99 protein-coding genes and 1 pseudogene (2 of these 100 cut by a window edge) are annotated in these 113,530 nt (G+C 72.5%); 46 read left to right on the top strand and 54 right to left on the bottom strand.

All coding sequences use genetic code 11. The features are described 5' to 3' along the window. The 3 genes in view from ACZ4TO_RS03330 to ACZ4TO_RS03320 are tightly spaced (each overlapping or abutting the next) and all read left to right on the top strand, a layout consistent with a single transcriptional unit that may run on beyond the window. A protein-coding gene (locus ACZ4TO_RS03330; RefSeq protein WP_468023273.1) for a HemK2/MTQ2 family protein methyltransferase crosses the window boundary here: on the top strand, positions 1–464 show its 3' portion. The gene continues 226 nt to the left of window position 1, outside the view; 464 of the gene's 690 nt are visible here — the last part of the coding sequence; its start codon lies off the left edge, out of view; it ends in the stop codon at positions 462–464. Next, positions 448–744 carry a CDGSH iron-sulfur domain-containing protein gene (locus ACZ4TO_RS03325; RefSeq protein ID WP_382779591.1) on the top strand — a complete coding sequence of 99 codons (297 nt, stop codon included), beginning with the start codon at positions 448–450 and terminating at the stop codon, positions 742–744. The genes ACZ4TO_RS03330 and ACZ4TO_RS03325 overlap by 17 nt, the downstream gene beginning before the upstream one ends. Further along, positions 744–1,751, top strand: coding sequence for an iron-containing redox enzyme family protein (locus ACZ4TO_RS03320; protein WP_385038616.1), 1,008 nt, complete (start codon positions 744–746; stop codon positions 1,749–1,751). Before ACZ4TO_RS03325 ends, ACZ4TO_RS03320 begins: the two co-directional genes overlap by 1 nt. A gap of 91 nt (positions 1,752–1,842) precedes the next feature. Here the strand turns inward: ACZ4TO_RS03320 and ACZ4TO_RS03315 are convergent, their stop codons facing one another. Then, positions 1,843–2,616, bottom strand: a complete 774-nt coding sequence (locus tag ACZ4TO_RS03315) for a response regulator (RefSeq protein ID WP_468023272.1) — start codon at positions 2,614–2,616, stop codon at positions 1,843–1,845. 116 nt (positions 2,617–2,732) lie between these two features. Here ACZ4TO_RS03315 and ACZ4TO_RS03310 point away from each other — a divergent pair, with 116 nt between their 5' ends. Then, positions 2,733–4,337 carry a sensor histidine kinase gene (locus ACZ4TO_RS03310; protein ID WP_468023271.1) on the top strand — a complete coding sequence of 535 codons (1,605 nt, stop codon included), beginning with the start codon at positions 2,733–2,735 and terminating at the stop codon, positions 4,335–4,337. Further along, the gene (locus tag ACZ4TO_RS03305) at positions 4,334–5,527 is read left to right on the top strand and encodes a PP2C family protein-serine/threonine phosphatase (RefSeq protein ID WP_468023270.1); all 1,194 of its coding nucleotides are present in this window, start codon (positions 4,334–4,336) and stop codon (positions 5,525–5,527) included. The genes ACZ4TO_RS03310 and ACZ4TO_RS03305 overlap by 4 nt, the downstream gene beginning before the upstream one ends. A gap of 35 nt (positions 5,528–5,562) precedes the next feature. Here ACZ4TO_RS03305 and ACZ4TO_RS03300 read toward each other — a convergent pair whose 3' ends face one another. The 3 genes from ACZ4TO_RS03300 to ACZ4TO_RS03290 form a co-directional block, all read right to left on the bottom strand. Further along, positions 5,563–6,453, bottom strand: coding sequence for an RNA polymerase sigma factor SigF (locus ACZ4TO_RS03300; RefSeq protein WP_468023269.1), 891 nt, complete (start codon positions 6,451–6,453; stop codon positions 5,563–5,565). 153 nt (positions 6,454–6,606) lie between these two features. Continuing rightward, on the bottom strand, positions 6,607–8,334 hold the full coding sequence (locus tag ACZ4TO_RS03295) for a thiamine pyrophosphate-dependent enzyme (protein ID WP_468023268.1): 1,728 nt from the start codon (positions 8,332–8,334) through the stop codon (positions 6,607–6,609). A 48-nt stretch (positions 8,335–8,382) separates the two neighbouring features. After that, the gene (locus tag ACZ4TO_RS03290) at positions 8,383–9,897 is read right to left on the bottom strand and encodes an FMN-binding glutamate synthase family protein (RefSeq protein ID WP_468023776.1); all 1,515 of its coding nucleotides are present in this window, start codon (positions 9,895–9,897) and stop codon (positions 8,383–8,385) included. Positions 9,898–10,202: 305 nt separating this feature from the next. Here ACZ4TO_RS03290 and ACZ4TO_RS03285 point away from each other — a divergent pair, with 305 nt between their 5' ends. Further along, positions 10,203–11,138: an alpha/beta hydrolase family protein gene (locus tag ACZ4TO_RS03285; protein WP_468023267.1), complete on the top strand. Its 936-nt coding sequence runs from the start codon at positions 10,203–10,205 to the stop codon at positions 11,136–11,138. 61 nt (positions 11,139–11,199) lie between these two features. Here ACZ4TO_RS03285 and ACZ4TO_RS03280 read toward each other — a convergent pair whose 3' ends face one another. Further along, a complete protein-coding gene (locus ACZ4TO_RS03280) occupies positions 11,200–12,240 on the bottom strand; it encodes a fatty acid desaturase family protein (RefSeq protein WP_468023266.1) in 1,041 nt (346 codons plus the stop codon). 402 nt (positions 12,241–12,642) lie between these two features. Between ACZ4TO_RS03280 and ACZ4TO_RS03275 the strand changes: the two genes are divergently transcribed. From ACZ4TO_RS03275 to ACZ4TO_RS03260, 4 genes are all read left to right on the top strand, one after another. After that, positions 12,643–12,990 carry an STAS domain-containing protein gene (locus tag ACZ4TO_RS03275; protein WP_468023265.1) on the top strand — a complete coding sequence of 116 codons (348 nt, stop codon included), beginning with the start codon at positions 12,643–12,645 and terminating at the stop codon, positions 12,988–12,990. Continuing rightward, positions 12,987–13,703, top strand: coding sequence for an ANTAR domain-containing protein (locus ACZ4TO_RS03270; protein WP_468023264.1), 717 nt, complete (start codon positions 12,987–12,989; stop codon positions 13,701–13,703). Before ACZ4TO_RS03275 ends, ACZ4TO_RS03270 begins: the two co-directional genes overlap by 4 nt. A 5-nt stretch (positions 13,704–13,708) precedes the next feature. Next, entirely contained in the window at positions 13,709–14,449 is a 741-nt protein-coding gene (locus tag ACZ4TO_RS03265) for a GAF and ANTAR domain-containing protein (protein ID WP_468023263.1), read from the top strand. Between the two features lie 371 nt (positions 14,450–14,820). Beyond that, positions 14,821–15,255, top strand: coding sequence for a DUF5994 family protein (locus ACZ4TO_RS03260; protein ID WP_382779627.1), 435 nt, complete (start codon positions 14,821–14,823; stop codon positions 15,253–15,255). A 19-nt stretch (positions 15,256–15,274) separates the two neighbouring features. Here the strand turns inward: ACZ4TO_RS03260 and ACZ4TO_RS03255 are convergent, their stop codons facing one another. Both ACZ4TO_RS03255 and ACZ4TO_RS03250 read right to left on the bottom strand, forming a co-directional pair. Beyond that, positions 15,275–15,655 (bottom strand): STAS domain-containing protein, encoded by a 381-nt coding sequence (locus ACZ4TO_RS03255; protein ID WP_382779630.1) that lies wholly within the window; start codon positions 15,653–15,655, stop codon positions 15,275–15,277. Between the two features lie 394 nt (positions 15,656–16,049). After that, positions 16,050–17,000, bottom strand: a complete 951-nt coding sequence (locus ACZ4TO_RS03250; RefSeq protein ID WP_468023262.1) for an NADP-dependent oxidoreductase — start codon at positions 16,998–17,000, stop codon at positions 16,050–16,052. A gap of 71 nt (positions 17,001–17,071) precedes the next feature. On the opposite strand from ACZ4TO_RS03250, the gene ACZ4TO_RS03245 reads away from it, so the two are divergent. Together ACZ4TO_RS03245 and ACZ4TO_RS03240 are read left to right on the top strand one after the other, a co-directional pair. After that, positions 17,072–18,094 (top strand): GlxA family transcriptional regulator, encoded by a 1,023-nt coding sequence (locus tag ACZ4TO_RS03245; RefSeq protein ID WP_468023261.1) that lies wholly within the window; start codon positions 17,072–17,074, stop codon positions 18,092–18,094. A 135-nt stretch (positions 18,095–18,229) separates the two neighbouring features. Next, entirely contained in the window at positions 18,230–19,072 is an 843-nt protein-coding gene (locus ACZ4TO_RS03240) for a hypothetical protein (protein ID WP_468023260.1), read from the top strand. Positions 19,073–19,103: 31 nt separating this feature from the next. Here the strand turns inward: ACZ4TO_RS03240 and ACZ4TO_RS03235 are convergent, their stop codons facing one another. From ACZ4TO_RS03235 to ACZ4TO_RS03220, 4 genes are all read right to left on the bottom strand, one after another. Next, the gene (locus ACZ4TO_RS03235; RefSeq protein ID WP_382779643.1) at positions 19,104–19,658 is read right to left on the bottom strand and encodes a TetR/AcrR family transcriptional regulator; all 555 of its coding nucleotides are present in this window, start codon (positions 19,656–19,658) and stop codon (positions 19,104–19,106) included. Then, complete coding sequence (locus ACZ4TO_RS03230; RefSeq protein WP_382779645.1) at positions 19,655–20,017, bottom strand: DUF1304 domain-containing protein; 363 nt, start codon at positions 20,015–20,017, stop codon at positions 19,655–19,657. The genes ACZ4TO_RS03235 and ACZ4TO_RS03230 overlap by 4 nt, the downstream gene beginning before the upstream one ends. 91 nt (positions 20,018–20,108) lie before the next feature. Next, positions 20,109–21,740, bottom strand: a complete 1,632-nt coding sequence (locus ACZ4TO_RS03225) for an amidohydrolase (protein WP_468023259.1) — start codon at positions 21,738–21,740, stop codon at positions 20,109–20,111. Between the two features lie 35 nt (positions 21,741–21,775). After that, positions 21,776–23,269, bottom strand: coding sequence for an APC family permease (locus tag ACZ4TO_RS03220; RefSeq protein WP_385038564.1), 1,494 nt, complete (start codon positions 23,267–23,269; stop codon positions 21,776–21,778). A 235-nt stretch (positions 23,270–23,504) separates the two neighbouring features. Between ACZ4TO_RS03220 and ACZ4TO_RS03215 the strand changes: the two genes are divergently transcribed. Further along, positions 23,505–24,269 (top strand): TetR/AcrR family transcriptional regulator, encoded by a 765-nt coding sequence (locus tag ACZ4TO_RS03215; protein WP_468023258.1) that lies wholly within the window; start codon positions 23,505–23,507, stop codon positions 24,267–24,269. Positions 24,270–24,359: 90 nt separating this feature from the next. Then, positions 24,360–24,820, top strand: a pseudogene (locus ACZ4TO_RS03210) (pyridoxamine 5'-phosphate oxidase family protein). Between the two features lie 31 nt (positions 24,821–24,851). Here the strand turns inward: ACZ4TO_RS03210 and ACZ4TO_RS03205 are convergent. Next, the gene (locus ACZ4TO_RS03205; protein WP_329303130.1) at positions 24,852–25,157 is read right to left on the bottom strand and encodes a DUF4235 domain-containing protein; all 306 of its coding nucleotides are present in this window, start codon (positions 25,155–25,157) and stop codon (positions 24,852–24,854) included. A gap of 296 nt (positions 25,158–25,453) precedes the next feature. On the opposite strand from ACZ4TO_RS03205, the gene ACZ4TO_RS03200 reads away from it, so the two are divergent. Further along, complete coding sequence (locus tag ACZ4TO_RS03200) at positions 25,454–26,635, top strand: cation diffusion facilitator family transporter (RefSeq protein WP_468023257.1); 1,182 nt, start codon at positions 25,454–25,456, stop codon at positions 26,633–26,635. A gap of 67 nt (positions 26,636–26,702) precedes the next feature. On the opposite strand, the gene ACZ4TO_RS03195 is transcribed toward ACZ4TO_RS03200, so the two are convergent. After that, a complete protein-coding gene (locus ACZ4TO_RS03195) occupies positions 26,703–27,146 on the bottom strand; it encodes a nitroreductase family deazaflavin-dependent oxidoreductase (RefSeq protein ID WP_382779660.1) in 444 nt (147 codons plus the stop codon). A gap of 217 nt (positions 27,147–27,363) precedes the next feature. Beyond that, positions 27,364–27,996 carry a LysE family transporter gene (locus ACZ4TO_RS03190; protein ID WP_382779663.1) on the bottom strand — a complete coding sequence of 211 codons (633 nt, stop codon included), beginning with the start codon at positions 27,994–27,996 and terminating at the stop codon, positions 27,364–27,366. A 561-nt stretch (positions 27,997–28,557) separates the two neighbouring features. Between ACZ4TO_RS03190 and ACZ4TO_RS03185 the strand changes: the two genes are divergently transcribed. Further along, positions 28,558–29,760, top strand: a complete 1,203-nt coding sequence (locus ACZ4TO_RS03185; protein ID WP_468023256.1) for a cytochrome P450 — start codon at positions 28,558–28,560, stop codon at positions 29,758–29,760. A gap of 8 nt (positions 29,761–29,768) precedes the next feature. Then, positions 29,769–29,981: a ferredoxin gene (locus ACZ4TO_RS03180; protein ID WP_382779669.1), complete on the top strand. Its 213-nt coding sequence runs from the start codon at positions 29,769–29,771 to the stop codon at positions 29,979–29,981. A 15-nt stretch (positions 29,982–29,996) separates the two neighbouring features. Here ACZ4TO_RS03180 and ACZ4TO_RS03175 read toward each other — a convergent pair whose 3' ends face one another. After that, positions 29,997–30,602, bottom strand: a complete 606-nt coding sequence (locus ACZ4TO_RS03175) for a TetR/AcrR family transcriptional regulator (protein WP_468023255.1) — start codon at positions 30,600–30,602, stop codon at positions 29,997–29,999. Between the two features lie 101 nt (positions 30,603–30,703). Between ACZ4TO_RS03175 and ACZ4TO_RS03170 the strand changes: the two genes are divergently transcribed. The 3 genes from ACZ4TO_RS03170 to ACZ4TO_RS03160 all read left to right on the top strand — a co-directional run bounded on the left by ACZ4TO_RS03170 (position 30,704) and on the right by ACZ4TO_RS03160 (position 32,616). After that, positions 30,704–31,162, top strand: coding sequence for a nuclear transport factor 2 family protein (locus ACZ4TO_RS03170; protein ID WP_382779673.1), 459 nt, complete (start codon positions 30,704–30,706; stop codon positions 31,160–31,162). A 124-nt stretch (positions 31,163–31,286) separates the two neighbouring features. After that, complete coding sequence (locus tag ACZ4TO_RS03165; protein ID WP_468023775.1) at positions 31,287–31,781, top strand: flavoprotein; 495 nt, start codon at positions 31,287–31,289, stop codon at positions 31,779–31,781. A gap of 103 nt (positions 31,782–31,884) precedes the next feature. Then, complete coding sequence (locus tag ACZ4TO_RS03160) at positions 31,885–32,616, top strand: ferritin-like domain-containing protein (protein WP_468023254.1); 732 nt, start codon at positions 31,885–31,887, stop codon at positions 32,614–32,616. A 70-nt stretch (positions 32,617–32,686) separates the two neighbouring features. Here ACZ4TO_RS03160 and ACZ4TO_RS03155 read toward each other — a convergent pair whose 3' ends face one another. The 4 genes from ACZ4TO_RS03155 to ACZ4TO_RS03140 all read right to left on the bottom strand — a co-directional run bounded on the left by ACZ4TO_RS03155 (position 32,687) and on the right by ACZ4TO_RS03140 (position 37,647). Further along, positions 32,687–34,522: an ArnT family glycosyltransferase gene (locus tag ACZ4TO_RS03155; protein WP_468023253.1), complete on the bottom strand. Its 1,836-nt coding sequence runs from the start codon at positions 34,520–34,522 to the stop codon at positions 32,687–32,689. A 206-nt stretch (positions 34,523–34,728) separates the two neighbouring features. Next, a complete protein-coding gene (locus tag ACZ4TO_RS03150; protein ID WP_385038541.1) occupies positions 34,729–35,391 on the bottom strand; it encodes an HdeD family acid-resistance protein in 663 nt (220 codons plus the stop codon). Positions 35,392–35,687: 296 nt separating this feature from the next. Further along, a complete protein-coding gene (locus tag ACZ4TO_RS03145; protein ID WP_151467062.1) occupies positions 35,688–35,885 on the bottom strand; it encodes a hypothetical protein in 198 nt (65 codons plus the stop codon). A gap of 136 nt (positions 35,886–36,021) precedes the next feature. Beyond that, on the bottom strand, positions 36,022–37,647 hold the full coding sequence (locus ACZ4TO_RS03140) for an MFS transporter (RefSeq protein ID WP_385038537.1): 1,626 nt from the start codon (positions 37,645–37,647) through the stop codon (positions 36,022–36,024). Between the two features lie 313 nt (positions 37,648–37,960). Between ACZ4TO_RS03140 and ACZ4TO_RS03135 the strand changes: the two genes are divergently transcribed. Then, entirely contained in the window at positions 37,961–40,624 is a 2,664-nt protein-coding gene (locus tag ACZ4TO_RS03135; RefSeq protein ID WP_468023252.1) for a winged helix-turn-helix domain-containing protein, read from the top strand. Between the two features lie 145 nt (positions 40,625–40,769). Here the strand turns inward: ACZ4TO_RS03135 and ACZ4TO_RS03130 are convergent, their stop codons facing one another. From ACZ4TO_RS03130 to ACZ4TO_RS03080, 11 genes are all read right to left on the bottom strand, one after another. Beyond that, positions 40,770–41,189, bottom strand: coding sequence for a DUF7144 family membrane protein (locus ACZ4TO_RS03130; protein WP_468023251.1), 420 nt, complete (start codon positions 41,187–41,189; stop codon positions 40,770–40,772). A gap of 116 nt (positions 41,190–41,305) precedes the next feature. Continuing rightward, positions 41,306–42,625, bottom strand: a complete 1,320-nt coding sequence (gene melA, locus ACZ4TO_RS03125) for an alpha-galactosidase (protein WP_468023250.1) — start codon at positions 42,623–42,625, stop codon at positions 41,306–41,308. Beyond that, positions 42,622–43,608, bottom strand: coding sequence for a carbohydrate kinase family protein (locus ACZ4TO_RS03120; protein ID WP_468023249.1), 987 nt, complete (start codon positions 43,606–43,608; stop codon positions 42,622–42,624). The genes melA and ACZ4TO_RS03120 overlap by 4 nt, the downstream gene beginning before the upstream one ends. A 6-nt stretch (positions 43,609–43,614) precedes the next feature. Further along, positions 43,615–44,445 (bottom strand): carbohydrate ABC transporter permease, encoded by an 831-nt coding sequence (locus tag ACZ4TO_RS03115; protein WP_385038527.1) that lies wholly within the window; start codon positions 44,443–44,445, stop codon positions 43,615–43,617. After that, the gene (locus ACZ4TO_RS03110; protein ID WP_451074992.1) at positions 44,442–45,404 is read right to left on the bottom strand and encodes a carbohydrate ABC transporter permease; all 963 of its coding nucleotides are present in this window, start codon (positions 45,402–45,404) and stop codon (positions 44,442–44,444) included. The genes ACZ4TO_RS03115 and ACZ4TO_RS03110 overlap by 4 nt, the downstream gene beginning before the upstream one ends. A 66-nt stretch (positions 45,405–45,470) precedes the next feature. Then, on the bottom strand, positions 45,471–46,763 hold the full coding sequence (locus tag ACZ4TO_RS03105; RefSeq protein ID WP_468023248.1) for an ABC transporter substrate-binding protein: 1,293 nt from the start codon (positions 46,761–46,763) through the stop codon (positions 45,471–45,473). Between the two features lie 11 nt (positions 46,764–46,774). After that, entirely contained in the window at positions 46,775–47,632 is an 858-nt protein-coding gene (locus ACZ4TO_RS03100; RefSeq protein ID WP_382779703.1) for an endo alpha-1,4 polygalactosaminidase, read from the bottom strand. Positions 47,633–47,843: 211 nt separating this feature from the next. Beyond that, the gene (locus ACZ4TO_RS03095; RefSeq protein ID WP_468023247.1) at positions 47,844–48,677 is read right to left on the bottom strand and encodes a phytanoyl-CoA dioxygenase family protein; all 834 of its coding nucleotides are present in this window, start codon (positions 48,675–48,677) and stop codon (positions 47,844–47,846) included. 137 nt (positions 48,678–48,814) lie between these two features. After that, positions 48,815–49,375, bottom strand: a complete 561-nt coding sequence (locus ACZ4TO_RS03090; RefSeq protein WP_468023246.1) for a universal stress protein — start codon at positions 49,373–49,375, stop codon at positions 48,815–48,817. A 5-nt stretch (positions 49,376–49,380) separates the two neighbouring features. Continuing rightward, complete coding sequence (locus ACZ4TO_RS03085) at positions 49,381–50,649, bottom strand: arsenic transporter (protein ID WP_382780816.1); 1,269 nt, start codon at positions 50,647–50,649, stop codon at positions 49,381–49,383. Positions 50,650–50,826: 177 nt separating this feature from the next. After that, entirely contained in the window at positions 50,827–53,202 is a 2,376-nt protein-coding gene (locus ACZ4TO_RS03080; RefSeq protein ID WP_382779713.1) for a SpoIIE family protein phosphatase, read from the bottom strand. A 550-nt stretch (positions 53,203–53,752) separates the two neighbouring features. Between ACZ4TO_RS03080 and ACZ4TO_RS03075 the strand changes: the two genes are divergently transcribed. After that, complete coding sequence (locus ACZ4TO_RS03075) at positions 53,753–55,798, top strand: RICIN domain-containing protein (protein WP_468023245.1); 2,046 nt, start codon at positions 53,753–53,755, stop codon at positions 55,796–55,798. Between the two features lie 27 nt (positions 55,799–55,825). Here ACZ4TO_RS03075 and ACZ4TO_RS03070 read toward each other — a convergent pair whose 3' ends face one another. Both ACZ4TO_RS03070 and ACZ4TO_RS03065 read right to left on the bottom strand, forming a co-directional pair. Then, a complete protein-coding gene (locus ACZ4TO_RS03070) occupies positions 55,826–56,800 on the bottom strand; it encodes a 2-hydroxyacid dehydrogenase (protein WP_468023244.1) in 975 nt (324 codons plus the stop codon). Continuing rightward, positions 56,797–57,966 (bottom strand): lactate 2-monooxygenase, encoded by a 1,170-nt coding sequence (locus tag ACZ4TO_RS03065; protein WP_468023243.1) that lies wholly within the window; start codon positions 57,964–57,966, stop codon positions 56,797–56,799. Before ACZ4TO_RS03065 ends, ACZ4TO_RS03070 begins: the two co-directional genes overlap by 4 nt. A gap of 113 nt (positions 57,967–58,079) precedes the next feature. Between ACZ4TO_RS03065 and ACZ4TO_RS03060 the strand changes: the two genes are divergently transcribed. Next, on the top strand, positions 58,080–59,291 hold the full coding sequence (locus ACZ4TO_RS03060; protein WP_468023242.1) for a PucR family transcriptional regulator: 1,212 nt from the start codon (positions 58,080–58,082) through the stop codon (positions 59,289–59,291). 19 nt (positions 59,292–59,310) lie between these two features. On the opposite strand, the gene ACZ4TO_RS03055 is transcribed toward ACZ4TO_RS03060, so the two are convergent. Then, positions 59,311–59,862: a hypothetical protein gene (locus tag ACZ4TO_RS03055; RefSeq protein ID WP_382779728.1), complete on the bottom strand. Its 552-nt coding sequence runs from the start codon at positions 59,860–59,862 to the stop codon at positions 59,311–59,313. Positions 59,863–60,203: 341 nt separating this feature from the next. Here ACZ4TO_RS03055 and ACZ4TO_RS03050 point away from each other — a divergent pair, with 341 nt between their 5' ends. Then, positions 60,204–60,626, top strand: coding sequence for a protease inhibitor (locus ACZ4TO_RS03050; RefSeq protein ID WP_382779730.1), 423 nt, complete (start codon positions 60,204–60,206; stop codon positions 60,624–60,626). Positions 60,627–60,958: 332 nt separating this feature from the next. Next, complete coding sequence (locus ACZ4TO_RS03045) at positions 60,959–62,524, top strand: bifunctional phosphatase PAP2/diacylglycerol kinase family protein (RefSeq protein ID WP_468023241.1); 1,566 nt, start codon at positions 60,959–60,961, stop codon at positions 62,522–62,524. 21 nt (positions 62,525–62,545) lie between these two features. Here the strand turns inward: ACZ4TO_RS03045 and ACZ4TO_RS03040 are convergent, their stop codons facing one another. Next, positions 62,546–64,048, bottom strand: a complete 1,503-nt coding sequence (locus ACZ4TO_RS03040; RefSeq protein ID WP_382779735.1) for an MFS transporter — start codon at positions 64,046–64,048, stop codon at positions 62,546–62,548. Positions 64,049–64,264: 216 nt separating this feature from the next. Here ACZ4TO_RS03040 and ACZ4TO_RS03035 point away from each other — a divergent pair, with 216 nt between their 5' ends. Continuing rightward, the gene (locus tag ACZ4TO_RS03035) at positions 64,265–64,801 is read left to right on the top strand and encodes an SRPBCC family protein (protein ID WP_382779738.1); all 537 of its coding nucleotides are present in this window, start codon (positions 64,265–64,267) and stop codon (positions 64,799–64,801) included. 4 nt (positions 64,802–64,805) lie between these two features. On the opposite strand, the gene ACZ4TO_RS03030 is transcribed toward ACZ4TO_RS03035, so the two are convergent. From ACZ4TO_RS03030 to ACZ4TO_RS03015, 4 genes are all read right to left on the bottom strand, one after another. Further along, the gene (locus ACZ4TO_RS03030) at positions 64,806–67,634 is read right to left on the bottom strand and encodes an NHLP bacteriocin export ABC transporter permease/ATPase subunit (protein ID WP_468023240.1); all 2,829 of its coding nucleotides are present in this window, start codon (positions 67,632–67,634) and stop codon (positions 64,806–64,808) included. A gap of 1 nt (position 67,635) precedes the next feature. Beyond that, positions 67,636–69,858 carry an NHLP family bacteriocin export ABC transporter peptidase/permease/ATPase subunit gene (locus ACZ4TO_RS03025; protein ID WP_468023239.1) on the bottom strand — a complete coding sequence of 741 codons (2,223 nt, stop codon included), beginning with the start codon at positions 69,856–69,858 and terminating at the stop codon, positions 67,636–67,638. Next, the gene (locus tag ACZ4TO_RS03020; RefSeq protein ID WP_468023238.1) at positions 69,855–70,664 is read right to left on the bottom strand and encodes a hypothetical protein; all 810 of its coding nucleotides are present in this window, start codon (positions 70,662–70,664) and stop codon (positions 69,855–69,857) included. The genes ACZ4TO_RS03025 and ACZ4TO_RS03020 overlap by 4 nt, the downstream gene beginning before the upstream one ends. A 92-nt stretch (positions 70,665–70,756) precedes the next feature. Then, positions 70,757–70,972, bottom strand: coding sequence for a type A2 lantipeptide (locus ACZ4TO_RS03015; RefSeq protein WP_326783939.1), 216 nt, complete (start codon positions 70,970–70,972; stop codon positions 70,757–70,759). 757 nt (positions 70,973–71,729) lie between these two features. Here ACZ4TO_RS03015 and ACZ4TO_RS03010 point away from each other — a divergent pair. After that, on the top strand, positions 71,730–73,097 hold the full coding sequence (locus ACZ4TO_RS03010; RefSeq protein WP_468023237.1) for a S1 family peptidase: 1,368 nt from the start codon (positions 71,730–71,732) through the stop codon (positions 73,095–73,097). A gap of 175 nt (positions 73,098–73,272) precedes the next feature. Here ACZ4TO_RS03010 and ACZ4TO_RS03005 read toward each other — a convergent pair whose 3' ends face one another. Beyond that, positions 73,273–75,441, bottom strand: a complete 2,169-nt coding sequence (locus ACZ4TO_RS03005) for a SpoIIE family protein phosphatase (protein WP_468023236.1) — start codon at positions 75,439–75,441, stop codon at positions 73,273–73,275. 300 nt (positions 75,442–75,741) lie between these two features. Between ACZ4TO_RS03005 and ACZ4TO_RS03000 the strand changes: the two genes are divergently transcribed. Further along, positions 75,742–78,174, top strand: a complete 2,433-nt coding sequence (locus tag ACZ4TO_RS03000; RefSeq protein ID WP_382779756.1) for a SpoIIE family protein phosphatase — start codon at positions 75,742–75,744, stop codon at positions 78,172–78,174. A gap of 12 nt (positions 78,175–78,186) precedes the next feature. Next, positions 78,187–78,693 (top strand): metallophosphoesterase family protein, encoded by a 507-nt coding sequence (locus ACZ4TO_RS02995; protein WP_468023235.1) that lies wholly within the window; start codon positions 78,187–78,189, stop codon positions 78,691–78,693. A gap of 17 nt (positions 78,694–78,710) precedes the next feature. Here ACZ4TO_RS02995 and ACZ4TO_RS02990 read toward each other — a convergent pair whose 3' ends face one another. Beyond that, entirely contained in the window at positions 78,711–79,982 is a 1,272-nt protein-coding gene (locus ACZ4TO_RS02990) for an XdhC family protein (RefSeq protein WP_468023234.1), read from the bottom strand. Between the two features lie 216 nt (positions 79,983–80,198). Between ACZ4TO_RS02990 and ACZ4TO_RS02985 the strand changes: the two genes are divergently transcribed. Both ACZ4TO_RS02985 and ACZ4TO_RS02980 read left to right on the top strand, forming a co-directional pair. After that, positions 80,199–82,184, top strand: a complete 1,986-nt coding sequence (locus ACZ4TO_RS02985; RefSeq protein ID WP_468023233.1) for a GTP-binding protein — start codon at positions 80,199–80,201, stop codon at positions 82,182–82,184. A gap of 111 nt (positions 82,185–82,295) precedes the next feature. Further along, the gene (locus ACZ4TO_RS02980; RefSeq protein WP_468023232.1) at positions 82,296–84,164 is read left to right on the top strand and encodes a glycoside hydrolase family 5 protein; all 1,869 of its coding nucleotides are present in this window, start codon (positions 82,296–82,298) and stop codon (positions 84,162–84,164) included. A 7-nt stretch (positions 84,165–84,171) separates the two neighbouring features. Here the strand turns inward: ACZ4TO_RS02980 and ACZ4TO_RS02975 are convergent, their stop codons facing one another. Next, positions 84,172–85,431, bottom strand: a complete 1,260-nt coding sequence (locus ACZ4TO_RS02975) for a YncE family protein (protein ID WP_468023231.1) — start codon at positions 85,429–85,431, stop codon at positions 84,172–84,174. 226 nt (positions 85,432–85,657) lie between these two features. Here ACZ4TO_RS02975 and ACZ4TO_RS02970 point away from each other — a divergent pair, with 226 nt between their 5' ends. Continuing rightward, positions 85,658–86,329 carry a TetR/AcrR family transcriptional regulator gene (locus tag ACZ4TO_RS02970; RefSeq protein ID WP_382779770.1) on the top strand — a complete coding sequence of 224 codons (672 nt, stop codon included), beginning with the start codon at positions 85,658–85,660 and terminating at the stop codon, positions 86,327–86,329. Positions 86,330–86,401: 72 nt separating this feature from the next. On the opposite strand, the gene ACZ4TO_RS02965 is transcribed toward ACZ4TO_RS02970, so the two are convergent. Next, positions 86,402–87,646: a glycosyltransferase gene (locus tag ACZ4TO_RS02965; protein ID WP_468023774.1), complete on the bottom strand. Its 1,245-nt coding sequence runs from the start codon at positions 87,644–87,646 to the stop codon at positions 86,402–86,404. 164 nt (positions 87,647–87,810) lie between these two features. On the opposite strand from ACZ4TO_RS02965, the gene ACZ4TO_RS02960 reads away from it, so the two are divergent. Beyond that, positions 87,811–88,830 (top strand): polyprenyl synthetase family protein, encoded by a 1,020-nt coding sequence (locus ACZ4TO_RS02960; RefSeq protein WP_468023230.1) that lies wholly within the window; start codon positions 87,811–87,813, stop codon positions 88,828–88,830. A gap of 275 nt (positions 88,831–89,105) precedes the next feature. On the opposite strand, the gene ACZ4TO_RS02955 is transcribed toward ACZ4TO_RS02960, so the two are convergent. Then, a complete protein-coding gene (locus ACZ4TO_RS02955) occupies positions 89,106–89,471 on the bottom strand; it encodes a nuclear transport factor 2 family protein (protein ID WP_326783928.1) in 366 nt (121 codons plus the stop codon). Positions 89,472–89,643: 172 nt separating this feature from the next. Between ACZ4TO_RS02955 and ACZ4TO_RS02950 the strand changes: the two genes are divergently transcribed. Continuing rightward, positions 89,644–89,940, top strand: a complete 297-nt coding sequence (locus tag ACZ4TO_RS02950) for a hypothetical protein (RefSeq protein WP_468023229.1) — start codon at positions 89,644–89,646, stop codon at positions 89,938–89,940. A 50-nt stretch (positions 89,941–89,990) separates the two neighbouring features. Here ACZ4TO_RS02950 and ACZ4TO_RS02945 read toward each other — a convergent pair whose 3' ends face one another. The 3 genes from ACZ4TO_RS02945 to ACZ4TO_RS02935 all read right to left on the bottom strand — a co-directional run bounded on the left by ACZ4TO_RS02945 (position 89,991) and on the right by ACZ4TO_RS02935 (position 93,596). Continuing rightward, positions 89,991–90,893 carry a helix-turn-helix transcriptional regulator gene (locus ACZ4TO_RS02945; protein WP_468023228.1) on the bottom strand — a complete coding sequence of 301 codons (903 nt, stop codon included), beginning with the start codon at positions 90,891–90,893 and terminating at the stop codon, positions 89,991–89,993. Between the two features lie 284 nt (positions 90,894–91,177). After that, the gene (locus ACZ4TO_RS02940; protein WP_382779782.1) at positions 91,178–92,932 is read right to left on the bottom strand and encodes an ABC transporter ATP-binding protein; all 1,755 of its coding nucleotides are present in this window, start codon (positions 92,930–92,932) and stop codon (positions 91,178–91,180) included. 91 nt (positions 92,933–93,023) lie between these two features. Next, the gene (locus ACZ4TO_RS02935; RefSeq protein ID WP_468023227.1) at positions 93,024–93,596 is read right to left on the bottom strand and encodes a rhodanese-like domain-containing protein; all 573 of its coding nucleotides are present in this window, start codon (positions 93,594–93,596) and stop codon (positions 93,024–93,026) included. 82 nt (positions 93,597–93,678) lie between these two features. On the opposite strand from ACZ4TO_RS02935, the gene ACZ4TO_RS02930 reads away from it, so the two are divergent. Further along, on the top strand, positions 93,679–93,966 hold the full coding sequence (locus ACZ4TO_RS02930) for a metal-sensitive transcriptional regulator (protein WP_369486316.1): 288 nt from the start codon (positions 93,679–93,681) through the stop codon (positions 93,964–93,966). 3 nt (positions 93,967–93,969) lie between these two features. Here ACZ4TO_RS02930 and ACZ4TO_RS02925 read toward each other — a convergent pair whose 3' ends face one another. Together ACZ4TO_RS02925 and ACZ4TO_RS02920 are read right to left on the bottom strand one after the other, a co-directional pair. Next, positions 93,970–94,716 (bottom strand): sulfite exporter TauE/SafE family protein, encoded by a 747-nt coding sequence (locus ACZ4TO_RS02925; protein WP_382779791.1) that lies wholly within the window; start codon positions 94,714–94,716, stop codon positions 93,970–93,972. Next, on the bottom strand, positions 94,713–96,269 hold the full coding sequence (locus tag ACZ4TO_RS02920) for a rhodanese-like domain-containing protein (RefSeq protein ID WP_468023226.1): 1,557 nt from the start codon (positions 96,267–96,269) through the stop codon (positions 94,713–94,715). Before ACZ4TO_RS02920 ends, ACZ4TO_RS02925 begins: the two co-directional genes overlap by 4 nt. Before the next feature lie 352 nt (positions 96,270–96,621). Here ACZ4TO_RS02920 and ACZ4TO_RS02915 point away from each other — a divergent pair, with 352 nt between their 5' ends. From ACZ4TO_RS02915 to ACZ4TO_RS02895, 5 genes are all read left to right on the top strand, one after another. Beyond that, positions 96,622–97,707 (top strand): S-(hydroxymethyl)mycothiol dehydrogenase, encoded by a 1,086-nt coding sequence (locus ACZ4TO_RS02915; protein WP_385038448.1) that lies wholly within the window; start codon positions 96,622–96,624, stop codon positions 97,705–97,707. After that, the gene (locus tag ACZ4TO_RS02910) at positions 97,707–98,336 is read left to right on the top strand and encodes an MBL fold metallo-hydrolase (protein ID WP_382779799.1); all 630 of its coding nucleotides are present in this window, start codon (positions 97,707–97,709) and stop codon (positions 98,334–98,336) included. Before ACZ4TO_RS02915 ends, ACZ4TO_RS02910 begins: the two co-directional genes overlap by 1 nt. A gap of 175 nt (positions 98,337–98,511) precedes the next feature. Continuing rightward, positions 98,512–99,438 (top strand): SDR family oxidoreductase, encoded by a 927-nt coding sequence (locus ACZ4TO_RS02905; RefSeq protein WP_382779802.1) that lies wholly within the window; start codon positions 98,512–98,514, stop codon positions 99,436–99,438. A gap of 61 nt (positions 99,439–99,499) precedes the next feature. Beyond that, entirely contained in the window at positions 99,500–100,312 is an 813-nt protein-coding gene (locus ACZ4TO_RS02900) for an SDR family NAD(P)-dependent oxidoreductase (RefSeq protein ID WP_468023225.1), read from the top strand. Between the two features lie 57 nt (positions 100,313–100,369). Further along, a complete protein-coding gene (locus ACZ4TO_RS02895; protein WP_468023224.1) occupies positions 100,370–100,723 on the top strand; it encodes a VOC family protein in 354 nt (117 codons plus the stop codon). Between the two features lie 80 nt (positions 100,724–100,803). On the opposite strand, the gene ACZ4TO_RS02890 is transcribed toward ACZ4TO_RS02895, so the two are convergent. Then, a complete protein-coding gene (locus ACZ4TO_RS02890) occupies positions 100,804–102,204 on the bottom strand; it encodes a pyridoxal phosphate-dependent decarboxylase family protein (RefSeq protein WP_468023223.1) in 1,401 nt (466 codons plus the stop codon). A gap of 261 nt (positions 102,205–102,465) precedes the next feature. Between ACZ4TO_RS02890 and ACZ4TO_RS02885 the strand changes: the two genes are divergently transcribed. Next, on the top strand, positions 102,466–103,161 hold the full coding sequence (locus ACZ4TO_RS02885) for a L,D-transpeptidase family protein (protein ID WP_382779813.1): 696 nt from the start codon (positions 102,466–102,468) through the stop codon (positions 103,159–103,161). A 75-nt stretch (positions 103,162–103,236) separates the two neighbouring features. Then, a complete protein-coding gene (locus ACZ4TO_RS02880) occupies positions 103,237–103,428 on the top strand; it encodes a hypothetical protein (RefSeq protein ID WP_365488181.1) in 192 nt (63 codons plus the stop codon). Positions 103,429–103,580: 152 nt separating this feature from the next. Here the strand turns inward: ACZ4TO_RS02880 and ACZ4TO_RS02875 are convergent, their stop codons facing one another. Both ACZ4TO_RS02875 and ACZ4TO_RS02870 read right to left on the bottom strand, forming a co-directional pair. After that, the gene (locus ACZ4TO_RS02875) at positions 103,581–104,966 is read right to left on the bottom strand and encodes a S1 family peptidase (protein ID WP_468023222.1); all 1,386 of its coding nucleotides are present in this window, start codon (positions 104,964–104,966) and stop codon (positions 103,581–103,583) included. 312 nt (positions 104,967–105,278) lie between these two features. After that, positions 105,279–106,631, bottom strand: a complete 1,353-nt coding sequence (locus tag ACZ4TO_RS02870) for an NAD(P)/FAD-dependent oxidoreductase (protein WP_382779820.1) — start codon at positions 106,629–106,631, stop codon at positions 105,279–105,281. Between the two features lie 258 nt (positions 106,632–106,889). Here ACZ4TO_RS02870 and ACZ4TO_RS02865 point away from each other — a divergent pair, with 258 nt between their 5' ends. The 4 genes from ACZ4TO_RS02865 (at position 106,890) to ACZ4TO_RS02850 (ending at position 110,320) form a co-directional block, all read left to right on the top strand. Beyond that, positions 106,890–107,525, top strand: coding sequence for an HAD family acid phosphatase (locus ACZ4TO_RS02865; protein ID WP_468023221.1), 636 nt, complete (start codon positions 106,890–106,892; stop codon positions 107,523–107,525). A gap of 55 nt (positions 107,526–107,580) precedes the next feature. After that, positions 107,581–107,967: a PPOX class F420-dependent oxidoreductase gene (locus tag ACZ4TO_RS02860; protein WP_382779826.1), complete on the top strand. Its 387-nt coding sequence runs from the start codon at positions 107,581–107,583 to the stop codon at positions 107,965–107,967. Between the two features lie 377 nt (positions 107,968–108,344). Then, positions 108,345–109,322: a pectate lyase family protein gene (locus ACZ4TO_RS02855; protein WP_468023220.1), complete on the top strand. Its 978-nt coding sequence runs from the start codon at positions 108,345–108,347 to the stop codon at positions 109,320–109,322. A 191-nt stretch (positions 109,323–109,513) separates the two neighbouring features. Next, entirely contained in the window at positions 109,514–110,320 is an 807-nt protein-coding gene (locus tag ACZ4TO_RS02850; protein ID WP_382779831.1) for a pectate lyase, read from the top strand. An 87-nt stretch (positions 110,321–110,407) separates the two neighbouring features. Here ACZ4TO_RS02850 and ACZ4TO_RS02845 read toward each other — a convergent pair whose 3' ends face one another. The 3 genes from ACZ4TO_RS02845 to ACZ4TO_RS02835 all read right to left on the bottom strand — a co-directional run. Further along, complete coding sequence (locus ACZ4TO_RS02845) at positions 110,408–112,117, bottom strand: methyltransferase (RefSeq protein ID WP_468023219.1); 1,710 nt, start codon at positions 112,115–112,117, stop codon at positions 110,408–110,410. A 78-nt stretch (positions 112,118–112,195) separates the two neighbouring features. Next, positions 112,196–113,359 carry a 4-hydroxybenzoate 3-monooxygenase gene (locus tag ACZ4TO_RS02840; protein WP_468023773.1) on the bottom strand — a complete coding sequence of 388 codons (1,164 nt, stop codon included), beginning with the start codon at positions 113,357–113,359 and terminating at the stop codon, positions 112,196–112,198. A 138-nt stretch (positions 113,360–113,497) separates the two neighbouring features. Then, positions 113,498–113,530, bottom strand: partial view of a Zn-ribbon domain-containing OB-fold protein gene (locus tag ACZ4TO_RS02835; protein WP_382780828.1) — the 3' portion only. Its footprint extends 354 nt past the window's final position; only the last 33 of its 387 coding nucleotides appear in the window; its start codon lies off the right edge, out of view; the stop codon is at positions 113,498–113,500.

The raw sequence follows: 113,530 nt of genomic DNA, 5'->3' as shown, positions 1-113,530 counted from the left end.
TACTGACCGCGCGCTTCAACGCGATGATCGCCCGGAGGCGCGTCACCGTGCGCCACGGCGACCTCACGGGCGCGGTACGGGGACAGTCGTACGACCTCGTGATCAGCAATCCGCCCTACGTGCCCTCGCCCGATGCCCGCCTCCCGCGCAGGGGCGCGGCTCGGGCCTGGGACGCGGGACACGACGGCCGGGTCCTGGTCGACCGCATCTGTGATGCCGCGCCCACGGTGCTGCGGCCGGCCGGCGCCCTGCTCGTGGTCCACTCGGGACTCTGCGGTGTCGACGCCACCCTGGACCGGCTGGCCCGCGCCGGCATGAGCGCGGTGGTCACGGACCGGGCCAGGGTTCCGTTCGGGCCGGTACTGCGCTCCCGTCTGCCGTGGCTGCGCCGGCGGGGCCTGCTCGGTGACGAGGCCGAGGACGAGAAGGAAGAGCTGGTGGTCATCCGTGCCGAACACGCCTGAAAGGCCGCGCCGGGTCCGGGTCGACCCCGACGGGCCGCTGCTCGTGGAGGGGCCCGTCGAGGTGATCGGCGAGGACGGCAGCGTCACCGTCTCCCACCGTTTCACCGTCGCCGTCTGCACCTGCCGGCGCAGCCGCACCTATCCGTGGTGCGACACGAGCCACCGTCGCCGTGCGAGGCCGGACGGCGGGACGACCGGGCCCGCCGGGCCGTCCGGGGACGATCGCCCGGAGCCCGCCGACCCGTCCGGCCCGGCGACCGGGGCGGAGGGAGCCGCGTGATGTCCGACCGACCGGAGGCCCGGCTGGGCAGCCCGCCCCTGCCCACCCCGCGCGGAACCCTGTCCGCCGGCGTCGTCTCCGCTCTCGCCCACGGACGTCCGGTACCCGGACCGGAGCAGGCGGCCGACGCCGATCCCTACGGTGACGATCTGCACCTCGCTCTGTACGTGCTGTACGAACTGCACTACCAGGGATTCGACGGCGTGGACGACGACCGTGAATGGGACCCGGGACTCCTTGCCCTGCGCCGCGCCCTCGAACACTGCTTCCTCACCGCTCTGCGCGTCGACGTCCCCCCTCCGGTATCCGCGAAGGAGGCTCTCGACGAGCTGCAGATCGAGCCGGTCGGCCACGACGGAGCGAGCGTCTCGCACTATCTCCAACGCGACGGGGAACCGGGCCAGTTGGCGGAATACATGGCGCTGCGCTCGCTCTACCACCTCAAGGAGGCGGATCCGCACGCCTGGGTCATTCCACGGCTGCACGGCCGCGCCAAGGCGGCGATGGTGGCGGTCGAGTACGACGAGTTCGGCGCCGGGCGCCCGGAGGAGATCCACGCCGGGCTGTTCGCCGACCTCATGGAGGACCTCGGTCTGGAGACGGCGTACGGCCACTACCTCGACGCCACCCCGGCCGAGGCGCTCGCCACGGTGAACCTGATGTCCCTGTTCGGGCTGCACCGGGCGTTGCGGGGCGCGCTCGTCGGACACTTCGCCGCGGTCGAGGTGACGTCCTCCCCGGGCTCGCGCAGACTGGCGAAGGCGCTGCGGCGCACCGGGGCAGGACCCGCCGCCGTCCGTTTCTACGACGAGCACGTCGAGGCGGACGCCGTCCACGAACAGGTCGTACGACACGACGTGGTGGGCGGACTGCTGGAGAGCGAGCCCGCCCTGGAACCGGACGTCGTCTTCGGCGTCCAGGCCACCACGCTGCTGGAGGACCGGCTCGCCGCCACGCTCCTCACCGCCTGGCACGACGGACGCAGCGCCCTGCGTGCCCCCGCGTAGGACGGCGGACAGGTCCGGAACCTCGGGCCCCGCGACCCCGCCACCGCCCGGCCGGCGGTGACGAAGGGCGGTCAGGCGCGCCGAAGGGCGGTCAGGTGCGCGGCGGGCGGGTGGCGGTGTCGAGGTAGAAGGCGTCGATGCTCTGGACCGCCTGCTCAAACTCCTCCAGGTTGACCGGCTTCGTCACGTAGGCGTTCGCATGGCTGCTGTACGCGTCGGCGACGTCGTCGGGCGCGGTGGACGTGGTGAGCACGACGACCGGGATGGTCTGGAGGTTCTCGTCCTGCTTGAGGATGCGCAGCAGGTCGCGTCCGTTCATCCGGGGCATGTTCAGGTCCAGGACGATCAGGTCGGGGCGCACCGCGGCGGGCGCGCGCAGGTGCTCGAGCGCGGCGACCCCGTCGGTGACCTGGACCAGGTTGCGGGCCCCACGCTCGGAGAGGGCTTCCTCGATGAGCAGGGCGTCGGCCATGTCGTCCTCGACGAGCAGGACGTCGAAGGGCCGAGCGGGGGTGGTCATCATCGGATGCTCCATGGGTGCTTCGTGGGTGTGGTTGAAGAGCCCGGGCCAGCGGCGCCGGGCACCTTGGCGGCTCATGCCGCAGGCAGCACCGATCTGCGGGTACCCGGCACCCGTGCGGGCGGCGGCCTCGGCCGCGTCCCGCTGGAGGCGCTCGGCCGCCTGCTGGAGCTGGTCCAGTATGTGGAGCAGGGCGAGGGGCCGTGCCGAATCCCCCTCCGCCCGGACCGGGGTTTCTTCCAGCAGTTGCAGGGCGAGGTGCCTGGCGAGCCGGCCGACCGCCGCGTCCGCGACACCTGCCGTCTCCTCGGGAGTGGTTCGCAGAACGAAATTCTTGCCAGGCATGTGCTGCACCTTAGGTCTCGAACCGACCCCACGACAACCGTTGTTGTCGAACACCCTCTACAGTGGCCGCTGCCCCCTGTCTCGCAGGCGGCCGGCACAGCGGAGGGGTACACGGCATGAGCGGGACCACGAGAGCGCGTGCGGGGGAGTCCTCCACGTGGACGACCCGGCGGTGGCTGCGCGTCGGAGCGGCCGTCGCGCTGACGGTCCTCACCCTCCTCGCGGTGACGGGAGCGTGGGTCCTGCAACGGACGCAATCGATCAGCACGAACCTCGTGGACGTGAAGTCGCCCGCCCTGAGCACGTCGTTCCGCCTGGAGTCGGCCCTGCTGAACCAGGAGACCGGCATCCGGGGATACGGGGTCACCGGCACCCCCGACTTCCTCACCCCCTACCGGCAGGGGCTGACGGACCAGGCGACCTACACGGCTCGCCTGACGGAGCTGCTCCAGGGTGACTCGGCCGCCCTGAAGGACCTGAAGACCGTGCGGGACACCGCGGAGGTCTGGCAGCGGACGATCGCCCGCCCGATCGCCGCCGCACCCGCCGGAAGCCCTTCGCCCCTGACCGCGGAGCGGGCCGCCGCGGGCAAGAAGGAGTTCGACGCGCTCCGCAGCGCCCTGAGCGCCCAGCAGCAGCGGCTGCGGACGGAGCGGGCCCGGGCCGTGGACGACCTCGACACCACGATGGTCCTCCGGAACTGGCTGTTCACCGCGATCGCCGTCGTCATCGCCGCCCTCACGGTGCTGGTCTTCGAGGGACTCCGCCGTGGCGTCACCGGACCCCTGGACCAGCTCGGCGCGGACGCCCGCGCCGTCGCCGGCGGCGACTTCGACCACCCCATCACCCCCGTCGGACCGGCGGACCTGCGCCTGCTCAGCGGCGAGATCGACTTCATGCGCCGGCGCCTCGTGCGCGAGCTGGCGTTCGCCGAGGAGGCACGTCTGCGCCTCGACGCGCAGGCCGCCGACCTGCAACGCTCGAACGCCGAGCTGGAACAGTTCGCGTACGTGGCCTCCCACGACCTCCAGGAACCGCTGCGCAAGGTCTCCAGCTTCACCCAGCTCCTGCAACGCCGCTACGGCGGCCAGCTCGACGCCCGGGCCGACCAGTACATCGACTACGCGGTCGACGGGGCGAACCGCATGCAGACCCTCATCAACGACCTCCTCGACTTCTCCCGCGTCGGCCGCGTCCACCACGAGCTCCAGAGCGTCGATCTCGGCTCGGTGCTGGAGCGGACCCTGTCCTCGCTCAGCGTGAGCATCGAGGAGACGGGCGCCTCGATCACGCACGAACCGCTGCCGCACCTGGTCGCCGACTCCACCCAGATGGGCATGCTCTGGCAGAACCTGATCGGCAACGCCGTCAAGTTCCGCCGGCCCGACCAGGCACCCGAGATCCACATATCCGCCGTACGGGAAGACGCGCTGTGGCGGTTCTCCGTCACCGACAACGGCATCGGCATCGCCCCCGAATACGCCGAGAAGGTGTTCGTCATCTTCCAGCGACTCCACACCAAGGACGCCTACAAGGGCAGCGGCATCGGCCTGGCCATGTGCAAGAAGATCGTCGAGTTCCACGGCGGCACCATCTCCGTCGACCCCGATCACCGGGACGGCACCCGCATCACGTTCACCCTCGCCGAGCGACCCCCCAAGATCATGGGCCCCTCGACCCTGCCGGAGGCGACCCGCGCCGACACGGAACCGGCCCAGTGACCGCGGCCGCCACCGACACCCCCGGCAGACCCTCGCCCGAACCGGCGTACCGCATCCTGCTCATCGAGGACGACCCGGCGGACGCCCTGCTGGTCGAGGAACTCCTCCACGACACGGGCCTGCGCTTCGAGCTCGCCACGACGGCGACCCTCGCCGAAGCGCGGGGCGAACTCGCGGCCCGGGCCATCGACTGCGTCCTCCTCGACCTCCACCTGCCGGACATGTCGGGGACCGAGACCATCGCCGCCGTCCGGGAACTCGCCCCCCACACCGCCGTGATCGTCTTCACCGGCCTGTCCGAGACGCAGGCGGGAGCCGAGGCGATGGCCGCCGGCGCCCAGGACTACCTCGTCAAGGGCAAGGTCGAGGCCGACCTGCTGCACCGGACCGTCCGCTACGCCGTCTACCGCAGCCAGACCGAACGCGTGACGGCCGAGGCCCAGAAAGCCCGTCTGCACGCCGAGGAGAACGGCCGTCTGCAACGCGGCCTGCTGCCCCAGCCCATCCTCGGCACCTCCACGGTCACGGTGACGACCCGCTATCTGCCCGGCGCCGAAAGAGCACTGCTCGGAGGGGACTTCCTCGACGTCGTGGAGGGCGACGACGGACTCCTGCACGCCGTCGTCGGCGACGTCAGCGGACACGGCTCGGACGCCGCCGCGGTCGGCGTCTGCCTTCGCATCGCCTGGCGCTCCCTGGTCCTCGGCGGGCACCGCGGCCCCGGCCTGCTGCACCTCATGGAACGCATCCTGATCGCCGAACGCGGCCCCCAGCCCCTGTTCGCCACCTGCACCCTGCTGACCCTCGACCAGCACGCGAACACGGCCACCCTCCATCTGGCGGGCCACCACGAACCCCTGCTCACCACCGCTGACGGCACCCGGGAACTGGTCGCCGCACACGGAATGGCCCTGGGGATCGCCCCGCGGCTCGGCACCTGGCCGGCCACGGTGATTCCTCTGCCGGCCGCCGGCGCCCTGACCCTCTACACCGACGGCCTCACCGAGGGACACAACGGCTCGGACAACGAGCGGCTCGGCGTCGAAGGACTCCTCGCGCTGATACGCGACGAGCCGGCGACGGACCCGGCCGTCCATGTCGACCGCCTCATCGACCGGACCCAGGCGCTGAACGCCGGGCGTCACACCGACGACCTGGCCGTGCTGCGCCTGGACTGGGACAACCGGTGAGGACCACCGGTCCGCGCGCTTGGGCGGAGTCCGGTTCAGTCGGTGGTGAGCATGCCGTCGCGGAGTTTGGCGAGGGTGCGGTTGAGAAGGCGGGAGACGTGCATCTGGGAGATGTTGAGGTGTTCGCCGATCTGGGCCTGGGTGCATTCGTCGACGAAGCGCATGTGGATGATGCGTCGTTCGCGGTCGTCGAGTTTCGCGATCATGGGGGCGAGGGCGTTGAAGTCCTCGACGAGTTCGAGGGCGTTGTCGTCGGTGCCGATGAAGTCGGCGAGGGCGGCTTCGCCGTCGTCGCTGGAGCCGATGGTGGCGTCGAGGGAGGCTGAGGTGTAGCCGTTGGAGGCGACGCGGGCTTCGTTGACCTCTTCCTCGCTCAGGCACATGAGTTGCGAGAGTTCTTTGACGGTGGGGGTGCGGCCGAGGCGGCTGCGGAGTTCCTCGGTGGCCTTGGCGAGGTGGATGCGGGCTTCCTGGAGGCGTCGGGGGACGTGGACGGCCCAGGAGGTGTCGCGGAAGAAGCGCTTCATCTCGCCGACGATGTAGGGGACCGCGAAGGAGGTGAACTCGACTTCGCGGGTGAGTTCGAAGCGGTCGATGGCCTTGATGAGGCCGACCATGCCGACCTGGACGACGTCTTCCATCTCGTCGTGGCCGCGGCTGCGGAAGCGGCCGGCGGCGAAGCGGACGAGCGTCATGTTCATCTCGATGAGCGTGTTGCGGGCGTACTGGTACTCGGGCGTGCCCTCTTCCAGCACGGCGAGCTGGTCGAAGAAGAGCCGGGAGAGCTGCCGTGCGTCCTTGGGCGCGACCCGTGAGGGGTCCGCTATGTCCGGCAGGTCCGGCAGGTCCGCGGTCGGCGGTGCCGCCGCCTCGGTGTGTGCCGCTGTCGCATCGGTCCGTAGCGTTGTCGCCTCGGTCACCGTCATGTCAGACCCCTCCCACGGTTCCAGCCCCCGTAACGCCGGCTGCTGGAGGCCGACAACAGGGCGGGTACCCCCGTTCGGACAACCCATGCCGCTCGACGGGCGCCCCGGTGCGGCCGAGGCGGTCCCGCCGGGCGGAGACCGACGTCCGGTGAATCAGCTTCCCAGGCCCGAAAGAGCCTCCTTGACCTTGGCGACGGCGAAGCCCCAGCCCTGCGCCACGGTCGGCTTGCCCGGCACGGCCATCTCCTCCGGGTTGGTCAGTACGTCCAGCACGACCGGTCCCGGGGTGTCGAACGCCCGGCGCACGCTGTCGTGGAGCTCGGCCGGGTCGGTGACCCGGATCCCTGTGATGCCCAGGGCCGTGGCCAGGGCGGCGAAGTCCGGGTTGTCCAGTTCGGTGCCGAACTCGGGCAGCCCGACCTGCTCCTGTTCCAGCTTGACCATGCCGAGGCGTCGATTGTCGAAGACGACGAGCTTCACCGGCAGCCTGTACGTCCTGATGGTCATGAGATCCCCCAGCAGCATGCTGAGTCCTCCGTCGCCGCAGAACGCGACGGTCTGCCGGTCCGGCGCCCAGAGCTGTGCCCCGAGGGCCTGCGGCATGGCGTTGGCCATGGAGCCGAGGTTGTAGGAGCCGATCAGGCGCCGGGTGCCGCTCATGGTGACGAAGCGGGAGAGCCAGACGGTGGCCATGCCGGTGTCGGAGGTGAAGACGGCGTCCTGGTCCGCGTACGCGTCCACCGCGGCCGCCAGCGCCTCGGGGCGGATCGCGTGGTCCCGGTTGTCCAGGGCGGCGCGCACCTTCCCGGTCGAGCGGCGGTCGTGGTCAGGGCGCGCCAGCCGCCGCTGACCCTCCTGCCAGTGGGCGAACCGTTTCCGGGCGTCGTCCAGGTGGGCGCGGTCGGAAGCCGCCTTCAGCAGCGGAAGCAGGCCGCGCAGCGTCGCTCCGACATCGCCGGCGAGTCCCACGGTCACCGGGACCCTGCGTCCCAGGTGCTCCGCACGGTCGTCGATCTGCACGACGTTGGCGTCCTTCGGATACCACTCGCGGTACGGGAAGTCGGTGCCCAGCATGAGCAGCGCGTCGCCGCTGTCGAACGCGTGGGCGGCGGCGGGGTTGCCGATGAGACCGGTCTGGCCGACCTGGAAGGCGTTGTCCTCCTCGAAACCCTCCTTCGCCTTGAGGGTGAGCACCATGGGCGCGGCGAGCAGCTCGGCGGTCCGGAGCACCTCGGCGCGGGCGTCACGCGCCCCGCGGCCCACGAGGAGGGTGACGCGAGAGGCGCTGTTGAGCAGCTCGGCGGCCTCGGCGAGTGCCGGGTCGTCGGGGCGGGTGACGGGACGGTCGAGAGCGAAGCGCGCCGGCCGGTCCTCACTCAGTGCCTGGTCACCCAGGTCGCCCGGAACGGTCAGGACGGCCACTCCGCCCTGGGCGACGGCGGCGCGTACGGCCGATTCGAGCATGCGCGGCATCTGGTCCGGGGAGGTGACGGTGGCGCGGAAGACGGCCACGTCGCGGAAGAGCAGGTCGTTGTCGACCTCCTGGAAGTAGTCGCTGCCGATCTCGGCCAGGGGGACCTGACCGCAGATCGCGAGCACGGGGGTCCGGCTCTTGGCAGCGTCGTACAGCCCGTTGAGGAGGTGGACGGATCCCGGTCCCACCGTCCCCATGCACACGCCGACGGTTCCCGAGAGCTGGGACTGGGCCCCCGCGGCGAAGGCCGCGGCCTCCTCGTGCCGGCAGCCGATCCAGCTCAGGCCCTCCGTGGTGCGGATGGCGTCGGTCAGCGGGTTCAGCGCGTCCCCGACGACTCCGAAGACGTGACCGACGCCCAGCTCCTTGAGTGCGTCGACGATCACATGGGCGACGGTACGTGCCACGGGAATGCCTTCCGGTCCGGTGCGGCCCCCGCGGTACGAGGGCACGGTTCAGTGGGTGAAGCGGTCCGGGTGGGCCGACTGCCAGTCGGGTGCCCAGCTCTCGGGTGCTGATGCGAGCAGTTGTCCGGGAGCGAGCCATTCATGCAGCTCGTCGTAGGAGCGGACGGTGTGCGGATCCACCCGTTGGAGCAGCATGGCCGGACGCAGGCCGCCCGGATCGTCGACGCCCATCGCCGCCATGATCTGGAGGGCACTCTCGACCGTCGCCTCCTGATAGCGCCGTACGCGCCGGGACTTGTCGTCGACGTGGACGGCGCGGCCGCGACGCTCGTCCTGGGTGGCGACGCCCACGGGGCAGGTGTTGGTGTGGCAGCGCTGTGCCTGGATGCATCCGACGGCGAACATCATGGCCCGGGCCGCGTTGGTGTAGTCGGCGCCCTGGATCAGGCGCTTCACCAGATCACTGCCGGTGGCGACCTTGCCGCTGGCGCCGATCTTGATCCGGTCGCGCAGCCCGACGCCCACGAGGGCGTTGTGCACGGTCATCAGGCCTTCGCCGAGCGGCAGTCCGACGTTGTCGGCGAACTCGAGCGGCGCCGCACCCGTACCGCCCTCGGCGCCGTCGACGACGATGAAGTCCGGTGTCGTCCCCTCCGCCAGCATGGCCTTGCACACGGCGAGGAACTCACGGCGCGAGCCGACGCACAGTTTGAACCCGACGGGTTTGCCGCCGGCCAGTTCACGCATCCGGCCCAGGAAGCGGACCAGTTCGCGGGGTGTGTCGTACACCCGGTGGAAGGGCGGCGAGACGACCGTCTCTCCCTGCGGTACGCCGCGCACCTGGGCGATCTCCGCGTTCACCTTGGCTCCCGGCAGTACGCCGCCGATGCCCGGCTTGGCCCCCTGGCTGATCTTCAGTGACACGCACTTGACCTGATCGCGCGCCGCCTTGTCGGCGAACTGCCGCTCGTCGAAGCCTCCGTCCTCCGTCCGGCAGCCGAAGTAGCCGGTGCCGATCTCCCAGACGAGGTCGCCGCCCGGGCGCAGGTGGTACTCGGAAAGACCGCCTTCCCCGGTGTCGTGGGCGAAGGAGCCGAGCTGAGCCCCGGTGTTGAGAGCCAGCACGGCATTGGCCGACAGCGAGCCGAAGCTCATCGCGGAGACGTTGAGCAGGGCCATGTCGTACGGCTGGGCGCAGTCGGGTCCGCCGATCCGTACCCGGGGCGGGGTGTCGGGCACGGAACGCGGAGCCATGGACGGGGTGAGGTACTCACTGCCGGCCCGGTAGAGATCGAGCTCCGTGCCGAACGGCTCCTCGGCGGCGGTTCCCTTGGCCCTCTCGTAGACGATGCTGCGCGTGTCGCGGTCGAAGGGGCGCCCGTCGAAGTTCCGCTCGATGAAGTACTGCTGGAGTTCCGGCCGCAGCCGCTCCAGCGCGAACCGGAGATGACCGACCAGGGGGTAGTTCCGCAGAACCGAGTGCCGCCGCTGGACGAGATCGTGGACGGCCACCAGCGCGGCCACGAGCAAGGGGGCGGCGACGACCCAGTACCAGGGGGACATGAGCAGGGCGGCGACGAGACCGCCCACCGCGAGAAGGCCGAGCAGGGCGACCAGACATGTCTTCAGCACCCCGTCCTAGTGTCCACAAGCCCGTTCGCCAATCACGGGCCTCGCCCGGGGGCCGGACGGCTCGATGCCGTGGCGTGCCAACAGCCTCTCGTGTCAGACGCGTTGACACTTCCCGCGGTGCGCCCCACGATGACCGGGCGGTCACATGACCGCCCGGTCACACGTCATCGAGGACGACCTTCCCTCGATGGTTTCCGCTTCCCCGCGCACAACCGCACCCAGAACGAGGTGATCGCATGACACGTCGATTGTCACGGTTCGTGATCGTTCTCCTGCTCAGTGCCGCAACCGCCTTCGCCGTCGCGCCGACGGCGGGCGCCCTTCCCGCCGCGAGACCCGCGGCGGTCGTGGACCCTTCCACCACCGGGTCCTTCCCTGTGGCCTACTCCGATGTGACGGTCTCGGCCTCCGGCCGCTCGTACAGCGCACGCGTCTGGTACCCGGGAGCGACGGCCGGCGCCGACGCGGCCGTCGCACCGGGCGCCCATCCCGGACTCGCCTTCGGACACGGCTTCTTCCAGGGAATCACCCAGTACGAAAGCCTGCTCAGGCACTACGCGTCCTGGGGCTTCATCACCGTCACACCGAAATCGCAAGGCGGCCTCTTCCCCGACCACTCCGCCTTCGCCGACGACCTCGACGCCGGTCTCACCTGGCTGACCGGCCAGAACACCACCAGTGGGTCGCGCTTCGCGGGCGCCGTGAACACGGACCGTCTCGGGGTCTCCGGTCACTCCATGGGCGGCGGCGCCGCGCTGCTCGCCGCGGCCCGCAACCCCGCCGTCAAGAGCGTGTCCACGCTGGCGGCGGCGGAGACCAACCCGTCGGCCGTCACCGCCTCGGGAAAGCTGACCGTGCCGGCCCAGTACGTCGGAGGCAGCGCCGACACGATCGCGGGCGTCGCCGGCAACCAGCGGAAGATGTACGACGCCAAGCCCGCCCCCGCCCAACTGCGCGTCATCACCGGCGGTTTCCACTGCGGATTCGAGGACAGCTCGGGATTCGGGTGCGACAGCGGGACCATCACGCGCGCGGCGCAGCAGAAGCTGACCCGGGGCATCACCACCGCCTACCTGCTCTACACCCTCGGCGGTGACACCTCGATGTACGACCAGGTATGGGGCTCAGCGGCCCAGAGTCAGACGGGGGTCGTGTACACCGCCAAGCCCTGACCCGGGCCCGGGACGCCGAGCGGTGCGCCGCATGCCGGGCGGTGTGCGGCGCACCGCGGCGCTACGCGGCGGCCTGGGTGCGGCGCAGCGGAGCGCCGGCCCGGTGGAGACTGCGCAGGGCCTGCCGGTAGGAGGCGGCCAGACTGGTCTCCAGATAGTCGACGCCCAACTCCTCGCAGTAACGACGGACGATGACCTGTGCCCTGCGCAGGTTCGGACTCGGCATGCTCGGGAACAGGTGGTGCTCGATCTGGTAGTTCAGGCCGCCCAGGGCGATGTCGGTGAACCAGCCACCGTGCACGTTGCGCGAGGTCAGGACCTGACGGCGCAGGAAGTCCGGGCGGTCCTCGCCGGTGAGGACCGGCATGCCCTTGTGATTGGGGGCGAAGATCGAGCCCAGGTACACCCCGAAGAGGCCCTGGTGGACGGCGATGAAGGCGAACGCCATGCCGGGCGGCAGCACCAGGAACACCGCGGTGAGGTAGACGACGAAGTGTCCGAGGAGCAGGGCCCCCTCCGTCGTCCGGTTCTTGAGCGCGGGGTTCACCAGCGACCGGACACTCGCCACGTGCAGGTTGAAGCCCTCCAGGGTGAGGAGGGGGAAGAACAGGTAGGCCTGCGAGCGGCCGATCAGCCGGGACAGCCCCGTGGCGACGTCGGCCTGGCTCCGCGTCCAGACGAATATGTCCGGGACGATGTCGGGGTCGAGTTGCTGATGGTTGGGGTTGGCGTGGTGCCGGGTGTGCTTGTCCTGCCACCAGCCGAACCCCATACCGATCCCGGCGTTCCCGGCGATACGCCCCGACCTCTCGCTCGCCCGGCGCAGCCGGAACACCTGACGGTGGGCGATGTCGTGGGACACCAGCGCGACCTGGCCGAAGGCCACGGCGAGCAGCGCCGCGACCGCCAGCGTCCACCAGTCCGCGCCGACCAGGACGAACGCGGTCCAGGCGCCCGCGTACAGGGCGGCCACGACGGTGAGGCGGACGGTGTAGTAGCCGGGGCGCCGGCCCATCAGGCCGCTGTCGGCGATCCTCTTCGACAGCCGGGCGAAGTCACTTCCCGGGCCCGGCACGGCACGGACAGTGGTTGCATCGATCACGGTCGTGACCCTCTCGGTGGACGGAGCCCGGAGCGGTGCGTCGCGGGCTCACTCCACGCAGTCGGTCGGCGGGGTCACGGCCCAGCCGTCTCCGCGGGGGAGGCGGCTTCCGCAGCGTGAGGTGGTTGTCCGGACTGGGTACCCCGGAATCCGCTGTCCGCACCTGCCTTTGCGGCGGCGAGTACGATGGGAGTGCGTCCGTGACCCCGGCGCGTCCCGTCGATCGACGGCGTCGGGCCTCCGGACGGTGGACCCCTTCCCCGCGTGTGCCAGGTGTTCCCCGGCCAGTGCCGGTGACCGTTTCTCGGCGAACCCGCTGCTCATTTCCAGCCGGCCCGCCCACAAGCCTCTTCGCCTGGTTCCGGTGCGGGCCGGGGAAGCCGAGGCACCGTTGTGCATACGATGACTCTGAACCGGTGCGACGACCGGGCGACCGTCTTCGTGGAGGGTGAGATCGACTTGGCCACCGTCTCGGGCGTCCGTTCGGCCCTGGCCATGTGTCACGCCTACAGGATGACCGGCATCGACGTCGATCTCAGCGCGGTCCGATTCTGCGACGCCAGCAGCCTGAACGTGTTCCTCGCCGCCGAGCGTCGTGGAGCGTCCGGAACGCACGTGATGCTGCACCACTCGCCCCCCGTCGTCCGACGGCTCCTGAGGACCACCGGCACGGAATTCCTGCTCGCCGCGGATTCCCCCGCCGAGCCGCGCTCGGGCGGACTCCCGCCGCCGGCCAGTGGCACCGCATGATCAGTGACCGCATGGCGAAGATCCTGCGCCTGCTCCAGACCGATGCCTGGTCGGAGGCGGTGGCCGACGCTGCCGAGCCGCTCGGCGTGGACGGGATCTCCGTCAGTGCGGGCGGCGGGCCGGGCGTCGCGGAGATCCTGTGGTCCTCCGGTGCTGTCTCGGACGGCTTCGAGGACCTCCAGATCACGCACGGCCAGGGGCCGGGACCGGACAGCCTGACCTCCGGCACGGCCGTGCGCGTGCACGACCTCGCCCGCGTGCGCGAGGACCGCTGGCCCGGACTCGTGGCGGACGCCGCCGGTCTCGCCGTGCAGGCGGTGTTCTGCTTCCCCTTGCGGATCGGGGCCATCACACTGGGAGTACTGACCCTGGTCAGAAGCGTTCCCGGACCCTTGACACTCGCACAGGGTGACGACGCCAACGCCCTCGCGGCCGCGTTGACCAAACGTGTGCTGGACCTCGGGTTCCCGCTGCTGTCGTCACCGGACGACGAGGAGCACGTGTTCCACCACGCGGTCCTGCACCAGGCGACCGGCATGGTGAGCGTCCAACTGTCCGTACCGCTGGCGGAAGCCCTGCTCAGGCTGCGAGCCCACGCCTACAGCAACAACCTCAACCTGACCGACACGGCCCGGGACATCGTGGCAAGACGTCTGCGGCTTGCCCCCGAGCTGCCCCCGACGAACGTCATCGACGACGCAGACGAGGACTGATCTCCATGACCACCCGAAACCAGCAGCTCACCGAAGTCTTCGTCGAAGTGGCTGACTCGCTGATCGAAGACTTCGACGTCATCGACTTCCTGCAGAACCTGTCCAGGCGCTGCGTGGAACTGCTGGACGTCGCCGCCGTCGGCATCCTGCTCGCCGACGAGAACGACCGGCTCCATCTCCTCGCCGCCTCCGACGAGCACACCCGGCTGCTGGAACTCTTCGCGCTCCAGCACGACCAGGGCCCCTGCGTCGAGTGCTACCGCCACGGCCGGCCGCGCGTCCACATCAGCCTCACCGACCCCGAGGCGGCCGCGAGCTGGCCCCAGTTCACCCGCAGTGCCCAGGACACCGGGTTCGTCGCCACCAACGCGCTGCCGCTGCGGCTGCGCGGACGGATCATCGGCGCGCTCAGTCTCTTCCAGAGCACCCCCTCGCCCCTTGCCGCCGCAGACCTCGAACTCGCCCAGGCACTCGCCGACGTGGCCACCATCGCGATCCTCCAGCAGCGCACGCTCGCGCACAGCGAGGCCGAGCGCGACCAGCTTCAGTACGCCCTCAACAGCCGCGTCGTCATCGAACAGGTCAAGGGCATTCTCGCCGAGCGCTGGCAGATGAGCGTGGACGAGGCGTTCGGCGTCTTCCGCTCCTACGCCCGCGCCCACAGCCGCAAACTCTCCGAACTGGCCCGGGCCATCACCGACGGCACACAGGACACGGACGCCATCCGCGCGGTCGACAGGGGTTGATCCCGGGAGCGAACCGGCGGACTCGTCCTGCCGTGGCCGCCGTACCGGCAGGAGTACGCTCAGAAGCGCCGAGGGCATGTCGTACGCCGGTGATCGCACGGGCGTCGTCCTCGTCGCTGGACAGATGCGGGCCGCGAGGCCCAGGCAGGTTCCGCCCCGTGGCATCCGACGCCGCGTACCGTCATCCCGTTCCGAGGCCGCGCACGAGCGCGCGGCGCCGGGCGGAGGACCGCAATGGACGCCCCTGGACCGTGAAGCCGTCCGGCCCGTCGCGGACGCTCCGGGCCGGTGACGTGCACCGGCCGACCCCGGCCCGTGTCGCGGCACGCCGAGCGTGAATCCGATCGACCGTGTCCCGTCCAGGAGTTCTCATGACTGTCGCTCTTCCGCCGCCCCCGTTCCCCTCGCCGACCAGCGCCCGGCTGTGCCTGTCGGCCGCACCGGCACAGGGCCGCATGCCCCGTCGCATCGACGGCGCCTGGTGGCCCCGCTCCGACGATCTGACGACCGAACTGCCCCGGCTGCTGGCCGAACTGCCTCCCGACTGGGGGCACATCAGCAGCGTCCTGGTGGACGAGGCGGTATGGGCCCCGTTCCCCGGGCGGCTGCTCGTCGCCGGTCAGGTGGTGCGCCTGCGCCGGACGACCGGTCGGCACGCCCCGTCCACCGCCTGCCTGCTGGCGCCCGGCCGCGGCCGATGGGACCTGCTGGTCGTACCGCCCGAGGCCACGGAGGCGGAGGCCGGGTGGCTCGCCCACAGCGTGGGCACCGCCTGGGAGGAGAAGGAGGAGTCACCGGGCGGCTGAGGGTTCCGCCTCCGGGCCCTCAGCGCGGGTCCGGGACGGTCTCCGGGAGGCCCAGTGCCGCCTCCGGCGAGGCCGAGGGCGGCAGGATCCGCGAGAGCCCGGTCAGCCGGAACATCCGCAGGGTCAGCGGATGGGCGCAGACCAGGTGCAGTCGGCCGCCCCGTTCGAGCACGCGGGCCCGGGCGCGGTACAGCAGGCGCAGGCCCGAGCAGTCGAAGAACTCGACGCACCGCAGGTCGATCACGACCTGCGGTGCGGGGTCCGAGGTCACCGCGTCCAGCAGCGGGGTGATCTCCGTCGCGGCGAGCAGGTCGATCTCCCCGTGCAGTTCCAGGACCACATGGCCGTGGTCCTGGTGGATCCGCACATGCCGGGTGCACGGCGCGAAATCGCTCGCCACGCTGCCATCACCTCCAGGCGGCTGTCGGTCCGCTCCCGGGCGACACGGGAGCAAGTCCGGTTCCTGCTCTGCAAGTTACCCTCGTTGAGGTGAATTCCAGCATGTTCGATTGACATATGTCTTCGCTGTGCGTGGGGAGTTGGCCGGATGTGCCTGGGCAGCCGGGCGATCTGGCGGCCGGACGGTCGGGCACCAGGGCGCGGGCGCCGGTCACCCGGCCTCGGCGCCGGTCACCCGGGCCCCCGCCCCCGGCATCCGGTTGCGCGCCCCCGGCGGTCCGCGCCCCAGTTCCCACTGCCGACTCTCCGCCGTCCGGCGCCGAGGTGGCCCGGCGCCGAGGTTGCCCTGCACCGAGGCGGCCCGGCGGACCGCCCGGCGCCGAGGCCGTCACGCCTCAGTCGACCACCAGCACGAGCTTCCCGGTGGTCCGGCCCGTGTCGCCCAGCGCGTGCGCCTTGGCGGCGTCGGCCAGCGGGAAGGTCTCCGCGACCGTGGCGCGCAGTGCGCCCTTCTCGACGAGATCCGCGACCGCCCGCATCCCCGTCTGGTCGGCGTCGACGAGCATCCGGACCGCCCGGACACCGAGCCGTTCGGCCTCCTCGTAGAACGCGTCGGACCCCACCGGCAGGATGGAGACGACCACGCCACCGGGGCGCAGGACACGCAGGGAGCGCAGCCCCGTCTCGCCGCCGATGGTGTCCAGGACGACATCGACGTCGCGCACGGCCTCGGCGAAGTCGACGCTGGTGTAGTCGACGGGCTCGTCCACGCCGATGGACCGCAGGAAGTCGTGCTTGCCCGCGCTGGCGGTACCGATCACATGCGCGCCGAGGGACTTCGCGATCTGCACGGCCACGTGGCCGACCCCGCCGGCCGCCGCGTGGATCAGCACCCGCTGTCCCGGCCGCACGTCGGCCCGCTCGGTCAGCGCCTGCCAGGCGGTCAGGGAGACCAGCGGGAGGGCCGCGGCCTGGGTGTGGTCGATCGTGGAGGGCTTACGGGTGAAGGCCCGGGCCGGACCGGTCACGTACTCGGCGTGCGAGCCGTGGCCGAAGGGGTAGGGCAGCATGCCGAAGACCTCGTCGCCGGGCTGGAAGAGGGCGACGCCGATCCCGGTCGCCTCGACCACGCCGGAGACGTCCCAGCCGAGGACGAAGGGCGGCTCGCCGAGGAAACCGCCGTTCTCGCGGTGCTTCCAGTCGGTCGGGTTGACGCCCGCGGCCCGTACGCGGACCAGGATCTCGTTTGGTCGCGGCGAGGGCCGCTCCAGGGTCACTTCCTCAAGAACCTCGGGGCCGCCGAGGACGGTCTGGCTGATGGCTCGCATCGTGTTCACAGTGCTCATGGTGAACCAGCCTGCCCGGAGCCGCCCCGGCGGAAAATGGCATGATTGCCAACCTTCGATAAGATCGTGCCATGAGGAAAACGGTGCGGAACCTGGTACGGGCCGAGCGGGCGGACGCGACGGGGTGCGGGGAGCGGAGCGAGCCGGGACAGCGCGTGGAGCGGGTCGCGGTCCTGGCGCTCGACGGCGTCTACCCCTTCGAGCTGGGGATGCCCAGCCGCATCCTCGGCGCGGCGGACGGCCGCTACGAGGTGGTGACCTGCACGCTCGACGGCGGGCCGGTCCGCACCGACGCCGACTTCTCCATCACCGTCGACCACGGTCCCGAGGTCCTGCGGACGGCGGACACGGTGGTGATCGCCGCCGTCACCCCGGCCGCGCTCCCCATCGGCCGTGCCGACGAGGTCGCCGCCGCCCTGGCGTACATCCGTCCGGGCACGCGGATCGTCTCGATCTGCACGGGCGCGTTCGTGCTGGCCGCCGCCGGTCTGCTGGACGGGCGCCCGGCCACCACGCACTGGCATGTGGCCGACGAGTTCAGGCGGCTGTTCCCCCGGGTCGACCTGGACCCGGACGTCCTGTTCGTGGACGACGGCGACATCCTCACCTCGGCCGGAGCCGCGTCCGGAATCGACATCTGCCTGCACATCGTCCGCCGTGACCACGGCAGCGAACTGGCCAACAAGGTGGCCCGGCGCTGTGTGGTCCCGCCGCTGCGCGAGGGCGGCCAGGCTCAGTTCATCGAACAGCCCGTCCCGGAGCCCTCGACGGCGAGCACCGCCGCCACCCGCGACTGGGCGCTCGCGCGGCTCGGCGATCCGCTGACCCTGACCGATCTCGCCGCCCACGCCGGCATGAGTCTGCGCACCTTCGCCCGCCGCTTCAACGACGAGGTGGGCCTCAGTCCCGGCCGCTGGCTCATCCAGCAGCGGCTCTCCCGCGCCCGTCATCTGCTGGAGGCCAGCGATCTGCCGGTGGACCGCATCGCGGGAGAGGTCGGCTTCGCGACCGGCGCCTCGCTGCGCCAGCACCTCCAGGCGACGATCGGTGTCTCGCCGCAGACCTACCGCCGTACCTTCCAGACCACACGCTGACCTCAGAGGGGCCGGCCGTACGGGGTGAAGCCCCGGCCCCCGGCACCCGCCCACACGACTCCGGGCTCCGGTCCGTCGAACGAACCTCCGCACCCCGGCGTCGTAGGAGCACGGACGACGGGCGGAGGATCAGTGGTGGGGACGCGCAGCGGGATCGTGGCCGTGGTGCTGGTGGGGTTCGCGGTGGCGGGGTGCGGCGGGGACGGGCACGAAGGGGTGGTGGTGACGGGCAGCGCCCCCGCCGCCCCGTACTCCGGGCCGCTGGACCTTCCGTACGCGGCGGAAGGCGACGGGGACGCGGAGCAGAGCTCGGGGGCGGCGGGCCGCGCCCTCGAATGCGACGGCCCGATCCGGGCGGGCGACGCGGGCGACGCGTGGAGCAAGGGCGACGGCGGGTCGACGCCCGAGGAAGGGCTGAAGGCGTACTTCGAGATCTATCAGCCCGAACTGCCGGAGCGGGGCTACCGGGTGGAGCGCGTCCAAGGGGACCGCGTCCTGTTCTCGTACGACGTCGCGGGCCGGACCAAGGTCGCCGTCGTCGTCGCCAAGGACCAGCCGCGGCGCCCGGGCTGGGGCCCGGAGACCAGCGCGTCCTGCGACCCCTCCGAGTTCCCGGCGAGCTGGACGAAGGCGCGGGGGTACGAGATCTGGACGGACCGGGACGGCCGCCGCGTGCCGACCACCGAGGTGTCCAGCGCGGTGGGTGCCGAGCACTGCGACTGGCAGAGCGCGCACTTCCTGGACCTGGGCCGGTACGGCCGCCAGTACGCGCGCGATCCGCACCGGGTCCTCCCGGCCGAGGCGCTCACCGCCGCGTACGACGGGGACGTGCGCATGCCCGCCGACGCGCGGGACACCGGCTACCGCTACGGCGACTGGCGGCTCTGGCTGACGCCGGACAGGACCACGGCCTACGTGAAGACCGCGGACGGGGTGGAGGCGTGGCCCGCGACGAGTTCGCGCTTCGGTTGCAGGTGAGGCGCCCGCCGGGCCGGTCGGGCCCGGCGCGTCACCTGCTCGCGTGCAGGGCGACGAGGAGCTGCCAGACCTCGTCCGCGACGGTGTCCGGGGTGCCCTCCAGCAGGCCGTGCAGCCAGTCCGCGAGGACACCGGCGAAGGTGGCGGCCACCGCGGAGGCGACGAGGGGCGCGTCCGGCGCGCCGGCCAGGGTGCGCTCGGCCAGGCTGCGGGCCCGCAGATCACGGTGGAGCACGAGCCCCAGCGGGCCGCCGCCGCCCGGGCTCAGCAGCGCGCGGTAGAGACCGGCGTGCGGGGCGAGTCCGGTGAAGAAGGCGCGCAGCGCGGGGGGCGCGGACACCGGGTCGGGCCGGCCGCGCCAGGCGTGCAGCGCCTCCACGGCCTCCCGTACGACATCCGCGCACGCGTCGACCGCCAGCGCCTCCAGGTCGGCGTAGTGCACGTAGAAGGTGGCCCGGCCGACCCCGGCCCGCCGCACCAGCGCGGCGACGCCCGTCTCCTCCAGCGGATGTTCGGCGCACTCGTCCAGCAGCGCCTGCCGCAGCTTCGCACGGGTCCGGGCGGCGCGCGGGTCGTCGGGCGTCATCCGGCGAGCAGGACGGCGGCCAGCGCGAGCGCTCCCGGCAGCGCCTGGGCGAAGAGGATGCGGCGGTTCGCGGTGACCGCTCCGTACACCCCCGCGACGACGACACAGCACAGGAAGAAGACCTGCGCGTCGTGCCCGGTCGGGTCGGCCGCGACCAGTCCCCACACCAGCCCCGCCGCGAGGAATCCGTTGTAGAGCCCCTGGTTCGCGGCGAGCGGCGCCGTCGCCGCCGCCATCGGCGCGTCGAACCCGTGGAGCCCCCGCCCCGGCTTCCGCTCCCACAGGAACATCTCCAGCACCAGGATGTACACATGCAACGCGGCCACCAGGCCCACCAGCACGTTCGCGACCGTCTCCATCGTCGACAGGCTCCGATCAGGCTCGCCACTTCTTGGACAGGTGTCCACTATAGCTGGACGACTGTCCAAGAAGTGACGGCCATCGGGTGGCTCAGGCGTCCGGGGCCGCGTAGACGCGCTCTCCTCCGACGTAGGTGAGCGCGACGCCGGTCTCCTTGATCGCCTCCGGGGGGCCCGCGAAGGGGTCGCGGTCCAGGACGACGAGGTCCGCGAGGGCGCCCGGCCGCAGGGTGCCGGTGTCGTCGAGGTGGTTCGCGTACGCCGTTCCCGCGGTGTACGCCGTCAACGCGGCGGTCAGGTCGAGGCGTTCGGCCGGCAGGAACACCGGCCCCGGCTCGTCCGGGCTGACCCGGTTGACCGCGACATGGATGCCCTGGAGCGGGTCGGGGCTGCTGACCGGCCAGTCGCTGCCGGCCGCCAGCCTGGCGCCGGAGCGCAGCAGCGATCCGAACGGGTACTGCCAGGAGGCCCGTTCGGGCCCGAGGAAGGGAATGGTCAGCTCGTCCATCTGCGGTTCGTGAGCGGCCCACAACGGCTGGATGTTCGCCGTGGCGCCCAGCGCGGCGAAGCGGGGGACGTCGTCGGGGTGCACGACCTGGAGATGCGCCAGGTGCGGCCGGGTGTCGCTCGGCCCGTTCGCCTTCCGCGCCGCCTCCACCGCGTCCAGGGCGTGGCGCACGGCGCCGTCGCCCAGCGCGTGGAAGTGGCACTGGAAGCCGAGCGCGTCCAACTCGGTGACGTATGCGGGCAGATGCTCCGGGTCGATGAAGCTCTTGCCCCGGTTCGCCGTGGCGCAGCCGCACTTGTCGAGGTAGGGGTCGAGGAGCGCGGCGGTGCCGTTCTCCGCGACCCCGTCCAGCATCATCTTCACGCTGGTGGCCCGGAACCTGCCGTGCCGCAACGCCGCCCGCCGCTCGACGAGTTCGGGGATCTGCTCGGCACCGCGCGCCCGGTCCCACCACAGCGCGCCGACCACACGAGCGGTCAGCGAACCGTCGCGGGCCGCCGTCATGTACGCCTCCGACGGATCGTCCATGCCGACGAAGGTGCCGACGATCGCGTCCTGCCAGGCGGTGATGCCCAGCGCGTGCAGATGCCGCTGGGCGTGCAGCAGCGCCGCCAGCCGGTCGGCCGGGGTGGCCGGGGGAGCGAGCCGGCCGACCGCCTGCATGGCCCCTTCCTGGAGCATGCCCGTGGGCTCGCCCGACGCGTCCCGTTCGAAGCGCCCGTCGGCGGGGTCGGGGGTGTCCCGGGTGACGCCGGCGAGTTCGAGGGCGCGGCTGTTGACCCAGGCGCCGTGGTGGTCCCGGTTCGGCAGGTACACCGGCCGGTCCGGTACGACCGCGTCCAGGAGCTCCTTCGTGGGCGTGCCGCCCGCGAACGCCTCCATGGACCAGCCGCCGCCCGTGATCCACTCCCGCTCGGGGTGGGCCTCGGCGTACGCGCGGACGGCGGCCACGGTGGCCTCGGCGGTCCTCGCACCGGTGAGATCGCACCGGGAGAGTTCCAGGCCCGCCGGGAGCGGGTGGACGTGCGCGTCCTGGAACCCGGGCAGCAGCAGCCGCCCGGCCAGGTCCACGACCTCGGTGCCCGGTCCCGCCAGGTCGAGGACCTCGGCGTTCCCGACCGCGGTGATCCGGTCGCCGGTGACGGCCACCGCGGTCGCGGTGCGGCCCTCGGGGGTGAACACCGGGCCGCCGGTGAAGAGAAGGTCAGCGTGCATGGTTCCGTTTCCTTGGTTCGGATCGCCGGAAGCGCTCAGTTGGGGGTGGCCAGGAGCTGGGGCGCGTCGGCGTCGGTGCCCCGTCCGGTGGTGAAGTAGGCGGACTTGCGGCCCCACTTGGCCCACGCGCCGGCCACGAAGCCCGAGACGATCATGAGGGTCGGGGTGAGCAGCAGGAACCAGCCGTTGTCCGCGCTGACCTCGAAATGGTCGGCCGAGTCGTAGAAGGACCAGGCGAGATAGCCGCCGAGGCCGAGCAGCGCCACGGCGCTCAGGGCGGGCAGGACGACCGCGCGTATCCCGTCCCGCAGGTTCTCGCGCAGCAGCCCGCGGAACCGGGCGGCCGCCGCGAGGGCGATGAGCGCGTACGACAGCGCCACGACGATCCCGACGGCGTTGACCGTCGCCATGATCATGTCGGCGAGCCGGGGGATCACCAGGGAGAGCGTGGCGACGACCACGGCCATCGCGCCGATGAGGAGCGTGCCCATCGCCGGAGTGCCGTACCGGGCGCTGACCTTGGACCACACGGGCCCGAGCGTACGGTCCCGGCTCATCGCGAACATCCCGCGCGCCGTCGGGATCACCCCGGCCTGGAGCGAGGCGACCGCCGAGAACATCAGCGCCACCAGGGGCAGCGCAGCGAGCGGCTGATCGGCGAGCCGGTTCCCGAGGAAGGCCAGTCCCTCGGCGCCGTGCCCGGCCAGCTCGTTCTCGGACAGCACCCGCTGGAAGGCCACCGAGCCGAGCAGGAACAGCCCCAGCATGGTCACCAGCGTGATGGTGCCGGCCCGCGAGGCGTCCCGCGGATCACGCACCTCCTCGTTCACGGTGAACGCCGCCTCGAACCCCCAGTAACAGAACACCGACAGCAGCAGGCCCTGCGCCAGCGCCGTCGCCGAGGGGATCTGGAACGGGTCGAACCAGCTCAGGCTGAAGGGGTGCGGACCGGTCACGATGCCGTACCCGCAGAAGCCCAGCAGGACGACGTACTCGAAGACCAGCAGTCCGGCCTGGAGCCGCGCCGCGGTCCTGACACCGGTCACCGCGGTGAACGTGACGGCGACGAGGACGAGGACGCCCACGGCCGTGGTCTGGGCGGTCGAGCCCGGATCGAGCGCGAGCCCCGCCACCTGGTGGAGGCCCGCCTGGCCGGCGAGCTGGATCATCGCCGAACCGGTCACCGCCGTGGTGTACGCGAGGAACGCCACGGTGGCCACGATGCTCACCCAGCCGACCAGGAACCCCAGCCAGGGACTGAGCGAACGGCCCACCCACACATAGCCGTTGCCCGCGTTCGGCTCGACCTTGTTCAGCCGGGAGAAGGCGCCCGCGATCCCGAGGATCGGCAGGAAGGCCAGCAGCATGATCGCGGGCAGATGCAGCCCGACCACCCCCGCCGTCACCCCGAGCCCGATCCCGATGCTGGTGGTCGCCGCCGTGCTGGAGGCGGCGATGGCGACACCGTCCAGCACACCGAGGGTCTTGCGCAAGGACGGGGGATCCACACCGTACGGCTTCTGCGTCATGGCCTGCTCCGATCGCACCCGGGGCCTGATTCCGGCCCGATGAGCGGAAATGAAACTGCCCGGGGCCTTAACAGGTCAACGGCGTTGACATAAGGTGCCCGCACCGGAGGAGGACCGCACCGGAGAGAGCGCACCGCACCGGAGAGGGCACACCGCACCGGAGAGACCGTGCACCGCACCGGAAAGACCGTGCACCGCACCGGAGAGACCGTGATCCGCACCGGAGGGAGCCACCATGACGTCCACGAACGACCGCGTCGTCCCGCCCGCCGCCCGGCGGCGCAGACGCCCCACCAAGACGGGCGTCGTGCTCTCCGAGGAGCTGATCGTCGAGACCGCACTGCGGCTGCTCAAGGAGCACGGCGCCGACGCCCTCACCGTCCGGCGCCTCGGCCTCGCCCTCGGCGCCGACCCCAGCGCCCTGTACCGGTACTTCCGCGACACCGACGATCTGCTGCTCGCCATCGCCGACGAGCTCATCGGCCGTACGCTGCGCGCCTGGCGCCCCACGGGGGACTGGCGAGCCGACCTCAGGGACCTCGGCCTGCGCATGCACACGGGGTCCCTCGCCCATCCGCAGGCCGCCGTGCTGAGCTCCTACCGGGTGACCGGCCGCGTCCACGAGATCCAGGCGGTGGAACGGATCCTCGGGGTGCTCCGCGGCGCCGGATTCCCGGATCCCGAGGCCGTACGGATCTACCACGCCTTCGTCGACCAGGCCCTCGCGTTCGCGGCCCTGGACGCCGCGAGCGTCGCCCTGCCTCCCGCCGCCCGCGACGCCGAGGCCGGCGTGTGGCGGGCTACGTACGCCCGGCTGCCCGCCGACAGTCACCCGAACATCGCGGCGACGGCCCGCCACCTCGTGCTCGACATGCGGCACAGCTCGTATCCGACGGCGCTCGACCTGCTGCTGAGCGCCGCCGCGGCCCGGCTCGCGGAACTCTCCGGCGGCGATCTCGCGCCGGGACCCGCCCCGGACCGGCCCCGCTCGTCACACTGAGGCCCGTTCCACCGTCATCCCTGTAGGGGCCCTGCCCGCCCCGGCGCAGGTGCGCCGTCCGTACGCCGTCGACCAGGAGGCCGTCCGCAGATGAACCCGCCCGTCCGCACCCGCAAGCAGCGCAAGCAGGACACGCTCGACCGGCTGGAGACCGACGTCGACGTCTGGGTGTCCACCGCCGACGGCGCCGGAGGAACGCCCTATCTGGTGCCGCTGTCGTATCCTGGGACGGGACGACCGTCCTGCTGGCCACCCCGGCCGCCAGTCCCACGGGCCGCAACCTGCGGGCGACGGCCACCGTGCGCCTGGGCCTCGGGCCGACACGCGACGTGGTGATGATCGACGGCACGGTCCGCACCATGGAGGCCGGTGAACTGCCGGAGGGCGCCGGTGACGCGTTCGCCGCCAGGACCGGCTTCGACCCGCGCGGACTCGACACCCACTACCTGTACTTCAGCGTCACTCCCGTACGGGTGCAGGCCTGGCGCGAGGCCGACGAACTCTCCGGCCGCGACCTCATGCGCGACGGCGCGTGGCTGCCGGCCGACTGAGTCCGCCGGGCTCGCGGCGCGCGGCGGCCGGTCAGTCGCGGCCCGACTTGGTGGGGGAGGGCCAGACGCCCGTGGACCGTTCGATGGCCTTCGCGCCCGAGCGGTCCACCGCGCTGCGGACGACCGCGAAGATCGCGCCCTGGAGCGCGGCCGCCAGCAGGACCTCGCCCCAGCCGCGGTCCTTGTCCAGGGCGTCGGGAGCGTCCTCCTCGTGGCGTATCGCCATCCAGGCCTTCTGGAAGGCGAGTCCGGCGACAGCGCCGCCGGCCCAGCTCAGGACGAAGCCGATCGGCTTGTACGCCAGGGGCAGTTTGAGCTTCTTCGGCTTCTTGGACACCAGGCACTCCTTCTCCGTTTGCGGGCCCGCGGACCCGTGCGGGCCACTCCCACCGGGTACGAGTGCCCTCCGTGCCGCCCTCGTACCCATCGGTCCGATTGTCCCGGCCTGCCCGGTGTGAGGTGGGGACCCGAGGGAAACCGGCCGTTGTGAGTGGTGAAGAGACGACGCAACCGACGGATCGCGCCCCATCGACGCGGCAGCAGGAGCGGCCGGAGCGGCCGGAGCAGCAGGAACGGCAGGAACGGCCGGAACAGCCGAGTGGGCGGCGGCGGACGGAGGGCGGCGCGGACGGCGTGGGAGGTTCGGACACCACGGACACCACGGACACCACGGACGCCACAAATGCCTCTGATGCCTCTGACGCCTCGGCCGGTTCGGACGGCTCAGGCGACTCGGCCGGCTCAGGCGGTTCGGACGACTCGGGCGGTTCGGACGCCAGGACCAAGGTCACCGTGATCGTGGCGCTGGTCGCCAACCTGGTGATCGCCGTGGCCAAGGCGGTCGGCGGCCTGATCTCGGGATCCCCCGCGCTCCTCTCCGAGGCCGCGCACTCCGTGGCGGACAGCCTGAACGAGGTGTTCCTGCTGGCGGCGCTGCGCCGCAGCCGCCGGCCCGCCGACAGCCGGCATCCGTTCGGCTACGGCAAGGAACGGTTCTTCTGGTCACTGCTCGCGGCCGTCGGCATCTTCGTCATGGGCGGCTGCTTCTCCTTCTTCCAGGGCTTCGAGGCGCTCCGCAACGGCGCCGACGAATCCTTCGGCGGCTACATCACCGGGCTCGCGGTGCTCGGCGTGGCCCTGCTGGCGGAAGGCGCCTCGCTTCTGCGCGCCCTCTTCCAGATCCGCGGCAAGGGCGGCGACGGCATGCGCGACCCGGCCCTGCGGACGGTCGTCGCCGAGGACGGCACCGCGGTCCTGGGTGTGAGCCTCGCGATCATCGGCATGGTGCTGCACATGATCACGGGCCAGGTCGTGTGGGAGGCCTGCGCCTCCTTCGCCATCGGACTGCTGCTCGTGTGCATCGCCTTCTGGCTCGGCAGCGACGCCCGCGAGCAGCTCATCGGCCGGGCGGTCGACGCGGAGCAGAGCGGCAGGATCCGCGAACTGCTGAAGGCGCAGCCCGAGATCGACAGTGTCGAGGCGCTGCTGACCATGGAGCTCGGGCTCGACTCGACCCTGGTGGCCGCGCGGATCGACCTGGTCCCCGGGCTCGACAGCGAGAGGGTCGAGGAGGTCGCCCTCCGTATCAAGCGCTCGGTCGCCCACACCTTCCCCGCGGCCGACCAGATCTTCCTCGACGTGACCGACGCCGCGGCCGCCCGGTCGGCCAGGCGCGGCGAGGGCGGGGCGGACGACGGGGGCCGTGCGACGAGGGCGGCCGCGGGAGACCCCGCGCGCACGGAAGACGCCACCGCGTCGGGCAGCCCCAGGACAGCAGGAAGCCCCGCCGCGACGGGGGAGCGCGGCGGGGCCTGACATCCGGGTGCCCGGCGTGCCGCGGTTCATGCACACCGGCTCCGCGGCCGTCCGTGGCGGGCCGTGGTCAGCCGACCGGCTCCAGCACGAAGACGGGGATCACCCGGTCGGTCTTCTTCTGGTAGTCGGCGTACGGGGGATACGCGGCGACCGCGCGCTCCCACCACTGGTCCTTCTCCGCGCCGGTGATCTCCCGGGCCCTGAACTCCTTGCGCTCGGGCCCGTCCTGGAGCTCGACGTGGGGGTCGGAGACGACGTTGTGGTACCAGACGGGGTGCTTGGGAGCGCCGCCGAGCGAGGCGACCACGGCGTACCGGCCGTCGTGCTCGACGCGCATCAGCGGGGTCTTGCGGATCTTGCCGCTCTTCGCGCCGCGTGTGGTGAGGATGATGACGGGCAGTCCGGTGTCCATCAGGGTCGTTCCCTTGGTGCCACCGGAACTCTCGTACAACTCCACCTGGTCCCGGACCCACTGCGTGGGGCTGGGCTCGTACTCGCCCTCAAGTGGCATGACTTCCGTCCCATCGTCGCGTCGGACTGGTCGTGTCTCGGCACGATTCAACACCAGCGCGGACGCGAATCTTCCGCACCGCGGCCCGCGTCGCTCCCCGCGCCGGTCCGATCCACCCGTGGGGTGTACGGGGTGTACGAGGGCTCGCGAGGGGGCCCGCGCCGGGCCCGGCGACGGTTCGCGAGGGGGCCCGCGCCGGGCGCGGCGACCCGGGACTTCACGACGAGGCCACCAGGACGCGTACCGCAAGCAGCATGATCACGCCGCTCGACGCGATCCCTGTCACGAGACGTCCCCGGTGACTCGTCAGGGTCCGGCCCAGCAGGGCGCCGCCCCCGGCGATCAGGAGCTGCCAGCTCGCGGACGCGGCGAACGCGGCGAGCACGAACACCCCCTGCTCCAGCGGGCGTACCGCCTCGGCCGTCCGGCTGCCCAGCACCAGCGCCGCGAAGTAGACGACAGTGGTGGGGTTGAGCAGGGTGATGCCCAGCAGGGCCGCGTAGGCGCGGACGGGCCGCGGGGGATCCTGCCCGGTCCGCTCGGGGAGCAGGCGTCCGCGGTAGCGGCGGACCGCGCCGATCGCGCCGTGGACCGCCAGCACGGCGAGGACCAGCGCGGAGGCCCGGCTGAGCGGGAGCATCACCGGCTGGAGCGCCGCGGCGAGCGCCGTGCCCCCGAGGGCGGCGACCAGGGCGTACAGCCCGTCGGCCGTCGCGACGCCGAGTGCCGCCGAGGCGCCGATCCGCAGGGATGTACGAGCGGTGAGGGAGACGAGGTAGGTCGCGACCGCTCCGACGGGCATGGCGATGCCGTAGCCCGCGAGAAGCCCCGCGACGAGCGCGGCGGTCACGACCGGGGAAGCTCGGGCCTCCGGGGTCGGCCGGGCTGCTGCTGGACCCGCACCGGACGGACGGTGGCGGAGGTCGGCGGCAGGAAGGCTTCGTTCGTGGACATGGGCAGATGTTCGGTCCGCCCGACGACACCGCGCAACCCATTTTCGGAAGGGGGGTACGGCGGACTTCGAGCCAATGCCGGGCAGGCGGGCGAACCGGCGGGGCGGGAACGGCGGGGGAACCGGAACCGCGCCCACCGTGCTTCGGCCAGATGGTGCGGGCGGCTCATCTGGCCGAACTTCGCGTGGCCGCATAGGTGCCTGGGGCATCTAATGAAGATCGGCAAGAGGGAACCGTCGCTTGCGAGGTCACTCATGACAGAAACCCCCCTGACCCGATCCCCGTCCTTCCCGGCCCCGGTGTCCGAGGACCCGGCATCCCGGAGTCCGGCATCCGAGAACCCGGTGGCCCGGCCGCCGGCCGACCCCGTGCGCGCGGCGACCGAGCCGCCTCACGCGCCAATTACCGCGTCGCCCGTCTTGGCCCCCGAGCCTCCCGCGCCGGCCCCTGGCTCTCCGGTGGCGGCGACCGAGCCGTCGCCCCTGGTCCGCTTTCCGCAGGACCGTACGTGCCCCTACCATCCGCCCGCCGCCTACGCGCCCTTGCGTGAGGGGCGTCCGCTCTCGCGGATCTCCCTGTTCGACGGGCGGGCCGTCTGGGTGGTCACCGGGCACGGCGTCGCCCGTGAACTCCTCGCCGACCCGCGGCTGTCCACGGACCGCGCGCGGCCCGAATTCCCCGCGGTCACCGAGCGGTTCGCGGCGGCGCGCAACCGCCGGATCGCGCTGCTCGGTGTCGACGACCCCGAGCACCACGTCCAACGCCGCATGCTGGTACCGAGCTTCACCCTCAAGAGGACCGCCGCGCTGCGCCCGCGGATCCAGGAGACCGTCGACCGGCTCCTCGACCGCATGGAGCGACTGGGGCCGCCCGCCGAGCTGGTGAACGACTTCGCGCTGCCCGTGCCGTCGATGGTGATCTGCGCCCTCCTCGGTGTGCCCTACGGTGACCACGACTTCTTCGAGGAGCAGTCCCGCCGGCTGCTGCGCGGCCCGGCCGCCGCCGACATCGAGGCCGCCCGCGACCAACTGGACGCCTATTTCCAGTCGTTGATCGACCGCAAGGAGAAGGCCCCCGGGGACGGACTCCTCGACGAGCTCATCCGCGATCAGCTCCGCGAGGGAAAGCTGGACCGCGAGGAGCTGATCTCTCTCGCGACCATCCTGCTCGTCGCCGGGCACGAGACGACGGCGAACATGATCTCGCTGGGTACCTTCACCCTGCTGAGCCATCCGGAACGGCTCGGCGAACTGCGGGCCGAACCAACCCTGATGCCCGCCGCCGTGGAGGAGTTGCTGCGATTCCTGTCCATCGCGGACGGGCTGCTGCGGGTCGCGGCACAGGACATCGAGATCGCCGGGGCCACGATCCGCGCGGGCGAGGGCGTGGTCTTCTCCACCTCCGTCGTCAACCGCGACGAACTGGCCTTCCCCCAGCCCGACACCCTCGACTGGCACCGCTCCGCCCGGCATCACGTCGCGTTCGGATTCGGCATCCACCAGTGCCTCGGCCAGAACCTCGCGCGCGCCGAGATGGAGATCGCGCTGCGCTCCCTCTTCGACCGCTTACCCGGCCTGCGCCTCGCCGTTCCCGCCGACGCCGTCGCGTTCAAGCCCGGAGACACGATCCAGGGGATGCTGGAACTCCCCGTGACCTGGTGAGGGGCGGCATGGGCACGGGCGTCGGCATCGCGATCGACAAGGACGTCTGCATCGGCGCGGGTCAGTGCGCCCTCGCCGCCCCGGGCGTCTTCACCCAGGACGACGACGGATTCAGCGCGCTGCTCCCGGACCGGCCGGAAGGCGGCGGCGACCCGATGCTGCGGGAGGCGGTACGCGCCTGCCCGGTCGGCGCCATCACGGTGACGGAAGAGACCGCCTGACCCCGTGGGCGGCCCCTATTTCCCCGCGTCCAGCAGGAGTTGGGCGGCGGCGCGGGCCTGAGCGGCGGGTTCGGCGCTCCCGTCGACACCCGCCGTGACCATGGCGCCCTCGGCGAGGAGGAAGAGCTGGTCACCGAGCGCGGCGGGCCGCCCCGCCGCGCTCACCAGCCCGGCCAGATAGGCCCGGAACGCCGCCTTGTGCGTACGGGTCTGCGCGGCCACCCGTTCCGACGCGGCGCCGAGTTCGCCGTACGCGTTGATCCACGCGCAGCCGCGGAAGTCCGGCTCGGCGAACCACAGGCCCAGCCAGTCGAAGACGGCCAGGATGCGCCGATCGGGTTCCCGCCGGCTGTCGACGTGTTCCGCCAGCCGCGCCCGCCAGCGGACGTCGCGCCGCTCCAGGTACGCCTCCACCAGGTGTTCCTTCGCAGGGAAGAGCTGGTAGAGGCGCTTGAGCGAGACCCCCGAGGCGCCGCGGACGTCGTCCATGCCCACGGCCTGGATACCCCTGCCGTAGAACAGCCGCTCGGCGGCGTCGAGGGCTTGTTCGCGGGCGAGCGCGAGGGCCTGTTCCCGGGTGTCCGAAGGGGTGGCCCGATCCCGGGCGGTCGTGCTGTCCATGGGGCGGGCTCCTTGACCTGAGAACGAGCGTTCTCTACCTTAGCGGCCAGAGGTGGAGAACGTACGTTCTCCATCGCCTTCGCCCGCACCCAGGAGTCCTCATGGCCGACCGTCCGCCCCTGCCGCCCTTCACCCGTGAGACCGCCCTCCGGAAGGTCCAGGCCGCCGAGGACGCCTGGAACACCCGTGATCCGCACAAGGTCGCGCTCGCCTATTCCGAGGACTCGGTCTGGCGCAACCGGGACACCTTCGTCACGGGCCGCGCAGCGATCGTGGAGTTCCTCACCGCCAAGTGGTCGCGAGAGCACGAGTACGCCCTGCGCAAGGACTTGTGGGCCTTCGAGGGCGACCGCATCGCGGTCCGGTTCCAGTACGAGTCCCGGGGCGCCGACGGCCGGTGGTGGCGCTCGTACGGCAATGAACTGTGGGAGTTCGACGAGCACGGTCTGATGACGAGGCGCGAGGCCTCCATCGACGACGTGCCGATCGAGGAGGCGGAGCGGCGGATCTTCGGCCCCCGCCCCGAGTCCGAACGCGGACAGGGCTTCCCGCTTCACTAGCTAGGGTGCGCAGGTGAGCGAACCCACCGAACCCAGTGAACCCACTGAACCCGGAGAACGCACAGCCTCCGGCGAACGCACCGCCCCCGCAGGCCCCGGCGAGAAGCCGTTCCTCTACGTCGTCGTGTGCGCGGCGGGCGTCGCCGAGGGCGTCGGCACGTTGATCGACGCGGCGCGGGAGCGGGGCTGGGAGGTCGGTGTCATCGCCACGCCCCAGGGCCTCGGCTTCATCGACGCGGCCGCGGTCGAGGCGCGGACCGGCCGACCGATCCGCTCCGCCTGGCGCGCCCCGGGCGACCCGCGCCCCTTCCCCGCACCGGACGCGGTGGCCGTCGCGCCGGCCACCTTCAACACCGTCAACAAGTGGGCGGCCGGTATATCCGACACCCTCGCCCTCGGAACACTGTGCGAGGCGTACGGACTCGGCGTCCCGATCGCCGTACTGCCCTGCGTGAACGAGGCGTTGGCGGCCCACCCCGCCTACCGGGCCGCCGTCGAACGCCTCCGCGCCATGGGCGTCCGCTTCGGCGACCCGTACGCAGGCGAGGACCAACAGGGCGGCGGGCCGGGGGATTTCCACTGGGAACGGGTGCTGGACCTGCTGACACCCGAGACGTGAGCTCACCCGGAGCGGGCGGTGCCCGCGCCGGAAGGGGAACGGTTCGGTGTCCGGCCGCGTCGTCCCTCTGGACGGTGGCAGAATCCCGGAGAGGGGAGACCGCGTGCGGACGGCCGGCTTCGCCAAGTGGACCAAGCGGTTCGAGGACGAACGTGAGCTCAGGCGTGCCCAGGGCGATCCGGACTGGGAGCGAGGCGCGACACTTCCCCGGGCGGTGTGGGCCGGCATCCAGCGCTTCCAGGTCGGCGAGGACGGTGACGGCGCCAACCTCGTCGGCAAGGCGGACCAGGCCGGCGACGCCGACTACGCGCAGGCGGTTCGGCTGTTCGTCGCCGAGGAGCAGAACCACGCCCGACTGCTGGCCCGGCTGCTGGCCGCGGGGGACATGCCGACGCTGACCGGCCACTGGAGCGACGCGGCCTTCGTACGACTGCGGCGCCTCATGGGCCTGCGCATGGAACTGCTGGTGCTGATGATCGCGGAAGTGGTCGCCCTGCGCTACTACCGGGCCCTGCGCGACGGCACCGACGACGCACTCACCACGGACGTGGCGGCGCGCATCCTGTCCGACGAACAGCGCCACGTCCCGTTCCACTGCGAGCGACTGCACACCTCCCTGGCCGAGCTGCCCCGCCCGGTGCGCCGCCCGGTGATGACCCTGTGGCGCCTCCTCCTGCTGGCGGTCTCGCTCGTGGTCTGTGTCGACCACGGCCCGGCCCTGCACCGGCTCGGAATCGGACGCCTGCGTTTCGTGGCCGACGTCATGACCTCGTCCCATGAGGTACTCACCGCGGTGCTGACGCCCCGCCCCGACGCCTGGACGAGCGAAGCCTGACGGCGAGAAGGCCGGTGGCAGGGACCACCGGGAACAACCGGGACCGACCACTCACGGGCCGCCCTGCCGCTCAAGCCCGTCGGAAGACGGTCATCGAGTGGCCGACCTCCTCGATCCGTCTGCTCGTCGACAGCAGTGTCTTCAGGTGGGCGTCGGCCTTGTCGATCGCGGTGTCGGAGACGACCAGAAGGCCGTGGACGCGGGCTGCGGGGACCGTGCGGGGGTCGGTCGCGTGGATGCCGTAGGCGGACGGTACGCCGGCGCCCTTGTAGACGAGCCACACCTTCTCGTGGGGGTAGTGCCCCTTGAGGCGGTCGGCGAGGCGGCCGAGGTCCTGGCCCCAGTCGACGTTCGAGTCGTGCAGGCGCAGATAGGTCTTCTCCGGGCCGCCGAACGCCTCGTTCGAGTACGGCAGGTAGTACGGGTACGTCAGCAGGGAGCTGACGGCCACGAACAGGACCAGCGCCGCCGTCCCGGTCCCCGCCCAGCCCGGCCACCGTCGGGCCACGGTTCCCGTCGGCGTCGGCGTCGGCGTCGGCGTCGGCGTCGGTGTCGGTGTCGGTGTCGGACTCGGCCGGTCCGCCGCTCCCTCCGGGCGGGGTCCGCCCGCGACGGCGACACAGCCCGCCGCGACCGCGAGGAACACCGGCACGAACAGGGCGTAGCGCACGCCGAGATCGCGTGAGCCGGTCATCGCCGAGGCCAGCAACAGCGCCGGGGGGACCAGGAGGTACGGGGCCGCGGGGCGCAGCCGGCGTACGGCCAGAAGGGTGAGTGAACCGGCCGTCCAGAGAGCCATCATGCCGAGCGGGGTCTTCACCAGCAGCGCCGCCGGGAGGTAGTACCAGAGAGAACCCCGGTAGAGCCGGCCGAAGAGGAAGCCCTGCCAGGTCGCGTTCTCGAAGCCGAACTGGACCCGCATCCCGTCCCGGTAGGGCCGCGGCAGGGGGAGATGGCCGACGAGCAGCGCCCGCAGTCCGTGCACGGCCGGGAGGTCCGAGGGCGCCGTCCAGCGCAGCCGGGGATCGACGGCCAGATAGGTCGCCCACACCACGGCGACCACCAGCACGGCCGTCCCGGCGGCGGCCGCGGCGCCGAGTCCGAGCAGCCGGGCCCTCCGCGCCCGGGTGTCGACCTCCGGTTCCGTGCCGTGGCCGGAACGGCCCGCGTGCCACACGGAGGCGACCGCGAGAAGCAGCACCACCGGCACGGCCGGCAGCATGCTCATCTTGGTCGCCACCGCCGCTCCGAGCGCGACGGCGGAGAGCGGCAGGTACAGGAACGGCCGGCGCCTGGCCCGCCACACCAGCCACACCGACGTCAGCAGGAAGGCCGACGCCGGCACGTCGAGCGTGGCCAGCGAGCCGTGCGCGATCACGTCGGGCGAGAACGCGTAGAGCGCGAGGGCCACCAGCGCGCCCGTACGGCCCGCGAGTTCACGGGCGAACGCGAGGACGACCAGCCCGCACAGCAGCGTCAGGACGATCACCGGCAACCGCGCCCACAGCATCACCCGCCAGGGATCGTTGCCGGACTCGTACAGCACGTGCCGCCCGAGCTCGGTCTGGTCGCCCTCGAAGGCGGGGTCGAGGTGCGGGTGCGCGAACAGCAGGCCGGTCCCGATGATCAGCTTGCCCAGCGGCGGATGCTCGGGGTTGTAGCGCAGGTCGTGCTGCTGGACGTAGACCGTCGCGGTGCCCACGTACACGGGCTCGTCGATCGTCGGGGTCTGCTCCACGGCCGTACTGACCATGGCGACGGCCATCTGCGCCAGCAGCAGGACCACCGCCACCACGAACACGGCGCGCCTGTGGTGGCGCAGTCGCCCGAGGAGCGTGCGCGGCGGCACGGACGCGCCCTTCACCGGCACGCGTTCGTCGTGCCTGCTGGCCAGGAATGTCGGCATGCCCTTTGTTACGTCCGCTCCGTACGAGCCTGCTCATCGGGCGGCCCACGGATTCGGGGACGCGCCGAGGCGCCGGCCGGATCCTCCGGTCGGCGCCCGGGCAGGGGGAGTCACGAGTATGCCCGGCGTTCCGCACAACTCAAGGAGTCGCGGGCGGCGATGTGCGCGGGGCCGGGATGCTCGGCCTCCTCCGTCGGTGTCCCTCCTCAGTAGGGGGAGGCCGGGTCGCGCGGCGTGACCGACACCGCCCGGCGCAGGGCGGACCGCCAGGCGAAGGCGATCGCGAGTTCGACCAGGCCGATCAGCACCATCCACAGACCGAGCAGCCGGGTCAGGGCCCGCGCCGACTCGGTGGGCAGGGCCAGGACGACGATGCCCGCGATGATGCCGATCGCCGCCCCGCACAGGACGAAGCCGCGGTGCGGCAGGTCCCTGGAGGAGAGGGCGGTGTACGCGGTCAGCACGCCGGACACGAGCCAGACGACGCCAAGGATCAGGGAGAGCGCGGCGATGGTCTGCATCGGGTTGCGCAGACACAGGACGCCGGCCAGTACGTACAGCACCGCGATCAGCAGTGTGGCGAACCGGTTGCCCTGCTCCCGGTGGCCGAACACGGACACGAACCGGAATCCGCCGATGACCAGCAGGTAGAGGCCGAGGAGGACGGCGAGGACGTGCAGGGTCTCCTCCGGCCAGACCAGGACCAGGATGCCGGGGATCAGCGTCGCGACGGCCGAGCCGAGGAGCCAGGTCCAGGAGGCGCCGACGCGGTCCAGGATCACCACGGGGTCGCCCGGGGGCGCGGATCCCGGGCGGCCGGGCCCGGGGTCCGGCCCGGTGTGCGGTGCCGAACCATGCGGTTCCGTCATGGTTCCTCCTCACGCGGTCGAGCGGATCACGCGGTCGGGCGGATCACGCGGTCGGGCGGACCGGTCGTGGGCCGCCGACGGGACGGTGGGTGGATTCCCGCCGTCCGATTCCCGTCGTCCACGCTCCCGTGTGCGGGGCCCCGGCGGCTCACCCCCGGCGGGTGATCCTCGCGGTCGTCCCGGCGGTCGGCGCAGCGGCCGTTCGGTCCGATCGGACAGCGGCCGTCAGGTCCGATCGGACACCGGTCGTCAGGTCCGACCGGTGCAACGGTCGGCGGGCCCGATCGGCGCAACGGTCACCCGGGCAGTTGGCGCATCTCCACGACCCGCAGTCCGAGCGACCGGCAGCGGGCGAGCAGTCCGTACAGGTGCGCCTCGTCGACGACGGGGCCGAACAGGATGGTCTGACCCGAGATCAGCACGTGGTCCATCTCCGGGAACGCCTCGGAAAGCGTCTCCGACAGATGTCCCTCGACGCGGATCTCGTACTGCATGCGGGGCTCCCCCCGGCGGGTGGCCTGGGGCGGGCGGTCGGCACCCTCTCCCACGATCATCCGGCACCCCGCGCCGCCCGCCCTCACCCGCAAGAGGTGAACCTGGGCCGGGCGCCCCCCCCGGGACCCCGCGCGTTCACGCCTTTTCGAGGGGCGCGGTCGGGCTGCCCGTGCCGGGATCCTTCCCGCGGCCCGTTCGTCCGGTCGGCAGATGGGTGGTGACCAGGAAGCTCGCCAGCGTGATGCCCCCGGCCGCGAGGATCGCCGCCTTCAGGCCGCCCAGTTGCGCCGTCGCGTACGAGTCCGTGACGGCGTCGACCTCGGCCGGCGGCAGTCCGGCCTGTTCGGCCGCCGAGCGCACCTGGTCGGTGGGGACGAAGCTGATGCCCGCCTCCAACGCGATGCCGGTCTTCTCGCGGGCCTCCTGCGACAGGTCCGGATGGTCTGCCACCTGGGTGAGGAAGGCCTGCGCCAGGGCGCCGACGAGGATCGACCCGATCAGCGCCGTACCGAGCGCGGAGCCCAGGTTCTGGGCGGTGAACTGGAGCCCGCCGACCTCGCTGCGCTCCTCCTCGCCGGCGCTGGACTGCACCACGTTGCCGAGCTGGGAGGCGAGCAGCCCCATGCCGACGCCCAGCACGGCCATGGCCCCGGCGAACTGGGCGTCGTCGATGACCGGCTGGATGGTCGCCAGCAGCCAGATGATGGCTCCGAGCAGCGTCAGCAGGGCCAGCCTGACCACACGGCGCGGTCCCATCACCCGCCCCAGCCTGGACGCCAGGACGGAGGCCGCCAGCATCGTGACGGACACCGGGAGCAGCCGCAGCCCGGTCTGGAACGCGTCGAATCCCTGCACCACCTGGAGATACAGCGGGATCGCGAAGAACAGCCCCAGCAGGATGAGGTTCTGGCTCACCAGCGTCAGCAGACCGGAGCGCAGGGGCAGCCGGTGCAGCAGCGACAGATGGATCAGCGGGTCGGTGCCCCGAGCCTCCCTGCGGCGTTCCCACTTGGCGAAGACGGCGAGGACGAGCACCCCGGCGGAGACGACGAACAGCGTCGGGGCGAAACCGAGGACGGTGAAGGGCGGGTTGCGGGGCTGCACCCACCCCCAGGTGCCGCTCTGGAGGACACCCAGTACGCCGAGTCCCAGTCCGGCCGCCGACAGGAAGGCGCCCACGCCGTCCATCCGGGGGCGGGACGCGGGCCGGGGCTTCTCGGGGATCGCCCGGCGGAAGCACAGCATCGCCAGGACGACCACGACCTCGCCCGCGAAGACCAGCCGCCAGGTGAGGTACGTCGTCACCCAGCCGCCCAGCAGCGGTCCGACCGCGATGCCCGCGCCGGCGAGCCCGCCGATGACCCCGTAGGCGACGGCACGGTCCCGCCCGCTGTAGGACTCCGCGACCAGGGCCGCCATGGCGGGCAGCACCAGGGCGGCCCCGAGCCCCTCGATCACCGACCAGCCGAGCGCCAGCATCCACAGGGTGGGAGCCACCGCGGTCAGGGCCGACCCGACGCCGTAGACGACGAGTCCGACGAGGAACAGCCGGCGGCGTCCCAGGATGTCGCCGAGCCGCCCGCCGGTGGCCATGAAGGCGGCCATGACCAGCGCGTAGAGCGTGATGACGGCCTGGATGGCGGTGACCTCGGTGTCGAAGTCCTCCACGAGCTGGCTGATGGACACGTTCATGACGGACGTGTCCAGGACCATCAGGAACTGGGCCGTCCCGAGGACGGCCAGAGCGTGCCAGTGCTTCACCGGTGACCACCTCGTCGATTCGGCCCGGGAGACCGCCGCGCCGGTCGGCGGCGTCCGGTCCGGCTCCGCGTCCGCGGCTCCTCCATGGCACCCGGAGTCACGCCTCCCCGCCATCCGGGGACCGTTCCCATGGCACCCGAAGCGGGGTGCCGCGCGCCTCACCCGCCGCGGGGGACCGAAGCCTGTCTTGCGACATTCGGGACAGCGGGTGACGATCAGTGTGCGGGGGTTACACCGGGGAGGGAGCTGTGGACCCGGACCACATCGGATCGGACGCTTCGCCGCTGCCGAGACTTCGCGGAGGCTGGACCCCATGGCCGGGCTGCTGACACCGGGTGGTGACCCGCTGCTCGCCGTCCGGTTCACCGTCCCGGACCTGACCGAGACCTTCGTCCGCAGGCCGCGGCTCACCGCACGCCTCACCGAGGGAGTGCGGGGCCCCCTCACCCTGGTCAACGGGCCCGCGGGCGCCGGGAAGACGCTCCTGGTCGCCCACTGGATCTCCACGACGGACCGCCCGGACGACGTGGCCTGGCTGACCGTGGAGCACGAGGACACCGGCCCCGGCATCTTCTGGACGTACGTCCTGGAGTCCCTGCGGCGCCACGGAGCGGCCGTCCCCGACGACATCGGCCGCCCGTCGAGCCCGGGCGACGTGGACCACTCGCTGCTCACCCGGCTGGCCGCCTGGCTGAGCGAACGCGCGGAGCCCGTCATCCTCGTGCTCGACGAGTTCGACCGGGTGGGAGCCTCGGCGGAGGTCGCCGACGAGCTCCAGTTCGTACTGCGCCACGCGGGCGGCGGGCTGCGCCTGGTCGTCGTCAGCCGTACGGAGCCGCAGTTGCCGCTCCACCGCTACCGGGCCGCCGGAGCGGTCGCCGAGGTCCGGGGCGCCGACCTGGCGTTCGTCCCGGGCGAGACGGCCGCCCTGCTGAACCGTCACGACATCCGGCTGTCGGACGAAAGCGCGCGGTCGCTGACGGAGTGGACCGGAGGCTGGGCGGCCGGACTGCGTCTGTGCATCCTCGCGGCCCAGCACGTCGACGACCCGGACACCTTCATCAAGAACTTCGAGGCCGGCCAGAGCACTCTCGCCGACTTCCTGCTGGCCGAGGTCCTGGAGGCGCAGGAGGAGGAGACGCAGGATCTGCTCCTGCGGTCGAGCATCCTCGACCAGATCCACCCGGACCTGGCCAACGCCCTGACGGGCCGGGACGACGCCGACGCCATCCTGGCCGGGCTCCAGCACGCCAACGCCTTCGTCGAGGCCATCGGCCACTCGTGGTACCGGCTGCACCCCCTGTTCGCGGAGATCCTGCGGGTCCACCTGCGGGTCAGGCTCCCGGGACTGGAGCCGGAGCTGCACCGGCGGGCAGCCCGCTGGCTGAGCGACTCGGGCCTGCTGGCGGAGGCCCTGCCGCACGCGGCGGGGGCGGGCGAATGGGAGCTCGCGGCCGGCCGGTTCGTCGACGAACTGGCCGTGGGCGAACTGCTGACGGGACTCGACGCCGAACGCCTCGACGGACTGTTCGCGGCCATGCCGTCGGACGCGGCCGGGCCGGCCGCGTGTCTGGTGCGCGCCGCCCGCGAACTCGTACGCCACGACGTCGACCGGGGTCTGGACTATCTGCGCCGGGCGGAGGAACACCTGGAGGGCGGGGACGCCGGCACGGCCGCCCTGCGGCTGAGCCACGCGCTGCTGCGGGTGTTCGCGGCCCGGCTGACCGGCTCGGCCGACCGGGCGCAGGCGGCGGCCGAGGACATGACGGCGGCCGAGCTGTCCCTTCCGGCCGAGCTGCTGGAACGGCATCCGGAGCTGCCCGCCCTGATGCTGACCGGACTGGGTTCGGCACAGCTCTGGGCGGGGCGGCTCGACGCGGCCCGGATCTCGCTGTCCGCCGCCACCCAGGTCGACGACGGACCGTCCACCGCGTCACCGCGGCACGAATCCCTGGGCCGGCTCGCCCTGATCGACCTGCTGTGCGGGCGGCCGGGCCGCGCGGAGTCGCACGCGCGGGCGGCGGTCGCCGGGGCGGAGCGCTCGGGCCTGCCGCCCCCCGCCCGCACCGGCGTCGCCCAGCTCGTCCTGGCGGCGGTCGCCGTCGACCGCGACGATCTCGCCGCGGCGCAGACCCATCTGGACCAGGCGACCGCCTCCAGCGCGGCCGCGCACGATCCCGTCGCGACGGCGGGCCTGGCCCTGGTGCGCTCCCGGGTGCTCCTGGCCAAGGGCCATCCGAAGGAGGCGCTGCGCGTCCTGGACGAACTGAAGCGTCCGTCGCGCGGGATCGAACCCTCGCCGTGGGTGACGGACCGGGCCGCCCTCGGCATGTCGACCGCCCATCTGGCCCTGGGCGAACCGCTGGCCGCCATGGACGTGCTGGTGGAGGCGGGGGCGACCGGCCCCGAGGCCACGGCCGCCGCCGCCCGTGCCCGGCTCGCCACCGGTGACCGGGAGGCGGCGCGCGCCCTGCTCGACGCGCTCTCCTCCGAGGTCGACGAGGGGCCGGCCATCGCCGTCCGGGTGCTGCTCGCGCGGGCGCAGACGGCGGACGCGCTGGGCGACGACTCCACCGCCCAGCGGCTGACGGCGCGGGCCCTGCGGACGGCCAGGCCGGAGCGTCTGAGACGGCCGTTCTCGGAGGCCGGCCCCTGGCTGCGGACCTTCCTGCGGCACCGGCCCGTGCTGGTCCAGGGCCATGAATGGCTCCCGGAGGCGGCCGCGGCCCGGGGCCCCGGAACCGCCGCGAGCGCAGGTCAGGAACCGGTGATCGAGCCGGTGATCGAACCGCTCAGCGAGCGCGAACAGGAGGTGCTGGTGCGGCTGGCGGAGATGATGTCGCGGGACGAGATCGCCGCCGACCTGCACCTGTCGGTCAACACGGTCAAGACACACCTCAAGAGCGTCTACCGCAAGCTCGCCGCGACCCGCCGGGGCGAGGCCGTACGACGGGCCCGCGACCTGCACCTCCTGTGAGCCCGCGGAGCCTCGCGTGTGAGCCACGGACCCCTCGCGTCCTGTGAGCCAGGAACCCGGGCGTCCTGTGAGCCGCGGACCCTCGCGCCGGATGCCGGCCGGCCCGGTCGGTCCCGGTCCGGTCCGGCTCCTGCGCCGTCCCCTGTTAAGGCGCGTCCGAGTCCGGCCGTGCCACGCAGAGCGCCCAGATGACGAATCCGTACAGAGCGATCAGCGTCAGCGACCAGACGGGGTAGTACGGGATGTCGAGGAAGTTGGCGATGATCAGCAGCGCGGCGATGCCGACGCCGATCACCCGGGCCCAGGTGGCCGCCGTGAACAGGCCGAGGCTCACGACCACGGCGACCGCTCCGAGCGCCAGGTGGATCCAGCCCCAGCTCGTCAGGTCGAACTTGAAGACGTAGTTCTGGCCGGTGACGAAGACGTCGTCCTCGGCGATGGCCATGACGCCCCGCAGGATGTCCAGGACGCCGGAGACGAACAGCATCACCGAGGCGAAGATCATCAGGCCGCTCGCGGCCGTCAGTGTGGCCTTGGAGCGGGTGTGGTGCTGGGTGGTTGCCATGGCGAGACCTCCGTTGCACGGGCTGCGACCGCAGCCACTCACCACCGAGCCTGCGACACCCGCGCCCCACCGGCCTCACCCCCTAAGGGTGACGGTGAACGGACATCCCTCTCCGCTCAGTGGCCCAGCAGCGCCCTCAGCTCGGGCTGGAGGAGATCACCGTGAGCCCGTACGAGGTCGTCGCACAGGTCCCAGATGCGCTCGACGGGCAGGGCCGCGGCCGTCGCGGGGTCGGCCATCGCGGCGTGCCGGATGTGGCGCGGCTCGTGATCGGTGGCGGCACGCACCACCAGATCGGTGACGGAGACGTACGCGCTGTTCAGCGCCGCGCACTGCGGGGGCAGCGAGCCGACGCGGGTCGGCCGCACCCCCGAGCCGTCCGACAGGCAGGGCACTTCGACGACACAGTCCGCCGGCAGGTTGTCGATCAGCCCGCGGTTGGGCACGTTGCCGTAGACCGTGCGGGGGGTGCCCGTGAGCGTGCTGTGGATGATCTGCGGCGCGTACTCCAGCGTGCCCTCGACGGGCAGGGGTACCCCGGAGGCCAGCGCGTCGCGGGTGCGCCGGTAGCTCGCCGCGTTCTCCTCGATGATGTCCAGATAGGCGCCCACCGGCAGCCGCAGCCGCTCGATCTCGCTGTCGTGGTGGAGGTACCACGGCACGTACTCCGAGGAGTGCTCGCTCGTCTCGGTGGGGTAATGGCCCAGGCGCCGGTACATGTCCACGCGGACCCGGCGCAGCAGCTCCGGATCCTTGGCGACGGTCTCGTCCAGGAGCGGGTAGAGGTCCTGGCCCGCGCGCTCGAAACGCAGCACCCACGCCTGGTGGTTGACCCCGGCGGCCAGATACGTGACCTCCTCGAACGGGACGCCGACGAGCTGGGCGAGGTCGTGCATCGTCCAGTACACCGAGTGGCACAGGCCGGTGACGCGCAGCTCCGGGGCGATGCGGCTCAGATAGAGCACGTTCATCGCCATGGGGTTGGTGTAGTTCAACAGCAGCGCGTCCGGGCACAGTTCGGCCATGTCGGAGGCGAGCGCGCGCAGCACCGGGAAGGTGCGCAGGGCCCGGAAGATGCCACCGACGCCGAGGGTGTCGCCGATGGTCTGGCGCAGCCCGTAGCGGGCGGGCACGGCGAAGTCGGTGCGGGTCGCGCCGTCCATGCCGACCTGGATGATGTTGATGACGAAGTCCGCGTCCGCCAGGGCCGCCCGGCGGTCGCGATGCGCGGTGATCGTGGGCCGCGCGCCGCGTACGCCGGCGATGTACCGGGCGGCGCCCTCGGCGGTGTCGAGCCGCTCCTGGTCGATGTCGTGCAACGCGATCCGCGCGTGCGCGAGTTCGGGGAACGTGAACAGGTCGGCCAGCAGCCCCTGGGTGAACACCACGCTCCCGGCTCCGACGAAGGCGATCTTCGGGGCGGTGACGTCGTTCATGAAGTGCTCCTGGTCTCGCGGGTGCGGAGGGCTGGTGGAAGGGCGGGGAGGTGCGGGCGGGCCGCGGCGAGGGCCTCGTCCCAGGTGGGCTGCGCCGCCGTGCCGCCGAGCGCCCGTGTCGAGAGCGAGCCGCAGGCCGCGGCCACCGTGAGCGCGGAGCGCAGGTCGAGGCCGCGCAGGGTCGCGGCGACGAAACCGGCGTCGAAGCTGTCGCCCGCGCCGACGGTGTCCACGGGGTCGACGGCCACGGCCGGCGCGTGCGTGAGCCGGGTCCCGGTGTGGGCGAGGGCGCCGTTCGCGCCGTCCTTGACCACGACCGTCGGCCCCGGGCCGGCCAGGACGGCCGCGGCCGCGCCGGGTTCGGCCACCCCGGACATCGCCGACGCCTCGGCCGCGTTGGGCAGCAGGAAGTCGGTGAACTCCATGACGGGACGCAGGAGTTCGGGGTCCCAGCGTCCGGCCGGATCGTCATTGGTGTCGAGCGAGGTCGTCGCGCCGCTCGTCCGCGCCAGGGCGAACAGGGGTGCCAGGGAACGCGCCAGACGGGGCATCAGGAAGAACGAGGCAGCGTGCACGTGCCGACAGGCCCCGATCAGCTCGGGTGGCACGTCCTCGGCGCCGGTCGCGGTGAGACAGCCCGGCGCCGTGAGGATGGCCCGGTCCCCGTCCGCGGCCGTGACGACCGTCGTGAGGGGTGTGGGCCGGACCGGGTCGGTGACCAGGAAGGCCACGTCGACGCCGCGCCCGGCGAGGGCCTCGCGCACGAAGGCGCCCGCGGGGTCGTCGCCCACCCGGCCGGCGAACGCGACCCGCAGCCCGAGCCGCGCCGCCCCGCACGCCATGATCGCCGCGGAGCCGCCGAGCACCAACCCCGCCTGCTCGACGAGCTGTTCGCGCTGACCGAACTCCAGGGGGCCGCGCAACGGGCCGACGACGACATCCGGATTGGCGTCGCCGACGACGAGGAGATCGAAGGATTTCATGGTGGCCTAGCCCTTCAGACCGCTCGAAGTGAGCGACTGGACAAAGGTCTTCTGCGCCAGCAGGAACGCGACCAGGACGGGCAGCACGGTGATCACGTTGCCCGCCATCACCGCCGACCACCGCGTGTGGTGCTGCCCCTGGAAGGTCGTCAGACCGAGTTGCAGGGTGTACCGCGTGTCGTGGTTGATCGCGATGAGCGGCCAGGACAGGTCGTTCCAGGTGCTCAGGAACGTCAGCACCGCGACCGTGGCCAGCGCGGGCCGGGCCAGCGGCAGCACGATCGAGAACAGCACCCGCAGCCGCGAACACCCGTCGATCCAGGCCGCCTCCTCCATCTCGCGGGGCAGCCCCAGGAAGAACTGCCGGAACAGGAAGACCGCGAACGGGGTGACGAGCGAGGGCACGATCAGCGCGCCGAGCGTGTCGATGAGTCCCAACTCCTTCATCACCAGGAAGGTCGGGATCATCGTGAGCTGGAAGGGGATCACCATCGTCGCGAGCATCAGGGTGAGCAGGGTCCGCGATCCGGCGAACCGCATCCGCGCGAAGGCGTAGCCGCCGAGCGCCCCGAGCAGCAGGTTCGACAGGACGGCCGCGACCGCGACGATCAGTGAATTGGCGAACCAGCGCGGGAACATGGCGTTGCCGAGCACGTACCGGTAGCCGCCCAGGTCGATGCCCTTCGGCCACAGCGCGGGCGGGAACCGGTTGATCTCCGCGTCGGACATGACCGAGCTGAGCACCAGCCACACCAGCGGCAGCGCGAAGCACAGGGTCAGCGGCGCCAGCAGCAGATGCCAGCCGCTCGGCCGGCGGGACGTGAGGGGTGACGTCATCGGACCGCTCCTTCGGTACGTTCCTGCCGGCGCCGTACGAGACGCAGTACCCCGCCCGCCAGCAGCAGGGCGACCGCGAGGACGTACGCCGCCGCGGCCCCGTAGCCCGCCGTGAACGTCTGGAACGCCTGCTGCCAGACGAAGTAGACGACCACGCCGGTCGAGCCCAGGGGGCCGCCCTTCGTCGTCACGTAGATCAGGTCGAAGACCTGGAGGGCCGTGATGAGCTGCCACAGCAGCAGGAACACGGTGACCGGGGTGAGGGTCGGCAGGACGATGTGGCGCAGCACCCGTCCGCGGCCCGCCCCGTCGATCCGCGCCGCCTCCACGAGTTCGGGCGGCACGTCCTGGAGCGCGGCCAGATAGACGACGACACAGAAGCCGACCCCGCTCCACAGCGAGATCAGCACCAGCAGATAGATCGCCTGGTCCGGGTCGGTGAGAAAGCCCTGCGGAGACAGACCGAGCTTGTGCAGCAGGGAGTTCGCGGCACCGAACTCGGGGTCGAGGATGAACGAGAAGAGCACGCCCTGCGCGGTCGCCGAGACCACGAACGGGACGAAGACGAGCGTGCGGTAGAGGCCGATGAACCGGATACGCCGGTTCAGTGCCAGGGCCAGCACCAGCCCGCCGAGCAGGCTGAGCGGCACGTACAGGGCGGCGTACAGCAGCGTGTTGCCCACGGCCGTACGGAAGGCGGGGTCCTGGGCCAGGGCGCGGTAGTTGTCGAGGCCGACCCAGCGGCCCGGGGTGACCAGGTCGTCGGCGCGGAAGGAGAGCAGCAGCGACCACACGACGGGCACGATGCTCAGACCGAGGATCACGACGACCGCCGGGCTGATGAAGGCCCAGGCGGTGGCCGTCTCGCGGCGGCCGCGGCGGCGGGCGGCCCGGCGTGCGGCGGCCGGGGTCACCGCGGGGCCGGGTACGACGGTGAGGGCGCGGGGAAGGGTGGACATGACGGCCTCCTTCAGCCGGAGTCGGCTGGGAACGTCTGGAGTCGGGTCACCGGGGACGAACCGAGGTCACCTGGGGATGAGAAGGGCCGCGTCGGCCGTGTCGGCGCACCGGCGGAGAGCGTGGGCGGGGGAGTCCTTGCCGAGGAGGACCGAGACGATCGCCGCGCCGAGCGCCTGGGAGATCTGCGGGTAGGCCGCGTGCACGGGCCGGACCCGGGCGGAGGTCAGCGTGTCGGTGAACACGCCGAGTCCGGTGGTCGTCCCGGCGTGCTCGCGCCACTCCGGACGCCCGGCGGTGGCCGAGCCGAGCGGGAGGCTGCCCGCCGCGATGTCCCAGCGCGCGTCCTGGGCGGGCCGGTTCATCCAGCGGACGAACTCGACGGCCGCGCGGGAACGGGCGGAACCGTTGTCGAACACGGTCCAGGTGTCGGGGCCGGAGATGGTGACCGGCCGGCCGCTGTAGGTCGGGAGCGGCACGACGTCGTAGTCGACCTTCGCGGTGATGATGTCCGGAAGCTGCCAGGGCCCGGTCGCCACCATCGCCATCCGGCCGCTCAGGAACACCTGGTACATCTGCTCGCTGCCGGGCTTGGGATCGACGTACACGCTCTTGTCGTGGGCCAGCCGGGCGACCGTCGTGAGGGCCTGGGTGCCCTGCTCGGCGAAGCCGATCCGCTTGCCGTCGTCGGCGACCACCTCGCCGCCCAGGTCCCAGATCATCGGCCACAGCCGCCAGACGGTGTCCTCGTCGCCGGTGCCGGGCCAGCCCGTGCCGAACACCCCGTGCCCGGGATCGGTGAGCCGGCGCGCGGTCTCGGTGAAGTCGTCCCAGCTCCAGCCCGCCTTCGGGAAGGGGACGCCGGCCTGCCGGAACAGCTTCTTGTTGTAGACGACGGCCAGCGAGTCGAGCACGGCCGGGGCCGCGCGCACCTTGCCGTTGACGGTCACCGCGTCCCGTACCGGCGCCCAGAAGGAGTTCCAGGGCGGGTCGCCCTCGTGCAGCGCGGACGTCAGGTCGACGACACGGGGGCTGCGGGCGACGCTCGCCAGGTCCGAGCCGAAGATGTACGCGATGTCGGGGTACGAGCCGGCGGCGAGCGCGGCCGTCACCTTCTGGAGCATGGCGTCGGCCACCACCCCGCCGCCCGAACTGTCCACGCGGATGCGGGGATGGGTGCGGTTGAACTCGTCCACCAGCGCTTCCAGGGCCTTCCTGGCCGTGTCGCTCTGGCCGTGCCACAGCTCGACGGTCACCCTGCCGTCGGCGCCGACGCCGTCCGAGGGGTTTCCGCAGCCCGCCAGCGCTCCGGCGGCGGCCGCTCCCAGTATCAGCCGGCGCCGCGCGATCCCGTGTGTCATCCCGGCCTCCGTCAGCGCGTCCGGCGGACGTAGTCCGCGCTGCCGGGTGTCGAGACCTTCACGTCGCGGCGCACGATGCTCAGCCGGCCGCCGTAGGCCGCACGGGCCTTGCGCAGACCGCCGTCGGTGTACTCGATCACCACCACCCGGTCGTGGAAGGCCTTCGCGTACGTGCCGCACTCGTCGTACTCGCCGCACTCCTCCGCCACCGCGAAGTCGAGCCCGGTGCGCGAGCGGACTCCCGCCAGTTCCGCGGTGTTCTTCTGCCCGATCGCCAGATGCCGGGCGTGCGCGCGCCGGGAGAGCAGGGTGATGAAGGCGGTGGCGTCGTCCGACGTCAGCAGCTTTCGCGAGCGGGTGTAGCTGTCGTAGTTGTCGGGCTCGACCGCGTCGAACCCCTTGTCGGCGCAGTCGTCGATCCACCGGCCGACCCGCTCGGCCACCCTCCGCCGTTTGTCCGGCGTCCGGATGTCCAGCAGTGCCTCGTTCCAGTCCTTGTCGACGACGACCTCGCCGTCCGCGTCGCGCAGCAGCAGGTCGGCGGGCCACTGTCCGCGTTCCTCGGGCTGGGCCTGGAAGGCGTTGACGTAGCAGATGTTGTAGAGGCCGCGCGCCGGGGAGGACGAGCGGTCGCGGCTGACGATGCGCACGTCGGCGGCCGGGGGGTAGGCGCCGCCGATCTGGTAGTCGAACCCCGCGTGGAGCGGCGGGAGTTGTACGGAGGTCGCGGTCCGCCCGGGGCGGGGAGTCGCTTTCGGTGACGCGCTGGTGTCCTTGCCCGCGCCGCAGCCCGCGAGCACGAGGAGGCCGGCCAGGGTCGTGGCCGTGCCCAGAACTCCGGTGCGGAGAACACGTTTGACGGGGGGCATGTCCGCTCCATCAATCGCGAGTACGTCCCCGCCTCGGACGCTTCGAGCGATCCTGGCGACTTTGGCCGGACTTGAACCTGGTCCGTTACCGGCTGGGCGCACCTCTGCGTGCCGGGTCGCACCACGGCACGCTGAGGATCAAATCGCGCATGCCCGACTTCGTCAAGTGACCGCCTCGGCGGAGGGCGCCGCCGGTAGGGTGCTCCCGCGTTCAGTGCGGACCGGCCGCCGTCCAGTCCGTCCCGCACGGGCCCGCGCCCTCGCTCTCGGGCAGCGCCACGGCCTCACCGTCCATCGTCAGGGTGCGGTAGAAGCCGCCGACGCGCCGGGTGGAGCGGCCGACGTAGTGGCCGATGAAGGACCGGCGGAAGCGGTCACGGCTGAGGTTGGGGCCGGAGCCGTGGACCAGGCTGCCGTTGAAGAACAGGACGTCCCCCGGATCCATGTCGACGGGCACGGCGGTCAGACCGGCCGGCGGCGGTACGTACTCGCGGGCGAAGGACAGCGCCGGGTCCGCCTCGTCCGGGCAGAACAGGTCCATCCGATGGGTGCCCGGCACGACCTCCAGGCCGCCGTTCCCACGGTCGATGACATCACAGGCGGTCCACGCGGCCACACACGTGCCGGGCTCGACGCGCAGATAGAAGTTGTCCTGGTGCAACGCCTGACCGCGGGCTCCGGGCGGCTTGAAGTAGAACATGCTCTGGGCGGCCAGCACCTCTTCGCCCAGCAGGACCTCGAGGACGTCCCGCACCCGCGGGTCGAGCAGCAGACGCAGCGAGAGGGCGTTGACGCGGTGCGGGTGCATGAAGCGGGGGAAGGCGTGCAGCGGGTCGGCCGGCGCGCCGGTCCCGACACCGCCGAACTCCGTGCCGCCGGTCCTCGGGGCCCGGGGCTCGAAGTACCCGGGGACCGGGCCGGCCTCGTGCAGGGCCGCGAACTCCGCGCACAGCGTGTCGATCTCGTCCGGGGCGAACAGCCCGCGCAGCACCACGAAGCCGTCCTCCTCGAACGGGCCGAGCGCGCTCCTGTCCGTGACCGCCATACGACCGTCCCCTCTCGGCGTGCCCCTCGTGCCCCTCACCGGGCGGTTACCCCGTCCGGGGGTCTCACCCACCCCGCGGGAGCGGATCGGCCCGCGGCGGCACGCCACACGACCGGGCGTCCGCCGGACGGGCGTCCTCAGGGACGCGGGTCGCCCGGGTGCTCGGGGTGGGGCGGGTGCTCGGGGTGGTGCGGATGGTCCGGGTGGTGCGGCGGATGCGGGGGCGGGGGAGGCAGCGTCGTGACGTCCGGTGCCGGTTCGGGCCACACCAGCAGCACCGGACAGGGGGCGTGGTCGACGACGAAGCGTCCGGCCGGTCCCAGGCTGTGCGGGCCCAGCCGGCTGCGGTCGCCGTCGCGGGCCAGGACGAGCAGCCCGGCGCCCTCCGCCGCCGCGACGACCTCCCGCTCCACCCGGCCGGTGCGCTCCTCGCGGGTCGCCGGGCCCCCGAGCCGCCCCGCCGCCGCGTCGAGGAGCTCCGCAGCGGAGGCCGTGCCCAGGGTCTCCAGGAGGTCGCCGGGATCGGGCTCTGACCGTCCGCGCCCGAGGAGCCCGGCGAAGGCGCCGTGCGCGAGACCGGGCACCGCCTGGTCCGTGACGTGCAGCAGCACCACGTCCGTCGCCCCGGGAGCGTGCGTCCGTACGGCGTCCACGCACGCGGGCCAGGTTCCCTCGACCAGCCAGACGACCACCCGCATGCCCATCAGCCTCCGATGACGTGGAGCGAGACCCACAGCGCCAGGACGGCGGGGACCAGCGCCGCGGGTACGGCGATCAGGCCCAGCCGGGTGAACTCCTTGAGGTCGACGCCGTGTTCGTGCTGATGCACGATACGTCGCCACAGCAGCGTCGCGAGGGAACCCGCGTACGTCAGATTGGGTCCGATGTTGACGCCGAGCAGGACGGCCAGCACCGCGCCCGCGCCCGAGTCGGCGGCCAGCGGCAGCAGGACGAGGACCGCGGGCAGGTTGTTGATCAGGTTGGCCAGGACGGCGGCGATCGCGGCGATGCCGAGCAGCGCCGCCAGCGAACCGCCGCTCGGGAGGAGGTCGTCGAGGGCGTCGGCGAGCCCGTTGTCCACGACCGCGCGGACGACGATGCCGAGCGCGAGGACGAAGGCGAGGAAGGACGGCGCGGCCGCGCGCACCACGGTCAGCGGGGTGGTGCGGCGGCGGACGAGAGCCCGGCCGGCCAGGACGAACGCGCCCGCGGCGGCGGACCAGGCCGGGTCGATGCCGACGGCCGAGGCGAGGACGAAGCCGGCCAGCGTGCAGCCCACGGTGATCAGGGCGAACAGCGGCACCTGCGGCGGCTCCTCCTCACGCCGCGGGGCCGCACCCGCCGCGAGGTCACGGGCGAAGAAGCGCCGGAAGACCACGTACTCGGCGCCGATCGCGACCAGCCAGGGCAGCACCATCAGCGCGGCGAACCGGGTGAAGCTCAGACCGCTCGCGGTGAACGCCAGCAGGTTGGTGAGGTTGGAGACCGGCAGGAGCAGCGAGGCGGTGTTCGACAGATGGGTGCACGCGTACACGTGCGGCTTCGGGCGCGCGCCCATCCGTGCCGCCGTCGCGAAGACGACGGGGGTGAGCAGCACGATGGTGGCGTCCAGGCTGAGGACCGCGGTGATCGCCGAGGCGAGCGCGAACACCGCGGTGAGCAGCCGGCCCGGCTGTCCTGCGGCCCAGCGGGCCATCCAGGCGCCGCACGCCTGGAAGAGCCCTTCGTCGTCGCAGTACTTGGCCAGGACGAGGACCGCCGCCAGGAACCCGATCACCGGACCCAGATGGGCGGCCTCCGCGCGGGCGTGGTCCCAGGAGATCGCCCCGGTGGCCAGGACCAGGCCGGCGGCCGGCACGGCCACGACCGCCTCCGGCCAGTTGAACGGCCGGACGACCGCGCACACGAGGACCGCCGCGAGCAGGACGACGGACAGGGCCTCGGCGGCCGGGCTCGCGAGGGCGGTGGCCAGGGCGGTGCCGGTCGCGCCGGGGACGCCTTGGACGAGCGGGCTGTACAGGATGGTGTTCCTCCGGGCGGTGATGGCGGCGCCTCCATCACATCAGACGGGGCGGCGCGGGCCCGTGAACACCCTCCCCCCTCGCGTCGCCGCCCGCCTCTTCGCCCTGGCTCAGAGGCCCCCGCGCGCTCACTCCTCGCCGAGGAGGGACAGCTCCGCCCAGATGGTCTTGCCCTCCGGCGTGTGCCGGCTGCCCCAGCGCTGGGTGAGCTGGGCGACGAGGAGCAGACCGCGCCCGCCCTCGTCGAACGTCTTCGCGCGGCGCAGATGCGGAGCGGTGTGACTGCTGTCCGAGACCTCGCAGATGAGGATCTCGGTGTCGTGGATGAGCCGCAGCCTGATGGGCGGTTCGCCGTAGCGGATGGCGTTGGTGACCAGCTCGCTCACCACCAGCTCGGCCGTGAAGGTGGCCACGGTCAGGCCCCAGAGCTCCAGTTGATCGGCGACCTGCTTGCGGATCGGCGCGACGAGGGCGGGGTCGGCGGGGATGTCCCAGGTCGCCACGTTGGACGGGGCGAGCCCCTGCGTACGGGCGAGCAGCAGCGCCACGTCGTCCGGCGCGCCGCCGGCGGGAAGCAGCGCCTGGAGGATCGCGTGGGCCGCCCCCTCCAGATCCCGTGACGACTCCTGCAGGGCGCGGCAGAACAGCCGGAGCCCGGCCTCGACGTCACGGTCGCGGCTCTCCAGCAGTCCGTCGGTGTACAGCGCGAGCACCGTGCCCTCGGCCAGGTCGAGTTCGACCGACTCGAAGGGCAGTCCGCCCAGGCCGAGCGCCGGACCGGGCGCCACGTCGATCTGCCGGGGCGGCCCGTCCGGCGGCAGGACGACGGGCGGCGGATGGCCCGCGCTGGCGAGCGTGCAGCGCCGGGAGACCGGGTCGTACACCGCGTACACGCAGGTGGCGCCCACCTCTCCCGTCGTCCCCTCGGACCCGGCCTCGACGGACAGCCGTACGACGAGGTCGTCGAGGTGGGTGAGCAGTTCGTCCGGGGCCAGATCGATGTCGGCGAGGGTACGGACGGCGGTGCGCAGCCGGCCCATCGTCGCCGAGGCCTGGATGCCGTTGCCGATGACGTCGCCGACGACCATGGCGACCCGCATCCCGGACAGCGGGATCACGTCGAACCAGTCGCCGCCGACCCCGGCGCGCGCCGCGGGCAGATAGCGCGAAGCCGCTTCCAGGGCCGCCGTGCGGGGGAGTGACTGGGGGAGGAGACTGCGCTGGAGGGCCAGCGCGGTCTGCCGCTCACGCGAGAAGCGGCGGGCGTTGTCGATGCAGACGGCGGCCCGGGCCGTGACCTCCTCGGCGAGCAGCACGTCGTCGGCGGTGAAGGGGTCGGGCCGCCGGAACCGGCTGAGGACGACGACCCCGAGGGTCCGGCCGCGGGCCCGGACGGGCACCGACATCGTGGCGTGGACGCCGTACTCCCGCACATGTCTGCCGCGCGGTCCGTCCCAGCTCAGCCACTCCTCCAGGGTGCCGGTCGCGTTCGGCGCGACGAGGGGCCGGCCGGCGATCAGCGAGTCGGCCTGCGGCGAGGTCGCGGGATAGGCGTCGACGTCGCCGGGTTCGAGGACCGCCTCCGGGCTGCCCGGGTTCACCGACCGGTGGGCCGCTCGGCGGAGCGTGACCGGGGCGGCCGGGGGCCCGATGTCGTACTCGCCGCCGTCCTCCGGCGGGTCGAGCAGGTCGACGCTGACGAAGTCGGCGAGGGCGGGGACGCAGACGTCGGCCAGCTCCTGGGCCGTCCGGGTGACGTCGAGGGTGGTGCCGATGCGCACGCTCGCCTCGTTCACCAACTGGAGCCGCTCGCGCGCGCGGTACTGCTCGGTGAAGTCGTGCGCGGAGACACACACGCCGATGACGCGTCCGTGGGTGTCGGTGAGCGGGGCGATCCGCGCGAGCCAGTGGTGCGCCCGCTCCTCGCCGCCGCCGCGCGCGTACGTCTCCACGGCACGGGCCCGGCCGGACGCGAGGACCTCGGTCATCTCCCGTTCGAGCAGTTCGCCGTTCCGCCGGGAGCCGATCTCGGAGACCCTGAGGCCCCGGATGCGGTCCTCGGGGAGGCCGGTCACCTCCGACATCGCGTCGTTGAGGCCGTACAGCCGCAGCCGCTCGTCGTAGACGGCCATGGCGCAGGGCGCCTGCGCGAGGACCGCGCGCACGAGCGGGTCCTCCAGGGCGCGGGGCTCCCGGCCCTCCAGCGGCGTGACCACGAGCCAGGCCCCGTCCCGCTCCAGGCGGTGGGCGAGCAGCCACACGGACAGGGTCCGGCCGTCGCGGTGGCGCAGGGAGAGCACTCCGTACCGGCGGTCGCCGGCCGACCCCGGGAGGGAACCCGGGGTTCCTGGGGCCAGGAGATCCGCCGCCGGGCGGCCCTCGACCTCCTCGGGGCTGTGGCCGAGGAGCCGGCGGGCGCCCTCGCTCCAGTGGATCAGGGTGCCGTTCCCGTCGATGACCGCCCGTGCGGTGGCGGCCTCGTCGAGAGGGTGGACCGGGCTCATCGTCGCCACTTTCCCTTGTACGCACACTCACAGTGAACCTGCGCGTCGTCCGGGTTCCAGACTAGTGGCTGGGCGTCGTCCGCACCCTCGAACGCGGAGAGCCCGGACAACCGTGCGTGGGGAACGGCCCTGCGCACGGATGCGCGTTCAGCGGTGTTCCAGGCGCAGGGAGCGTGCGTGGACGGGGGTGCGCGCGCACGGTTCGCACGGCGCTCGTCGGGCGGCGAGGGCCGTCACGGCACGGCCGGGCCGACGTTCGCTTTTGACGTGATTTCAATAAGGCTGATCTCGCTCGTGCGCCTTGTTGGTGACGAGTGTGTTGTGCGAGGGTGAGCCTCCCGCGCTTGGTCAAGGGCCGGGTCTGAATCGCTGTTCGCCATTCCCGGCTGTCGACGAGCCCAAGAGGCTCCCTGGGCGACGGTCGCCGCACGGCCTTCGTCCCCGGCCGTTCTCCCGGCGCTCCGTCAAAAGGTCCACACCAATCGGGATTCCTTTTCGACGGGCCAGCACGTCCTGTGTGCCAATCGCACCTCGGAAGGAACCCGCTCCCGTGCGCACCCCCCACCCGCCGCTGCCCGACCGTCCGCCGGGCGGATATTTCGGCGAGCCCGACGAGGAACTCGCCGCCGTGCTCAGAGGCGGGGCGGAGGCCGACACCACGCGCCCTGTGGCCCTGCTGACGGCCCGGCACTGGCGGCCGGCGTACGACTACGCGGTGATCTGCCTTGCCACGTCGTCGCGGGTCGCCTCTCTGGTGACCGAGGCTTCCTTCCGCCACGTCCTCGACGGTGTCGCGGAGGGCGAGCAGGCGCTCGCGCTGCGGCCCGAACTCCTCGTGACGGTACGGGACACCGTACGGACCTGGGCCGCGGACGACCGGATGTGCGAGGCCCTGCCGGCCTTGCGGAAACCGGCGGGGGGCCGCGGGATGCGCGCGGCGAAGTCCATGACGGGCGAGAACCGCAAGCTCGCCGAACACGCCTTCCTGGGCCTTCCGGGCGCCGCCCGCTGCCTGCTGTGGCACACCGAGGTGGAGGCCGAATCGCTGTCCGTGCCGGCCGGACTTCTCGGCATGGAGGAGCCCATCGCGGTGGCCGCCTGGGAACAGGCCCGCGAGCAGTTCCGCCAGGCCTGTCTTCGGGCCCATCTGGATTTCGCCCCGACGAGGGAATGCCGTTTCCACAACCGGCTCCTCGACGCGCCGATCCGGCGTGGCGAGGCCCTGCTGCCGGATGTGCGCCGGCATCTGTCGGAGTGCTCCTACTGCCGCCACGCGGCGGCACAACTCGGCCATTTCGAGGGCGGGTTGGGAGTGCTGATCGCCGAGTCGGTACTGGGCTGGGGCGCCCGCCGCTACTTCGACTCGCGCCGGTCGCGCGGACGGCAGGGACTGCTGCCGCGCAGCGTCTCCCCGTTCCGGGGCAGGCGGTCGCGCGACGGCGAGGCGCCCGCGAAGAGCGGCCGCCTCCCGGGCCAGGGACGCCGCGCGAACCGCGAGCGGTCCGCGGAGGCCGGCGCGGCTTCCGGGGACGACCTACGCGCGGAGAACGCCGAGTCCCCGGCGGTCCGCGGACGCCCCGGCGCCGAGGAGCGCTTCGGCATGGCCGCGGGACCCGGTGCCGAGGGGGCCTTCGGCGGCGGAGGCTTCGGTGGCGAGAAGGCCTTCGGCCACGGAGGCATCGGTGCCGAGGGGGCCTTCGGCGACGGAGGCTTCGGCGGCGAGGACTTCTCCAGTGTGGGCGGAGGCGTCGAAGCCGAGGGACGTTCGGGCGCGGGCTCAGGTGCGGGCCTGGGGTCGGGCTCGGGCTCGGGTTCGACCTCCGGCCCGGGTACGGGCTCGGGCCTGGGCCCGGTTTCGGGCGCGGACCTCGGCGCCGAAGGACGCCTCGCAGCCGGCGCGAGCCCGGGAGGCGGCAGGCGATCCGGCGGACGCCGGCGCGCGCAGCCCCCGTTCGCGTCGACGGGACGCCGGGCCGCCAAGTCGGCGGAGGGTTCCCAGCAGGTCCTGGTCACCGGCGCCGGACTCTCGGCCGCACTCGTGGCGACGGTCCTCGCGGTGAGCCTGTGGCCGAACGAGGAGGGCGGCACCGACTCCGCCGCCGCCATCGGGGCCAGCAGCAGCCGGACCCTGTCGCCGACCCAGGGAACCCAGGTCCCGCCCGTGATGTCCACGCCGTCCACCGCGGCCGCGAAGGGGGACCGGACCCGGCTGCGCAACGTGGACGCCGACCTGTGCCTCGACATACGCGACGCCAAGGCCGTGGAGGGCGCCGAGGCCACGCTGGACGTGTGCTCCTCCGCCTGGACCCAGCAGTGGGTGTACGAGAGGGAGGGATTCCTGCGCAGCGTTGCCAGTCCCGGGCTGTGCCTGGACGCGCAGGCCGACGACGGAGTGCTCGTGCTCGGCGGCTGTGCCGTCGAGGACGCGGAGCGGCGCGAGGACCTGCGCTACGACCTCACCGACGAGGGCGAGTTGCTGTCCCGCGGGCGCGACGGCCTGGCCGTCGCACCCACGTCCACGGACCCCGGCGCCGACATCGTGGTCAAGGTCCGCGACTACTCCGACATCCAGCACTGGCGGACCGAACGCCCGTAGCCCGGGCGCCGGGTCCGTCACCGCCGGTTACGAGACGACGTCCAGGGGCGGCTTGCCCGCTATGAAGTCCGCGGCGTTCTGGACCGCGGCCAGGGCTATGCGTACGAGCGTCTCGCGGGTGACGCCGGCGACGTGCGGGGAGAGGACGACGTTCGGGGCCTTGAGCAACCGCAGGGCCGGGGTGGGCGGTTCGGGGTCGAAGACGTCGAGTCCCGCGCCGGCGAGGGCGCCCGCGTGCAGCGCGTCGGCGAGGGCGTCCTGGTCGATCAGGGCGCCCCGCGAGGTGTTCACGACGAACGCGGTCGGCTTGAGCAGCGCGAGCCGTTCGGCGTTCAGGAGATGACGCGTCGCCTCGGTCAGCGGCGCGTGCAGGCTCACGTAGTCCGAGACGCGCAGCAGCTCCTCCAGTTCGACGTGGCGGGCGCCGAGCCGGTCCTCCGTCTCGGCGGACGCGCGCGTGGGACCGGCGTACACGATGCCCATGTCGAACGCGACCGCGCGTCGCGCGACCTCCTCGCCGATGTGGCCGAGTCCCACGATGCCGAGCGTCTTGCCGGACAGCTCCGTGATCGACTGCTGCAGCCGGGGCAGCGCCCAGTCGGCCTCGGTCAACGCCGTGTGGGCGGGCACCAGTTGCTTGGCCAGGGCGAGCATGAGGGCGAAGGTCTGCTCGGCCACGTTCTGCTTCTCGGCCCCGCTGGATCCGATGTTGCACACGGGCACGCCCCGGTCGCGGGCCGCGTCCAGGTCGACGTAGTCGAAGCCGTGGCTCGCGCACTGGATCAGCTCCAGGTCCGGTGCGGCGGCGATGTGTTCGGCCGTCACCGGTCCCAGGCCGGTGACGACGACATGCGCCTCGCGCAGCGCGGCGGGGTCCTCGTCCGTGGCCTCCACGACGGTGACGCGGGCCTGTCCCGGAAAGAGGGTGGCGAGCGCCGCCCCGGCGGTACGGCCGCCCACGTGCGGAGAGACGACGGCGAGCACGTTCTTCGTGACGGTCATGCGGTCTCCTCGATGAGGTCGTCGGGGCCGAGCGAGGCCGGACTCGCGTGTCCGGACAGGGCGAGGGTCAGATCGAACTCGGCCAGCAGACAGCGCACGACGTGTTCGACGCCCGCCTGACCGTCGAGGCCGAGACCGTACGCGTACGGACGTCCGAGGAGCACCGCCCGCGCTCCGAGGGCGAGGGCCTTGAAGACGTCGTCGCCGGTGCGGACGCCGCTGTCGAACAGCACGGTGAGCCGGTCGCCCACCGCGGCCGCCACGCGGGGCAGCGCGTCGGCGGCCGCGACGGATCCCGCCACCTGCCGGCCGCCGTGGTTGGAGACCACCACGCCGTCCATCCCGGCCTCGGCGGCCTTGCGGGCGTCGTCCGGGTGCAGGATGCCCTTGAGGACGATCGGCCCGTCCCAGTTCTCCCGCAGGAAGGCGAGGTCCGGCCAGGTCTTGCCGGGGTCCGCGAACATGCTCACGAAGTGCATCACGGCCGCGTTCGGGTCCTCGTGCACCGGCTTCGCCAGACCCGCCTGGAACGCCGGGTCGGAGAAGTAGTTGGCGGTGCCCACGCCGTGCAGGAACGGCAGGTACGCCTGGTCGAGGTCGCGCGGGCGCCAGGCCAGCAGCGGGGTGTCGAGCGTGACGAACAGCGCCGTGAACCCGGCCGCCTTGGCCCGGTCCAGGAAGCTGCGGGTGACCTCGCGGTCCTTCGCCCAGTAGAGCTGGAACCAGCGCTCGCCGTCACGCATGGCCTCGGCGACCTGCTCCAGCGGGGTGCTGGAGGCGGAGGACAGGATGTACGGGACACCCTGCGCGGCGGCGGCCCGTGCCGCGGCGCACTCCGCGTCCGGATGCATGATGGACAGCACGCCGATCGGCGCGAGCGCGAGCGGCGCGGGCAGCGACCGCCCCAACACCTCGACGGACAGGTCGCGTTCGTGGACGTCCCGCAGCATACGCGGCACGATCCGGCGCCGGGCGAGGGCCGCGCGATTGGCGCGCGCCGTGCTGCCGTCCCCCGCGCTTCCCGCCACGTAGCCGACCGGACCGGGGCCGAGCCGCTGCTCGGTCAGCTCCTCCAGCCGTGTCAGATCGGTGGGCAGCCGCGGTACGGCGCCCGTCATCCCGTTCAGGTAGATCTCGTACTGGAAGTCGGCCCAGTGCTTCGCCATCCGTACGTCCCGCCTCTCGTCCCCAAGACCGCGCTGTACGGGGTCGATCCTTGCGAGGGTGACAAGTCCCGTCCACCGTGGTGCGCACAACGTGCGGCTGGAATCATCACACTGTGACAAACAAGCCCTCCGAGGTCCGTGAACGCGTCCGGCAGGAGATGATCGCCGACCCGCGGGTCGTGGAGGCGATCGTCGCGGCGGTGCACGAACAGGTCCCGGTGTACGCGGCGCTCGACGACAGCCGGCTTCCCGAGGTACGGGCCATCGCGGCCTGGGGACTGGAGCGGCTGCTCCATTTGTGGGCCACCGACGGCACCCTGGGACCGGCCGATCTGCGGCGCTTCCGGGGCATCGCCTCGGCCCGCGCCGCGGACGGGCGGCCGGTGCAGGCGGTGCTGCGCGCCTACCGGGTCGCGGGCACCGTCCTGACGGACGAGGTCGCCGCCCGCGCTCCCGCCCTCGGCGCCGCCGACGCGTTCGCGCTGGCCCGCATGCTTCTCGTCAGCCTCGACACCCTCTCCGAGGAGATGGCCACCGCGTACGCGGCCACCAGCGAGGACCTGGCCGCCGACCGGACCCGGGCGCTCCGGCTGCTGCTCGACGACCTGATCGCCGGGCGGCACGCCTCGGCGGGCGCGCTGGCCGACCGCTCCGCCCGGCTGGCGGTCCACCTGCCGGACCCCTGCTGTCTGCTGGTGGCCGAGCCGGCCGCCGCGGACCGGCCGGATCCCGCGCACGGTACGGCCGCGGAGCTCCTCGACCCCGCGCACGGAACGGCGGCGGACCTGCTGGACGCGCTGGCCCCTTCCGGCGGCGAGGTGACCTCCCTGGCGACGGTACGGGGCTCCCGTGCCGTCCTGCTGCTGCCGCTCGCGGCGTCGGCCCGCGCGGGAGCCGTCCTCGGCGAACGGTCCTGGCGCGGCTGCGTCATCACCGGCGAGGGTCTGGACCGGATCGCGCTCGCGCACCGGCTCGCCGCCGACGCGCTCGACACCGCCCCGGCCCACGCCCACCGGTCGGGGCAGGTGCTCACCGACGCCGACGCGCAGGTCCTCGCCCTGCTCGCCGGCCGCCCCGCGTCCGCGCCGGACCACATCGCGCGGCTGGTGCTCGGGCCGCTCACCGAGCCGGGGCAGCGGCACCTGCTGGACGCCCTCACGGCGTACGTCGACTCGGGCTCGGCGAACGCCGCCGCGCGGGTCCTGCACCTGCATCCGCAGTCCCTGCGCTACCGCCTGCGCCGCGTGCACGAGCTGACCGGGCGCGACCCCCGCGACCCCTGGCACCGGCTCACCCTGGACATCGCCCGCACGATCCGCGACTGAGACCCCGTCATCGACCCCGTCATTCCTCGTGGCCGGGATCGTCCTCCGCCCCGGTGTCCGGGCCCTGGGCGCGGACCCGCTGCACATGCTCCAGCGAGTCGCGCAGTTCGCCCAGCCAGTCGTCGGTGTGCCGCTGCACGAGGCGGACGCACCAGGCGAGGGCGTCGCTGCGGCTGCGGGCGACCCCGGCCGCGACGAGCGTGTCCAGAACCTGACGCTCCGGCTGGCGCAGCCGGGTCATGACCGGCGCGGCGACATGGGTGAACAGGGCGCGCTCGGTGCCGCACTCCACGCCCCAGGAGACCTTCTTGCGGAAGCGGTGCTCGGCCTCGCCGGCCACCTCCATGCGCTCCTCGCGGGTGCGCTCGCGGAACTCCTGGACACGGGCCCGGAGTGCCGCCTCCTTCTCGGCGTCCGAGGCGCCCACGGCGAGCTTCGGCTCGGGGATGCGGCCGATGACGGTGATCTCCTCACGGTCGGCGGTCACCTCCGTGAGGCTCTCGAAGAGATCGTCGGGCAGGCGGCCGGCGAACCAGCCGCGCAGCTTCTCGCGTTGCTCCGATGTAATCATGTAATCACCATTACTCGTTGGTGAGCGGGACGCAAGGGGTGCCGGAGGAGTCCGCTGACAGCGGAAGTCGAGGCGGCATGCCGGTTCAAGCGGAATGTTTCAGGCCTATTGCTGAGCCGTGTCTTTCCGGCCAGCCGACCGTCTGTGGTCACCGGCGGGCGCTCAGTTACGGGCTTCACGCGTTCGAATTCTGTGACTTCACGCCACTGATTCAATACTCAAAGTTACCGAAACGTGTGGGGTCGATGTGTGTTTCCTGTGCGTTCTCGGCAGACTCGCGCTCGCCGAACCGGCACCACCGAGCCGGTCTCGCATTTCGATCGAGCGGAAGGATGCACACAATGCCGAACACCGCGCGTTGGGCAGCGACTCTCACCCTGACGGCCACCGCCGTATGCGGCCCCCTCCTCGGGTCCGCCCAAGCAGCCCCCTCGGGGCTCTACGCCCCCTCCGCCCTGGTGCTCACCACGGGCCACGGCCAGACCGCCGCCGCCGCGACTCCGGAACGCGCGGTCACTCTGAACTGCGCCCCCACGGCCTCCGGGACCCATCCCGCCGCGCCGGACGCCTGTGCCGAACTACGGGCGGTCAAGGGCGATCTCGACGCGCTGGCCCCACGGAACGACGTCTTCTGTACCAGGCAGTACGACCCCGTGGTCGTCACGGTCGCAGGCGTCTGGCAGGGCAAGCGCGTCTCGTACGAGCGCACCTTCGCCAACGAGTGCGTGAAGACCTCCTACGGGACGACGGTCTTCGCGTTCTGAGAGACCGGGATCGCGTGGCCGTCGTGGACATGGACCGGGATCCGTAGCTGGGGAGTGCGGGACCCGTCACGAAGCGCCATGTGATTTCGCACCGAGGGCCGGTCAGACGGAGTGGGGCCGTCGACCGGCCTTCGGCATGTCCGCGTGACGCCGCGGCGTCCACGACGCGGGCGGGCGCCCCCTGGAGGGTGCCGCGGCGGACGCCGGCCGCCTGCCGTCCCCGGCTCGTGCCGTACCACGCCGGTGCCGTCCGTGCGCCGCACGGACCGTGTCCGTCACCGGTCCGGGTCACCCGGGATGCCGGAGCGGCCGACATGGAGTAGCGGTGGAGCATGGGTGCACTCCTCGACTGGGACCAGCGGCTGTTCACACGGGTGGCCACCGCACGGGTGCCCGGAGCCGATCCGGCGCTGCGGCGGCTCAGCCACGCGGCCAACCACGGCCGTCTGTGGCTCGGCACGGCCGCCGGTCTCGGCCTCGTGGGCGGGCCGTCCGGACGCCGGGCGGCGCTGCGGGGACTGGGCTCGCTGGCGCTGGCCTCGTTCACCGTCAACACGCTGGTGAAGTGGAGTGCCCGCCGCCCCCGCCCGGTGCTGGAAGGAGTCCCCGCGATCCGGCGCCTGGCCCGTCAGCCGCACACCACGTCCTTCCCGTCGGGCCACTCCGCCTCCGCCGCGGCCTTCGCCACCGCCGTCGCCCTGGAGTCCACGCGCTACGGCCTCCTGGTCGCGCCCGTGGCCGCCGCCGTCGCCTTCTCGCGTGTCTACGTGGGTGTCCACTACCCGGGAGACGTCCTCGCCGGTGTGGCCATCGGTGCGGGCGCGGCCGCCCTCACCTGCCGCTGGTGGCCGCCGCGCCCCGTCCTGCCGGAGCGGGAGCGGCCCGCCGCGCGGGCGCCCGCGCTGCCGCTCGGCAAGGGGCTGGTCGTCGTCGTGGACGAACCGGCCGGTACCGCGGCGCCCGGGGCGCCGGGGTCGGCCGCCCGGCGGTTGCGCGCCCTGCTGCCCGACGCCGAGGTGATCGAGCCGGGCCCCGAGGACGACTTCGCGGACCTGCTCACCGCGGCGGCGGACCGCGCGGCGCAGACCGGTGGCGCGCTCGGTGTCTGCGGGAGCGACGCCAGAGCGGGGACGGCCGCCCGCGCGGCGGCCGAACGGGGGCTGGCGCTCGCCGTGTTCCCCGCCGGCGCCGCCGACCGTTTCGCGCTGGACGTGGGCGTGCCCGACGCCGAGGACACCGCGCTGGCGGTCGTCCGGGGCGAGGCGGTCTCGGTGGACGTCGGCGTGGCCCGTTCGGGGGCGGGGGAGGACACCTGGTTCCTGAACGAGTTCAGCATCGGCCCGTATCCCGAACTCGTGCGGCTGCGGGCGGAGTCGGAGCGGCACCGGCCCGCCGCGCCCGCGACGGCCTTCGCCCTGCTCCGGTTGCTCGGCGCCGCCCGCCCCGTCGAGGTGAACGTCAACGGCCGCCCCCGCAGGCTGTGGCTGCTCCTCGCGGGCAACGGCCGCTACGTACCGGAGGGGCTGGCCCCCGCGTTCCGGCCGCGCCTGGACGACGATCTGCTCGACGTGCGCCTGGTCGACGCGGACCACCGCCTCGCCCGCACGCGTGCCGTCGCCGCCGCGGTCCTCGGGACCCTGGAGCATTCGCGGGTCTACGAGGCCGAGCGGGTCCCGTGGGTGGAGCTGGACGGCATCGCGGGCGCGGAGACCCTCGCGTTCGACGGTGAACCGCGCTCCGGAGCACCGGGACTGAGGCTGGAGAAGGAGTACCGGGCGCTGGTCGTGTACCGGCCCGTCCGGGGGAGGACCGAGCCGGTCCCGGAGGCGCGTGCGGCCGCCGGCCGGGGACGGGGGAGGGGCCGCCGTCTCCCTGCGGACGGCGGCCCCTCGGCCTGACGGTGATCGGGCGTCGCCCGGTCACATGTGGACGACCGGTGCGGCGTCCGGGTCCTGGGCCGGGGTGCCCCGGCGGTAGAGCACGAGCGCGAGGAGCGCTCCGGCGGCGAAGAAGCCGGCCGACCACCAGAAGGCGGTGGTGTAGCTCTCGATCGTCGACTGGGCCTGGACCAGTTTGTCCGTCGCGTCCTTGCCCGCGAGGTAGCTGGTCGCGGCGCTCGCGGCGAGCGTGTTCAGCAGCGCGGTGCCGATCGAACCGCCCACCTGCTGCATGGTGTTGACGGTCGCGGAGGCGACACCCGCGTCCTCGGGGGCGATCCCGCTGGTGGCCAGCGACATGGCGGGCGGCATCACCATGCCGAGGCCCGCGCCGATCAGCAGCAGTTGGGGCAGGACGTCGGTGGAGAAGGACGAGCCGATGCCGATGCCGGTCAGCCAGGCCATGCCGAGCGCGGCGACCGCGAAGCCCGCGGGGATGACGGCCTTCGGCCCGATCCGGGGGACCAGGACCGTGGTGGAGACCTGGGCCATGACCATCAGGGCCGCCATCATCGGCAGGAACGCCACACCCGTCTTGGTGGGGCTGAAGCCGAGGTTGAGCTGGAGGTAGTAGGTCAGGAAGAGGAAGACGCCGAACATGCCCGCGCCGGTGATCAGCACCGCGAGGAACGAGGCGGCCCGGTTGCGGTCGAGCAGGACGCGCATCGGCAGCAGCGGGTGCGCGGCGCGGGTCTGCCACCAGGCGAACACGGCCAGCAGGACACCGCCCGCGGCGAGGAAGCCCCAGGTGGCGGGCGAGCTCCAGTCGTGCGTCTCGGCGTTGGAGAAGCCGTAGACCAGGGAGAAGAGACCGGTGGAGACCAGCAGGGTGCCGGGCAGGTCCAGCTTGGAGTCCGCCGCGTCCCGGTGGCCGCTCAGCAGGACCCAGCCGCCCGCGAAGGCGACGACCGCGAAGAGAAGGTTGACGAACAGCGTCCAGCGCCAGTCGAGCGCGTCGGTCAGGAGACCGCCGAGCAGCAGGCCCACCGCGCCGCCGGCGCCGGCGATGGCGCCGTACACGCTGAACGCCTTGGCGCGCTCCTTGGCGTCGGTGAACGTCGTGTTCAGCAGTGAGAGGGCGGCCGGTGCGAGGAGGGCGCCGAACACGCCCTGGAGGGCGCGCGCGGTGACCAGCATCCCGAAGCTGGTCGAGACGCCGCCCAGGACCGAGGCGGCGGCGAATCCGGCGACCCCGATCAGGAAGGCGGGCTTGCGGCCGAAGAGGTCCGCGATGCGGCCGCCGAGCAGCAGCAGGGAGGCGAAGGCCAGGGAGTACGCGGTGACGATCCACTGCCGGTTGCCGTCGGAGAATCCGAGGTCCGCCTGGGCGGAGGGCAGGGCGATGTTCACGATGGTGGCGTCGAGGACCACCATGAGCTGGGCGATGCCGATGATCGAGAGGATCCACCAGCGCCGCTTCGACGAGGGCGCGGACGGTGCGTCCGCGGCACCCGCGCCGGTGCCTTTGGTCAGGGTCTGGGACATGGCAGAAGCACTCCAGGGAAGACGCTCTTGTGTGCACGTAAACGAAACGGTTTCGTACACATCGACTCTCCGACCATAAACCCCGATCGAGCGAAACGGCAACGTTTCGATAGCTGGCCGGGTGTGACGTGCGTCCCACCCGCGTCCTAGATTGGGGAACGAGAGCCTGGACGCCCTCCGCACGAGGGACACCCTCACCGAAGGACCGAGGACACCATGTCCGCCGAAGTCACCGCAGGTACCGGGACGTATCTCACCCTGGACGACGGCCGCCCCGCCGTCCGCTTCAGCCGCGTCCACGACCACCCCGCCGACCGTCTCTGGCGGTTCCTGACCGACCCGGACGAACTGGTCGCGTGGTTCCCCTCCCGCGCCGAGATGGAGCTGCGCCCCGGCGGCACGATCACCTTCAGCGGTGATCCGCACATGCCCGGGTCGACCGGGCGGGTCCTCGCCGTCGACCCGCCCCGCCGCCTCTCCTTCGAGTGGGGCGGCGACGAACTGCGCTTCGACCTCGAAGTCCTCGACGGCGGGCGCACCCGCTTCACCCTCACCGACGTGCTCGCCGAGCGGAACACGGCCGCCCGCAACGGCGCCGGCTGGGAGGTGTGCCTCGCCGCCCTCGACCGGGCGGTGCGCGGTGAACCGACGGAGGGCCCGCGCGCCGGCGGGATCCCGGCCTGGAAGGAGATCTACGAGGACTACGTCGCGGCGGGTGTCCCCTCGGGCGCGCCGGTGCCGGGCGTGGACTGACAGATCAGGCGAGCTGCCGCCGCACCAGCTCGTGCAGCCGGCCGCCCGTGTCCGCCAGCAACTGGGCGGGCGGGCCCTGCTGGGCGATCCGGCCGTTCTCCATCACGATGACCCGGTCCGCGTCCAGCACCGTCGAGAGCCGGTGCGCGATCACCACCCGGGTGGCGTTCAGGGCCTTGGTGCTCTCGATCACCGTGCGCTGCGTCGCGTTGTCCAGGGCGCTGGTCGCCTCGTCGAAGAAGAGGATGCGGGGCCGTCGTATCAACGCCTGGGCGATCATGAGGCGTTGGCGCTGGCCGCCCGAGATCGCGCCGCTGCCCGCCACCAGCGTGTGCAGCCCCATCGGCATCCGCCTGATGTCCTCGGCCAGACCCGCCATCTCGGCCGCCTCCATCGCCTCCTCCGGCGTGTACGCCTCGGTGCCGCAGATGCAGTCGAGGATCGACCCCGTGAAGGGCTGCGCGTGCTGGAGCACCACGCCGCACTGACGTCGTACGGCGGACTGGTCGAGGGCTCCGAGATCCTGGCCGTCGTACAGCACACTGCCCGACACCGGCCGGTCGAAGCCGATCAGCAGCCGCAGCAGGGTCGACTTGCCGCAGCCGCTCGGGCCCACGACCGCCACGAACTCGCCGGGACGGACGGCGAACGACACGTCGTCCAGGACGAGCGGGCCGTCGTCGGCGTACCGGAACGACAGTCGCCGTGCCTCGATCGCGCCGGACAGGACACCGGGACGCGTACTCGCCCCGCGCACCTCGGGGGCCGCGTCGAGCACCGGCCGGATCTCCTCGAACATCGGCAGCGCGGCCACCGCGGAGACGAGCGCGCCGGTGATCTGGGTGACCGAGGTCAGCAGCATCGTCAGCGAGGTGCTGAACGTGAGGAAGTCCGCGGCCGACAGCGAGCCGTGCGCGGGGCCCGCCAGCAGCATGAACATCAGCAGGGTGCACAACGGCAGATAGACCGCGCCCATCACCGTCGTCAGGTTCTTGACCCGGCCGACGCGCTGCTGGAGTTCACGGCTGCGCGCGAACTCGCCCGCCCAGGCCGCGTACGCGTAGTTCTCGGCCGCGGCGACGCGCAGCTTGGGCAGCCCGCGCAGGGTCTGGAACGCCTGGTTGTTGAGCTTGTTGCCCAGCACCACCAGACGGCGCTGCCCGCGGACCTGCCACAGACCGAGACCCAGGAACCCGGCTGCGACGACCACGAGCATCCCGATCGCGGCCAGCGCCATCGGCACGCTGTACCAGAGCAGCAGGCCCAGGTTCATCGCGCCGACCGTGCCCGCCTGCGCCAGCGTCGGGCCGACACCCGCGAGCAGACGCCGGATCGCGCTCACGCCCATCGCGGCACTCGCGAGCTCACCGGTCGAACGGGCGGCGAAGAACGAGGTGGGCAGCCTCAGCAGCCGGTCCCACACGGCCGGTTGGAGACTCGCCTCGACCCGGCCCTCCATCCGCAGCAGCGTGAGGTTCTGCAGCAGCGTGAACGCCGCCGACACGACGCTCGTGACCATCAGCGCGAGACAGACCTGCACGATCAGGCCGTGCTCGGCCTTCGGAACGTACTCGCCGAGCACCCGGCCGGTCGCGACCGGCACCAGCGCGCCGATCGCCACGGTCACCAGCGCGCTGACCGCGAGGTTGCGCACATCCCCGCCGGTGCCCGCCAGACAGAACCGCAGCAGCCGCAGCGGTCCGAGCCGGCCCTCGGGCAGCGGGCGGTAGAACATCACCGCCCGTGGCTCGAACTCCGGCGCGTTGGCCTTCTCGACCGGCGTCTCCCGCCCCGAGGACGGCTGTACGGCGACATAGCCGCCGCGCCGCCACAGCAGCGCCACCGGAGCACCGGACACCGCCCGGCTGCCGACCAGCGGGCCGATGTCGTCCCGCCACCAGCGGCCGTCGAGGCGCACGGTGCGGGTGCGCAGCCGTGAGGCGAGCGCGATCCGTTCGACGGGGTCGAGCCGTTCGCTCTCCGTGCCGCCGCCCGCCCGCTCGGCCAGGGTGATCCCGGCGGCGCGGGCGACCAGCTCGCAGGCCGCGTACGTGGCGTCGGTCTCGGCCGCGGTCGGGCGCTTCGCCGACCGGCGGCCGATCGAGGCGAGCAGCGTCCGGTCGGCCCGGTCGCGCACGGCCTCACCGGCCTTGATGCCCGCCGCGGCACGGTCCTCGTGACCGGCCTCCAGCTCCTCGATCCAGCGGTCGAGCGTGGACAGCAGCCGGTACTGCTGGTCGACCATGCTCTGCCAGACGCCGGAGTCCATCAGCAGATCGGCCGCCGCCTCGGCCCCGTACAGCGAGCCGTACTGCACGCTCCCCGGCGGGACCCGCATCCAGAACACGTCGTCGTCGGTGGGCGCGGGGGCGTTCCCGGTGGCCGTCGGCGCCTGGAAGAGGACGGAGAGACCGCGTCCGACGCCGAGCGCGAGCGCGTGCTCCAGCGGGCTCGACTCGGGCGGCACGAACTGCGGGTTGCCGTACGCGTCGTACGACCAGGTCGCGGTGCCGGCCTGCTCGTACAGCTCGCGCAGCCCGATGCGGCGCAGCTCGCAGCCACGCACCGGCCGTCCTACCAGCGTGTGCTGGGGACCCGTCACCGGGCCGAGCAGCAGCGAGCCCGCTTCGAGCCGGCCGAGGTGGTGCCAGTGGCCCTGCTGGGCCGCGTCGACCGCGAACAGGTCCATGGCACCCGCGGCCACCAGCCACAGGACCTGGGGACCCTCCAGATCGAGCCGGCTCAGACCCGCGCCGCCGACCGGGGCTCCCATGCCGCCCAGCGCCCCGAGCACCACGTCCTGTTCGTGGACGCCTTCGTGAACCGTGGTCATCTCAACGCTCCCTGACCAGAACGGAGTAGGGGCCGCCGGCCGCCACCAGTGCCTCGTGCCGCCCGCGTTCCACGACCGAGCCGTGTTCGAGCACGACGATCTCGTCGCTGTCCCTGACCGTGCTCAGCCGGTGGGCGATCACCACGCAGGCGCAGCCGCGCCGGCGCAGGTTGTCCATGACGGTCTGCTCCGTCTCCGCGTCCAGGGCGCTGGTCACCTCGTCGAGCACCAGGACGCTGGGCCTGCGCACCAACGCCCGCGCGATCTCCAGGCGTTGCCGCTGACCGCCGGAGAAGTTCCGTCCGTCCTGCTCGACCCGGCTGTGGATCCCGCCCGGACGGCGCGCGACGACGTCGTACAGCGCCGCGTCCTGGAGCGCGGCGGTCACCGCGTCGTCGGAGATCGAGGGATCCCACAGCGCCACGTTGTCGCGGACCGTCCCCTCGAACAGGAACACGTCCTGGTCGACGAACGACACGGAGGACGCGAGCGCTCCGCGCGGGATGTCCTCCAGACGGCGGCCGTCGATACGGATCGCGCCCTCCCACGGCGTGTACAGGCCCGAGATCAGCCGGGACACCGTCGACTTGCCGCTGCCCGAACCGCCCACGAGAGCGACCTGCTGCCCCGGCCCGACCGTCAGCGAGAACCCGGTGAGCAGCGGCTCGTCGAGCGGGCTGTAGCCGAACGTGATGTTCTCCAGCTCCACGAGACCCCGCAGCCGCCGGGTGGACCCGCCGGTGCCGGGGCGGTCGTAGAGCGGGTCGGCACGGAAGTTCTCCACGTCCTTGAGCCGGGCCACGTCGGCCGCGAAGTCCTGGATGCGGCCGGCGACACCGTTGAGCCGGGTGATCGGCGCGGTGAACCGGGTGACCAGTGCCTGGAAGGCGACCAGCAGGCCCACCGAGACCTGTCCCTCCACCGCCCGCAGGCCGCCGATCCACAGGATCAGCGCGCTGTTGAGCATGGCCAGCGTCGGGGCGACCACCCCCAGCCAGGCGCTCGGCACCCCGAGGCGCTGCTGTTCCTCCAGCGTGGTGGCGTGCTGTCCGGCCCACTTGCGGAAGTAGCCGTCCTCACCGCCCGTGGCCTTCATCGTCTCGATCAACTGCAGCCCGGTGTAAGCGGTGTTGGTCAGCCGGGCGGTGTCGGCGCGCAGCTTCGCGGTACGGGTCGCGCGCAGCCGGATCACCACGCGCATCGCCACCACGTTGAGCAGCGCGACACCGATACCGACGGCCGTGAGCTGCGGGTCGTACGTGTAGAGCAGCACGGCGTACAGGACGACGACGACCGCGTCCACGCCCGCGGCGGCGAGATCGCGCGCCAGGGTCTCGGCCACCGCGTCGTTCGACTGGAGCCGCTGCACCAGGTCGGCCGGGCTGCGCTGGGAGAAGAAGGTGACCGGCAGCCGCAGCAGATGGCGCAGGAACCGGGCGCTGGAGAGCGTCGAGGAGATGAGCCGGCCGCGCAGCAGATTCGCCTGCTGGAGCCAGGTCAGCACCACCGTCAGCAGCACCGAGGCGCCCATCGACGCGAACAGCACGCCCAGCAGCGAGCTCTGACCGCCGATCAGATACTGGTCGATGAACGTCCGGCTGAGCGCCGGCACGACCGCGCCGACCGCCACCAGCAGCAGGCTCGCCAGCACCGCGACGGGCATCGTGCCCGAAGTGCCGCGCAGCCGGGCCGGCATGGCGCCCAGCACTCCGGCCCTGCGGCCGCCCCTGCGGAACCCGGGGCCCGGCTCCATGACCAGCACGACCCCGGTGAAACTGGTGTCGAAGTCCTCCATCGGCACGAAACGGCGGCCCTTGCCGGGGTCGTTGACGAACACGCCCCGGCGTCCGAGACGGCGGCCCATGCCGTCGTACACGACATAGTGGTTGAACTCCCAGAACAGGATCGCGGGCCCCCGCACCTCGGCGAGCGCGGCCGTGTCCATCTGCATGCCCTTGGCCGTCAGACCGTATCCACGCGCCGCCTTGAGCAGGTTGCTCGCGCGCGAACCGTCCCGCGAGACACCGCACGCGATGCGCAGCTCCTCGAGCGGGACGTGCCGGCCGTGGTGGCCGAGCACCATCGCGAGGGACGCCGCGCCGCACTCCACGGCCTCCATCTGGAGCACGGTGGGGGTGCGGACGCTCTTGACCCGGGTCCTGGGCACGCTGCGCCGGGGCGGCGCGGCACGTCGTCTGCCGCGGGTGTCCGGTGCGGCGCTCACGGCAGGAGCCAGTCGACGGGGCGCTGACCGGCCAGCCGCACCGAGGCCGTGGCCAGGGTCATGGAGGTGAGCGCGTAGGGCGGGCCGTCCGCGGAGGACCACTTCAGGCCGCTGCGGGTGCCGGACGCGCGGTCGAGCCGGACCAGCACCGCGACCGGTCTGCCCTTCTCGCTGAACTGCTCGCCGAGTTGGGCGTCACCGAGGTAGGCGGTGATCTGCTGCCGGGTCTGCGCGCTGCGGCCCACCGCCTTCACATGGCCGCGCAGCACTCCGTAGCGCTGGGCGGGCACGGACTGGACGGTCAGGTCGACGGCGGCGCCCGCGGGGATGGAGGCGGCGCTCGCGGCGGAGACGTACACCGTGGCGTACAGGGGATCGGTGGCGTGGGCGACCTTCTCCACGGCGGCGACGTCCGCGCCGGTCGGGATGATCGCGCCGATGGCGGCGGCCAGGGCGGTGACGCGGCCCGCGGCGACCGTGCGGACGACGGTGGTCTCCCCCCGCGCCGTACGCACCTTCACCACGGGCGCGTTCTCGGGAAGCCGTTCGCCCTCCGTCGCGAGGACCGCGGTGACCTGCCCGGCGACCGGACTCTGGAGGATGTAACTGCCCTGCGCGTGGGTGAGGACGGCGGGCGCGCCGACGGTGGAGGCGACGGTGCCGGTCACGGCCCAGACGGAGGCGGCGGCCATGGCGACGACCGTCACGGCCAGCACGAGCCGGCCCTGCGGGCGGGCGAGGCGCACCGGGAGGTCGAGCTCTTCGGGGGACCGCAGCTTGGCGAGGGCCTGTTGGCGGAACTGCACGGGACTCTTCTCACCTGTTCGAGAGGCTTACGGCACCCCGAGAGTCCCGGAACCGGTGGGGCGGTTCCGGGACTCGGCGGCGTGAAACGCGATCAGAGACCGGCGACCAGGCCGGTGACCGGGGCGGTGTTCAGGCCGGTCACACCCTCGACGGTGCCGATGGCCGTGCCCACGATGCCGGAGACCGGGGCAACGCCGTCCACCAGGCCGGTGACGGTGCCGACGGCGTTCAGCGCGAGGCCACCGGAGACGTTGTCGAGGTCGGCGTCGGAGATCTCGGCGGTCTCGACACGGGGGGTGGAGTTCATGATGGAACTTCCCTTCATATGGATATTCACAAGGGGGAGAGCGGCCCCCTCTGGGGGACAGACGACGGCCGCCACCGCGGGGGTGCGGCTCCCGTTCCCGGGAGCTGTGCGACCTCCGCGGTGCAACGGATCAAAGCACGGCCGCGGGGCGCCCTTCCAATCAACCAGGGCTCTCACCTGGGAACTTGTGCTCCATGGGCGATGAACCGTGCAGGGGCGCACACGCCTCTGCGGCCACTTCTTCACATGCTGCGCGGCATCGGTTCACCCCGCCCCTTGCCACCGGCGCTCCGAAGGGGACGGCCCCGGCCCATCGGCCGGAGGGGGGCGCGCGACTGTGCAGATCCCCGGTTCACGGTGACCCCGGTGAGCACGGGGTGTGCAGATTCCCTGAATCCGGGATTCCGCCACCACTTGTCGACGGAGCGTCGCCGACCGGTCGCGTTGCGTGCCGATCGAGGGAGTGCCGAGGGGTGGGGTGGGGGTCGTCCGGGGGTTTGAGGGTTCGGCGGGGGCCTGGGCGCCGCCGAACCCCGGCCGGGGGCCGCGTTCACCGCGCCGGCTCGCGCGCCGTGGCCCCGGCGTGAAGGAAATGACCCGGTTGTCTCCGCAATCGACGACTTTGGCGAAGTCAACTTCCGCAATTTGCAATGGCAGTTGAACACCCCGGGTGGCACACGCGTATCAACCGGCAAGCAGGCGCCCCCCTAGTCAGCTGCCGGACGCGGCATCGACCCCGTCCCCAGGAGGTCAAGAGTTGAGTCACAAACGGATACCCAAGCGCAAGGCCGCCATCGCGGTAGGCGGCGTCGCGGCGCTCGGAGCAGCGGCCCTGCTGCTGCCCAACGCCAACGCGTCGCAGTCGAACGGGGACGCCGCCACTCCCAGAACCTTCAAGTCGAACGACGTCTCGGACGTCGCCTCCATGCTGGCCTCCCAACTGGGTGACGCGTTCGCCGGCTCGTACTACGACGCGGCGAACAAGCAGCTCGTCATCAACGTCGTCGGTAACAACAGCAACGTCGTCAACCAGATCGAGCGGGCCGGTGCGGTGGCCCACCAGGTGCAGAACAGCACCGCCGAACTGACGGCCGCCGCCAAGACGCTGAAGAGCGACGCCTCGATCCCGGGCACCTCGTGGTCCGTCGACCCGAAGACCAACGAGATCCGCGTGACCGCGGACTCCACCGTCACGGGCGCCAAGTGGAACACCGTGGAGTCGACCGTCAAGAACCTCGGTTCCGGCGTGGCGACCCTCTCGAAGTCGGCCGGCACCCTCAAGACCTTCGTCGACGGCGGCGACGCCATCTTCGGCGGCAACGCCCGCTGTTCGCTCGGCTTCAACGTCACCGCGGGCGACGGCACCCCCGCCTTCCTGACCGCGGGTCACTGCGGTGTCGCCGCCGCCCAGTGGTCGGACGCGCAGGGCGGTCAGCCCATCGCGACGGTCGACCAGGCCACCTTCCCCGGCAACGGCGACTTCTCGCTCGTCAAGTACGACGACCCGGCCACGCAGACGAACAGCGCCGTCAACGTGGGCAACGGGCAGAGCGTCCAGATCAACCAGGCCGTCGAGGCCGCGGTGGGCCAGCAGGTCTTCCGGATGGGCAGCACCACGGGTCTGCACGACGGTAACGTGACCGGTCTCAACGCCACCGTGAACTACCCCGAGGGCACCGTCACGGGCCTCATCCAGACCGACGTGTGCGCCGAGGCGGGCGACAGCGGCGGCTCCCTGTTCACGCAGGACGGCGGCGCGGTCGGACTGACCTCCGGCGGCAGCGGTGACTGCACGGCCGGCGGCGAGACCTTCTTCCAGCCCGTCACCACCGCCCTGGCGGCGACCGGCGCGACGCTGGGCGCCGGTGACGCGGGTGCGGGTGCGGGTGACGCGGGTGCCGGTGACGCCGGTGCCGGCGGAGCGGTGGACCCGAGTGCGAGCGCGGCCGACCCGGGCGCCGGCGGTGACGCGGTGGACCCGAGCGCGGGTGCCGTGGACCCGAGTGCGGGGGCCGTGGACCCGGGCGCCGGCGGAGCCGTGGACCCGAGCGCCACCGCCAGTGACGCGGCGGGTACGGGCACCGGCCAGAACGCCGGGCACCACACCCGCAGGAAGCACCACTAGTCCGGTGCCGCGGCCGCGTGGCCGGCCGCGGTCACGGGTGAGGGTCCGGACCTCGTGTCCGCCCCGTGAAGCCGGGTGAACCGGCGATCAAGAACCACTGACCGGCCAACGGAACAGGGAATTCCGGTCGACAGTGGACAGGTCCGGCCCTCCGGCGGGAGGGTCGGACCGCTCCTCATCCGGCGTCGGCCCCGCCGTGCGGCCGGACCCGCAGCAGGAGCAGCGCGACGTCGTCGGGCCGCTCCCGCGTCGCCTCCCCGCCCTGCTGGAGCAGGGTGTCCGCCAGCTCGTCCAGCGGCTGGTGCCCGTTCGCCGCGAGCCGCCGCGCGAGGTCGGCGAGCGCGTCCTCGATGTCGACACCGGGGGACTCGATGAGACCGTCGGTGTACAGGGCGAGCACCGAACCGGGGACGAGCGGCACCTCGGTCGTCGGATAGACGGCGTCGGCGTCGATCCCCAGCAGCGGCCCGCCCGCCAGGTCGAGCACCTTCACCTTGCCGTCCGGCCGGAGCAGCAGCGGCGGCGGATGCCCCGCCCGGGCCATCACCGCGACCCCGCGCGCGGGGTCCAGACGCAGATACAGACAACTGGCGAACAGCTCGGTGCCCAGGTCGATGAGCAGCCGGTTGGTGCTCCGCATCACCTCCTCCGGCGCCTGCCCGACCGCCGTGTACGCGCGGACCGCGGTACGGATCTGCCCCATCAGCCCGGCCGCCGTCACGTTGTGCCCCTGCACGTCCCCGATCACCGCCGCCGCCCGGCCGTCCGAGGACACCATGTCGTAGAAGTCCCCGCCGATCTCCATGCCCTGGGTCGCCGGCAGATAGCGCGCCGCCGCCTCGATCGAGGCCAGCGGCGGCAGCGACGCCGGCAGCAGCGCGGCCTGCAGCCCCTGTGCGAGCTGGAGTTTGGCGTCGTAGAGCAGGGCGCGCTCCAGCGCCTGGGCGATCAGCCCGCTCAGACTGGTCAGCACCGCGCGCTCGTCGGCCGCGAAGTGGTGGGACTGCGTGTACCCGAGGACGCAGGTGCCCACCGGCCGCCCGGAGGCCACCAGCGGCAGATACGCCCACGCGCCCATGCCGTCGGGGGTCGCGTTCCGTGCCGGGTACAGCCGCTCCAACTGCTCACGCGAGTCGAAGAACGCGGGCACACCGGTGTTCAGCGCCTGGGTGCCCGGGGTCTGCTCGCTCAGCGGCAGCCCGTTGAAGCGCTCCACGACGTGCGCGTCCGGATAACCCCGGTGCCCGAGGACGTGCATGCGCCCGGCCCGGCTGGCGAGGACGACCAGGGACTGACTGCCGACGGCCGGCGAGATCTCGTCCGCCACGAGCTGCACCACGTCCTGCACGCCCGCCGCCTCCGTCAGCGCGCTCGCCAGGCTCAGCACGTGGGAGATCGTCACCAGGCGGGGGCTGCCGTCGCGCTGCTGCGGTCCCGCCCGGGTCATCTCCGACACCGGCCGGGCCCGCGCGATCCGCACGCTCAGTCCGCTCGTACTCGGATACAGCCGGAACGACAGCCAGTCGCCCGGCGGACGCAGCGCGACGAAGGAGGTCACGTGCTGGCTGATCAGCGCCGCCCGGTAGCGGTCCTCGTAGACCGGGTCGTTCAGCCAGGGCACGGCCGCCCACAACTGGGTGCCCAGGAGACCGCTGACGGGCACCCCGAGCAGCTCGGCCGTCGCCGCGTTCGCGAAGCCGACCCGCCCGTGCAGATCCAGCGAGCACAGCCCGTACGGCAGCCGCCCCACCATCCGCGCCGCCTCCACCGAGCCGAGCGCGCCGCCCGGCGCCGCCGGGTACGGCGTGAGCAGGTCCGGCTCGGGGTGCAGCGGCCGGTTCTCCGCGGCGGCCCGCTCCAGCCGCAGCGCGAGCCGGTCGCAGGCCGCCGTGAGGCGATCGCGCTCCCGGTCGGAGAGGTCGGACGGATGCGAGCCCGGCCAGGTCACGTAGACGGCACCGTACACCGTGCCCGGCGTCGCCACCGGCAGCGCGACCAGGGCGAAGGGATACGGGAGCACCACCGCGATCCGGGGATACCTGCGCGCCATCTCGTGCTCGCCCCCCACCCAGACCAGCCGCCGCCCCCGCACCGCCTCCGCGACCGGGATCGGCGCGTTGAGCCCCACCCGCTCCCACGGCGCGGCGAACGCCCGGGGCAGCCCCGCGGAGACCGTCATCTCCAGCACCGGCTCCTGGGCGGACAGCAGATAGACGGCTCCGGAATGGGCGTCCACGTCGTCCATCATCGCGGCCAGCGCCAGCGACAGCAGCGGACGTCCCACCGGGGCCGGCCGACCGGCCGGCGCCTGCGCGGTCTCCAGTCCCTCGGACACGGCGACCACCTCCTCGCGGGGCCGTCCACGACCTCCGCCCTCCAGGGGACAAGGCTCCCCCCTGTCGGCCGATCGCGCACGGCGAGCCGACCCGTCCCCCGGGCGGGCGCCGCGCCCGGCCGGCCGTGTCCCGGCCGGGCGCGACACGAACCGTCCCTTTCGTCATGAGAACGCTGTGTGAATCACAAGAACCCCGGCGGATTCGATTTCGTTCGATCGGCCGTCCCGCACGGCCTCCACCGCAGGCCCGACGCGTTCGGAACGGTCACAGGGGCTGCGCCCGAGCCCGGGAAGCGCTGTAATGACGGCGTGGTCAGTGAGGGTGCTGCGGAACGCGGAACGAGAACGTCGCGTGCCGAACTTGCCCTGAAGACGCTCACCGCGGATCTCGACCCGCGCGAACGGCTGCACCGCCTGCTGGAACAGGCACTCGTCTTCACCGGTGCGACCGTGGCCGCCGTGTACTCACCGAGTGCGAGCGGCGGTGAACTGCATCTGGCCGAGTCCGCGGGGGTGCCCAGGACGCTGTACGGGCTCCGCGACAGCTACCCCCTGTCCGGCGGCTCCCCGGCCGCCGAGGCGCTGCGCTCGGGACAGCCGTGCTGGCTCGGACCCGAGGAGCTCGCCCGCTGCGCCGACGCCCGGCGGCTGGCCTCCCAGGACTTCTCACTGGCCGTCCTGCCCCTGCGGGACAACGGCTGCATGGTCGCCGTCAGCGACGGCCCCGCCGGCTTCGGCGCCGAGGACCGGGCCTGCCTCGGGATGATCTCCGAAGCCGTCGTCGTCCCGCCCGCGCCGCCGCCGGACACGGCGGCGGACCTGCCCGCCAGCTCGTTCAGCCTCGCCATGGACACCGGACACGTCGAGGTCGACCACGACGTGCTCGAGCTGTTCGGACTGTCCCCCACCGCCTTCGACGGCAAGGTCGAGACCCTCCTGTCGATGGCCGTGCCGGAGGACCTCCCGGCCCTGATGTCCGCGGTCGAACCGGACCACATGTCGATCGGCGAACGCGAGCTGGAGTTCCGGATCCTCCAGCCGTCCGGCGGCCACAAGTGGCTCCGGCTGCGCGCCCGGCTGGTGCCGTCCGCCGAGGGCCGCCCCGCACGGCTCGTGGGCACCGTCTCCGACGCCTCCAAGCTGCGCTCCGGACTGAGCGACGTGGGCCGCGTCCAGCGGCTCGCCGCCGCGCTCGCCACCGCGGGCACCGTCCGCGACGTCGGCCAGGCCGTCGTCGCCGCCCTGCGCAAGCCCCTCCAGGCCGACCGGATCGCCGTCGCCGAGCTGGAGGGCGACCGACTCGTCGTCACACTCCTCGACCCGCCCCAGCCGGAGGTCTGGCCGGAGCTGTGGCGCAGCGAATGGCGCTCGGAGTGGCCCGACGCGCCCGTCCGGGCCATGCCCACGCTCGCCGCGGCCCTCAACGAGGGACGGCCCGCCATCTGGCCCGCCGGCGCGGACCTGGAGCCCGCGCTCGCCGAGGTCGGCCCCGGCGGACTCGCCGTCCTGCCGCTGCCCGCGGGCGGCCGCATGGCGGGCGCCTGCCTGATCGGCTGGGACGCCCCGCACGAGTTCGGCCCCGAGGAACGAGCCCTGCTCACCGCCTCCGCGGGCCTCGCCGGGCAGGCCCTCGTGCGCGCCCACGCCTTCGACGCCGAGCACGAGCTCATCGGCATGCTCCAGCGGACCCTGCTCCCGCGCCGGCTGCCCCGGCTGCCCGGCGCGGTCGCCGTCGCCCGCTATCTGCCCACCACGTCGGGCCTGGACGTCGGCGGCGACTGGTACGACGTCATCCCGCTGCCCGACAATCACGTCGCCCTCGTCATCGGTGACGTGCAGGGGCACAACGCCTCGGCCGCGACCGTCATGGGCCAGATGCGCACCGCCCTGCGTGCCTACGCCGTCGAGGGGCACCCGCCGGACGTGGTGGTCTCGCACGCCAACCGGCTCCTGCTCGATCTGGAGACCGACCTCTTCGCCACCTGCTGCTACGTCGACGTCGACATGGAGGAGGGGTCCGCCTGGTACGTACGCGCCGGACACATCCCGCCCGTACTGCGCCACCCGAACGGCCGCACCGAGGTCCCCGAGTCGGAGACCGGGCCGCCGCTCGGCGTCATCCGGCAGGCCGACTTCCCCATGAGCCCGCTCAGGCTCCAGCCCGGCACCATCGTCGCGCTGACCACCGACGGACTGGTCGAGTCCGTCGAGGTCGACGTCGAGGACGGTCTGAACCGGCTCGCCGAGGGCCTGGCCGGCTCCGACCCCGCCCACCTCGGTCTCGTCGCCGACGAGCTGCTCACCGGCGCCAACCGCAGCGACGACGTGGCCCTCCTGCTCATGCGGTACGACGGCATGGAGGTCCTGCCGCTGCGCGAGAGCTGGACCGTCTGGCGGGTCCCCGAGGCGGTCCGGCACGCCCGCCGCTACACCCGGCGCGCCCTGCGGAGCTGGGGCGTCGGCGCGTACACCGACACCGCCCTGCTGATCGTCTCCGAACTCGTCACCAACGCCCTGGTGCACACCGACGGCCAGGTCAGGCTCGACCTCACCCTCGTCAACCACCGCCTGCGCATCGCGGTCGCCGACAACTCGCCCCGCACGCCGATCAAGCCCACCAGCATCGGCTGGGAGGCCACCGGGGGCCGTGGCATCCTGCTCGTCGAGGCGACGTCGGCGACCTGGGGCACGGTGCCGGTGAGCGGCGGGAAGCAGGTCTGGAGCGAGATCGCGCTCGACTGACGAGGTGAAGCCGTGCGGCTGCTGATCATGTCCGACACCCACCTGCCCAAGCGGGCCCGGGAACTGCCCGCCGCGCTGCTCGCCGAGCTCCCGGCGGCCGACGTCGTCATCCACGCGGGGGACTGGGTCGACACCGCGACCCTCGACCTGCTGGAGGCCCGGGCCCGGCGGGTCGTCGGGGTGTACGGCAACAACGACGGCCCGGACCTGCGGGCCCGGCTCCCCGAGGTCGCCCGTGCCGAGCTGGGCGGTCTGCGCTTCGGCGTCGTCCACGAGACCGGTTCCGCGGAGGGCCGCGAACAGCGCTGCGCGCACCGCTTTCCCGGCCTCGACGTCCTGGTCTTCGGCCACAGCCACATCCCCTGGGACAGCACCGCGCCCACCGGGCTGCGCCTGCTCAACCCCGGCTCCCCGACCGACCGGCGCCGCCAGCCGTACTGCACGTACATGACGGCGACGGCGACCGAGGGCCGGCTCACCGAACTGACCCTGCACCGGCTGCCCCCGCGTACGGGCTGATTCGGGCGCCGCCCGGCTCAGCGTGGGTGGATGGCCCCGCCCCTGACCGTCAGGGGCAGCCCGCTGCCGCCCCAGCGCGACGCGATGATCTCCGCGGCTACGGACACGGCCACCTCCTCAGGTGTACGGGCTCCGAGGTCGAGCCCGACGGGGGAGTGCAGCCGGGACAGCTCCTGCTCCGGGACGCCGGCCGCGCGCAGCCGCCCCAGGCGGTCGTCGTGGGTGCGGCGGCTGCCCATCGCCCCGATGTACGCGGCCGGGCGGCGCAGCGCCTCCTCCAGCAGGGGCACGTCGAACTTGGGGTCGTGCGTCAGGACGCAGATCACCGTGCGCTCGTCGGTCGTCGTGGCGCTCAGGTAGTGGTGCGGCCAGTCCACGACCACCTCGACCGCCGCCGGGAAGCGTTCGGCGGTGGCGAACACCGGACGGGCGTCGCACACCGTGACCCGGTAGCCGAGGAAGGAGCCGATGCGGGCCACGGCGGACGCGTAGTCGATCGCGCCGAAGACGAGCATGCGCGGGGGCGGCGCGAAGGAGTGCAGGAACACGGTGACGGCGTCCTCGCGCCGCTCACCGTGCGGCCCGTAGTGCCGACACCCGGTCGCACCCTGAGCCAGCTCCCCCCAGGCATCGGCGACCACGGCGACATCCAGCCCCTCGGCCCCGAGCGACCCGAGGACTTCGACGACGGGGTCCACCGGCCCGGGCGGGGCGGAGACTGCACCGTGGGGGCCCGCGGAGCCCGGTGTGCTGTCGGGTCCCGTCGCGGCGGGTGGGTCGTCCGGGGCGGTGGAGGGGTTGGGACCGGGCGTGCCCTCCGGAGCACCGGAGGGCGTCGGGCCGACGGGCACGGGCTCCTCGGGGCGGACGGCCAGTGTCGCGCCCCGTGGTGCCGGGCCGTCCAGGACCGTCGCCAGCGTCACCGGGCGGCCCGCCGCCACCGACTCGGCCACCGCGCCGAAGGCGGGATCGTCGGCCGGCGACACCCGCCGGACCAGCAGGGTGATCTCCCCGCCGCAGGTGAGGCCGACGGCGAAGGCGTCCTCGTCGCTGTACCCGAACGTCTCCAGGCGCGCCTCGCCCGAGGCGATCACCTCCCGGGCCAGTTCGAAGACCGCGCCCTCGACACAGCCGCCGGACACACTGCCCACGACCTCGTCCCCGGGCCCCACCGCCATGGCCGCGCCCGGGTCGCGGGGCGCGCTGTCGCCGACCGCGACCACCGTGGCCAGTCCGAACGGCGAGCCCGCCGCGTACCAGGCGCGGAGCGCCGGGAGGATGTCACGCATCGCCCGCTCCTCTCGCCGTGGCCACGCCCTCTCGGGTCACCTTCCAGGATCCGCCCCGCGGCTGGATTTCGTTGAGCGTTAATACGTTGCCGTCCCGGCGGGCCGCCTGCTGCACTGGCGGGAACGTGTTCACCGGGACCGAGGAGCAGCACATGCGAGCACCGTTCATGTCCACCCAGGAAGGAATCACTCTCATCTCAAAGGACATGACACCCGGTGCATATGCTCAACCTGGGAATCCTGGCGCACGTAGACGCCGGTAAGACGAGCCTGACCGAGCGGCTGCTGCACACGGTCGGGGTCATCGACGAGATCGGCAGCGTCGACGACGGGAACACCCGGACCGACTTCCTCGCGCTGGAGCGGCAGCGCGGCATCACGATCAAATCCGCCGTCGTCTCCTTCGCGATCGACGACCTCACCGTCAACCTGATCGACACCCCCGGTCACCCGGACTTCATCGCCGAGGTGGAACGGGTCCTCGGCGTGCTCGACGGCGTCGTCCTCGTCGTCTCGGCCGTGGAGGGCGTGCAGGCGCAGACCCGCGTGCTGATGCGGACGCTCCAGCGGCTGCGCATCCCCACGCTGATCTTCGTGAACAAGATCGACCGACGCGGAGCCCGGCACGAGGAGATCCTCGCCAAGATCTCCGAACGTCTCACCCCGGCGATCGTCCCCATGGGCGAGCCCGGCGGACTGGGCACGCGGGCCGCGTCCTTCGCCCCCTACTCCGCCGACCGGCTGCGACCGCACCTCCTCGACCCCCTCGCCGGGCAGGACGAGGAGCTGTTCGCCGCGTACGTCGAGGACGGGGTGTCGTACGAGCGTCTGCGCGCCGCGCTCGTACGGCAGACCGGGCAGGCCCTGGTGCACCCGGTGTTCTTCGGATCGGCCATGACCGGCGCGGGCGTCACCGAGCTGATCGCCGGTGTCCGGGAGCTGCTGCCCGTGGCGCGGGCGGACGCCGACGGGCCGCTGTCGGGCACCGTCTTCAAGGTCGAACGCGGAGCGGCCGGCGAGAAGATCGCGTACGCGCGGATGTTCTCGGGAACCCTGCGCACCCGCGACCGGCTCACCCTGCGCGACGGCGAGGAGGGGAAGGTCACCGCGATCAGCGTCTTCGACCAGGGCGCGGCGGTCCGCGAGGCGTCCGTGAGCGCGGGACGCATCGGCAAGCTGTGGGGACTGGGCGCCGTCCGGATCGGCGACACCATCGGCGAGGCGCCGCACTCGCCGACCGGGGAACACCACTTCGCCCCGCCGACCCTGGAGACCGTCGTCACCCCCGGCCGCCCGGCCGACAAGGGCGCGCTGCACACGGCGCTCACCCAACTCGCCGAGCAGGACCCGCTCATCGGTCTGCGGCACGACGAACTGCGCGGGGAGATCTCCGTGTCGCTCTACGGCGAGGTCCAGAAGGAGGTCCTCCAGGCGACCCTGGCCGACGAGTTCGGCGTCGACGTCCTGTTCCGCGAGACCACCCCGCTCTGTGTCGAACGGCCCCTGGGCGCCGGCGCGGCGGTCGAGTTCAACAAGAAGGACCCCAATCCGTTCCTGGCCACCGTCGGCCTGCGCGTCGAGCCGGCGCCGATCGGCTCGGGCGTGGAGTTCCGGCTGGAGGTCGAACTCGGATCGATGCCGTACGCGTTCTTCAAGGCGGTCGAGGACACCGTCGCGGACACGCTGGGACAGGGGCTGCACGGCTGGCAGGTCACCGACTGCGTCGTCACCATGACGCACTCGGGCTACTCGCCGCGCCAGAGCCATGCCCACCAGGGCTTCGACAAGAGTATGTCCAGCACGGGCGCCGACTTCAGGGGTCTGACCCCGCTGGTGCTGACCGCCGCCCTGCGCGGGGCCGGGACCCAGGTGTACGAGCCGATGCACCAGTTCCGTCTGGAGGTGCCCGCGGACACCCTCGGCGCCGTGCTGCCCCTGCTGGCCCGGCAGCGTGCCGTGCCGCGGACCACCCGGATCCACGGCTCCTCGTGCGTGCTGGAGGGGATCCTCCCGGTGGTGCGGGCGCACGAGCTGGAGCAGCAGCTCCCGGGCCCGACGCGAGGAGAGGGCGAGCTCGAATGCGCCTTCGACCACTACGCGCCGGTGGCCCGGGACGTGATCCCGGACCGTCCCCGGACCGATCTGAACCCGCTGGACCGCAAGGAGTATCTGCTGAACCTGACGCGCAGGGTGGGAGGTTGAACCGCCGGACGGCGGGGCTCACGGGCGCGGCGCGAGGCCGGGAGAAACCGGAAACTTACTCATGAGTCAGAGGTGTTGACGGCCTCCGGCACCCGCAGGACTGTTGTGAGCATGCCAAGATTACGTGCGCGTCTGTTCGGCGTCCTCGTACTCCTCACCGGATTCCTCACGGCGGCGGGCACCCGGCCCGCCGCCGCGGACGGACTCCCCGACTCCCTCTGGTTCGACCAGCCGGCCGCCGCCGCTCTCACGGTCGCGAACGGCCGCTTCACCGACGGCCTCGGCCGTGAGGTCGTGCTGCGCGGCTACAACGTCTCCGGCGAGACCAAACTGGAGGAGAACGGCGGACTGCCCTTCGCGTCGGTCGCCGACGCGACGAAGTCCGCGGCGGCGCTGCGCGCCCTGGGCGGCGGCAACTCCGTGCGCTTCCTGCTCTCCTGGGCGCACGCCGAACCGGTCCGCGGCCAGGTCGACACCGTCTATCTCGCCGCGGCCACGGACCAGATGCGCGCCTTCCTCGACGCGGGCGTCCGTGTCTTCCCCGACTTCCACCAGGACCTCTACTCCCGCCACCTCTTCAACGCGGGAAGCTGGTACTCGGGCGACGGCGCCCCCAAGTGGGCGGTGACCGCGGGCGGTTACCCGCAGGAGTCCTGCGGCATCTGCCTGTTCTGGGGCCAGAACATCACCCAGAACAACGCCGTCAAGGCCGCGCAGTACGACTTCTGGCACAACTCCTACGGGCTCCAGGACGCCTTCCTCACCACGGCCGAGGCCACGATGACGTACGTCCGCCGGCACCTCACCACGGCCGAGTTCGCGGGTGTCGCCGGCTTCGACCCGTACAACGAGCCGTACGCGGGCAGTTACGAGTCGGGCCGGACGAGCCGTACCTGGGAGCGCGACCTGCTCTGGCCGTTCTACGGGAGGTTCCGGGCCCGCATGGACGCGGCCGGCTGGCAGGACAAGCCCGCCTTCGTGGAACCGAACCTCTTCTGGAACGCCAACATCTCCTCCCAGAAGCAGGAGGGCGGACTGCTCGACGCGGGCACCCTCGGTCCGCGCTATGTGTTCAACACCCATTTCTACGACCAGAAGGCCATCTCGGGCATCCTCATGTGGGGCAAGGCGTCGGACGGCCAGTACGCGAGCGACTTCGCGGCCGTCCGGGACCGGGCCTCGGCCGCCGGGACCGCGGCCGTCGTCAGCGAGTTCGGCCATCCGCTCTCCGGCACGGTCTCGGACAAGGCCCCGACGGTCGACAAGGCGATGTACCAGGCCCTCGACTCCCGTCTGACCGGCGCCGGCTGGTGGACCGGGACGGCGTCCTCGGGAGCGGTCCTGTCCGGCACCCAGTGGCAGTGGGACATCTACAGCGGCCGGCACCACGAGCTGATGAACGACAACCCGGACAAGGTTCGGGCCTCGGGCGACGCCTGGAACGACGAGGACCTCTCCGCCGTGCGCCTCGACGACTCGGGAACGGCCGTCCTGCGCCAGGACGCCCGGCTTCTGGACCGCCTGTACCCCGGCGCCACCGCGGGCTCCACCCTCGCCTTCACCTACGAGGACCGCTCCCGCGACGGCTCCACCACGCTGACCTGGAACCCGGTGCCCTCGACCCTTCCCCAGGTCTCCCAACTGGTGGGAACCGGTCAGTACGGAGTGCTCGTCTGGCGCTCCGACGGCGGGTCCGCTCCGACCGAGCTCCATCTGCCGGCCTCGTTCCCCGCCTCGGCCACGACGGTGGTCTCCGACCTCGGCGCTCTGGTGTCCCCGCCCGCCTACACCACGACGACGCCCGTGGCCGTGGCTCCCGAGCCGGGCGGGGCGGGAAGCAGACGCCTCCTGCTCACCGCGTCCGGCCCGGGAACCGTGCACTACGCGCTGGTCACGAACGGGGCCACCGCTCCGTCCGCCGCCCTGCTGAACGGGGCCCGGACCGAACTCGCCGCCTGGGCCGCCGCGCGATTCGGCTGAGCACCGGTCAACTGCTGCCCGGCCCTGTCCAGTTCGCCTCGACGTGGCCGAGCCTGACCCGCTGGGGATGGTCGCCGACCGGCACCGACACCGTCTTCCGCCCGGTGGCGAAGTCGATGGCGGTGACCTGGTCGGCACCGCTCTCGGAGACGACACAGTCCTTGCCGTCGCCGCTCACGGTCGCCCAGTACGGCTTGGAGGCGGGGATCAGCGGCCCCTCCTGGAGGGTCGCGCGGTCGACGACCGTCGCGTAGTCGTCCATGGTCCCCGCGACGCACAGCGCGGTGCCCGACGGGTTCATCGAAATGCCGTGGTGGCGCGAGTCGTTGACCCATGTCGTGCGGTCGCTGCTCGTCGCGGGGTTCTTCGGGAGGGTCTTCACCCGGGTGATCCTGTCGGTGGCCACGTCGTACTCCAGGAAGCCGTTGAAGAACGAGACCTGGAAGTACAGCTTGGACTCGTCCGGCGAGAAGACGGCCGGGCGCACGGCGTCGGAGTAGTCCCTGAGGCCGATGGCGTCGAGGCGCTGGCGCATGTCGATCACCTTCACCTGCTTGAAGGTGGCCGCGTCGACGACGGTGATCTTCCGGTCGCCCTTCGTCCAGTCCAGCCAGGGCTCGTCGAGAGCGGTGGTCACGTCGCCGATCGCCATGTTCCAGATGTACTTGCCGTCGTGGGTGAAGATGTTCTCGTGCGGTTTGTCGCCGGTGGCGAACGACCCGAGTTGCCTGCCGGTCGTGATGTCGAGCACGTGCACGGTGTTCGCGGTGGAGGCCGACACCGCGACCCGGGTGCCGTCCGGCGACACGGCCATGTGGTCGGAGCGGTAACCCGACACGGCGAAACGCCAGTTGATCCGTCCGGTGGCGAGGTCGATCGAGACCACGTCGGCGAAGCTCGGGCGCGAGACCACCACCGACCGTCCGTCGGGCGTGGAGTACATGTCGTCGACGAACTGGTCGTGCCCCTCGCCGACGCCGTTGCGGATGCCCATGAAGTAGGCCCACTTGATGGGGTCGGCGTTGATCGCCGCCATCCGTTCGGCCTTGTCCGGGATGACGTCGACCCGGCCGACCTTCGCGAAGTCGCCGGTGGACTTGATGACGTCCGCGGTGCCTTCCCAGTTGTTCCCGACGAACATCACCTCGCGCAGATCGGAGGTGCCGGCCTGGGCGGCGGCCGCGGACGCGGCGGTCGCCGTGCCGCCGAGGGTCAGCGTGAGGGCCGCGGCGAGCGTGCAGAGGTGTCTGGCTCTGAGCACGGACATGGAGGGTCCCTGTCGTAGTGGGGGAGTGCGGGTCGGTGGACCGGGAGCGCGTGCTGTGCGTGCGCGACGTCAGAATGACGCGATCATGACAAGATGCAATCTGAACACGCGTGCTTTCAAAGTGTGCTTACTGGAAAGTAAGGACTGGGGGAGCCTCTTCACAAGGGGCGGTGCACGAGAAAATCGCCGAAGGGGCGAACGCCGGCTCGGGCCAGGGGAGGAACGCGTGGACGGCAGGGTGAGACGGCCCACCGGCCGGTACGGCGGCCGGACGGCGGAGGAGCGGCAGGCGGAGCGCCGCCGTCGCTTCCTCGACGCGGGGCTGGAACTGTTCGGCGCCGGGCCCGGCTACCGGTCCACGACCGTGGCGGCCCTCAGCGAGGCGGCGGGACTGTCCACGCGCCAGTTCTACGAGGCGTTCCGCAGCCTCGAGGACGTCCTGGCGGTCCTCCATCTCCAGGTCAACGACTGGGCCGAGCGGGCCGCCCTGGACGCGCTCGCCGAGGCCCGCGACCTGCCGCTCGCCGAGCGCGCCACCGCCCTCTTCCGCGCCTACGCGGCGAACGTGACGAGTGATCCGCGCCGTATCCGCATCACCTTCGTGGAGATCATCGGCGTGAGCGCGCGGCTGGAGGAGCAGCGGCTCGCCCGCCGGGCCCGGTGGGTGGAGTTCATCTGCGGGGAGGCGGCCGGAGCCGTGGCCCGCGGGGAGGCGGCGCCGCGCGACTACCGGCTGGCCGCCACCGCCTTCATCGGCAGCGTGAACGGCCTGCTGCACGACTGGAACGCCGGCTGGGTGGACGCGACCCTGGACGAGGTGGTGGAGGAACTGGTCCGCCAGCTCCTGGCGATCCTGCGGCCCGCGGGATGGGTCACGGACGGCGCCCCGGGCTCGTAGACAGCCGGGGCGGGGCTCGTGGACAGCCGGGGCGGGGGGAGGCGGGGCCGAGGCGGGGCGGGTCCGCGGCCCTCAGGACCGTCCGGGGTGTTCGAGACGGGTGAGGGCCTCCGCGACCGGGGCCACCCCTTCCTCCGTGCGCAGATGTTCCGCCAGGCTTCGTGCGTTCCGGCGGTACGAGGGGTCCGTGGTCACCCGGACCAGGGCCGCCGCCAGCCGCTCGGCGCGCAGACGGCGGGGCGACAGGGTGCCCGGCGCGACCCCGAGAGCGACCAGCCGGGCCGCCCAGAAACCCTCGTCGAACTGGACCGGCACGGGCACGGCGGGGATCCCGGCCCGCAGCCCCGCCGCCGTCGTGCCGGCCCCGGCGTGGTGCACGACCGCTGCCATCCGGGGGAACAGCAGGGAGTGCGGCACCTCGTCGACGGTGAACATGTCCTCGCCGGTGGCGTGCAGCCCGCCCCACCCCCGCTGGATCACCCCGCGCAGCCCGGCGGCCCGCAGCGCGCGGACGATCTCGCCGCTCAGCCGCCCGGGATCGGGAACGGTCGCGCTGCCGAGGCCCACGAACACCGGAGCGGGGCCGGCGTCCAGGAAGTCCTCCAGCGCGGAGGGGAGCCGGGCGTCCTCGCTGACGTAGGGCCACCAGTAGCCGGAGACGTCGAGCCCGCGTCTCCAGTCCCGCGGCCGCGGCACGACGAGGGGGCTGAACCCGTGGTGCACCGGCCAGGCCCGCCGCTCGCGGGCCCGCCGGGCCGCGACGGTCCCCACGGGCGGCAGGCCGAGCTCCTTGCGCAGCTCCCGTACCGTCCGCGCGAAGACCCGCTCGACGGCGAGGTTCACCCCGTACCCCGCCGCCCGGTTGACCGCGGACCCCCAGGATCCGGCGGCGGCCACCGGTGGCGCGAACTCCCCGGTCGGCTCCAGTGGCTGAAGGTGCACTCCCATGCTGGGCAGGCCCAGCCCCTCCGCGACCGCGTATCCGAGCGGTCCCAGTGAACCGGACAGCAGCAGGACGTCGGCGCCGGAGGCGGCCGCGATCATGCCGTCGGTCAGCCGCCCGGCCAGCGACCGCGCCAGCCCGGCGAGCCGGACCACCTTCCCGGCGCCCGTGGCGCTGCGGTGGAGCCGCCGCCCCGGCCCGGACTCCAGCTCGGCCCGCGGATCGACGGGCAGCGGGTGGAACCCCACCCCCGAGCCCGGCACCAGACCGGCGAAACATCCGTGCGTCACCAGGGTCACCTCGTGCCCGGCCCGCACCAGGCCGTGCCCGAGTCCGGTGAACGGCGCCACGTCGCCCCGTGAACCCGCCGTCATGATCGCAACGCGCACGGGATCCAGTATGGCGAGTTTCGTACCCTGTGACCCGCTCCTAGCGCTGCCGGAAGCGACTCTCGGCAAACCGGCCATGGCGCAAAATTGCTCTGGCTCGCCATCATGGCGAATGATCGAATCGGCGCTCGAACAATTCAGTGGTGGGGGTGGACTGCGTGCGAGCGAAGTCGTACTTGGATCTGCACGGGGAGATGTCCGCGGACATCGACGCGGAGCGAAACGCGGCGCTCGACATGCTCGGCCCGGCGGCCGCGTCCGTCCGGGCCGCGGTCGCCGAACTCCTGGCTCACCGGACCTTCGCCTACCCCCACTCCGTTCTGCCGATGATCGTCCACGGAGTGGAGACGGGGGCGCCCGGACCGGCCGTCCCGCTGGCCGTCGTCCATGAACTGTGGTGGACCTCCGCGTGCTACCTGGACGACCTCGCCGACGGCCAGGCCGTCCTCGCCGCCGGCGCGCTCCGCGAGAGCGAGGCGCTGCTCGCCACCGTCATCAGCGGAATACCCCTTCCCCTGCTGGTCGTTCAGTCGCCCCGGATCCCGGAGGAGGCGCGCGGCCCGCTGTCGGCCGAGATCGTGCGGTGCTGGATCGGCGCGACCGAGGGGCAGTTGAGGGATCTTCGCGCCGACGTGGACGAGGTCACGTGCGACGCCGTCGTCACGGCGTACCTCGGGAAGTCCGGGGCGCCGTACAGCATGGTCACCGCCATGGCGGCGCGTCTGGCCGGCTGCTCGGACGAAAGGGTGGAACTCTGGCGGGAGTTCGGCAACGTCTTCGGCATCCTGTGGCAGCTCTTCAACGATCAGCAGGACATCCTGACCGGCCGCGACGAAGACCTCGCGAACGGCACGGTGACGTATCTCCTGGCCTGCGCGGTGGAGAACGCCGGGCCGGACTCGGCGGCCGACGTCCTCGGACTGCACGCCGCCGGACGCCACTCGCCCGAGGGACGGGAGGCGCTCACCGGCGTCCTGCTGGCGCCCGACGTGCTGCGCCGGTACGAGGAGGACATCAGCGCGTTCCGCGACCGGGCCCACCGTCTCCTGCGCGAACTCGGCGGCGACGCGGCCCATTCGGCGGTTCTGCGCGACTTCGTGGACCGGGCGTCCCCCATGCTGCTCCGGGCGCCGAGGCCCGTCGCCGGGGCGGTCACGACCCAGCTCTGACGGCGACGTTGCGGCCCTCGACGCCGACGGGTACGGGGCGGGCGTGACTCACCGCGGCCGGATGCGCAGCCTTCGGGGCGGACGAGGTGCCGGGGGGTGCTGCCGCGAACGCGCGGTCCGCAGCAGCGAGTCCAGCAGGGAGGCGGAGACCCGCAGGCCCGCCGCCCGGACCGCGGCCCGGCGGCGACGGTCCGGACGGGAACTGCCCATCGCGGCGCCCGCGGAGAAGGTCCAGGTCACACGAGACGTGACCTGGACCTTCGGCCAGTTCCTCCCTACTCGTCCCATGCCTGGACCAGTGTCTGTTCGATGATCTTGCCGTCGCGCAGCGACATCATCGACGTGCTCATCACCCGCACCCCGTCCGCGTACACGCACGTCTCGGTGTAGGCGACGTGATCGCCCTGGACGACGCACTGGTCCATCTTGTGCGTCATGTCCCGGCTGTAGACGTCGTCGAGCATCTCGGCGATCTCGGCGCGGCCGTGTTTGACCATCGGGTGACTGGGCTGGGTGTTGCGGTCGACGATGCGCAGTTCCGCGTCGTCCGCGTAGAGCGACAGGAGATCTGCCGCACTGTGTCCTTCAATGCCCCGGCGCAGCGCCTCGGTGTCGAAGGCGGGGGCTGCCGCTGTGCCCATGGGTGACCTCCTCAGGAAGGCGCGGACCGGCCACGAGCCGACCGCGAAGCGCCTCAGTATCGAGCGTCCTCCGCCTCGGGGCCCACGGCAAACGCAGACGCCCGATGCGCCTCTCGGGTGAGCGCGGGGACCGGGCCGTGTCCGTCCCGGGGCCGCGGCCGTTGCTCATTGCATGATCTCAACACGACGTATCGTCGCCGCCGTTGGTCTCGCCGTCGGCGTCACAGGGCTCGCCGCGCCGATGGCGACGGCCGCGGGCTCCGAAGCTCACGACACCGCGAAGCTGAGCCCCATGACCACGCTCGACTCCCTCGCGACGAGCGACATCCCCGCCGCGGCCCAGAGCCGGCTGCCCCGGCCCTCCAGCCAGCTCGGGGGACTGAACAGGCTGTACGAGCTGAACCAGCTCCACCAGGTGACCGACCTCGCCGCCCCCGTCACCGGCCTGCTCCCGGGCATCGAGGCCTAGGGCCTGCCGTTCGGGTCACGCGGCGGTACGCGGGGCAGGGGAGGCGTGGATCACCCCGCCTCCCCGCGTCCGCGTACCGCCGTACGGAACGCGATGGGGGCCTGCCCCGCGCGCTGGTGGAAGTACTTGGCGAAGTTCGTGGCGCTGGAGAAACCGAGCCGGTCGGCGATGCGGGCGGCGGCCAGGTCGGTGTGCGCGAGCAGCCGCTTGGCCTCCAGGATCACCCGGCGGTCGATGAACTCCTTGGCGCCGATCCCCGTCGATTCGAGGGCGGCCCGGGACAGGGTACGGGCGGAGTAGCCGAGGGTGAGGGCGTAGTCGTCCACCCGCCGGGTGCGGGCGAAGTCCCGCTCGACGGTCGCGCGGAATCGAAGAAAGGTTTCACTGGGCCCGGTGACTGGGGTGTCGGACCCCTCCAGATGGGCCAGGCGCAGGATCAGCACGTCCAGCAGATGACGCAGCACGGCACCGTGCGCGTCGCGCGGCAGCCGCCCGGGTGCCTGGAACTCGTGCTCCAGATGTTCGGTCGCCACACGCAACGAGGCGGCCGCACCGCCTTCCGGGGTGCGCAGCACGCGGCCGTGCGGATCGTCGAGCCGGGCCGCGCGGACGGTGGCCGCGCCGGGGAAGTCCCGTTCGAAGGCGATGAGCGTCCCCTCGGCCCGCGTGAGATCCCCCCACTGCAGGACCTGCCCGGGGCGGGTCCACAGCCAGGAGTCCCGCTCGACGTCGTGGGCGGTGAAGTCCACGGTCTGGCGCAGGGTGCCGGAGGCCAGGGTGAGCACCTGGTGGAAGCCGGGACGCTGCGGTACGCCGAGACCGGTGCCGTGGGCGCGGGTCCGGGCGCGCAGCGCGGCCAGCGAGATCACTTCCAGGCCGGCGGGTGGGCCGACGGGGGCCGCGGAGATGATCCCGGGGGCGGCCTGCCCGGCCGGGTATCGGTTTTTGACCATGATCAGTCGCCTGCGTATCCGGGTGGGACGTGCTCGCCGCCCGGTCGGGGCCGGCCGTGCGCGGACGACCGCCCCCGGGGCGGAAAGAAGGGCATCACCATAGAGGAGAGCCGGACCGTCGCCAAGGAAATCCCGCGGGCTTCTCCGCCGGAGGGTGGTGCCGGCGGGCCGGGCGTGCCGCCGACGCGTCGGCGTCCCCGCGGGCCGGGGCGCGGTCATGGAGCCGTGGTCACCGAGCCACGGTCATGGTGCGCGGCCATCGTTTCGCGGTGATGGTTTCGCGGTCACCCCGCGGTCGCGAGGAACTGGGTGGTGGCCAGTTCCGCGTAGAGGGCGTCCGCCGCGACGAGTTCGCGGTGCGTGCCCACGGCACGGACGCGGCCCGCGTCCATCACGACGATACGGTCGGCCGTCGTCACGGTGGACAGCCGGTGCGCGACGACCAGGACCGTGGTCGTACGGGCCACATCGGCGACCGTGTCGCGCAGCGCCGCCTCGTTGACCGCGTCGAGCTGCGAGGTGGCCTCGTCCAGGAGCAGCAGCCGGGGGCGGCGCAGCAGGGCCCGGGCGATGGCGACGCGCTGGCGCTCGCCGCCGGACAGCTTGGTGCCGCGATGCCCGACGAGGGTGTCCAGACCGTTCGGAAGCCGGGACACGAGCCCGTCGAGGCGCGTCGTCTTCAGCACCCGTGTCAGCTCGCCCTCCTCGGCCCCCGGGTTGCCGAGCAGGAGGTTGTCGCGCAGCGAGCCGGACAGCACCGGCGCGTCCTGCTCCACGTAGCCGATGACGGACCGGAGCCGGGGCAGCTCCCATTCCTCCAGCGGGCGGCCGTCCACGCTGATGACGCCCGCCTCGGGCTCGTAGAACCGCTCGATGAGCGAGAACACGGTGGTCTTGCCCGCGCCGGAGGGGCCGACGAACGCGGTCAGGCCCCGGGCCGGGACGGCGAACGTCACGCCGTGGTGCACGTACGGCAGATCGTCGGCGTAGCGGAAGCGGACGTCCTCGAAGGCGAGCGCCGCCGGTTCCGCGCCCGGCTCCGGCAGCGGTGCGGGCAGGGCGGCGGGTTCGGCGGGCAGCCGCAGCGCCTCCTGGATGCGGGCGAGCGCGGCGGCCCCCGTCTGGTACTGCGTGACCGCGCCGACCACCTGCTGGATCGGTGACATCAGATAGAACACGTACAGCAGGAAGGCGACCAGGGTGCCGACGTCGATGGCGCCGGTCGCGACCCGGGCGCCGCCCACCGCGAGGACCGTGATGAAGGCGACCTGCATCGCCAGCCCCGCCGTGTTGCCGGCGGCCGCCGACCACCGGGCCGCCCGCACGCTCTGCCGCCAGGACTCCTCGGCGGCCTCGTGGACGCCGCGCTCCTCACGGTGCTCGGCGCCCGACGCCTTGATCGTCCGCAGGGCGCCGAGGGTCCGCTCCAGCGAGGCCCCCATCACCCCGACGGCGTCCTGGGCCCGTCTGCTCGCCCGGTTGATGCGCGGCACGATCACACCGAGCACCGAACCCGCGCACAGCACCACCCCCAGCGTGACGCCGAGGAGCACCGGGTCGACCAGGCCCATCATGACCACCGTCGCGACGAGCGTGAGACCACCGGTGCCGAGTCCGACGAGGGAATCGGTCGTGACCTCGCGCAGCAGGGTCGTGTCGGAGGTGATGCGCGCCATCAGGTCGCCGGGCTCGCTGCGGTCCACGGCGGGTATGCGCAGCCGCAGCAGATACGAGGACAGAGCGCGCCGCGCGCCCAGCACCACCGACTCCGCGGTGCGCCGCAGGACGTACGAACCCAGCGCCCCCACCGCCGCGTTGGTCACCACCAGGGCCGCCATGCCGAGCAGGGCCCGTCCGATCGGGCGGTCGTGCGACAGATCGTCGATGAGCCCGCGCGCGACCAGGGGCAGCAGCAGACCGGTGGCCCCGGTCGCGAGTGCCAGCAGCGCGCCCCCGAACAGGGCCCGGCGGTGCGGTCGTACGTACCCGAGCAGCAGGCGCCACGCGGGCACCTCGGGCTCGGCCTCGGTCAGGCTCACGGCGCTCCTCGCGGGAGTGGGGGACGGAGCCCTCAGGCTACGTCGGCGGCCCGGGCGGGCCGGTCCCGACTGCCCCCGGTCGGCGCGGACTTCAGGACACGCGGTCCGCGAGGGCCGCGAGGGTGGCGTCCAGGTCCGCCGCACGAGGCCGGTTGTGCGGGAGCTTCGAGAGCAGCGCGGCCATCCCGCAGGTGTTCGTGAGCGCCGAGAGGACCAGGCCGCCCGCGACACCCGCGGAGAGCAACTGCCAGGCGGGGTGCAGGAGTCCGAGCGCGAGGCCGGTGAGGACGACGGTTCCGGCGGTGAACCGGACCTGGCGTTCCATGGACCAGCCGGCCCGCGCGGTGGTGGCCGGGCGGTGCAGTTCGTGCCCGCGCTCCGCCCAGGCGCCGGTGCCGCCGGTGAGCGTGGCCGCCGCCACCCCGTGCTCGGCCAGCAGGGCGCAGGCGTTCGCCGAGCGGTTGCCGGAGGCGCAGACGACGAGGAGTCCGGTGCGGGCGTTCCCGAGCACGGGCAGCGCGTGGCGGAGCCGGTCCAGCGGGACGTTCAGGGCGCCCGGCAGGTGGCCGGAGGCGTACTCGCCCGGGGTGCGGACGTCGATGACGGTCAGCTCGCCGAGGCGGCCGCGGGCCTGGTCGGCGTCGAGGGAGACGGGGGTGTTCATGCGGAGTGTCATCCTTGCTCTTCGGGGGTGCCCCGCGGGGGCGGAGTAAGATACCCCTAGGGGTATGGATTGAGGAGTCTTCGTGGAACTGGAACTCGCGGGTGACGAGCTGAAGTCGGTGCTGAACCGGCTGCGCCGGGCGCAGGGGCAGATCTCCGGGGTGATCCGGATGATCGAGGAGGGGCGGGACTGCGAGGACGTGGTCACCCAGCTCGCCGCCGCCTCCCGCGCCCTGGACCGGGCCGGTTTCGCGATCATCGCCACCGGGCTCCAGCAGTGCCTGACCGACGTGGAGAAGGGCGCGAGGAACGGCGAGGACAGCGACCAGATGCGGGCCCGGCTGGAGAAGCTCTTCCTGTCGCTCGCCTGAGCCTCACAGCACGACGTCCAGGAACATCAGCGCGGCCACCGCCAGCAAAGCCCAGGCGAAGATCCGCTGAAGCGTGCCGCCGGAGAGCCGGGCCGCGAGCCGTTTGCCGTCCCACGCGCCGAGGACGGCGGCTCCGGCGAACGGCGCGACGACCGCCCAGTCGACACTGTGCGCCGTTCCCGCCCGGGCGAGCAGCGCGGCGAGCGAGTTCGCCGTGATCACCAGCAGGCTGGTGCCGACGGCGGCCCGCATCCGCAGACCCACGACGTTCACCAGGGCCGGTACGGCGAGGAAGCCGCCGCCCACCCCCAGCACGCCGGTCACCGCGCCGAGGCCCGCGCCGGTTCCGGTGATCCGGCCGGTCCCCGCGGGCGTGGACCCCGCGACCTCGGCCGACGGCCGCAGCATCCGCCACGCGGCGAGGCCCGCGATCAGCGCGAACGCGCCGGTCAGCACGGCCGGGGGCAGCAGTCCGGAGACCGCCCCGCCCAGTGCCGCGGGGATCAGCCCCGCCAGCGCGAACAGCGCTCCGGCCCGCCAGCGGACGGTGCCCTCCCGGGCGTGCGCCGACAGCGCGGTCGCCGAGGTGAGGGTGACGATGACCAGACTCGCGGTGGTGGCCGCCGACGGGGTGAAGCCGAGCAGATAGATCAGGGCGGGCACGGTCAGCACACTGCCACCGCCGCCCAGCGCCCCGAGCGCGAGCCCGGTCACGCCCCCGGCGAGGAGGGCGAGGATCAGAACACTCACGCGGCGGAGTCCTCGAACGCGACGGAGGCGGTGCCGGGGGCGGTAGGGGCTGTCGTGCCGGCCGGGTCCGAGGGGGCGGCGTGAGCGGCGGGAGCGGCGCCGTCGGAAGGACCGGCGGGGGAGGTGGGACCAGCCGGAGCCGCCGTGTCGCCGGAGGTGATCGGAGTGCCGGGAGCGTCGGGGCCGGTCCGGGCGCTTCGTGTCATCGGCAGGCCGGACGCCGCCGCCGCGGTGAAGGCGTCGTCGACGGCCACGACGTCCCGGCCCGTCGCGTCGAGCAGTGAGGCCGCGATGGCCGCCCGCATGCCTCCGGCGCAGTGCACCCAGACCGTCCCGGCGGGTATCTCGCCGAACCGGTCGCGCACCTCGTGGACGGGGATGTGTACCGACCCCGCGATGTGCCCGCCGGCCCGCTCGGAGTCGCGCCGTACGTCCAGGACCACGGTCTCGCCCGCCGCGTACACCTCGGCCAGTTCGGCGAAGACCGCGCGCCGGAAGGTGCGCGGCTGTTCCCCCGCGCGCAGCCAGTCGGCCGGCGAGCCCACGGCCACGGCGGCCGGACGGTCCACGCCGACCTGGACCAGTTCGCGCTGTGCGCGGGCGAGCTGCTCCGGAGACTCGGCGAGGAGGGTCACCGGCTTGCCCCAGGGCAGCAGCCAGGCCAGATGGACCGCGAGTTGGCCGTCCGCCTCGAAGTTGACCGCTCCGGCGACATGCCCGGCCGCGAACGCGAGCCGGCTGCGCAGGTCCACCACCCATTCCCCGGCCGCGAGCCGCGCGGCGATCTCCGCGGCGTCCGCGGGCGCGGGCGGGGTCAGGTCGACGGGGGCCGGGCCGCCGGCGTTGGCGGGGCCCATGTGGGCGTAGTACGCGGGAACGTCGTCGAGCCCGGCGAGCAGATCCGCGACGAAGGCGTCGACGTCCTTGACCAGGGCCTCGTTGCGGGCGCGCTCGCGCCCGACGGTGGTCGCGTCGCCGTCGGCGGTCCCGGCGGCGCAGAAGCTGCCGAAGCCGTGGGTGGGCAGGACGACGGTGTCGTCGGGCAGTTCCGCGGCGAGCCGGTGCGCGGAGGCGTGCTGCGCCCGGGCCAGTTCGCCGGTCAGCCGCGGCTCCACCAGGTCGGGCCGGCCGACCGTGCCGATGAGCAGCGAGCCGCCGGTGAAGGCCGCGACGGCGTGTCCGTCGTCCTTGAGGACGTACGAGGTGTGGTGCGGGGTGTGGCCGGGCGTGGCCAGCGCCTCCAGGGTCAGTCCGGCGTCCACCGGCACCGTGTCCCCGTCGGCGACCGGGACACGCTCGAACGCGACGCGGGCCCCGGCCGGGACCAGGTAGGCGGCCCCGGTGAGCCGGGCCAGCTCCAGACCGCCGCTCACGTAGTCGTTGTGCAGATGCGTCTCGACGACGTACTTGATCCGGACGCCCCGCCGGGCCGCGGCGGTGATCACCCGCTCGACGTCCCTGGGCGGATCGACGGCGACGGCGGTGTGGGGGCCGCCGGCCAGATAGCTCCGGTTGCCCAGGCCCGCCACCTCGATGGTGTCGACGAAGAACACGGCAGCACTCCTCTCTTCCGCGGGCAGCCCGAGGGCTTCGCGGCTCGGTGAAAATTACCCCCGGGGGTATATCCACCGTAACAGAGGTACCCCCGGGGGTATCCGAGCGTCCGTGGTGGGTGCGCCTGGGGCGCCGATCGGGGTGCGGGCGATCGGGGCGCGGGCGATCGGAGGCGCGGGCCGATCGGGAACGTGGGCGAGCGGGGCGCGGGCCGCGGGGCTCTGCCCGCTCCCGCCGGTGACCGTCCGTCGTACCGGAACCGGAGCCGCCGTGGCCCACCTGGCCTTCTACCGGCGGGTCACCCCGTAGGGTCGGTCGACGGAAGGTCCATCCAGCGAAGGGCTCACTCACATGGCGCAGGAAGTACGGGGCGTGATCGCACCGGGCAAGAACGAGCCGGTGCGCGTCGAGACGATCGTCGTGCCCGATCCGGGGCCGGGCGAGGCCGTCGTGAAGATCCAGGCCTGCGGGGTCTGCCACACGGACCTGCACTACAAGCAGGGCGGCATCAACGACGACTTCCCGTTCCTGCTCGGCCACGAGGCGGCCGGAATCGTGGAGTCGGTCGGCGCCGGTGTCACGGACGTGGCGCCCGGCGACTTCGTGATCCTCAACTGGCGCGCGGTGTGCGGACAGTGCCGTGCCTGCCTGCGCGGACGCCCCTGGTACTGCTTCGACACCCACAACGCGAAGCAGAAGATGACGCTCAAGGACGGCACCGAGCTGTCCCCGGCCCTCGGTATCGGCGCCTTCGCCGAGAAGACGCTGGTCGCGGCCGGACAGTGCACCAAGGTCGACCCGGCCGTCTCCCCGGCGGTCGCCGGACTGCTCGGCTGCGGAGTGATGGCCGGCATCGGCGCCGCCATCAACACCGGCAACGTCGGCCGGGGCGACACCGTCGCCGTCATCGGCTGCGGCGGAGTCGGCGACGCGGCGATCGCGGGCGCCCGGCTCGCCGGCGCGGCGAAGATCATCGCCGTGGACATCGACGACCGCAAGCTCACCACCGCCGAGAAGCTCGGCGCGACGCACACCGTCAACTCCCGGACCGCCGACCCCGTCGAGGCGATCCGCGAACTCACCGGCGGCTTCGGCGCCGACGTCGTCATCGAGGCGGTGGGCCGCCCGGAGACGTACACGCAGGCCTTCTACGCCCGCGACCTCGCCGGCACGGTCGTCCTCGTCGGCGTGCCCACCCCCGACATGAAGCTCGAACTCCCGCTGATCGACGTCTTCGGCCGCGGCGGCGCGCTCAAGTCGTCCTGGTACGGCGACTGTCTGCCCTCGCGCGACTTCCCGATGCTGATCGACCTGCACCTCCAAGGACGCCTGGACCTGGGCGCGTTCGTGAGCGAGACGATCGCCCTGGACGACATCGAGGCGGCCTTCGAGCGGATGCACCACGGCGACGTGCTGCGCTCGGTGGTGACGTTCTGATGACCGCGCGCATCGAACACCTCGTCACCTCGGGCACGTTCGAGCTCGACGGCGGCACCTGGGAGGTCGACAACAACGTCTGGATCGTGGGCGACGACCACGAGGCCGTCGTGATCGACGCCGCGCACGACGCCGACGCCATCGCGAAGGCGGTCGGCGACCGCCGGCTGCGCGGGATCGTGTGCACCCACGCCCACAACGACCACATCGACGCCGCCCCCGCCCTGGCCGAGCGCACCGGAGCCACCATCTGGCTCCATCCGGACGACCTTCCGCTGTGGAAGCTCACCCACCCGGACCGCATGCCCGACGCCTGGCTCCAGGACGGGCAGGTGATCGAGGCCGCGGGCACCGATCTGACCGTGCTGCACACCCCGGGCCACGCCCCCGGCGCGGTCTGCCTCTACGACCCGGGCCTCGGCACCCTCTTCTCCGGCGACACCCTCTTCCGGGGCGGCCCGGGGGCGACCGGCCGGTCCTACTCCCACTTCCCGACGATCGTCGAATCCATCCGCGACCGGCTGCTCACCCTGCCCGCCGACACGGTCGTCCGTACGGGACACGGCGAGACGACCACGATCGGAGCGGAGGCCCCGCACCTGGAGACGTGGATCGCCCGCGGCCACTGAACTGCCTCCACCGGCTCCACCATGTGGCCGCCCCGGATGCCCGTCCGTCTCCGCCGCGCGGCGGAACGGCGCGGACGCCACACCGATACCTGACAGAAGATGTCCGGCTTCCGCGAGACGCTCGGAGAAACCACGGGTGACCGCCCGTGGACGCCACGGCGCACGGAGGTCGGACATGTCAGGGCCCTTGGAAGGCACGCTGCGGAACAGGGTCGCGCTGGTGGCGGGCGCGACCCGGGGCGCGGGCCGCGGGATCGCCGTGGAACTGGGCGCGGCCGGCGCCACCGTCTACGTGACCGGCCGCAGCACCCGGGAGCGGCGCTCGGAGTACGACCGGCCGGAGACCATCGAGGACACCGCGGACCTGGTCACCGCGGCGGGCGGGCGGGGCATCGCCGTCCCCACCGACCATCTCGTCTCCGCCGAGGTGGCCGCCCTCGTCGACCGGATCGCCGACGAACAGGGCCGTCTCGACATCCTGGTCAACGACATCTGGGGCGGCGAGAAGCTCTTCGAGTGGGACGCGCCCGTCTGGGAACACGACCTCGACAACGGACGCCGGATGCTCCGGCTCGCCATCGAGACCCACGCGATCACCAGCCACCACGCGCTGCCCCTGCTGCTGCGCCGGCCGGGCGGCCTGGTCGTCGAGATGACCGACGGCACCGCGGAGTACAACCGGGACACCTACCGCGTCTCCTTCTTCTACGACATCGCCAAGTCCGCCGTCCTGCGCATGGCGTTCGCCCTCGGACACGAACTGGGCCCGCGCGGCGCCACCGCCGTGGCGCTCACCCCCGGCTGGCTGCGCTCCGAGATGATGCTCGAAGCCTTCGGCGTGACCGAGGAGAACTGGCACGACGCCGAGAAGAACGAGCCGCACTTCGCCATCTCCGAGACGCCGTTCTACGTGGGGCGCGCCGTCGCCGCGCTGGCCGCCGATCCCGAACGGGCGCGCTGGAACGGCCAGTCCCTCTCCAGCGGGCAGCTCGCCCGGGAGTACGGCTTCACCGACCGGGACGGCAGCCGGCCGGACGCCTGGCGCTACATGGTCGAGGTGCAGGACAAGGGGAAGCCCGCCGACGTCACGGGGTACCGCTGACGAGCGGCCCGTGCGGGCCGACCCCTGTCGCCGCGACGATCATGGAGGTACCTTCCCAGCCATGACAGCGATGAGGCGGTTCGAGGGGTACGGAGTCCTGATCACCGGCGCGGCCCGCGGGATCGGCGCGGCCACCGCCCGCCGCCTGGCCGCGGAGGGTGCTCAGGTCCTCGTCACCGACGTGGACGCGGCCGCGGCGGAGGAGACCGCGGCCGCACTGCGTGAACTCGGCGCGCGGGCCGAGGCGTTCACCTGTGACGTGGGGCGGCGGGCCGAGGTGGAGGCCGCCGTGGCCCGCGCCGTGGACGTCTTCGGCTCGCTCGACGTCCTGGTCAACAACGCCTACCGGTGCACCCCCGACGCCCCGCTCTTCGAGGACGAGAGCGACGAGGACTGGGCCGCCGACCTCGACATCACCCTGACCGGGGCCTACCGCTGCGCCCGCGCCGCGCTCCCGCACCTGGTCGCCTCCGGCCGCGGGGCCATCGTCACCATCGGCTCCGTCAACGGCATCCAGGACTTCGGCAACCACGCCTACAGCGCGGCCAAGGCGGGACTGATGTCGCTCACCCGCACCCTCGCCGGCCATGCCGCCGAGCGGGGCGTACGGGTCAACCTCGTGGCTCCCGGCACGATCCGCACCACGGCCTGGGAGGGCCGCGAGGACGATCTCGCCTCCGCGGCACGGCTGTTGTACCCGCTCGGCCGGGTCGGCGAGCCGGAGGACATCGCGGCCGCCGTCGCCTTCCTCGCCTCCGCCGACGCCGCCTGGATCACCGGCACGACCCTGTGCGTCGACGGCGGGCTGCTGGGCGTCAACAAGCGGTTCCGGCAGGCGGTCGGGGGAGAGGGCGGGGACGAGGGCGGAAGCTGAGGCGGGCCGCGGGTGTGGTGCCCCTCGGTGCCGCGCTGTTCCTGACAGGATGGCCGCATGGAACGTGTGCTTGGAATCGGCGGATACTTCCTGCGTGCCGGCGACCCCGCGGCCCTGAGCGCCTGGTACCGCGACTGCCTGGGCCTGGACACCGACGAGCACGGTCTGTGGCGCCCGGAGGCCGGGCCGACGGTGTTCGCCGCCTTCGAGCCCGGGACCGACTACTTCGGGTCACCCGGCCAGCAGACCATGCTCAACTTCCGTGTCCGCGACCTGGACGCGATGCTCGCGCAACTGCGCGCCCGGGGAGCGGACGTGGCGGAGGAGACCCAGGACATGGACGGCGTCGGCCGCTTCGGCTGGGTCACCGACCCGGAGGGCAACCGGATCGAACTGTGGCAGCCCGCCTGACCCACCGGACGTGAGGACGGGCCGAAGCCGGCCCGTCCCGGGAGGCCGAAGTCGGCCCCCACCGCCCCCGGCGCGGACCGTCACAGGCGCGGCTGCGCGCAGTGCCGCTCGACGGCCGCGAACACCCGGTCCGTGTCCGCCTCGGACGTACGCCAGTTGCTGAACGCGGCCCGCAGTCCGTGTGTGCCGTCGTAGCACGTCGGTGTCACGAAGGCCTCGCCCGAGGCGGCGACCGCGTCCGCCAGCGCGTGCACACGCCGTTCCGTCGGGTCCTCGGCGAGGGTGAAGCACACGACGTTCAGCCGCACCGGCGCGAGGAGCCGCAGTCCGGGAGCGCGGGCGATCCGCTCGCCCAGCCGCCGGGCGAGCGCGACGTTCCGCTCGACGATCTCCCGATGCCCCTCGCGCCCGTAGGCAGCCAGGGAGAACCAGGCCGGGAGCGCGCGCAGCCGGCGTGAGTTCTCCGGCGTCAGGTGCAGGAAGTCGGGGTCGGCGCCGGGGAGTCCGAGATAGGGCGAGGCGTTGTGGAAGACCCGGACCTGGAGGTCCTGGCGACGGGTGAACTGGACGGCCGCGTCGTAGGGGACGTTGAGCCACTTGTGCAGGTCGACGCAGACGGAGTCGGCCTCGTCCAGGCCTGCCACCAGCGCGGAGTGCGCCGGCGACAGCGCGGCGAACCCGCCGAACGCCGCGTCGACGTGCAGCCAGAAGTCATGGCGTTCCTTGAGCGCGGCGACGGCCCGCAGATCGTCGAAGTCGACCGTGTTCACCGTCCCGGCGTTCGCCACGACGACGGCCGGACGCCCGTCGAGCGCGTGGAGCGCGGCATCGAGGCGCTCCACGTCCACGGCCTCGCGGTTGCCGGGCAGCACCGGCACCCGGCGCAGGCTGCCGCGCCCGAGACCGAGCACCGACAGGGCCTTGGCGACACTCGAGTGGGGGCTGCCCGACAGCACGTCCACCGGGCCCAGCGCGGCCGCTCCCTCGTCCGAGACCGACACACCCCGGCGCTCGCCGAGCCACTCCCGCGCGATGGCGAGCCCGACCGTGTTCGAGACCGTCGCGCCGCTCACGAACGCCCCGTGGTGCTCCTCGCCGAGCCCGAACAGCTCCCGCAGCCAGCCCAGCGTCTCGTGCTCCAGCGCGCTCGCGAAGGAGCCGGCGGCGCCCGAGACGTTCTGGTCGTAGGCGCCGGTCAGCCAGTCCCCGGTCAGTGAGGCGGGCGTCGCGCCGCCGGTGACGAATCCCAGATAGCGCGGGCCCGCGGAACCCGAGAACCCGGGCGCCCAGCGTCCGGCGAACCGGGCCAGGGCCCCCTCCGCGCCGGCGCCCTCGGCCGGAAGGGGATCGGGCGCGGGCGCCTTGCCCAGGGCTGCGACGGGACGGGTGTCGAGGCCGCTCACCTCGTGGACGGCGAAGTCCCGGGCGGCCTGGAGGAGTTCGGGGAGACGGTCGAGGTCGTCGGAGAGAGCCGGGTGCATGACGGCAGCCTATGAGCAACGTCCCTCGAAAGAGCGGTCCACTTCGGGGAAACCGGACCGGTCCGCGGTGGGCGTCCGGCGCCGTCGGCGGACCCGGGGCGCCGCAACGGCGCGGCAGAACCGGGACGCCGCCGGGAACCGGAGCCGTCACAGCGAGGAATGTCACTGTTCCGTACCTATGGGGCGGGCCGTACAACGCAATACCCTCTAGGGCTGTCTAGCAGTGCAGACAGAACGATGAAAACAACAGGAAGGTCCGCCATGGGGGACACACGCAGGCGGGGAGCTGTCGCGCTCGGACTCACGGGACTCGTGGCGCCGCTCACCCTCGCGCTGGGCGCGGCACCCGCTCAGGCCGCGAGCTGTACGACGGCCGCCGGCCCGTACCAGAAGCAGGTGGAGAAGTTCCTCGGGCGGCCCGTGGACGGCAGGCAGTCCGCCGCCGACTGCAAGGCGATCCAGGCCTTCCAGAACAAGCACGGCATCACCCCGAACATCGGGTACGCGGGACCCGTCACCTGGGGCGTGATGGATCTCATGAACAAGCAGAAGGCCGTGGGGACCAACCCCAACCGGGACGGCAAGTGCCCGGTCAACAAGGGCCGGATCGCCTGCGTCAACCTCACCCTCCAGCTCAGCTGGATCCAGGACGGCAGCCGCCTGGTCTACGGGCCGGTCCCGGTCCGCACCGGCAGGGACGGCTACGAGACGCGTACCGGCCTGAAAAAGATCTACTGGCGTGACATCGACCACGTCTCGAGCATCTACAACGTGTCCATGCCGTACAGCCAGTTCTTCGACGGCGGCCAGGCCTTCCACTCGGTGGGCCTCAGCATGTGGAACCCGCCCGGCTCGCACGGCTGCGTCAACATGACCCCGACGACGGCCAAGAAGTACTGGTCGCTGCTCAAGAACGGTGACGACGTCTACGTGTACGGCCGCAAGCCCGGAACGTGAGCGAGTGACGAGCTTCACGGTCCGTTATGTCGCCGGGTGGGTCTTTACTCACATCATCTTCACGTCAAGGGCCGTATGCTTCACGGCATGTGCACCACTCTTGACAACGACACTCAGCGATCCGCTGCCGAAGTCAACGAGGAGATCCGGGCTCTCTGGTTCCGGGCAGGTGGGTCGCTGAACATGGACGAGCGGCGCGAGTACCAGCGCCTCGTCCTCGAGTGGGCGAAGGCCGCCCCGTCGTCCTCGGCGACCCGGGCCGCCTGACCTTCCGTGTCCGGCAGGGCTCCCCGAACAAGGAGAGCCACGGCCTCGAACCTCGGCACCGGACTCCGACGACCCGGACCCGGTCATCCGGCTCCGGGTCGCAACAGCAGGCCCGGCGGCCGTGACCGCCGGGCCTCAGCTTTGCGGACCGCTCAGCCCCAGCTCTGTGAATACTGCCGCCGGTAGGCGTTGCGGTCCTGCTCGGTGCGGATGAAGCGGGTCGCCACGAACGCGATGACGCTTCCTCCGATGACGAGCAGACCGGGGCCGACATTGTTCGGGTCGGTGAGCGCGGACACGAACGTCTGGGCCGCACCGCTCCCACCCACCGCCTCCACCGCGCCCGGAGCCGCCGCACCCGGCGCTCCACCCTGCGAGGCCATCGCGGAGGCCGACGGGGCGACGGACGGCTGGGCCGCGGCACCCGCGCCACCCTGCGCGGGCTGGCCCGCGAGCGTCACCCCCAGTGCGGTCAGCGCCTTGGTGACCGGCTGGAAGAACGTCGTACCGCCGCTCTTGCAGTCCCCGTTGCCGCCCGAGGTCACCCCGAGCGCGATGCCCTCGGAGAACAACGGACCGCCGCTGTCGCCCGGTTCGGCGCACACCGTGGTCTCGACCAGCCCGGTGACCGTGCCCTCCGGGTAGTTGACCGTCGCGTTGAGCGCGGTCACCTTGCCGTCGTGCAGTCCGCTGGTGCTGCCGCTGCGGAACACCCGCTGGCCCACGGCCGGATCGGCGGCGCCCGTGATGCGTACGCCGTTGCCGCCGCCGATGGCGACGACGTTGCTCGCGTCAGAGGGCTGACGGCCGCTGTCGTACTGGATCAGCGAGAAGTCACTGCCGGGGAACGCCGTCGTGACCGTGCGGCCCTCCTGCTGGCGGCCCGTGTTGTCGGAGAACCAGACCGATCCCTCGGGGCCGCAGTGCCCAGCCGTGAGGATGAACTCACCCTGCGGGCTCGTTACGTTGAAGCCGGCTGAGCAGCGCCCGCCGGTCGAGAAGATCGCCTGCGCGCCGTTCACCCGCGTGGTGAAGGTGCCCTGCGTCCGCTGCATCCGCACCGAGTCGCCGATGCCGTCGGCCAGTTTCGTCATGCGCGACCAGTCGGTGGCGGAGACCGTGCTGTCGGCCTGGACCACCACCTCGTTCTTCGTGTAGTCCACCGCCCACGCCGTACCCGGTACCCGGGGCGCCGAACTCAGCTTCTGTGTGGCGGACTTGAGGTCCTGCATGCTGTGCGTCACGACCTTCGGGCGGGCACCCGCCCGCTTCACCGCGTCCGCCGCGTCGGCGTCGGTGACCGCCACGACGGGACGCCCGTCGGCGGCTATCCAGTTGCCGGCCGTCCGCGAGGTGCCCAGCCGGGACACGAGACCGGCGCCCGTGTCCGCCGCGGCCCGCGTCGCGGCCGCGGTGCCCGACACGTCGGACGGTTCGCTCGCCATGGCGCGGGTGACCATGAACCCCCCGCAGAGCAGCCCGCCGACGGCCGCGAGTCGCGCCCCCCGTTGGACGATCCGTCGTCGTGCGTGCCTCATGCCAGGGCTCCCGAAACCGTACGGGGCGGCGTCACCGCCGCCGAAGGCCCCGGTCGAGGGCCCTCCCCTCATACGTGCGCCCCGGCCCGGTTGTTCACCACCGTCCGGAGCCGGCGACGGGGTGGCCGATTCGCGTCGGGAACGGCCGCTTCAGGACCGTGCGCGTGTGCCGGTCCCGCCTTTCGGCGAAGACCGCGGTGCGCCGAAGTCGCCCTGCCCCGCAGGACGTTGACACCACCGGGGCAGGGCGGACGACACGGCCGCCCCCGACGGACGGGACCGTCGGGGGCGGCCGGGGCCGTTCGGCCGGATTCAGGCGTGGGCGCGGGTCCGGGCTGCCACCTCGTCCCGGGTCAGATACACGTCCGTACGCTCGAAGTCCCGCAGCGTCCCCTTGCGGTCCGCGAGGAATCCGGTGCGGACGAAGTCGTCGCCCGCCACGGCGTTGAGGAGCCAGTTGGCACCCGTACGGAACCGGGCGGCGCCCGTCCGCAGGGCGTACAGGTGGTATCCGCGGGCCACGAGCTGCGCGGGCGCGCCCTTGAGGCCGATGCCGAGCGGCTTGGACACGGCGTCGTGGCCGCCGAGGTCGACGACCAGACCGAGGTCCTTGTGCCGGTAGGGCAGCGTGGGCTCGCCGCGCAGCTTCGCCGCGAGGACCTTGGCCGCGTGCCGGCCCTGCCGGGCCGCGTGCTGGGCCGTGGGCGGGCAGGGGGAGCCGTCGCCCTTGGCCAGATCGGGAACCGCCGCGGCGTCGCCCAGCGCGAACACCCCGTCGAGGCCCGGCACCCTGAAGTCGGGTTCGGCGACGAGCCGTCCGCGCACGGTCTCCGCGCCCAGCGAGTCGACCAGCGGACTCGCGGCGACGCCCGCGGTCCACACCAGCGTCCGCGACGGCAGCACCCGCCCGTCGGTGAGGGTGACCTCGTCCTTGGTGACCGAGGCGACGGAGGTGCCCAGCGAGATCTGCACACCGCGCTCACTGAGCGTCCGCAGCGCGTCCGCGCCCAGTTTGTCCCCGAGCTCGGGCAGCAGCTTCGGGGCGACGTCGACCAGATGCCACTTGATGAGGTCCGGGTCGATGCGGGGGTGGTACCGCCGCGCCGCGGCGGTGGTCAGACGCTGGAGGCAGGCCGCCGTCTCGGTGCCCGCGTACCCGCCGCCGACCACCACGAACTGGAGCCGCGCGGCCTGCTCGTCGTGGTCCGGCGTCGCCGCCGCCAGGTCGAGTTGCGCGATCACGTGGTCACGCAGATACGCGGCCTGGGCGAGCGTCTTCATGCCGCGCGCCTCCTCCGCGAGACCCGGGATGTCGAAGGTGCGGGTCACGCTTCCCGGGGTGAGCACCAGGTAGTCGTAGTGCAGGTCGACGAGATCCCCGGTGATCTTCCGGACGACGCACACCTTGGCCTCCGGATCGACACCGATCACTCCGCCCGGCACCAGCGCGGTGCGGTGCAGGATCCGGCGCAGCGAGGGCGCGACGGACTGCGGTGTGACGACACCGGCGGCGACATGGGGCAGCAGTGGCAGGTAGAGCTGATAGTCCGTCGGGCTGATCAGGGTGACCCGGGCCTCGCCGGGGGTGAGCGTCCGCTCCAGGCTTCTGGCGGCCTCGACTCCGGCGAATCCCGCGCCGACGATGACGATGTTCGGTCCTTGCATCTGAGCAGCCTCTCTCCACTGGTGCCAGCCGCGAGCCCAGGCTCACACGGCTCGCGGGCGTGTGCCACTGCACCGCCGCGTACCCCGAAGCGCGTGAAGCACGATCTCTACCGATCGGTAACTACCTCTTCCCCCTCCGTACACGGGCTGCCAGGATCATTTCCGCCACGGCGACGGAGCCAGGCACCGTCGCCTTCTCGATGCGTGGGTTCGACCGACTCGCGCACTCCGACGAGCAGATGTGAAAAGGGGACAGGCATGACGCGACGTGGTGCGGTGCGGCGGATAGGTGCGATGTCGGCGGTCGTGGCGCTCGGGCTCGGGGGGACGGTCGGCGCGGCCGGTTCCGCCGCCGCGGCCCCGGCCCAGGCGGTCTCGAGCGTCTCCGCGACGGCCGGTGTCGACTACGCCACCTGGCAGAGCGACGTCCAGGCCGTCATCGACCAGGCGGTCCCGTACGTCGAGCAGCGCACCGCGAACGCCGGGGGCCAGAAGCTCGCGGTCGTCTTCGACATCGACAACACCGCGCTGGAGACGGACTTCCACCCCTGGTACGAGCTGCCCACCCCGGCGGTCAAGGCCTCGCTGGCCCTCGCCCGCTACGCCCACTCCCGGGGCGTGGCCGTGTTCTTCGTGACCGCCCGCCCGGGCATCATCGCCAGCGAGACGAAGTGGAACCTGAAGTGCGCCGGCTACCCGGTCGACGGACTCTACGTGCGTGATCTGCCCGACCTCTTCGACGAGGTCGGCGCCTACAAGACCGGCAAGCGCGCGGAGATCGAGTCCCGCGGGTACACGATCATCGCCAACGTCGGCAACAACACCACCGACCTGGTCGGCGGCCACGCGGAGCGCACGTTCAAGCTGCCCGACTACGACGGACAGCTTTCCTGACCGGGACGGCTCGGGTGCCGACGGGGCCTCGGACCGGCGTGCTTACACTTCGGCCATGGACGAGGCCTCGCTGGACACGCTCGGATCGGGCAAGTACCTGCTGATCACCAGCTATCGCAAGAACGGTACGGGGGTCGCCACACCCGTGTGGGTGGTGCGGGACGGGGCGGCGCTGGGCGCCTGGACCGTCTCGGACAGTTGGAAGGTGAAGCGCATCCGCAACCGGGCCGACGTCCTGGTCGGTCCCTGCGACGTGCGCGGCAGGCCGACGGGGGAGCCGGTCCCCGCCACGGCCGAGATCGTCGACGCGGCGGAGACGGCCCGCTACCGCAAGCTTCTCGCCCGCAAGTACGGGCTGGTGGGCCGGCTCACCCTGTTCGGCAGCCGGCTGCGCCGCGGCGAGAGCGGCACCGTCGGTATCCGGATCACCCTGTCCCCGTGACGCGGTCCGTCGCGACGACGGATGTCGAGCCGTGTGACGTATTCGGGAGGGCGCCGAGGGCGCCCTCCCTTTCGCATGTCCGCACCGCCTTCCGCGTCGGCGTGGGCGCGCCGCCGATACGGGAGTTGGCCGGATGTGTACTGCGGGAGACGTTGACTAGAAAGCGCTTACCGCCTACGTTCCCGTTCAGCAGGGTGACCCGCGTGTGACATCTCGTATACGAGACATGAGCTCTCCGAGCCGCACCACCTGGGAAAGTCGCACCAGCCAAGCTCGTGTTCGGGTCGTGAACGTCGTGTCGCACGCCCTGCGCTGTTCAGATACAGGTACGGCATCCGTGTACATGTCCAGAGTCGCCTCTGAAGGGACACACCCGCATGCGTACGCTCCCCCCACGCCGGCGCTTCCGTCCGGCCCTGCTGACCGTCGGTGCCGCCGCCCTGGCGGTCACCGCCGCACTCGTGCTGCCCCAGTCGGCCGGAGCCGCCGAGACCGCGCCGGTCGGCTTCGGCGCCGGGACCACGGGCGGCGGCGGCGCGACCGCCGTCACCGTCACGACACTCGCCGCCTTCAAGACCGCCGTCACCGGTGACACGGCCAAGGTCGTGAAGGTCAGCGGCCTGATCCCGCTCAGCGGCCAGGTCGACATCGGCTCCAACACCACGGTCCTCGGCGTCGGTTCGGCGTCCGGGTTCACCGGCGGCGGACTGCGTCTGAAGAAGGTCACCAACGTCGTCGTCCGTAACCTGAACATCAGCAAGCCGGTGGCGCCCGCCGACGGGATCACCGTCCAGGCCTCGACGAAGGTGTGGATCGACCACAACGCCTTCTCGTCCGACCGCGACCACGGCAAGGACTACTACGACGGCCTGGTCGACATCACCCACGCCTCCGACTACGTCACCGTCTCCTGGAACACGTTCAAGGACCACTACAAGGGCTCGCTCGTCGGCCACAGCGACAGCAACGCGAGCGAGGACACCGGGCACTTGCGGGTGACGTACCACCACAACTGGTTCAACAACGTCAACTCCCGTATCCCCAGCCTGCGTTTCGGCACCGGGCACTTCTACGACAACTACGTCGTCGGCGCCGACACCGCCGTGCACTCCCGCATGGGCGCCCAGATGCTCGTCGAGAACAACGTCTTCCGGAGCACGGCGGTCGCCGTCACCACGAACCGCGACAGCGACGTGGACGGCCACGCCAACCTCAGCGGCAACGACCTCGGCGGGGCCGCGACCGAGATCTCGCAGGTCGGCACGTTCACGAAGCCGCCCTACAGCTACGCCGCCGAGCCGTCCTCGACCGTCGTCGCCTCGGTGACGTCCGGCGCGGGCACCGGGAAGCTCTGACACCCCGCCTCCGGGCGCCCCGGCCGGTCCTCGGGAGTCCGGCCGGTCCTCGGGAGTCCGGCCTGCATCCCTGGGAGTCCTGCGGCATCCCGCCCCGCCGGCCGCACCCAGGAACCCCACCCCACCACCCTGCATCACCACCCCACCCCACCACCGCACTTCACCACCCCACGGGAAGAAGGCATCGGGACATGACGTCATCAGCACGTCCGCGCGCCAGGCGGCGCGCCCTCACCGGCACCCTCGCCGCACTCGGCCTCTCGGCCGCCATGGTGATGGCCGACGGCGCCCTGACCCCGGCGAGCGCCGCCACCTGGCCCACCGCGACCGGCAGCCAGGCCGTCTCCGCCACCATCTCGGTCTCCGGCACCAAGGACTACGGGATGAAGCGCCTCTACGGCACCGGCGACCTGGGCACGGGCAGCCAGGACGAGGACCAGGGGCCGATCCTGGAACTGGCCGCGGGAGCCGTCCTGAAGAACGTCATCATCGGCTCGCCCGCGGCGGACGGCATCCACTGCCTGGGCAGTTGCACCCTGCAGAACGTCTGGTGGGAGGACGTCGGCGAGGACGCCGCGACGTTCCTCGGCTCCTCGTCGTCCAACGTCTACACCGTCAGCGGCGGCGGCGCGAAGGAGGCCAGTGACAAGGTGTTCCAGTTCAACGGCGCCGGAACGCTGAACGTGTCGAACTTCGCCGTCCAGACCTTCGGCACCTTCGTCCGGTCCTGCGGCAACTGCAAGACGCAGTACAAGCGGACCATCAACCTCAACACCATCGAGGCGACCTACAAGGGGAGCAAGCTCGTCGGCATCAACACCAACTACGGCGACAGCGCGACCCTCAAGTCCATCAGGATCCTCGGGGACAGCAGCAAGAAGATCGTCCCCTGCCAGAAGTACATCGGCAACAACACGGGCGCCGAGCCGACCACGAACGGCAGCGGCCCCGACGGCACCTACTGCAAGTACGCGACGTCCGACATCACCTACGGCTGACGGTCGGCCGCCGACGGCTCACGGCTGACGGCTGAACGAACCGGCCTCGTACGCCGGTTCGTTCAGCCGCGCCCGCGACCCCGCGGATCAACCCACCAGGGGCCCGGACGCCGAATCCGCCGGTCCGGTCCTGCGGACGTGCAGCACGCTGCCGTCCAGGGGCAGCGGTGTCCGGCCCACGAGGCTGAGGCCCGCGTCGGCGAACAGCCGGGCGTAGTGGTCGGCGCGCCGTTCGCGGCCGCCGACGTTGCACATCATGTGCAGGTCCCAGGCCGTGGCCAGCGAGGGCGATCCGTCGGCGGGCAGGACCCGTTCGACGACGAGCAGATCGGCGTCGTCGTGCATCGCGCGGGCGCAGTGGCGCAGGATCTCGCGGCAGCGGTCGTCGTCCCAGTCGTGCAGGACACGCGACAGGACGTAGACGTCGCCGCCCGCGGGCACGTCCGCGAAGTCGCCCGCCCGGAAGGTGCACCGCGCCGCGTGGCCGGCCGCGCCGAGGAGACGGCGGGCGGCCTCGACGGTGTGCGGGCGTTCCAGCAGGAGCCCCCGCAGGCGAGGATGCGCGGAAAGGATTCGGCCGAGCAGTTCCCCGTTGCCGCCCGCGATGTCGACCACGGTGGCCCCGTCGTCCGCCGCCAGCAGGACCGGGTGGGCGGGCAGCGGGTCGAACATCCGTGAACCGGCGGCCATGGACCGGTCGAAGAGGTCGGCGAGTTCGGGATCACGGGCGAAGTGGTCGAAGTGGTTCTCGCCGAAAAGCCGCTCGAAGGCGACCTGTCCGGTGCGCACGGTGTGCCCGAGCCCGGCGAAGGACTCGTAGAACGGCCCCCCGTACATCAGCGCCAGCGGCCTCATCGACCCTTCGGCCTCCGAGCGGAGCAGCGCGCCGGTACGCGTGAGCCGGAAACCGTCGCGGTCCTCGCGCACCACGCCGAGCATCGCGAGGTAGCGCAGCAGCGTGGCCAGGTTCGGCTCGAAGGCACCGACGTCCCGCGCCAGTTCCGCCACGCCGACGGCCCGCTCCTCGTCCATCGCGTCCGCCGCCTCGAGCCGTGCGAAGGCGGCCAGGGCCTGAGTCGTCCACGCCCCGGTCAACAGGCGCAGCAGTGTCTCGGCGGGCTGCCGCTCGCGGCACGCCTCGAGGTGGGCGGCGAGGACGTCACGGTGGTCGCCGGGGACGTACAGCTCCACGCGCCGGTACCCGGCCTTGGCCTCGGCGGGTGCGCCGAAGTAGAACACCGTGCCGTTCTCGTGCGGGTTGTAGCCGCCGCCGTCGGGGGTGGCGCCGTACCGTCCGAAGGCCGCGCACAGGCCGCGCAGCACCAACGGGTCCGGTTCCGCGACCTCGAAGGCGACATGCGCCTCGTGCTGCCGCTCCCGCTCGTGCGCGGCGAGCGGTTCGAGGTCCGACCCCGGCGGCACGGTCAGGGTGAACACCTCGACCACGCGCCGGACCCCGTCCAGGCACTCCACCGCGGGGCGCAGGACGCCGACGTCGAGTTGTGCCACGGACCGGTTGTGCCGTACGGCGAGACGCTCGCGCACGACGACGCTCGGCCGCGGCGGCGTGTCCGTGACGAGCCCGCAGTCGGCGAGGGTGGCCTGCAGCGCCGCCTCGTCGGGCGGGAGGACGAGCAGTGCCGCGTGCGAGAAGGCGCAGCGCTCCACCATGCTGCGCAGTTCCGGGCCGTCGAGCCCGGGAAGCAGGAGCGGGAGCAGTGTGGCGGTGTCCTGTTGCTTGACGAAGTCGACCGTCGCGCGCAGGCGGGACGTTTCGCCCGACAATGCCGTGATCACTGGAGCGGGATCCTCATTCCGGGGTTCGGATGTACGCGTACGGATGTACGAGGGGGCGAGCGGAGGGGGGTTGGGCGGCTAGACGCCGACGTAGTGCTCGGCGAACCAGTCCTGGTGGCTGCGCGAGGTGCGCAGCGAGGCGAGGCGGGAGCGGCGCAGGGAGTTGTGGAACAGCGACTCGCCGTCCGCGCCGGACGGGCCGTGCAGCAGCCCGATCATCCAGTGCGAGAACTCCTGCGCACGCCAGATGTGCGTCAGACACCGTGCCGAGTACGCGTCGAGGCCCTCGGAGTTCCCGGTGGTGAGGTCGTCGATCAGGGCGTGGGCGAGGACCGACGCTCCGAGGACCGCGAGATTGGCGCCCTTCGCGGCGGACGGGCTGATCAGGGCGGCGGCGTCGCCCACGAGGAACAGCGCGCCGTGGCGCAGCGGTTCGAGCACGTCGGACTCCAGGCCGACGACGGAGCGTTGCACGACGCGCCCGCGGCGCAGCGATCCTTGGTCCCGCTCCCGCATGCGCAGCGCCAGCTCGTCCCAGATCCGTTCCTCGGACCAGGCGTCGGCCCGGGTGCCGCGCTCGCACTGCAGGTAGTAGCGGGTGACCTCGCTGGTGCGGGCCATGTGCCCGGCGAACCCGCGCTCGTGCACCGCGTACCCGACGGCGTCCAGGCTGGGCGGTGCCTCGGCGAGCAGGCCGAGCCAGGTCACGCCGTGGTCGCGGTGGTGGCGGACCGTGCCCGCCGGCAGGGAACGCCGGGCCGCGCCGTGCCGCCCGTCGCAGCCGGCCACGTACCGCGCCCGCCACAGTCCGGGCCGCCCGTCGGCCTCGCGCACGGCCACCTCGGGCCGCTCGCCGTCGGCGCCGCGCACGGCCACGGCCTCGGTGCCGAAACGGATGTCCCCGCCGCGCTCCAGGAACCGTGCCACCAGGTCCGTCACCAGCTCCTGCTGGGGGTAGACGGTGTGCTGTTCCCGCCGTCCGAGATCGCCGTAGTCGAGACGGAACCGGCCCTCCGCGGTACGGAACTCGCAGGTGCCGTGGGGCCGTCCGCGCCGGTGCAGCCCCTCGGCGAGACCGTGGCGGTCCAGGATCCGTACGGTTTCGGCGGCCAGGAACCCGGCCCGTGCCCGTGTCTGTACGTGGGCGCGCTCGGCCCGTTCCAGGACGACGCAGTCGATTCCGTGGTCCACCAGGATGTTGCCGAGCACGAGTCCGGCCGGACCCGCCCCGAGGACGACCACGCCGGTCGTACGCGCGTCCGGTCGCCGCTGACTGTTCCCGTCTGTCACGGGATCAGATACTAAGGAGCGTCACATCATCGGTCGTACCGAAATCACCTGAATGCCAGGCTCGAACGACAAAGAGATCTCCGCGTGTGTTCAGCTCCAGGCGCTGTACGGGCCCTCGATGAG

The sequence above is a fragment of the Streptomyces sp. NPDC028298 genome, assembly GCF_055565895.1.
This window is presented reverse-complemented; position numbering and strand designations above follow the sequence as displayed.

Excerpts from the sequence above, each read along its gene's own strand:
- ACZ4TO_RS03115 (WP_385038527.1), bottom strand. The coding sequence starts at position 44,445 with ATGACGTCACCCCTCACGTCCCGCCGGCCGAGCGGCTGGCATCTGCTG.
- ACZ4TO_RS03220 (WP_385038564.1), bottom strand. The coding sequence starts at position 23,269 with ATGACGCAGAAGCCGTACGGTGTGGATCCCCCGTCCTTGCGCAAGACC.
- ACZ4TO_RS03135 (WP_468023252.1), top strand. The coding sequence starts at position 37,961 with ATGGCCGGGCTGCTGACACCGGGTGGTGACCCGCTGCTCGCCGTCCGG.
- ACZ4TO_RS03035 (WP_382779738.1), top strand. The coding sequence starts at position 64,265 with ATGTCCGCCGAAGTCACCGCAGGTACCGGGACGTATCTCACCCTGGAC.
- ACZ4TO_RS02865 (WP_468023221.1), top strand. The coding sequence starts at position 106,890 with ATGACGCGACGTGGTGCGGTGCGGCGGATAGGTGCGATGTCGGCGGTC.
- ACZ4TO_RS03310 (WP_468023271.1), top strand. The coding sequence starts at position 2,733 with ATGAGCGGGACCACGAGAGCGCGTGCGGGGGAGTCCTCCACGTGGACG.
- ACZ4TO_RS03100 (WP_382779703.1), bottom strand. The coding sequence starts at position 47,632 with ATGCCCCCCGTCAAACGTGTTCTCCGCACCGGAGTTCTGGGCACGGCC.
- ACZ4TO_RS03150 (WP_385038541.1), bottom strand. The coding sequence starts at position 35,391 with ATGACGGAACCGCATGGTTCGGCACCGCACACCGGGCCGGACCCCGGG.
- ACZ4TO_RS03155 (WP_468023253.1), bottom strand. The coding sequence starts at position 34,522 with ATGCCGACATTCCTGGCCAGCAGGCACGACGAACGCGTGCCGGTGAAG.
- ACZ4TO_RS03265 (WP_468023263.1), top strand. The coding sequence starts at position 13,709 with ATGACCACCCGAAACCAGCAGCTCACCGAAGTCTTCGTCGAAGTGGCT.
- ACZ4TO_RS02885 (WP_382779813.1), top strand. The coding sequence starts at position 102,466 with ATGGGGGACACACGCAGGCGGGGAGCTGTCGCGCTCGGACTCACGGGA.
- melA (WP_468023250.1), bottom strand. The coding sequence starts at position 42,625 with ATGAACGACGTCACCGCCCCGAAGATCGCCTTCGTCGGAGCCGGGAGC.
- ACZ4TO_RS03195 (WP_382779660.1), bottom strand. The coding sequence starts at position 27,146 with ATGCCACTTGAGGGCGAGTACGAGCCCAGCCCCACGCAGTGGGTCCGG.
- ACZ4TO_RS03030 (WP_468023240.1), bottom strand. The coding sequence starts at position 67,634 with ATGACCACGGTTCACGAAGGCGTCCACGAACAGGACGTGGTGCTCGGG.
- ACZ4TO_RS02955 (WP_326783928.1), bottom strand. The coding sequence starts at position 89,471 with ATGGGCACAGCGGCAGCCCCCGCCTTCGACACCGAGGCGCTGCGCCGG.
- ACZ4TO_RS03105 (WP_468023248.1), bottom strand. The coding sequence starts at position 46,763 with ATGACACACGGGATCGCGCGGCGCCGGCTGATACTGGGAGCGGCCGCC.
- ACZ4TO_RS03045 (WP_468023241.1), top strand. The coding sequence starts at position 60,959 with ATGGGTGCACTCCTCGACTGGGACCAGCGGCTGTTCACACGGGTGGCC.
- ACZ4TO_RS03175 (WP_468023255.1), bottom strand. The coding sequence starts at position 30,602 with ATGGACAGCACGACCGCCCGGGATCGGGCCACCCCTTCGGACACCCGG.
- ACZ4TO_RS02860 (WP_382779826.1), top strand. The coding sequence starts at position 107,581 with ATGGACGAGGCCTCGCTGGACACGCTCGGATCGGGCAAGTACCTGCTG.
- ACZ4TO_RS02950 (WP_468023229.1), top strand. The coding sequence starts at position 89,644 with ATGATCTCAACACGACGTATCGTCGCCGCCGTTGGTCTCGCCGTCGGC.
- ACZ4TO_RS02965 (WP_468023774.1), bottom strand. The coding sequence starts at position 87,646 with ATGACGGCGGGTTCACGGGGCGACGTGGCGCCGTTCACCGGACTCGGG.
- ACZ4TO_RS02855 (WP_468023220.1), top strand. The coding sequence starts at position 108,345 with ATGCGTACGCTCCCCCCACGCCGGCGCTTCCGTCCGGCCCTGCTGACC.
- ACZ4TO_RS02915 (WP_385038448.1), top strand. The coding sequence starts at position 96,622 with ATGGCGCAGGAAGTACGGGGCGTGATCGCACCGGGCAAGAACGAGCCG.
- ACZ4TO_RS03250 (WP_468023262.1), bottom strand. The coding sequence starts at position 17,000 with ATGAGCACTGTGAACACGATGCGAGCCATCAGCCAGACCGTCCTCGGC.
- ACZ4TO_RS03065 (WP_468023243.1), bottom strand. The coding sequence starts at position 57,966 with ATGGCGAAGCACTGGGCCGACTTCCAGTACGAGATCTACCTGAACGGG.
- ACZ4TO_RS02870 (WP_382779820.1), bottom strand. The coding sequence starts at position 106,631 with ATGCAAGGACCGAACATCGTCATCGTCGGCGCGGGATTCGCCGGAGTC.
- ACZ4TO_RS03090 (WP_468023246.1), bottom strand. The coding sequence starts at position 49,375 with ATGCGGGTGGTCGTCTGGCTGGTCGAGGGAACCTGGCCCGCGTGCGTG.
- ACZ4TO_RS03050 (WP_382779730.1), top strand. The coding sequence starts at position 60,204 with ATGCCGAACACCGCGCGTTGGGCAGCGACTCTCACCCTGACGGCCACC.
- ACZ4TO_RS02945 (WP_468023228.1), bottom strand. The coding sequence starts at position 90,893 with ATGGTCAAAAACCGATACCCGGCCGGGCAGGCCGCCCCCGGGATCATC.
- ACZ4TO_RS03120 (WP_468023249.1), bottom strand. The coding sequence starts at position 43,608 with ATGAAATCCTTCGATCTCCTCGTCGTCGGCGACGCCAATCCGGATGTC.
- ACZ4TO_RS03070 (WP_468023244.1), bottom strand. The coding sequence starts at position 56,800 with ATGACCGTCACGAAGAACGTGCTCGCCGTCGTCTCTCCGCACGTGGGC.
- ACZ4TO_RS02850 (WP_382779831.1), top strand. The coding sequence starts at position 109,514 with ATGACGTCATCAGCACGTCCGCGCGCCAGGCGGCGCGCCCTCACCGGC.
- ACZ4TO_RS03320 (WP_385038616.1), top strand. The coding sequence starts at position 744 with ATGTCCGACCGACCGGAGGCCCGGCTGGGCAGCCCGCCCCTGCCCACC.
- ACZ4TO_RS03180 (WP_382779669.1), top strand. The coding sequence starts at position 29,769 with ATGGGCACGGGCGTCGGCATCGCGATCGACAAGGACGTCTGCATCGGC.
- ACZ4TO_RS03285 (WP_468023267.1), top strand. The coding sequence starts at position 10,203 with ATGACACGTCGATTGTCACGGTTCGTGATCGTTCTCCTGCTCAGTGCC.
- ACZ4TO_RS03225 (WP_468023259.1), bottom strand. The coding sequence starts at position 21,740 with ATGCACGCTGACCTTCTCTTCACCGGCGGCCCGGTGTTCACCCCCGAG.
- ACZ4TO_RS03245 (WP_468023261.1), top strand. The coding sequence starts at position 17,072 with ATGAGGAAAACGGTGCGGAACCTGGTACGGGCCGAGCGGGCGGACGCG.
- ACZ4TO_RS03040 (WP_382779735.1), bottom strand. The coding sequence starts at position 64,048 with ATGTCCCAGACCCTGACCAAAGGCACCGGCGCGGGTGCCGCGGACGCA.
- ACZ4TO_RS03230 (WP_382779645.1), bottom strand. The coding sequence starts at position 20,017 with ATGGAGACGGTCGCGAACGTGCTGGTGGGCCTGGTGGCCGCGTTGCAT.
- ACZ4TO_RS03170 (WP_382779673.1), top strand. The coding sequence starts at position 30,704 with ATGGCCGACCGTCCGCCCCTGCCGCCCTTCACCCGTGAGACCGCCCTC.
- ACZ4TO_RS03015 (WP_326783939.1), bottom strand. The coding sequence starts at position 70,972 with ATGAACTCCACCCCCCGTGTCGAGACCGCCGAGATCTCCGACGCCGAC.
- ACZ4TO_RS02905 (WP_382779802.1), top strand. The coding sequence starts at position 98,512 with ATGTCAGGGCCCTTGGAAGGCACGCTGCGGAACAGGGTCGCGCTGGTG.
- ACZ4TO_RS03130 (WP_468023251.1), bottom strand. The coding sequence starts at position 41,189 with ATGGCAACCACCCAGCACCACACCCGCTCCAAGGCCACACTGACGGCC.
- ACZ4TO_RS02990 (WP_468023234.1), bottom strand. The coding sequence starts at position 79,982 with ATGCGTGACATCCTCCCGGCGCTCCGCGCCTGGTACGCGGCGGGCTCG.
- ACZ4TO_RS02975 (WP_468023231.1), bottom strand. The coding sequence starts at position 85,431 with ATGTCCGTGCTCAGAGCCAGACACCTCTGCACGCTCGCCGCGGCCCTC.
- ACZ4TO_RS02890 (WP_468023223.1), bottom strand. The coding sequence starts at position 102,204 with ATGCACCCGGCTCTCTCCGACGACCTCGACCGTCTCCCCGAACTCCTC.
- ACZ4TO_RS02935 (WP_468023227.1), bottom strand. The coding sequence starts at position 93,596 with ATGAACACCCCCGTCTCCCTCGACGCCGACCAGGCCCGCGGCCGCCTC.
- ACZ4TO_RS03095 (WP_468023247.1), bottom strand. The coding sequence starts at position 48,677 with ATGGCGGTCACGGACAGGAGCGCGCTCGGCCCGTTCGAGGAGGACGGC.
- ACZ4TO_RS03300 (WP_468023269.1), bottom strand. The coding sequence starts at position 6,453 with ATGACGGTGACCGAGGCGACAACGCTACGGACCGATGCGACAGCGGCA.
- ACZ4TO_RS02875 (WP_468023222.1), bottom strand. The coding sequence starts at position 104,966 with ATGAGGCACGCACGACGACGGATCGTCCAACGGGGGGCGCGACTCGCG.
- ACZ4TO_RS03275 (WP_468023265.1), top strand. The coding sequence starts at position 12,643 with ATGACTCTGAACCGGTGCGACGACCGGGCGACCGTCTTCGTGGAGGGT.
- ACZ4TO_RS02900 (WP_468023225.1), top strand. The coding sequence starts at position 99,500 with ATGACAGCGATGAGGCGGTTCGAGGGGTACGGAGTCCTGATCACCGGC.
- ACZ4TO_RS03055 (WP_382779728.1), bottom strand. The coding sequence starts at position 59,862 with ATGATTACATCGGAGCAACGCGAGAAGCTGCGCGGCTGGTTCGCCGGC.
- ACZ4TO_RS03110 (WP_451074992.1), bottom strand. The coding sequence starts at position 45,404 with ATGTCCACCCTTCCCCGCGCCCTCACCGTCGTACCCGGCCCCGCGGTG.
- ACZ4TO_RS02880 (WP_365488181.1), top strand. The coding sequence starts at position 103,237 with ATGCTTCACGGCATGTGCACCACTCTTGACAACGACACTCAGCGATCC.
- ACZ4TO_RS03145 (WP_151467062.1), bottom strand. The coding sequence starts at position 35,885 with ATGCAGTACGAGATCCGCGTCGAGGGACATCTGTCGGAGACGCTTTCC.
- ACZ4TO_RS02895 (WP_468023224.1), top strand. The coding sequence starts at position 100,370 with ATGGAACGTGTGCTTGGAATCGGCGGATACTTCCTGCGTGCCGGCGAC.
- ACZ4TO_RS03235 (WP_382779643.1), bottom strand. The coding sequence starts at position 19,658 with ATGACGCCCGACGACCCGCGCGCCGCCCGGACCCGTGCGAAGCTGCGG.
- ACZ4TO_RS02980 (WP_468023232.1), top strand. The coding sequence starts at position 82,296 with ATGCCAAGATTACGTGCGCGTCTGTTCGGCGTCCTCGTACTCCTCACC.
- ACZ4TO_RS03315 (WP_468023272.1), bottom strand. The coding sequence starts at position 2,616 with ATGCCTGGCAAGAATTTCGTTCTGCGAACCACTCCCGAGGAGACGGCA.
- ACZ4TO_RS03215 (WP_468023258.1), top strand. The coding sequence starts at position 23,505 with ATGACGTCCACGAACGACCGCGTCGTCCCGCCCGCCGCCCGGCGGCGC.
- ACZ4TO_RS02910 (WP_382779799.1), top strand. The coding sequence starts at position 97,707 with ATGACCGCGCGCATCGAACACCTCGTCACCTCGGGCACGTTCGAGCTC.
- ACZ4TO_RS03270 (WP_468023264.1), top strand. The coding sequence starts at position 12,987 with ATGATCAGTGACCGCATGGCGAAGATCCTGCGCCTGCTCCAGACCGAT.
- ACZ4TO_RS03260 (WP_382779627.1), top strand. The coding sequence starts at position 14,821 with ATGACTGTCGCTCTTCCGCCGCCCCCGTTCCCCTCGCCGACCAGCGCC.
- ACZ4TO_RS03290 (WP_468023776.1), bottom strand. The coding sequence starts at position 9,897 with ATGTCCCCCTGGTACTGGGTCGTCGCCGCCCCCTTGCTCGTGGCCGCG.
- ACZ4TO_RS03080 (WP_382779713.1), bottom strand. The coding sequence starts at position 53,202 with ATGAGCCCGGTCCACCCTCTCGACGAGGCCGCCACCGCACGGGCGGTC.